This window comes from Acinetobacter sp. GQ146, assembly GCF_059758585.1.
In genome coordinates, this window is the sequence record NZ_JCAXDV010000001.1 from 574977 (window position 1) to 679282 (window position 104306).

Below are 104306 nucleotides of genomic sequence, written 5' to 3' on the forward strand. Positions count from 1 at the left end.
ATGTCATTTGATCAATTTCCAATACATTGGAGATTTGACGATGATTCTTATAATCAGCTTAATCAGATACATTTAGATCAAATAAAGCCTATGACTCCACAGGCTTCAAATTTCCTTTGGAATTATAGTTCTGAAATTACTAAAAACTTGATGAAAAAAAGAATTTTAATTGTTTTAGAGAAATTTATGCCGAAGATAAAACAATCAAAAAATGGTTATTTCGTACAGGGTTAGCTTTTCAAAAAGATATTTATGTCGTTTGGCAACCTGATATTGCTGTTAGTACTAACTGGAAAATTTTCGTAAAATTTTTCGATGATTTTTATTACTCTTCTGATGAGATGTCAATTTTTGATAATAGCCTAAATTGGGGACTATACATTCATCATGGAAGAGTAGTTTTTGGTTCTAATATCCATGATTAGTATCCCATTTAACATTATGGCAATGATACAAAATTTTTTAAATTGGGTTAAATGTACCAAAGCTGATTATCCATGTAATGAAAGAAAGCATCAGCTTTGGTATGACTAACGGTAGCTTAATAAATAACTACTTGGACATCTATTCTTTCTTCATCTGGACATTTTTTTCTGTTTTAGGGTTAAATGAGACTACACAAAGCCGTGGAACTTTGTTTAATAAGTAATCGTGGAACATGATAAGCTATTAAAAAATCCTAATACATCTGAGTTGGGGGGCATCAAGTCAATTAATACATTGAATTATATGAAATAAAAAATTAAATTACGTATATCGCGTATTATGTTAATTTTAGGGAATTTAAATAAATAGAATGAAGGTATTTATCATAACTAGTAAAGTTCATGCTTTACAAAAATCTATCATGCCTGTCTCAAACAAAGCATATGTAAATTGCTATACAGGTGGGAATGATTATGAGGAAGCTATAAAAAAAGTATTTGAAAAATTTCTGATAGATGGAATTCATCCAGATGAGATACTCAATCCAATTTGTGAAATGCCACTTGAAGATTGGACTATTCATATTAAAGAGAAATATGGTGACTTAGCTCAACGGATGCTGTCTCAAAAGGATTTTGAAACGAGAATTTTATCTAATGAAGTTGTATACGGTGGATTTGCTTGCTTTGACTAAAAAAGCGCTATTTAACATACTGGCGAATATATGAAATCAAAAGCTGATGATCCATGAAATGGAAGCATCAGCTTTATTGGCATGACTAACGGTAGCTAATCCGCTCTGGTTTTGGCGCTTCATGTCCTTCTAAATAGTGGTCGGTCATCTTCACATTTGCATGTCCCGCCAGTGCTTGTGCGTACTTCTTCCCATACTTCTGCGTGATGTTATAAATGCCTAGGGCACGTAAGTCATGCAGCGATGGTCGTTGGTTTGGTTCTAAATGATCATAAGCACCAGATAGGTCCCGATACTTTTTAAACTGCTTGGTAATGTGATCTTCCGTTACAGCAAAAGGATGCAATTTCGCATTACGGATTTGCTCGTTAATGCGGTCTGGTCGCGTTGCAATCAGGTAAGGGCAGCGTAGTCGCATAGAATGCTCTATACACAGCAATACGACTTCTCTTAACTCTGGATGCATATCCACTTCAATAAACACAGGCTTGTCGTAATTCAGCGATTTATGCTGTAGTGCGGTCATGGTGTTGTCTTTAATGTTAATGCTTGAGCGTTCCATTACCACCAGATCGGCACGCCGTTGAATGGAATGCAGTGCAAGATCTATTGCCAGTTTTAACCAGGGCGGACAAACCGACTTCACTAATTCAATTGATTCGTTGGAGTGACGAGTACGCAGCTTTTCAGGTCGTATTGGTTTTAAGGTTTTCTCGGCAATATTGTCTGGTGCCCAGCCGTTGGCTACTAAGTATTTCCAGATGTCGATAAGCTGTGAACGGTGCTTTTCAGCCTGAAAGTCTGTTTGCTGTTTCAGGTATTCAGAAATCATGAGCAGGGTAATATCGGTACAGTAAAGATGTCCCCACATGTCCTGATATTTAGGAATGTTCGCCGTGACATTGACCAAGGTATTTTTGGCAAGTTTCTTTTTGGGTAAATGCAGCTTTTCATATTCACCCAAGGCTTGGCCAAAGTTGGGAACACGTAAAATCCATCGTATAACTGGGCCCTGATCAATCGAGGAAATATTTCGATTTGGATTGACCTTGCTACTCAATTGTACGCAGAGCCAAAAGCTAAACAAGCGAGAAATCAAATCTACTCAGATATAGCTATCCAATGCTGCTTAATGATTAAATCACTACTTCGACTTTCTTTGCGTATGGTCACAGGTGTTGTGCAAAGCCTTATTAAACTTTGTGGACTAGATTGGACAGCACCTGATTATTCGACTTTTTATCTATTTTATTACTTGTATAAAGCGGGTCAGAATATCAATAATTTGCAATTTAAATTTTACTATTTTTTATTTTGTTTGTAATAGCTCTAGCTATACTTAATTTATTCATCAAGTCATCGAAAAGTAAGAATTTTTTAGAGTTCGAAAAAATTGAAGCTGATCAGACTCAAACTAATACTTTGAATAAAGCTGCTTAAAAGGATTGAAACATGATTTACGCTTTGACGTTTGGTTTAGGTATTTGGTTGATGGTTCCAGTACTGATGATCTGGTACTTAATAAAACCGAATACTTATTTCCTCACTTTTCATGGTGAAATACCTTCGCGTTTAGCTATTTTTACCCATCATTTCTTGGCATTTTTGCTGTTGTTTATGATTTTAGGTTTGGGGATTGAAACTGTCATTAAGTCGATTGATGGTACGTCTGCACATCTATTGTTTTATCTTGCGATTTTTTTAACAAATATCTTCTGCATTTACTTTGGTCGTAACAAGATAAATTTGGGCGATAAGAGAAGGGCTTAATATTACTTACCTGCTGGTCAAATATTTTACGATCAAGGTTGTGTGGTAAGTCGAACTTTATTGGCTTTTTGTGATGGAAAGTTAAGAGACACCTAGACACTATATTTTGAACAAATTATTTAAATATAATTTATAGCATTATGAATCAGTCCGGAAAAGTTAGATGTTGAAACCTTAAAAAATTCAGTAATTTATAATATGATCATTAGGTTTGACATATGCCAATATGTTTATTGCATGTACCTGAAGATCAAAGTGGGCGAGAAGCGAAAAAATATCAAAAAGCTCGTGCGAACTATGAAAACTTTGATCCTCATGAGGAGGATCATTTTTTAATTGATGAAATATAAGCAAGCAGTTAACTGTTCTGGAATTTACTCATCAAATGATGAATATCATTAAAAGTCTGACGGCATTAGTAAATAAATTGCATTTTTAAGAAGGCATGCTAAAAATCAAAAGGCAAAATTTGATAGGAAAAAATTAAGAAAAATTCACATAAATGAGCAATGAAAACTAATCTTTTACTCTAGATATATCAAGCACAATATGATTGCAATTTTCTCTAAGAATAATTAGACCAAATAGTAAAATTTAAAAAATAAATTGAAACAATGTCATGTGCAAACTGTGATCAACTCTACTTTACAGCCTAATAGCATAATGCTATTAATCATAATGATTTATTTATAATAAATTAATCACTTAAAGGAGACCTAAAGTGATGAATAGAATAGATTTAAAATTAATAAAAAACGGTACGGGAGAGGAGTTGGTTTTAAAATATTGTATCGTTGAGTCAATATTGATCACCAGTAAAGATATAAAGACACCAGTAGAAGAGGGAGATTTTCTTCACCATTCATTGCCCGATGGACTTGTAGAAAAATACGTAATAGATGAAGTAATTTCAAATAAGAATGCTAATCCGCATTACGAAATTTATGTCTCAAAACTGAATTAAATTACTTCATAAAACTGCTCAGAATGCTCAGATGATGAAAATTATCTGAGCATTCTTTTTTTTGCAAAGAGAGTCTAAAAAACATAACCGATCGGATTTAATTTTTCTCATATGAAATGTTCACCAGAAGTTTCTTAAGGAAGATTTTTTGTAAGGAGGGGATGCTACAAAAAACAAGGCATGATTTGAGTGTGTGGAAATTGAGGAATCAAACAATTATTTCTTTGAAAGAGGTGTGTCATTTGTTGAATAATATTAATTTGAAAGCGATAAAAAATTGGGCAGTTATTTAGATATTGGATCTGCCTATCAACAGAAATAAAGGGTTTACAAGAAATTTCAACGACTTGTAAGCCCTTTTTTATGGTTTGAGTTTTGTTGTTTGCCTAGATTTCTTAAAAACGAAATAATTAATAATCTTCCCCAGAAATACATCAGTTGCAATGTCAAAGCTTTATAGTCCGATATTTAGACTATCCAGCTATCTTGTTGCCCGATATGAATAAATTCCCACGATTGTTTCATTCCATTTTCATGAAATTTCAGTGTTAATGGCTTGTCTACAATTGATTCAGTAATATGGTTTTTATATGAAACAATGATTTTGGCCATAATTTCTTTTTTATCGTTCAAATAAAAGTTTATTTCAGGTGGTGGGTCTTCTATAAAATAACAATTTTCTGGTAAGAAAACCATTGCCTTAGCCGCGTTGATAGCGTCGAGCCGATCTTTTTTGGAAAAAAACACATCGAAATCCATGCTCTTGAGCCTCTTATAAATTTCCTTTCTCCTATTTTAAAGAAGAGTTTTAAAAATGATACATATTTAACACTTTTTAATAAAATTGATACTAATGCAATATTGTTGGTTGGTATGCAGAACTATGTCTCAAAAAGGGATTGCCGTTGAGGGCTTTGTTTTGATTTATATTATTGATTACAATAACTTAAAGTGATCTAAACGTGGCTTTATTGCACGTAGCTCACGCTAAATATCTGGCTTCAATACAATTTTTAGCAGGATTTGCTTAGCCCTAACATTAATCGTAAAACCAATTCATCTCTCTACAATAAGTGCGAATTAAGTTAGAAATGCTGTAGATTTAATGCCATTTCTCGATATAAGCCAGATTGAAGTACCAATATGGTATGGGCATCAATTCTATGCCGATCCCGCCATAGTGCCCCAGTGGTCTTTGCTAATCTCTTTAGATATAGTTACGGGGGATGAGTGGAGCCTAATGAAGCTTTGTTTATGTTTTAGATTGTACTTCACCTGACTCATACACCCTTGCAGTAGTGAAGACGAGAGATTGGTAAAGCAGTTTATAATTTGGCTGCCATAAAAATTTGCAGTATTGAAGACTTTTTGAGTAAGCCTTGAGAATGTCTCAACTTTGTCACACAAGCAAACTGATAATTTACACATTGGAACGTCGACTTAAGCTGGATCTAGCTTCACGATAATGCTAAGTGTCATATATCTAGCTAAAGTTAAAAATCTTTTTAATATCAATTAATAATTCTAAAAATGAATCAGTTTGTTATAATCCAGCATTTTTTCATTATGACATTTTTATGAAATTTAAAACTTTAATTGCTTCGACGTTACTTTTAGTTTCTTCATCATATTTAGCGGCTATGCCAGTGGACCCTTTGCTTGGTTCTTGGAAAGTGATCGATGATAAAACGGGCTCATATATTTCTGAGGTGGCAATTCGCAAAAACTCAGCTTCACAACAATACAGTGCTTCGATTACAAAATCGTATGCCCAGTCAGGCTCAGCAGCGACTGAAATTTGTACCAAATGCACAGGCGCGTTGAAAAACAAATATCTATTTGGACTGGAGATTTTAACCAACTTACGCGCAACTTCACAAAGCAAGTTTAATAATGGTACTTGGGTAAATCCGCAGAGTGGCATGGTATATATGATCCAAGCCGATTTAAATGGTGCAGGGGATCAAATGAAAGTCTTCGGTAAGTCGAAGACAGATAATTCAACCACCAGTATGACATGGAAAAAATTATAAGTTGAGCCGAGCGGTCATTGAGTATCTTTCTGTTTTATTGCCATATCGCTAGGCCGAAATCAGGATTTAAGTACAAATGGCAGGCGTCGTCCAGTTTTTGACATCATTACTCAGTAAACGCTTTATGATTAAATCAATCTGAGCATGATGTCATATTCTAATCTTAGTGGAATAATGATTGGTATTTTTTGCGATACAGCGAGACAATTTCTGGCAAGTCATATGAAATGCTGGCTGCAGCACAGCAGACTGGGTTTGCCGTATTTTTATACGCTATTTTATTTTGACTGCTTCAGTGAATCATGAACTCATGCTGATTGCTGTGATCAATGGATTGAATGTCATCACAATAATTCCCTTTTTGCACTGTTTTGTGCTTCAAATTGTGACCTAAACGTCATTTTGGTGTATATTTTTACCAATAATTAAAAATTGCACTTTCTTAGAATGAATAAGTTACTTTTACCATGTCTTATCATGATGATTGGAATACTGGGTTTTTGGGTGTACCTCGAATCTGAGGCTAAACAAAAACAAGAAATTAACCGTTTGGTAAATGAAGCACATAGTTCGCTCGAAAAAATCGAGGCGGAAGCACAATCTAAAAATTTTTTGATCAAAAAAGATCAATAGCTAGGTGAATTTATTTTTGTAATTAAAGGTTTAAATTTACTTTATGAGCGAATTTTACCACTAAGTCTGAATAGTTCATAAATTCTAGAAACAATGAGAAAATCAATATGTTATAATTCCGCCCGATTTTAATGAAATGTTTATGTTTTTTATTTAAGTTATTGTTTAAAAAGTATAAATGATAGGGCTGCATATTTTATGCAGCTTTTTTCGTTTGCTTTAGTGCGGCACGGAAGTTTTACTTACTGGTGTGTCCATATTTAGCTTAAAAAAAAGCATCAGATATTTGGCATACCCATTGCTTTAAATTCGAAATTGTAATGGCGGAAAGTATAATTTCTATCCTACTTTCGATTTAAGGCATCATGTTTTTTTACAGGGGCTAGGTCATGACGACTCCTAATCCATCTTCAGAAAGTATGCTTGAACGCTTATTTAAGTTAAGCGAAAACAAGACAACTTTTCGTACTGAAGTTCTAGCAGGTGTAACCACCTTCTTAACCATGTGTTACATCATTATTGTGAATCCAATGATTTTATCCGAAACAGGGATGGATCATGGAGCTGTCTTTGTTGCTACCTGTCTTGCAGCCGCGATTGGTTGTTTGGTGATGGGGATTATTGCGAATTATCCAATCGCATTAGCACCAGGCATGGGCTTGAATGCTTACTTTACCTATTCTGTGTGTATGGGAATGGGTGTGCCATGGCAAACTGCTTTAGCGGCAGTTTTTGTTTCAGGATTGGTGTTTATTGCGATTAGCATGTTTAAAATCCGTGAAGCGATTGTGAATGCTATTCCAATGTCACTTAAGCTGGCGATTGGTGGTGGTATTGGTTTATTCCTCGCCCTGATTGCATTAAAGAACTCAGGAATTATTGTTGATAATCCAGCCACTTTAGTCGGCTTGGGCGATCTTAAACAACCGACAGTGCTGTTAACTTTATTCGGTTTTTTAATCATTGTCGTATTGCATCAGTTTAAAGTCCGTGGCGCCATCATCATAAGTATTTTGGTGTTAACTGCCATCTCAACAGCGATGGGCTTGAGTGAGTTTAAAGGTGTTGTTGGCGAGATTCCTTCAATTGCGCCAACGTTCTTGCAAATGGATTTTGAAGGTCTATTTACTGCAAGTTTAGTCGGCGTTATTTTTGTGTTCTTCTTGGTCGATTTATTTGACTCTACAGGTACCTTGGTGGGTGTCGCGCATCGTGCTGGTCTATTGCAAGATGGTAAATTGCCACGCTTGAAAAAAGCACTATTTGCAGACTCTACAGCAATTGTTGCGGGTGCTGCTTTAGGTACATCTTCAACGACCCCTTATATTGAGTCTTCTGCAGGTGTGGCTGCGGGTGGGCGTACAGGTCTTACTGCTGTTGTAGTGGCGGTGTTATTCATCCTGTGCTTGTTCTTGGCACCATTAGCCCAATCTGTACCAGGCTTTGCGACTGCTCCAGCATTATTGTTTGTTGGTGTACTCATGATTCAAGGTATTGTGCATATTGAATGGGATGATATTACTGAAGCTGTCCCAGCATTCTTGACGATTGTATTTATGCCATTCTCGTATTCAATTGCAGATGGTATTGCAATGGGTTTTATTAGCTACGCATTAATTAAATTATGTACTGGCAAGGCATCAACTGTTCCATATATGGTGTGGATTGTTGCTGTGCTTTGGGCAGTAAAATTTGCATTTTTTGGCGGTTAATCCCAACACAAATTTTAAGGGTGTAAACTTGTTTACACCCTTTTTTCTTTTTGAGGATAAGGTATGAATCAACTAGAGCTCATCCGCGCTTTACCTAAAGCCGAATTACATGTTCATATTGAAGGGACATTTGAGCCAGAACTGATGTTTGCAATCGCACAACGTAATCAGATTCAAATTCCATATAAGTCTGTTGAAGAAGTGAAACAGGCCTATAATTTTCACAATTTACAGTCTTTTCTAGATATTTATTACGCCGGTGCAAATGTATTGGTACATGAGCAAGACTTTTATGATCTGGCTTGGGCCTATTTTGAAAAATGTCATGAAGATCGTGTTGTGCACACTGAGATGTTTTTTGATCCGCAAACGCATACAGATCGCGGTATTGCTTTTGCAACGGTTATTCAGGGTTTACAGCGTGCTTGTGATGATGCCAAAGAAAAATACGGTATTAGTTCACATCTGATTATGTGTTTCTTGCGTCATCTTAGCGAAGAGGCGGCATTTGAAACATTGGCACAAGCGATGCCATTTAAAGAGCAAATTATCGGTGTAGGGCTGGATTCGAGTGAAGTTGGACACCCACCTTCAAAATTCGAGCGCGTATTTGCGAAAGCGCGTGAAGCAGGCTTCTTGGTGGTAGCGCATGCCGGTGAGGAAGGCCCAGCAGAATACGTTTGGGAAGCTTTGGATTTGCTCAAAGTCAATCGTATTGATCATGGTGTGCGTTCTGAAGAAGATCCTGTTTTGATGCAGCGTTTAATTGCAGAAAAAATGCCATTAACAGTTTGTCCACTCAGTAATTTAAAGTTGTGTGTGGTGGATGATATGGCGCAGCACAATATTCGTCGTTTATTACAACAAGGCGTTCAGGTTACAGTCAATTCGGATGATCCATCTTATTTTGGTGGTTATATGAATGATAACTTTGTGGCAATCACGGAAGCCTTGTCTTTAAGTCATGATGAATTGAAAAAGTTGGCACAAAATTCATTTGAAGCGTCATTCATAAGTGATGCTGAAAAGAACAAGTGGATTGCTGAAATCCAAGCTTTATAATTATAGAGCAAATAAAAAACCGCACTTTATAGTGCGGTTTTTTTAATTATTCTTTTCAAAAGATATCAATCATCGGTGCTTAATCAAATCAATTTTAGCATTATTCTGGTTGTCGAGTCATACTCACCAATACACTATCTTTATCAATAAAATGATGCTTTAACGCAGCTACAATATGTCCTAGCACCAAGAAACCAGCCCCCCATGAAAGATAAATATGTAAGGGTTTCACAATTTCTAGCACATCATAATTCTCTTCAATCAGCGTGGGTAGATTGAATAGATAGAGTACAGGGGCAGGGTGTCCAGCACTCCAACTAAATAAACAGCCCGTGATTGGTAAAGCCAGAAGCATTAAATACAATGCCAAATGCCCTATATGCGCCAGCGTTTTCATCATTGGAGACATGCTATTCGGCAGCGAAGGTACAGGATGGGTGTAGCGCCAGAAAATACGGATCATGACCAAGAAGATAAGGGTGGTGGCGATATTTTTATGAAGGGTAATCACATCCCCTTTGAAACTACCATTACTTTCGTAGCTTAAAAAATTACCACTATAAAAGCCAATAATCCATGCTGCGATAAAAATAATGGCCATGAGCCAGTGCAAAATTTGGGCTGTGCGCGTGTAATAGGAGGGTCTATTTTTCATGAGGTATGAAGAAGGCGATAATAGGTGACGCTATCTTACGTAATTCGCAATTGCAACAAAATGCTGATTCTGCAACGATGCGTATATTTGTTGCAACGCTGATTGTGGGGAGATTTGTATTGCGGATTATTTGCGCAACCAGTCTTTATAGGAGAGATAAAGACTTTCTATTTAAGGTTGTTCGGGCAAAATACTCACACTTTATGTAATGACCAAGGATTACCTGTGAATATTAAATTTGCTGCACTCGCACCTGTACTATTGGCTTTGACTGCGTGTGTAAGCACAGATACTACAACCACAACTGCTACACCCCAGCAAGTTGGAATGGCAGCAATGAAAATTGCAATCAATTCAAAATGTATTGCAGAACTTAATAATACTCCAGCATGGAATACTGCTACTAAGCTCATGACTGCGGAACAAAAGCAAAGCATTCAAACTGATATTTGCGGTTGTGTCAGTGAAAAAGCGCCACAAAATGTGACTACGGTTGATTTGGCGACTGCTGCCATCGATCCGACTGCACGTGCAACCATCGTCACCAATGTGGTGACTAAAACGATCCAAAGTTGTGTAGCGGAAGCGGTCAATAAATAAGTGTGAAAAGCTAGGAATTTCCTAGCTTTTTAAATTAAAAAATTTTGTGCTTTGACCTAATATCATTTATATTAATTTGAATAATAAATAATCGACTCGTCAAATCGTATGAAGAAGGTTGAATAACTATGAAAAAATATCAAATGATGTTGTGTCTTGTGGGTGGACTCATATTATCTGGATGTGCTTCCTCACCAATGGGGTCTGAGTCGGATGGTATTTCGGTAATTCGAATGGCATCAAACTCTAAGTGTATGGATGAAATCGAGAGTAATCCAACTTGGATCGTGAGCAGTAAACTTCTTTCTGAAGATCAGAAGCAGAAGAAAAAACGTGAAGTGTGTAAATGTGTAGGGGATAATGCGCCTAAAATGCTGTCTAAAGAACAATTAGCATTGGCCGCGATCGACTCTAAAGCCAAAGATGCCTATGCGGCATTAGCCAACACAAAAACTTCAGCGATATGTGCTTCTGAAATGTTAAACTAAACATGAAAAGTAATGGTAAATTTTAAAAATGGCTGGTAATTCAGCCATTTTTTATGAGAGTAAGACATGCGAGTAGCTGGAGTAGATGAGGCAGGGCGTGGTCCTTTAGTGGGTTCAGTTGTTGCCGCGGCAGTGATTTTAGATCCGAATAACCCGATTGAAGGTTTGAATGATTCCAAGAAGCTGACCGAAAAAAAACGGGAAAAGTTATTTATTGAGATTCAGGAAAAGGCTTTGGCTTGGGCAATTGCAGAAGCAAGCCATACCGAAATCGATGAGTTGAATATTCTACAAGCTTCTTTATTGGCGATGCGTCGCGCGGTTGAAGCATTGAATATTCAGCCCGAACATGTTTTGGTGGATGGTAATAAAGTGCCACAAGGCTTAGCCATGAGTTGTGATGCGGTAGTGGGCGGTGATGCACTCCACGCGGAAATCTCGGCGGCCAGTATTTTGGCAAAAGTGACGCGGGATCGTGAAATGGTGACTTTAGACCAGAAATATCCGCAGTTTGGATTTGCCAAGCACAAGGGTTATCCAACTAAAGCGCATTTTGCTGCAATTGCTGAACATGGTGTCATTGCTGAACATCGTCGTAGTTACGCGCCAGTAAAAAAGGCTTTAGCTGAAAACAGCTAAAGCCCATAAATTTAAAGCGGCTTAGAAAAGCCGCTTTAGGAGATAACGTTTAATTTTAACGATTAAAGTTATTCTGCGAGTAATTATCTTCTTCAAATGAAGGTTGATAATCTTGATCGAGATGTTGCAGGTGTTCGTGCATCGCACGTTCATGTTGAATGCGTTGATAGATTTCTTCGCGATGAACTGATACTTCTTTTGGAGCATTTACGCCAATACGAACTTGGTTACCTTTAACGCCAAGCACAGTAACACTGACTTGATCCCCAATCATTAATGTTTCTCCGACACGTCGGGTCAGAATCAGCATGTTTATCTCCTTGCAAAATGCTAAACCTGCATTGATTAAAAAGTTTAAAAAACACAACCTTGGTAATAAAGAAAATTTTAACAGGATTGTATAAGCCTAAAATGTTGCTACTTATAAAATTCTGTTGAAATTTACCAAAACGCCTCAAGTCTAATATAACAGAGCCACCATAGAAAAAACTATAGTGGCTCTGTATTTTTATAGAATTTAGAAAAAATTGTCTTACAATGACGATTTTCTAATAATTCTTAAGCACGTGCGCTTGATTCACCGTGTTCACGGTCTAAACCAAATGCTGTATGTAAGCAGCGAACAGCGAGCTCTAAGTAGTTTTCTTCGATAAGAACAGAAATTTTGATTTCAGAAGTTGAGATCATCAAAATATTAATGCTTTCATCTGCTAATGCTGTGAACATTTTGCTCGCAACACCTGCATGTGAACGCATGCCCACACCTACAATCGATACTTTAACGATATCATCACGTGTAACAACTTCACAGCCTTCAATGCTGCTTGCTGTTTGTTCTAAAATTGCTTTCGCTTTTGCCAAATCTGTGCGATTTACGGTAAAAGTAAAATCAGTTGTGCCATCTTCTTCGACATTTTGGATAATCATATCCACTTCGATATTGGCATTGCTGATTGGCGACAAGATTTTAGATGCAATTCCTGGCTCATCAGGAACACCCAAGATAGTGAGTTTTGCTTCGTCACGGTTAAATGCAATACCTGCAATAATTGGTTGTTCCATATCGTCTTCTGCCTCAGTCGTAATTAGTGTGCCTACGTTTTGTTTGAAATCTTCATCAAATGCGCCATCGTCATCATTATCAAAGCTTGATAATACACGTAAAGGCACCTGGTATTTACCTGCAAACTCAACAGAACGAATTTGAAGGACTTTTGAGCCAAGTGATGCCATTTCTAGCATTTCTTCAAATGAAATACGATCAACCTTTTTCGCTTTTGGAGCAACGCGTGGATCAGTCGTATAAACGCCATCTACATCCGTATAGATTTGGCATTCATCTGCTTTTAATGCAGCAGCAAGTGCAACACCAGAAGTATCCGAACCACCACGACCTAAAGTCGTAGTGTTGCCATCAGCATCAAAACCTTGGAAACCAGCAACAACAATGACACGACCAGCATCGAGATGCTCAGTCATGACATCGGTATCAATTGATTCAATACGAGCTTTGGTAAAGGCGCTGTCCGTTTTAATACCGACTTGGCGACCTGTAAGTGACTTAGCTTCAACGCCAATCGAATTGAGCGCCATTGCTAACATTGAAATCGTTACCTGTTCACCCGTAGAAACCATTTGGTCAAGTTCACGTGGGTCAGGGGTGTCCGTAATGGCTTTCGCGAGAGCTAATAAGCGGTTAGTTTCACCACTCATTGCTGATACTACAACCACTACCTTGTGGCCGTGGTCATGCCAGCGCTTCACACGACGAGCTACATTTAAAATGCGCTCGGGGGTACCCATAGAAGTACCGCCATATTTTTGAACGATTAATGCCATAGTTGTTCCATATAAGCCATGACCCTGAAGTGCCAATCAGGGTCAGTTACACAAAAGGTGAAGTTTTATTTTGCTTCAAGCCAAGCAGTTAAATCTGCCATCACTTGTGCAAACTTCTCGTTTAGTGGCGCGCCACCTTGTGCCAAGTCAGGTTTACCACCACCTTTTCCGCCTAGCTCAGTTGCTAAGTGTTTGATGATGTCACCTGCCTTTATAGAAGCAGTAAATTCTTTTGCTACAGATGCGATCAAGCTCACCTTGTCACCCTCTACACCTGCCAGCACGATTACTGCATTTTCTAATTTTGATTTCACGCCGTCATGTAGGTTGCGAAGTGCTTTTGCATCCATGCCCTGAACAGTCGTGATTAATGTTGTGCGACCTGCAAGCGTTTGAACTTGGCTTAGAAGTTCGGCGGCTTGTAAGCTCGCAAGTTTTTGATTCAGTTGATCAATCTGCTTTTGTAATGCAGAAGCTGTTTCTACAATAGCTTCAACTTTTTCTACAGTTTGATCTTTCTGGGCTTTTAATACACCGTTGATATGCACAATGTCAGCTTCAGCTTTTTGTACAACTTCTAACGCTTTAGTACCAGTCACCGCTTCAATACGACGTACACCCGCAGCTACACCGCCTTCAGACGTGATCTTGAATAAACCGATATCACCAGTGCGTTGAACGTGAATACCACCACAAAGCTCAATTGAGAAGTTCTTTTCTTCAATAATTGAACCCATTGACAGTACGCGGACTTCATCGCCATATTTTTCACCGAATAACATCATCGCACCTTTTGCTTTCGCGGATTCGATGTCTAATAATTCAGTGGTGACAGCCGTATTGGCAAGGACTTCAGCATTGACTAAACGCTCAATTTCTTGCAACTGCTCAAATGACACAGGTTGGTCATTGGCAAAGTCAAAACGTAAAATGTCAGATGCAACTAAAGAGCCTTTTTGCTGGACGTGCGAACCTAAAATTTGACGTAATGCCGCATGTAGAAGGTGAGTTGCGGAGTGATTGCGTGCAGTGGCTGCGCGGATATCTGCTTTGACAGTCGCTTCTACAGTTTGTGTAGCTTTAAGGCTGCCGACAGTCACGATCCCTTGATGAACAAAGGCACCGCCTGACTTTTTGGTGTCTTGAACTTCAAAAATACCTGTGTCATTTTTGAAAATACCCGTGTCACCAATTTGACCACCGCTTTCAGCATAGAAAGGTGTTTGATTGAGTACGATTAATGCTTCATCACCTTCAACCACTTCATCAACTTGCTCACCATCTTTATAGATTGCGATAATTTGACCTTGACCTGCTGTTGCGTCATAGCCGTCAAATTGCGTTTCACCTTCAACTTTCACAACGCTATTGTAGTCAATCGCGAATTTACCAGCATCACGCGCACGTTGACGTTGTGCAGCCATTTCAACTTCAAAGCCTGCTTCATCAATGGTTAAATCACGCTCACGTGCGATGTCGGCAGTTAAGTCTGTTGGGAAGCCATAAGTGTCATAAAGTTTGAAGACCACTTCACCCGGAATCACAGAACCTTTTAGTTGAGCCAATTCACCCTCAAGCAATTTCAGACCTTGCTCTAAAGTTTTAGCAAACTGTTCTTCTTCTTTCAGTAATTGTGCTTCGATACGTGCTTTCTGTGCTTCAAGTTCAGGGTAGGCAGCACCCATCACTTCGATTAACGGTTGCAACATTTTGTGGAAGAATGAACCTGTTGCGCCCAATTTGTTACCGTGGCGTACCGCACGACGGATAATACGACGGAGTACATAACCACGACCTTCATTGGATGGGTTTACGCCATCCGCAATCAGGAAGCAGCATGAACGCGCATGGTCAGCCACCACTTTAAGTGAAGCAGGGTATTGTACTGGTGTGCCATTGGCTTTTGCTTCAGCTTCAAGCGCAGTAGTATCTAAACCAATAATTTCCGCAGCTGCTTTTAACAGGTGTTGGAATAAATCAATTTCGTAGTTCGAGTTAACGTGTTGCAAAACTGCTGAAATACGCTCCAAGCCCATGCCAGTATCGACAGAAGGTGCTGGAAGAGGGTGAAGTACACCATCCGCAGTACGGTTAAACTGCATGAAAACGTTGTTCCAGATTTCAATGAAACGGTCGCCATCTTCTTCAGGGGTGCCAGGTAAACCACCCCAAATGTGATCACCGTGGTCAAAGAAGATTTCAGAACATGGACCACAAGGACCAGTATCACCCATTGCCCAGAAGTTATCCGATGCGTATTGACCGCCTTTGTTGTCACCAATACGGATAATACGGCTGGCATCTAAACCAATTTCTTTGTTCCAGATGTCGAATGCTTCGTCATCGGTGTGGTAAACCGTGGCATAAAGTTTGTCTTTGGGTAATGCTAACCATTTGTCGCCAGTCAAAAATTCCCAAGCAAATTTGATGGCATCGCGTTTGAAATAGTCACCAAAGGAGAAGTTGCCTAACATTTCAAAGAACGTATGGTGACGAGCAGTGTAACCAACATTGTCTAAGTCATTGTGTTTACCGCCAGCACGGACACATTTTTGTGACGTTGTCGCACGAACATAATCGCGCTTTTCTAGACCTAAAAAGCAGTCTTTAAACTGGTTCATACCAGCATTTGTAAATAATAATGTTGGGTCGTTGGCTGGAACCAGAGAACTCGACGCGACACGTGTATGCCCTTGCGATTCAAAATAGCTTAAAAAAGCTTCGCGAATTTCAGCGGATGTCATAAAACGAGTACTCACAACCAAGTCACTCCATAAATCTCTAATTGGGCTAAACGTATCACTTATTGGTGCTCAATTGCACCATATAAAAATACAGGCTTAATTTTTTAAAACGCCAAATTATAACGGAAAAAGCCCCACGCACCAATCACTTTACTATGAATTAATGACAAAACTATGGAATTGTAAGTCATCCTTTAGTCTGTATATATTGAAGCGAATTCAACTGCTGACCATGATTGAAAATTGAAGTTGAAATTCAGGAGCTATAAGTCTGTCTGTTTTTTCCTCAATTTTTGCCATTTGATGTTGCTTTCAAGTTTTTGTTGAGGTTTGGCACGAAAATCTCTTGGTTTAAGTGCAAAATCCATTAACATAAGGCAGCTTAAATTTTGGTTCATGTAAGGGAAAAGTCATGCAAAAAGTGGCGATTAATGGATTTGGTCGAATTGGTCGTAATGTATTGCGTGCGTGGTTCGAAAATCCTAAAGATTTCCATTTTGAGATCGTGGCGATTAATGATATTGCAGATGTAGACACATTAATTCACTTGTTTAAGTACGACAGTACTCATGGTCGTTTTAAAGGCAAGGTGGATGTCGAATATGAAAATGAACAAATCTACATGCATATTCATGCAGGACTTGCCAGTTTAAAAGTACAAGTTGTTTGTGAAGCACAACCAGAATTACTGCCTTGGCAGCAATTAAATGTGGATGTGGTGCTGGAATGTACGGGGCTATTTCGTTCCCATGAGGCAGCAACACGCCATATTCGTGCAGGTGCAAAACGAGTCATTATTGGGGCAGCCCCGTTTGATATGGTCGATGCGGCAATTGTCTATGGCGTGAACCACCATGACGTCAAAGCTTCCGATCAGATTATTTCCAGTGTGTCATGTACTACGCAGGCTTTGGTTCCTTTGGTCAAGATTATTGATGATGCCTTTGGTATTCAAACCGCATTAATGACTGAGATTCATGCAGTCACGGCAGATCAATCGGTGTTAGATCATGCGCATCGAGATTTACGACGTGCACGTGCATCGGGGCAAAATATTATTCCAACCACGTCTTCGGCTCTTGGGGCTTTAAAACAAGTCATGCCTAAAATGGAAGATCGTATAGATGGTTATTCAATTCGTGTGCCGACCATCAATGTCGCAGCCATTGACCTGACCTTTTTGTCGCAATCGCCAATAACGGTACATAAACTTAATGAAGTACTGATGCGTGCTGCGGAAAGTGATTATGCCGAAATCATGCAAGTCACGGATGAGCCTTTGGTGTCTAGTGACTTTAATCATTCACCGTATTCACTGATTGTAGATTTAACGCAGACCATGGTGGTTGGGCATCAGGCAAAAGTGTTCGCGTGGTATGACAATGAATGGGGTTATGCCAACCGCTTGCTCGACCTATGCGAGTCATTTGTTTAATACAATTAAGCACCTTATCGTGATCTAGCATAAGGTGCTTTAACTGTTACTTATTCTTCAGACTCGACTTCATTCAGAAATCCTTCTTTAATTTCTGTTGGCAGGCCTTCATGCCACCATGTGTAAATTTCAGCTTTAATAAGTTGATCTTGATCAGGATCATTAAACGGCTCATCATCTTCACGCACCAGTTCATCCCCTTCAAACTTTAACCAGAACTCCCACGGGTCATCATCACCACAGCCCCATGCTTGAACTTGTAGCTCAGGAATGAGTCCTTTTAAGAAAAACAACATGGCTTCCATGATTTCATCGCCTGATGAACCATGGACAAAGTGCAGAATACTAAAACCAGCAACACGAGATACACTTTCTGGAGCGAGGTCGTATTCCATTTGGTCAACTTGATCAAGCAGATCCTGCGCAAGTTCAGCTCCGTACTCGCTATTAATGGCTGCTGCCAATTGCAAGAAGGTTACTGGATGGTCTTGATGCTGTAGAAACAGGCGATCAAGCTGATCCATCAACCCTGAATTGACATGGTGGTAGTAAAGATTGCTATGTAATTCCATAGGAAGGTCTCAATAATGTTTTTCTAAAGTGAATCTTGTTTTATGCGTGTTGACTATATCGGCTTAAACCGTCTGTTGTGAATCTAAAACATGTATCAAAATATCATTTACGTCATATGAAACGTGTTGCTCAAATATAGATACGCTGATGAGAAATAATTCTAAAAATATGAGCGGAATCATTTATTTTTATAAAAAATAAGGCGTTCTTATCGTACTATATTGTTAAAGCACATAATGAAAATGAGAAATGTATGATGATGTTAATCTGGGGATTTATATTGCTATTGGCGATGGCGGTAATTTTTTTGGTGTGGTTTCAGTTCAAGCAGCAGGGAGAAAATGCTGGGGATGTTGAATACCAACAGCATCTGGAAGAAAAAGTGGTGCACCTTGAGGAAAATCTGAAAAAAACGCTGGAAATTATGCAAGACCTCGCGAAGAAAATGCATGTGCAACAAGAAGCAATTGATAAAACTGTTAAAAGAACGCATCAGTTGGAATTGCAAAATGCAGAGTTGGTCAGTTTACTCAGCAAGTCGGTTGGGCAAACTGATCGTCCATTTTAACGCTCTTCTGCCAAATTTCAGACTAGAATTTGGCGCAATAAGGCGGCACTCAACATACTGATGATGACCGTCGGTAGCAGTGGAAGTCGCGAGGCCGCCAAAAGGGTGAGGGCTATCGCGATTAAATCGGCGGGTTGTTCTTTGACAAAATAAGGTGCAATTACTGAAATGAGTACGCAACCGGGTACAACTTCCAGAATTTTCTTGTGCTTGTTGGATAGTGTCTTGTTTTTTAACACCGCATAGCCTAATAAACGAGTTAAATAAGTGGTGATTGCAACTAACAAAATGGCAATTAAGGTGCTGCTATGTATCATTCATCATCTCCGATTAAGAAAAATGCCGAGATGATTCCACTCAAAGCTCCTAAAGGAACATGCCATCCCGCAGGCAAGTATAGATAAGCCATTGCTGCGACAATTAGACTGATCAGCCAAGGTCGGGCAGCTGCGAAACCAGTCCACATGCCACGCAATAACACCAAAATAATCGCGGGAAAAGCCATGTCAAAACCATAGGGGTGAATATCGCCCAATACAGGCCCTAAAACTGCGCCCAAGGTAGTCACTGAAACCCACATCACATATAACGCTAAACAGACTCCTGCGTAGTAAGGCATATTAAAAGCATGTTTAAGCCCAAGTTGATGAATGCGCTTCTGTGCATTCGATAATCCTAGTGCCCAACTTTCATCACAGAGAAAAAATAGTGCCGGGTAAACTTGCCGGTCGGGTAAGTGTCTTAAATAGGGTACTAAACTCGCGCCCATCAGCAAGTGGCGGCTATTGATTAAAAAGGTAATAAACATGAGGAGTAAAAATTGTGGAGGATTGGTCCACATTTCTAAAATGGCAAATTCAGAACCGCCCGCAAAATTTAGTCCGGTTAACAGGGACACCTCAACAATCGAGAAGCCTTTTTGTGAAGCTTGGGTTCCGAGCACCAAGGCTAACGGTACAAAACCGAGCAGCATCGGGAGTGTGGTTTTAATGCCACGAAAAAATTCAGCTTGATCGTGGCTTTTCATGATGAGCGGATGCACTGAGCTGTTTTTTAAAATGGACATATAGATACCTCACAACGTGGGTAGCCATTTTAAAAACATTGTGGTGATATTAGACGCTAAATTAAGCAATATTTGCTTTAAATTGAGCATAAAATTGCTCTAATATTTAAAAAATTAATGATAAATGCTAAGAGGGTATTGTGGATAAAATAGACAGACGAATATTACAAACCTTACAGCGTGATGGCAAACTGGCCAATAATGAGTTGGCGCAACGAGTTGGGCTTTCGGCCTCACCGTGTTTAAGACGTGTTAAACAATTAGAAGATCTTGGTATTATTGAAAAGTATGTCGCCTTGGTGAATCCGCAAAAAGTCAATTTGGGTTTAACTGTGTTCGCGCGAATCTGGCTCAAAGGACAAGATGCAAAAACGGTCAATCATTTTATTGACTCCGTGCGGGAAATTCCTGAAATTGTAGAATGCCAACTCATGGCAGGCGACTGTGATTTCTTTTTAAGAATTGTGGTGTCTGATCTGGATGCATATCGTAAATTTCAGATTCAGCATTTAAATAAAATCACGGGGATTCAGAATGTGAAAACTGAAATTCCTTTACAGAGCATTAAGCAGACAACTGAACTGCCGCTCTAATCCGATGCTCTATAGCAAACACAAATTTATTGATAACAATCTTTGACTTAAGTATAGCTTTGCAGTGCAAACAAATTGGCGAGAGATTGCGATTAAATATAAAAATCTCAGTGCATGGTGTGAACTATCGTGCTAAACTAGGAGAAATCGGGTGTGCTCCCGATTTTTTTATGCGGATTACTTCCGCGCTGACAAGAATTTAGGTTTACAACATGCCCATTTCAGAGACATGGTTATTACCTGATGGTGTAGCTGATGTATTACCAGAGCAAGCGCAAGTAATTGAAAACTTGCGCCGTGACGCCTTGGATTTCCTCGCATCTCGAGGTTATCAATTGGTGTACACGCCGTTTATTGAATACATAGAATCCCTTTCTTCTTTATCCGAATCGAATCACGATTTAGACCTTGCGACATTTAAAGTAATTGATCAGCTTTCTGGTCGTTTACTCGGGGTGCGTGCGGATATGACACCGCAGGTCGCTCGTATTGACGCTCATGTTCATCCTGTTGATGGCGTTGCGCGTTATTGCTATGCAGGTACTGTGTTACATACCAAGCCGCAAGGCTTTAATACCACGCGTGCGCCCTTACAATTGGGTGCCGAGTTGTTTGGTTCAGACAGTATTGATGCAGATGTCGAAATGATCGATGTGATGCTCGGCCTAATTCAGAAAGCTGGTCTAGTTGACGGTATTCATCTGGATTTAGGGCATGTCGGTTTATTCCGTAGCTTGGTCAAATGTGCAAGCTTAAATAAAAATACCGAACGTGAATTATCTGATCTTTATCAACGTAAAGCATTGCCTGAACTGGCAGAATTTACGCAAGATTTGAATTTTGGTGCTGACTTCTATGCTTTAGGTCGCTATGCAAACGACTTAGTTGCATTGCAAGCCAATTTAAGTGCTGAGATTTTAGCAGATGAAGCATTTAAGCACGCTCTGGATGAATTAAAAACTACGCAGTCTGCGATTCAGGCGCGTTGGCCAAATCTATTGATTGGTGTGGATGTGGTTGAACTTCGTTCTTATCACTACCACACGGGTCTGATGTACGCTGTTTATGCACCGAACCGTGCAGCCTCTTTGGCACAGGGTGGTCGCTACGATGGTATTGGTGAGCATTTTGGCCGTGCACGTCCTGCAACAGGTTTTAGTTGTGACTTGTATGCGTTAAGTGCAGGGCAGTTCAAAGCTGCTGATGTAGTGGTTGCGCCTAAAGGCACACAGGCTGATTTACAGCAAGCGATTGCGTCCGTTCGAGCACAAGGCTTAAGTGTAATTCAGTTATTGGGTAATGATGATTTAAACTCTATTCCAAATGCGACGCATCAACTTGTTGATGTTGCTGGTGAGTGGCAAGTTCAAGCAATTTAATCACTGCGAGTGGTGTTCATGTCACTACTCGGAGTTTTAATTTTAACAGCATGATGTAATGAGGCTATTATGGGCAAGAATGTTGTGGTACTTGGTACCCAATGGGGCGACGAAGGTAAAGGTAAGATCGTCGACCTGCTCACAGATCAAGCGGCTGCGGTAGTTCGTTATCAAGGCGGACATAACGCAGGTCATACTCTCGTGGTTGGTGGTAAGAAAACTGTATTACACCTCATTCCATCAGGTATTTTACGTGAAAACGTATTGTGCTTAATTGGTAACGGTGTTGTGCTTTCACCAGAAGCGTTAATCAAAGAGATGACGATTCTTGAAGAGCAAGGTGTGCCAGTTAAAGAGCGCTTACGTATTTCTCCAAACTGTCCATTAATTCTTCCAAACCATATTGCACTTGACCAAGCACGTGAGAAAAAGCGTGGCAATGCAAAAATTGGTACAACAGGCCGTGGTATTGGTCCTGCGTATGAAGATAAAGTTGCGCGTCGTGCAGTGCGTGTTGCGGACTTGGTTCGTGGCGGTGAAGCATTAAAAGCACAATTGGCAGAAGTGTTGGATTACCATAACTTCCAGCTAACTCAATACTACGGTGTTGAAGCAGTGAAATTGGAAGATGTACTTGCGCTTTGCGATCAATGGCGTGAAGTCGTTGCTCCGTTAGTGGTTGATGTAACAACTGAATTACACAACTACCGTAAGAACGGTGACAACATCATGTTTGAAGGTGCGCAAGGTTCTTTGCTTGACGTAGACCACGGTACTTATCCGTTTGTAACGTCTTCAAACACGACTGCGGGTGGCGTGAGCTCTGGTTCAGGTTTAGGTCCATTACACCTAGACTATGTTTTGGGTATTACCAAAGCCTACACAACACGTGTTGGTGCGGGTCCATTCCCAACTGAACTTCACTACGATGCAGCAACCGATACAGGTGATGCGATTGGTCGTCATTTAGGTACTGTAGGTCATGAGTTTGGCGCTTCTACAGGTCGTCAACGCCGTTGTGGTTGGTTCGATGCAGAAATTTTACGTCGTTCAGTTGATGTAAACTCACTTTCTGGTATTTGCTTAACTAAACTTGACGTTTTAGATGGTTTAGAAGAAGTGAAAATCTGTGTCGGTTACGAAAATACAGATTCAGGTTGTGTAGGCTCTTCTGATGCACTTGCATATGAAAACTTAAAGCCAATCTATGAAACGATGCCGGGTTGGACTGAATCAACTGTGGGTGCTACTACTGTTGAACAACTTCCACAAAATGCAATTAACTATATCAAGCGTATTGAGCAGTTAATTGAGTGCCCAATTGATATTATTTCAACGGGTCCAGACCGTGCAGAAACAATTGTATTACGTCATCCATTTGATGCTTAATGCATAATTGTTGAATGAAGGACCTCGCTTATAGCGGGGTCTTTTTTTATTTGAATGATTTAATTTCATTCTGTACTTATTTAATGTCAAGACTAAAGTAAAGTTGCATTTAATTTTAATCCTGATATTTTTCAAAAAGGTAAGGATAAGCAGATTTAAGTCTGCATTTAGGATTGAGGTAGGATGCAAAAAAACATTTCAAGTACCATTTTACATTCGTTAATCTTTGCCATGGGCGGAGCACCGACCATTGCAATTTTAATTATTCAAGCACAAACCCAAGACCCTGCCATCGTCTTTTCTGCCTTTGTTGGTTTAAGTGTAATTCTGGCCTGTATTTTGGTGCCTTTGATTTTGATTCAAAATGCTTATTTATGGTTGAAGCGCAATGATGAAAAATTAGAAGAAAAAATAAAACCCTTGGGCCAAGTGTATATGGTGCTTAATGTATTGTGTTTAATCTACTGGTTAAGTTACCAGTTTATGCATTAACACAATTACATAAATACTATGTTTATGAAGTTGTTATACGTATAAAGCTCCACATTCATTGCATATAATGCGCATATATTGATGTAATCCAAGAATGGTGGAGATTAAAAGAATGAAGAACAAACTGATGTTGAGTTTGTGTGTGGCAGGAGCTGTCACACTTTCAGGTTGTACGACAGTTGCTGATATGGCAGGTGCGGATACCGCTTCTTTAAATGTTGCTGCAACGCAAGGGTTTAATAAAACCGTGCAAGAGGCACGCGGTAACAATACATTAGATACTTCTTCCTCAACCTATAAGCGTATTTATTCGGTTTTTAATCGTTTAAAACCTTATGCAGATCAGATGAACCAAACAGGCACGAAATTTGATTGGCAATTGGCGGTATTGAAATCTGACCAAGTCAATGCTTATGTTGCCCCTGGTGGTAAAGTCGTGTTCTATACCGGCATTGTCAACAAGCTCAACCTGAGCGATGCTGAAATTGCCGCGGTGATGGGGCATGAGATGATTCACGCCTTAGAAGAACACGCCAAGAATAAAATTGGTGCGCAAGCTTTAACAGATTTAGCCCTGGGTATCGGTTTAAGTTATGCAGGGGATAGCGTAGGGCAGTTGGGTGCAGCAGCAGCGCAGTTGGGTACTCAAGTGGGTGTAGGCTTGCCATACTCGCGTAGCTTAGAGAGTCGTGCTGACCAAGGTGGTTTGATGTTGATGGCGAAAGCAGGTTATAACCCGCAAGCAGCCATTAGCTTGTGGGAAAAAATGAATAAGTTAGATGGTGCTGGTGGCTCATCGTTCTTATCGACCCACCCATCGAACAGCCAACGTATTGATGCCATGCGTAAAAATTTGCCTGCCGCACAAGCTGTATACAATAAGCGATAATTTTAAGCTTATTGCTAAATCACAAAAAAGGACGCTTGAAGCATCCTTTTTTGTTTTGGGCATCTTTTGAATTACTTAAGGCGCCGGATTAGGCTGTTGGCGATGAATGGCTTCAATGCCTTCTAGCACTTCAGGAGAGAGGGTTAAGTCAAAGGCATCAATATTTTCTTTAAGCTGCGCTAAGTTGGTTGCGCCAATAATGGTACTGGTGACAAAGAACTGCTGTTGAATAAATGCCAAAGCCATTTGCGTTAGACTCAAGCCATGTCGCTCAGCCAATAAGGCGTATTGTTCTGTTGCCCATTCACTCTGAGGATTGCTGTAACGGCTAAAACGTGAAAATAAGGTAATGCGCGCATTGGCTGGGCGAGCGCCATGACGGAATTTTCCAGTTAAGTAGCCAAAGGCAAGTGGCGAATAGGCAAGTAAACCAACGCCTTCATATTTGGCAATCTCAGACATGCCAATTTCATAACTGCGATTTAACAGGTTATAAGGGTTTTGAACGCTGACAATTTTATCTAGACCTAACTGTTCTGCCAGTTGTAAAAACTTCATGGTTCCCCATGGTGTTTCATTCGATAATCCGATATGACGAATACGTCCTTTTTCAACTTCCTCGGCAAGTGCAATTAAAGTTTCCGCAAGAGCTGTTACTGGTTTTTCATCTAAAGCTTCAGTATTGCCATAGCTCAATTTTCCAAAGAAGTTGGTATTACGCTGTGGCCAGTGGAGTTGATAAAGGTCAATATAGTCGGTTTGTAAGCGCTTTAAGGAGTCATCTAGGGCGGAAGAGATTTCAGTTGCGGTGAAACGGGTTTGCCCATCGCGAATATGGCTGCCACCTTGAGATGGTCCTGCAATTTTAGAGGCAATTAGTAACTTGTCCCGACCGCCGTGTTGAGCAATCCAATTGCCAATAATCGTTTCCGTGTGACCCTGAGTTTCCGGTTTAGGTGGCACAGGATACATTTCGGCAGTATCCCAAAAGTACAGACCTCGCTCTAAAGCATAGTTCAGTTGCTGAAAAGCCTCTTGCTGGGTGTTCTGTTCACCAAAGGTCATGGTGCCGAGGCAAATTTCGGGGACGAGAATACCGCTGTTACCTAATGGTTTGAATTGCATGACATCTTTCCTGAGTAATCGACAAACGCTTTGCTCAGGCTAGCGTAAATAAGCGACTTTGTTAATGCCGAGTTTTATATTGTTTTGTGAAATGAAAGGATTGATTTGGCATAAAAAAAGCAAATCTTTCGATTTGCTTTTTTTAGGTTTGAAGATTTATTCTTCATCATCTTCATAGTCGTCTTCTGTGTTAGACTGCTCTAAAGATACATCAAAAATAAGAATGGCTTTACCATCAGTTTGAATCATGCCTTGATCTTCAAGGGTTTTCAAAACACGACCAACCATTTCACGCGAACAACCCACAATACGGCCAATTTCTTGACGGGTAATACGGATTTGACGACCATTCGGTAGGATCATGGCTTCAGGTTGAGCGGAAAGATCAATCAAACAACGTGCAATACGACCAGAAACATCAATGAATGCAAGGTCAGTAACTTTACGTGTGGTATTTTTTAAGCGACGGACTAACTGAGCAAATACAGCATAGCTTAGGTCTGGGTACTGTTTGCTTAACTCGTGGAAGTTTTCGTAAGTGATTTCTGCAATTTCACATACGTCGCGTGTACGAACTTCGGCAGTACGTTGAGGATTTGCCTCAAATAGCCCCATTTCTCCGAAGAAGTCCCCTGGATTTAAATATGCAACTACGATTTCACGTTCATCATCTTCACGTAAAATAATAGATACTGACCCTTTTAAAATCAAATAAAGTGATTTTGATTCTGTTCCAGCGTCGACAATAGTTGTACGTTTTGGGTAACGGTTTATATATGCTCGTTTTAATAGTGCCTTGACTGATTCAGGTAATTGACCTGGCGATAGCGCATCAGTGCTCAGCTGTGAAAAGTTTGAAGTCATGCTTTTGGTTTCCGAAAATGGATAAGTAATAGATCGCACAAGACCTAAAATGAACTTGTCACACAGAAGAGGTGAAATTCCTTATCAACTCAAATTATGTTAGTGTACAGGTACACGGTAAATTTATAGCTTTTTTTAGGTAGTTGCAATGCAAACAAGTGTACATTGGCTAGAGAATGTTGCTTTTGAAGCGAAATCAGAAAGTGGTCATAGTGTAGTCATGGATGGCTCCCCTGAGTATGGGGGTGAAAACCGTGGACCACGTCCCATGGAACTCATATTAATGGGACTTGGTGGGTGTGCTTCCTTCGATATTGTGACCATTTTGAAAAAATCTCGTCAAGATGTGACAAATGTTGTATGTCAATTGCAAGCTGAGCGTGCCGATAGCATTCCAGCGGTGTTCACTAAAATCCATTTACACTTTGTGGTTACGGGCAAGGCGGTGAAGGAAAAACAGGTTGCCAAAGCTGTAGAATTGTCTGCTGAAAAGTATTGCTCGGCCAGTAAAATGCTGTCTGATGGTGGTGTAATCATCACACATGATTTTGAGATTATTGAAGCAGAATAATGGCAAATGCAGGCTGGTTTAAACCAGCCTGTTTTCGTTCTGGTCATCGTTTTATTGTTGGGAAGTCGTAGTTGGTCTTTTAAGACTTCATCTGCAAGACGATATTATGTGTAGGAATAGGCGGTTATTTGCTTTAAGACGGTTGGGTAAAAAAATTACATCAACACTCTTGAAAATAAAAATAACTATACCAATATTATAACTAAGCTACAGCATATTTTTGTATTTAAGTTTTTGAAAAATATGTGAAAATTAATTTGAAATCTAAAAATAAGTTCCCATATATCTTACAAGTTAAAAATTTGTTTTGAGGAATAACAAGAATGCGTTTCGAGAAATTTACAAACCGCCTGCAGCAAGCACTTTCTGATGCACAATCCTTGGCTATGGGTAAGGATCATACCTCTATTGAAGGCATTCATGTGCTGTCGATCTTGTTGGAAGAAGCTTCGAATTCCAGTATTTTTCAACAGGCGGGTGCCAATTTACGTGATTTGCAAAGCAAATTACAGCAAGCCATTAAAGATGCTCCAACCCTTGCCAATCCAACAGGGGACATCAATCTGAGTCCAGAAGCGGTGAAAGCGTTAAATCTGGCGGATAGTTATGCGCAAAAAGCAGGGGATGAGTTTCTTTCAACCGATTGGGTGTTATTGGCGCTCGCTGAAGTGGGAGCAACCAAGTCGTTATTAAATAGCGTAGGCGTAACAAGCGACAGCTTGCGTAAAGTGATTGATAAAATTCGAGGGGATGAGAAGGTCATGAGTAATAATCATGAAGATCAGCGTGATTCACTGAATAAATATACGATTGATTTAAATGAACGTGCTTTGAATGGAAAACTTGACCCTGTGATTGGGCGTGATGATGAAATCCGTCGCACTATTCAAGTTTTGTCACGTCGAACCAAAAATAACCCTGTGCTGATTGGTGAACCTGGGGTGGGTAAAACTGCCATTGTTGAAGGTTTGGCGCAGCGTATCGTCAATGGCGAAGTGCCTGAAAGCTTAAAAGGCAAACGCGTTCTCTCTTTAGACTTGGGTTCGTTGCTTGCCGGTGCTAAATATCGTGGTGAATTTGAAGAACGTTTAAAAGCGGTACTGAAAGATTTGGCCAAACACGAAGGTGAGATCATTCTATTTATTGATGAACTACATACGCTTGTAGGTGCGGGTAAGGCCGATGGTGCAATGGATGCAGGTAATATGTTAAAACCTGCATTAGCCCGGGGTGAGCTGCGTTGTGTTGGTGCGACCACACTGGATGAATATCGTCAATATATTGAAAAAGATGCAGCTTTAGAGCGTCGCTTCCAAAAAGTATTGGTCGATGAACCAAGTGTAGAAGACACTATTGCAATTTTACGTGGACTCAAAGAGAAATATGCAACGCACCATGGGGTGCAGATTCTCGATTCTGCAATTATTGCAGCAGCGAAAATGTCACACCGTTATATTACCGATCGTCAATTACCTGACAAAGCCATCGATTTGATTGATGAAGCAGCATCACGGATTAAAATGGAGCTAGACTCTAAACCTGAAGCCTTGGATAAGTTGGATCGTCGTTTGATTCAACTCAAAATGCAGCTGGAAGCCGTCAAGAAAGATGAAGATGCTGGGGCTAAAGGTGAAATTAAGCACCTTGAAGAACAGATTGCGACAGTTGAGAAAGAATATAACGATCTGGAAGAAATCTGGCGCGCTGATAAAGCCTTGGTTGAAGGTAATAAAGACATTCAAGTGAAGTTGGATCAAGCGCGTATTGCCCTAGAAAAAGCGCAACGTGAAGGTGATTTGGCGGAAGCTGGACGCTTGCAGTATGGGGTGATTCCTGAATTGCAAAAGCAGTTGGAGCGTATTGAGGTTGCAGAAGAAAATGAAGCACCGAAATTGTTACGTAACAAAGTCACCGATAATGAGATTGCTGAAGTTGTGAGTGCTGCGACAGGTATTCCGGTGTCGAAAATGTTACAAGGTGAGCGCGAAAAACTGTTGCAGATGGAAGAGTTCCTGCATAACCGCGTGGTCGGGCAAGATGAAGCGGTGGTTGCTGTGTCGAATGCAGTTCGTCGTTCCCGTGCCGGCTTGTCTGATCCAAACCGTCCGAGTGGTTCGTTCTTATTCTTAGGACCAACAGGGGTGGGTAAAACCGAGTTAACCAAAGCTCTGGCGAACTTCCTGTTTGATAGTGATGATGCCATGATTCGTATCGACATGAGTGAATTCATGGAGAAACATTCGGTCAGCCGTTTGGTCGGGGCACCTCCGGGCTATGTAGGTTATGAGGAAGGTGGTGTTTTAACCGAAGCTGTGCGTCGTAAGCCTTATAGCGTGGTGTTATTCGATGAAGTCGAAAAAGCACATCCAGATGTCTTCAATATCTTGTTGCAGGTCTTGGATGATGGTCGTTTAACAGATTCCCAAGGTCGAGTAGTTGACTTTAAGAATACTGTTATTGTTATGACTTCTAATCTAGGCTCACAAGATGTTCGCGAGTTGGGTGAAGGTGCCACAGAAGATGAAGTACGTGCCGTGGTGATGGGGGCTGTATCTCAACACTTCCGTCCTGAGTTTATTAACCGTATTGATGAGTTGGTGATTTTCCATTCATTGAAAAAAGCGCAGATTCGTGGCATTGCAGATATTCAATTGGATCGCTTACGCAATCGTTTGGCTGAGCGTGATTTGAGCTTAACGGTTGAAGATACTGCCTTTGACTTATTGATTGATGCTGGCTTTGACCCAATCTATGGTGCGCGCCCATTAAAACGTGCAATTCAACAACAAGTTGAAAATCCACTGGCGCAGAAAATTCTCGCAGCGGAATTTCAGCCAGGCGATACCATTTTGATTAAAGCGGATCATGGGCAGTTGGTCTTTGATAAAATGAAACTGATTTAATCCTTCAAAAAAAACCAGCTTCGGCTGGTTTTTTTGTGCCTGTAAAAATCTGGTTATCAATGTATTTTTTAGGGCGAAAACTGACATTTTCTAGCACTATTCTGTGATAAAAATCTCTGATAAGCACTTTATTTGCAAATTAATTATCTTTAATTCAGGCTTTTGATTATACTGCTTACACATAATAAACAGACAATATGAGATATATAGATGTCTAAAATAACGTGGGGTATTGGAGGGATTGTAGCCGTGGCTACACTGGCTGTTGGAGGAAATTTATATGCCGATAAAAGCTTACAGAACTACTACCAGCAAGAAGCCAAACAACCCAGTAAAAATTTAAGTTTAAATTACCAAAATTTTGAGATGGGCACCTTGCAAGGCAGTGCCGATTGGACTGCAGAATTGCTGCTTGATCCATGTAAACCTAAAGAAGTGATTAAGCTCACTGGACGCGATCATATTCAGCGCAGTTGGAATGGATATCATATTCAGTCCGATATAAAAGTTGTACAAGCGAATAGTGCGCTGAAATCCTTGTTGAACGAACCATTAAAGCTTAATACACAGGTCAACTGGCTTGGTACCATGAAATCAACATTGACCACCCCAGTGATTAGCCGTAAAGAAGTACAATTACAGACACGGTTAGATCCAGTGACTCTCGAATATCGGGCTAAACCTGTAGATGACCAGCTGAAAATACTGGATCTGAAATTAAAGATTCCAAATTTAACTGTGATGGATGCTGATTCGCACTTTCAAATGACGGGTCTCACGCTAGAAACCAATCAGGGCTTAAGTGGGCAATATTTGGAAGCGGGTAAAACCAAGGTCCATATGGACTTGTTGAAAATGTCAGATCGTGGTTTGAACACTCCGATGAGTGCCGAGCTAAAGAACTATCGGATTGAAGCTGAAAGTGATTTGACGGAACGAGTATTGAATACGAAATTTTCAATTCAAGCGGATGAAATGAAAGTTCCTTATTCACCCGCCATGCAAAATATTGAGTTTAATTTCAATTTATTGGATGTTAATCGAGCCAAGCTACAGACTTTCTTCGATATTCTAGAAAAGAGTGAAAATAGTTGTCTCGCAAAAGAGAAGTTATTGGACGATCTGGAGCCTGCATTACTTGCTGTGATGAATGAAGGATTTAAGTTTGAGTCTAAGGATAATCAACTCAAGGTCGGGACTGGGGAGGCGAAAGCCAGTTTGACGGGGCGTTTTATGCCAAGTCACCAAAAAACTTTAAAAGGCATGGTGAGTATGGTGCCGAGCTTGGTTGAATACAAAGCCGATATGCAGTTTGATAAAAACATGGTCGCATCCATTATGAATAGTTTGCCGGGTAAGGCACAGCAGCCGATGTCTGATCAAGAACTTGAAAATATGTTCAGCAGTATGCAGCAGTCAGGACAATTAAAGCGGGATGGAGATGTCATGAAAATGTCGCTGGAATATAAATATGGTGAAAAGAAATTCTTAACGGAATAAATTTTTTCTATTTTCGTCTATAAAAAAAAGACCGCATAAGCGGTCTTTTTTTTATTCAGAATTAGATCGGATGATGTTGAATCTTCCACGCACGGTGGATTTTTTGATTGCGTTTGAAGTCTGGACCAATAGTATCTTGAGTGATTTCTTGCACATCAAACATCGCCTCAATTTCTTCATCCAGCTCGAAACCACGGTAGTTGTTTGAGAAGTATAAAGTCCCTTCAGTAGTTAGACGGTTCATGGCGCGTTTAAGCAGTGATACATGATCACGCTGCACGTCAAAAGTGCCGTAAAACTTCTTCGAGTTTGAGAAAGTCGGTGGATCGATAAAAATCAGGTCATATTGTTCATGACCTTCTTTCAGCCATTCAAAACAGTCACTGGCAAAGAATTGATGCTGTTCATCGGCATGATCGACAGTTAAACCGTTCAAGACAAAGTTTTCTTTTGACCAGTTCAGGTAGGTATTCGACAAATCGACGCTAGTCGTACTCGCAGCACCACCTAAAGCCGCATGTAAGCTCGCCGTTGAGGTATAGCTATACAAGTTCAGGAAATGCTTACCACGCGCTTCTTTGGCAATTCGTAAACGAATTTGGCGGTGATCCAAGAACAAGCCGGTATCTAGATAATCCGTCATGTTAACTAAAATTTTGGCCTTTCCTTCCTGCACGATAAAGCGTTTTGAAGCCGTACTTTGTTTGGTGTACTGATTCTTGCCTTCCTGACGTGCACGGGTCTTAATAAAGATTGCATCACGCCCTAAGCCTGTAACCGCACGAATAGCAGCTAAAGCTAAATTAAAACGCTTTTTAGCTTTTTCTGGATCGATTGTTTTCGGTGGAGCATATTCTTGAACATGCAGACGGTCACCATACAAGTCTACGGCAACATTAAAGTCGGGCAAGTCAGCATCATACAAGCGCAAACAGAATACACCTTCTTTGACTGCCCACTTTTTCAGGGTTTGCATATTTTTCTGTAAACGATTGGCAAAATCTTCTGCGCCTTCAATTGGTTCAAATTGCAGCGGTTGCCAAGTTTCAAGGAAGGGTTTCATGACCGTTGCAGGTTTGATTTTACCTAAACGAATGTAAATCGGTAATTTACCATTCATCAAACGCATGGTTTGCGGATCGCTGAATGCCATGACATCCGCTTGCTCAACTGCCGCGGCAATGACTGCTGCAGTTTGATTTGGGAAGTTCTTTTGCAATAATGCCGATAAACCCAAATATAAGGCACGGTTTGAGGCTTTATCGCCTAAACGTTCGCCATACGGTGGGTTAGTCACAATAAAAGCTGTTTGGTTGCCGAGTTCAAAGTCAGGCCAGTCAGATAAAGTACGTTCTTCAATCTGAATCTGGTCGAGCAGGCTTTCAAAACCCGCGGCAATAATATTTTGCTTGGTCGCTTTAACCGCTTCCCAATCCGCATCAAATGCATAAAGTTTTGGTAATGGTTTTGCCATCCCTTGTTGATGACGCTCAGCAGCTTCAGCCTTAATCGACATCCATAAATCGTGATTATGGCCATTCCAACCATTAAAACCAAAACGACGAACCAGACCTGGGGCGCGGTCTGTTAACAGCATTAATGATTCAATAATGAAGGTACCCGATCCACACATTGGGTCGAGAATAATGTCAGGGTTTAATTGCTGTAATTTAGCTTTTTGCAAAATAGCCGCAGCGAGGTTTTCCTTAATAGGTGCATCAGTCATGAAACGACGATAGCCACGCTTATGTAAGGAATCACCAGATAAATCGAGACAGTAAGTATGCTCAGTTTTACCCGCCAAAACATATAGGGTAATTTCAGGCTGTTTGGTGTCAATACTTGGTCGACGTCCTACAGCTTCCATAAAGGAGTCAACTACACCATCTTTCACACGTAAAGTCGCAAACTGGCTGTTCACCATAATTTCGCGTTCAACATGCAAACGAATTGCAAAGGTGCTTTGTGGTGCAAAAATCAAAGACCAGTCAAAGCTGATGGCACCTTCATAGAGTTCTTCTGCAACATCCCGCGCATCATGACTGCGTTCTAATTCATGAGTATGAATAGGAAGTAGCACACGTGAAGCCAAACGTGACCACATGCAAATACGGTAGGCATGTTCTAATGTGCCTTTAAAAACTAAACGCCCTGGAAAGCGTTCAATTTGTTCGATGCCTAGACCTTGTAATTCTTCTTGGAGTAAGGTTTCTAGCCCATCTGCACATGTGACCCAATAGTTGCTTAAACGGGAAGAGCTATTCATAAATTAGATAGACCAAAATTTAAAAAAATACTTCGTAAAGTTTAACTGATTTTGGCTTTGAAAGCTTTTTAAATTGCATGTTTGGCTAAACAGATCATAAAAAAAATCATATTTTCAAGCACAGTTCTCATAAACTGGTATGTATTTTGCTAACTCTTTAGGCATAAAGGGCAAGAGGGTGATGCCGTGTTTCTTCTCATGCTTTTGCTGTGAAAGATTGATTCGTATTAAATTTAATAAAACTGGGGGATTGAATGAAAGAGATGTCTAATCATGGATTCGTTGCTCATCCTGAGGCTTTTTCAGCTGCGACATTAATTTATACACGGTTACGCCGCGTTTCTGGACGTGTCATTGATGCACTGTATCTTGCAGAAAATAAAGCGTATGCAAGACATGTCGTTGATTTGGCATGCGCAACAGGGGATGCGGAACTGGTGCGACAGGCTGAGCGTTTACGCAGTTTTATGGATTTGGATACAGAGATTGAATCTGAAGGGGTGGCTGAACGCATGATTGAGCCTGTACAGTCTCGGAAAGATGAAGTCACCGAAGAAGAAATCTATCGTGCACAAGTGCATCATCACTATATTGGTGCATTGCGTTAAATCTTGTTGCATGAAAGGGTGCTGAGCATCTTATTAAAGCCAATCATCATGCGGGCTCAATCTATGATGATTGGTCGCCGCAAGGTGCAGAGATCTATTTTGTTTAAATTATCTGATTGAAATATTGCATAGGAAATTCAGGTTTCATTTTTATTATCGTCATAGATTTACTGTGAATGATGAAAACTTCAACTGCCAAATAAAGGGAATCTCTGTATAATACGTTAACTTAACGTATAAGGAATCTCTCATGCACTTGGCTGCATTGCATACTCCGAGTCAGATTCAACTCAATAAAGATGGAAATTTAAAGCATTTCCTCACTATCGAAGGGCTATCGAAAGCCACTCTCACGAAAATATTGGACACAGCGCAGTCCTTTTTTAATGACCAAAATCAGCTCATAACCAACAATCTTCTTGAAGGTCGTACGGTAATGAACCTTTTCTTTGAAAATTCCACCCGTACTCGTACAACATTTGAAGCTGCGGCGAAGCGCTTATCTGCCAATGTGCTAAATATTGATATTGCACGCTCAAGTACCTCAAAAGGCGAAACGCTACGTGATACGTTGTGGAATCTCGAAGCCATGGCAGCAGACATTTTTGTTGTGCGTCATTCATCTTCAGGTGCAGCACATTTTATTGCCAATACCGTTTGCCCACATGTTGCGATTATCAATGCCGGGGATGGTCGTCACGCGCATCCAACGCAAGCGATGCTGGACATGCTGACTATTCGCCGTGAAACCAAGAAGCCATTTGAAGAGCTTAGTGTCGCCATCATTGGTGATATCAAGCATTCGCGTGTAGCACGTTCTGATGTGGCAGCATTACAAACTTTGGGCTGTAACGATATTCGTGTGATTGCGCCAAATACTTTATTGCCACATGGTTTTGAAGAATATGGTGCTGGGGTGCGTTTATTTAACAAAATGGACGAAGGGGTGACAGACTGTGATGTCATTATCACGCTACGTATCCAGAATGAACGTATTGATTCGCCAGCACTGTCGTCACAAGCAGAATTTTACAAAATGTTTGGTCTGAACAAAGAACGTTTAGCTTTAGCCAAGCCTGACTGTATTGTCATGCATCCAGGGCCGATGAACCGTGGGGTTGAAATTGATTCCAGTATTGCTGATGGTCCGCAATCGGTGATTCTAAATCAAGTCACCAATGGTATTGCTGTGCGTATGGCAGTCTTAGCCCTGTCGATGCAGGGGCAGTTACAAGAACAAGGTTTATTAGAAGCAATTGCAGGATAAGGGAACGTCATGAGTATTGTAAAAATTGAAAATGTCCGTGTCTTAGACCCTATTCAGCAAACCGATGCTGTACAAACCGTTTATCTTCAGCAAGGTAAATTGGTCGCGGCATCCGATCAGGTTGAAAGCACAATTGATGGTCAGGGTAAATGGTTAATGCCAACCATGGTGGACTTGTGTGCGCGCTTACGTGAGCCAGGTCAACAACAGCATGGGACTTTAAAGTCTGAAGGTCGTGCAGCACGTGAAAATGGTATTTTGCATGTATTTACGCCACCAGACTCAAAGCCGATTGTGCAAGACAATGGTGCTTTAATTCATGGTTTAGTGGAAAAAGCCATGCTGGATGGTGGTATTTATCTCCAAGTGATTGGTGCTCAAACGCAGGGTCTCAATGGACAACAACCTGCCAATATGGCGGCCTTGAAAAAAGGTGGTTGTACCGCGGTTTCAAATGCCAATGCGTCTTTTGCCAATGATGATGTGGTCATTCGTACATTGGAATATGCCGCAGGTTTAGGGTTAACGGTGGTGTTCTACGCAGAAGAACCGCAAATCGCGAAGGATGGCTGTGTACATGAAGGCTTCATCGCGTCACGCCAAGGCTTGCCGATGATTCCAGCTTTGGCTGAAACGGTTGCGATTGCTAAATACCTGTTGATGATTGAAGCGACAGGAGTTAAAGCGCATTTTAGCTTGTTGTCTTGTGGGGCTTCGGTTGAGTTAATTCGTATTGCGAAAGAAAAAGGCTTACCGGTGACTGCGGATGTTGCGATGCATCAATTGCATTTAACCGACAGCTTAATTGATGGTTTTAATGCCTTGGCGCATGTACGTCCGCCATTACGTTCAGAAAAAGATCAAGAGCGTTTACGTCAAGGGGTAAAAGAAGGTGTGATCGATGCGATTTGTACGCACCATGAACCATTAAGCAGCTCGGCCAAAATGGCACCTTTTGCTGAAACAGAGCCTGGTTTTACTGCATTTGATACTTATGTGTCTTTGGGTGTGGACTTGGTGAAACAAGGCTTATTTAGCCCATTACAATGGGTTGAAAAAGTGACCTTAGCCCCTGCAAAAGTCGCCAATATGGAAGAACGTTGGTTAAACGAAGCAGGTTGGGTGTTGGTTGATCCGGAACTTGAATGGACGCTGACCAAAGACAGTATTCTGTCACAAGGTAAAAACACACCATTAATTAACCAGACTTTAACAGGTAAAGTTGTACAAACGTTTATTGGCTAAAGTCCTGATAGATGTTGTGGAAGCCAGCAAATGCTGGCTTTTTTTATTTGGAATGTTTGAATGTAGCTTGAGAAAATACAATAATTTACACTGTATAAAAAACGAACATATACACTATTTTAGTGAAACATCAGAAGAATAAGAGGGCAGGAAATGCTTACCAATATTATTGAATTATTACAGCAACAAGTCACCCCCATTGTATTACAGTCGGAGACTGAACATTTACTGGAAAAAAAGCACGCGCTCGATAATTTTTATCCCATTTTATTAAGCTTGTTAAAGGATAAACCTGAATATATCACGGAGCTACAGAATCATTTGAACCCGCGTTTAAATGATATTTTTACAACCCATGTATCGCTCAAAGAAAAATTCATAGAGGCGATTGGTGCGACTGCTCCGCCGTCAGAAATAGAAGAAACACTGAATCATGCCATTGCACCGACCTTGGGGGTGTTAGAAGCACAAGCGGGTTCTAGTAATGTTCATACAATCGAACATTTCTTGCAAAATCATAGTACTGATATAGAGGTCGCGCTGCCCTTATGGGCAAAACCTTTACTTGCGGCATTGGGAGTCAATACGCTAGTTGGGCACACCGTACATCAGGCCCCAACGGCACTTGCTTCACATCATAAAACAGCACAGAGAAAATGGTGGGTACCTATTTTATTGATCATTGCGCTTGGGGTGATTGCTGTTTTACTGTTGAAAATGTGTAGTCCAAAAGATCCGCCTAGCCCGATGCCAGAAGGTAGTGCAGTTGCGAGTATGCCTGCGACGTTTCAGCTGACAACAGGCAGTGATGGTCAACTGGTTACCTGTCAAATCTTGATTGCAGATAAAGCTTATATTGATATTTTACAGGGCGAAGTGAAGCAGATTTTTGTCCATCCAGTTGGTTGTGGTGCAGATGATAATAGTCAGCTGCATAGTGCCTTTATTGATCAGGATGCCATACCAAGCGTACTCAAAATCTTAAAGGATCAACCGAATGTCTCACTCACATGGATGGGTGATCAATTGGTCATACAAGCAGAAAGTAATGCGCGGGCTTCAGAACTGGCTGAAAAAATTAAGCCTTTGGTGAAAAACATGCAAATTTTGACCCAGCAGCCTTTAGACATCAATCAAGCGGTGGATAGCAGTATTAGTGATGCTGAGAAAGCATTATCTAGCCTGAATCCTGAACATATCCGAGCACTGGATGTTGCAACAGCATTAAATCTACAAATTATCAATTTCGAACCGTATTCGAGTGATATTCCAGAATTAAATAAGTCGATTCTGGATCAGGCAGCTGCATTGCTTAAACGCGCTCCACAAGTGGAATTGGTCATTGAAGGGCACACAGATAATGTCGGTTCAGCACAAGAAAATAAAGCACTTTCTGTGAAGCGGGCACAAGCAGTGATGGATTATTTGGTACAAAAAGGCGTTGATCCAGCTAAATTGCAAGCGGTCGGATTCGGTGCAGAGCAACCAATTGCGGAAAATGGCACGCCTGAAGGGCAATTTAAAAACCGCAGAATTGAATTTAAAGTTATGAATAAGGACACTGGTAAAGTGCGACAGGTTAATGAAGCGGGGATCACGGAGGGTTATTGATCAATATTTTGTATCCATAAGCGCGTTGGGGCTTTATGGATCTCACTGAATTCTAATCAGAAGGTTAATGTGGATATTCGACATTAACCTTTTTTATTAGATTAAATTTTTGTCAATCTTAAACAGAACAACATAATTTGACTGAATGCATAGGTCTAGAACGGGGTTTGCGGTAGGATAGAAGAAGATCTTGAAAAGACAGTAAAAAGTGCTAACGAAGTAAAAGAGAGTTGCGATGAGAAGATCCATACATATAGAAAAGCATAATTTAGAAAAATCGGGTTGGCTGCGTGCAGCAGTACTGGGGGCAAATGATGGCATTATCTCCGTCACCAGTTTGGTCATAGGGGTGGTTGCAAGCGGTGCGGGCCAACAAACGATTTTTATTACCTGTTTGGCTGGATTAATTTCAGGCGCGATTTCAATGGCTGCGGGCGAATATATTTCGGTGAAATCGCAGGCAGATATTGAAGAAGCTGACTTAGCCCTCGAACGCCGTGAATTGGAAAAGAATCCTGAGCAAGAGTTAAAGGAACTAACATTAATTTATATCCATCGAGGCTTAGATGAAAAGCTGGCGCATGAAGTGGCTGTGCAGTTAACAGCGCATGATTCTTTGGCTGCCCATGCAAGAGATGAGATTGGGATTAGTGAAATGACAGTGGCTAAACCTCTTCAGGCTGCGTTTTCTTCGGCATTGTCTTTTTCTGTTGGTGCGGTGATTCCATTACTGGCTGTACTGTTTGCGCCACAACAGTATATGGCCAACGCCATTGTCGTTACTGCGATTTTTTCACTGCTTGGTTTAGGGGCATTGGCGAGTTATACCGCGGGTTCTCCAATTTTGAAGGGGTCGTTAAGAGTCTTGTTCTGGGGATGTTTTGCCATGCTGATTACGAGCGCCATTGGTTCGTTGTTTAACGTCAATGTTGCATAGGGAAAATAGTCTAGGCTTTTGCTCAACTTTCCGATGAAATGCAGTGTACATCACAGATAATTATTTGCCATTTGTTCAAAATATGATAATTATTATGTCATGTATCTGTTACTTGAGATGCATAAATGTTTCAGGACCGAAACAGTTAAGCGGCAAAAAAATTAAACAAGGAGTTTAAAATGCTTCAATTGCTCAAGAAATTACTGTGTTTCCACATTTATGAATATGAACAAATGGCGGAAATTGGTGAGCATCTAGAATGTCGAAAGTGTGGTGTAAATAAAACCTCATAAAGGTTGTATTTTACCGAGCTTAATCCGAAGTGATACTGTCATTTCGGATTTTGTGCTTTCAGGGGGACAGAATTTTATAGCAAACACTTATCCAATTCAGCTAAGCTGGTTACAATATTAAAATCGTATAGTTCCTGATTTGATATGGCTAAAGATTTCCAAAAAAATACTTATATTGTTGATGATCAACTCGCAGATACATTGAAGTGGTTGTGTCATCATCAGGATTGTTTTGACCGATTTGAGTACGATGCTGTTGCCAAGCAATTAACGGTTTATCATGCCAACGGTGCGGATATTATTAGGAAAGGGGATTATCTAAATGCGCAATACGGCATTTTAATTACTGCGCATAATTTTTCGGGTTGAGGCTTATCACTCATTGAGTACATGCTAAGCATACGGAATGCACTACAAATAAAAAAGCCAATTCATAGAACTGGCTTTTTTATTGCGCTTAAGAACTTGAGAAGCTCTATTAGCCAGCCATTGCATCTACTGAAATTTCAGCAACGGTTGGTTTCGCTCTTTCTGCCACTAAACCTAATTTATTGAACAATTGCTTGTCACGACCTTCGCCAGCATTAGGGGTGGTCAGTAATTTTTCACCAGAGAATAGTGAGTTAGCACCTGCCATAAATGCCAGTGCTTGGTCTGAATCAGATAAAGACTCACGTCCAGCAGAAAGGCGAATATAGCTTTTAGGCATGATGATACGTGCAACTGCAATGGTACGAATCCATTCCGTTACATCAAGTTTTTCTACATCTGCTAAAGGTGTCCCTTCAATAGGAACTAGCATGTTGATTGGCACAGATTCTGGATGAATCGGTAAAGTAGCAAGTTCGAGTAATAGGCCGATACGATCTGCCGTGTCTTCACCCAAACCAACAATACCACCGCTACACACTTTCATACCCGCACCGCGGACATATTCAAGTGTATTTAAACGATCATCAAAAGTACGGGTACTGATGATGTTTGAATAGTATTCGCGCGATGTATCCAAATTATGGTTGTAGTAATCTAGACCCGCATCTTTTAAGCGTTCTGCTTGAGACTGGTTCAACATGCCAAGGGTCATACAGGTTTCTAAGCCTAAGGCTTTTACTTCACGAACCATTTCAAGTACATATGGCATATCGCGTTCATGTGGGTTGCGCCATGCAGCACCCATACAAAAGCGAGAAGAACCAGAAGCTAAGGCTTCTTTGGCTTCGCTAATCACTTTATCTACGGCAATGCGTTTTTCTGCTTCTAATTTTGAGTCGTAACGGGCAGATTGAGAGCAATATTTGCAATCTTCAGGGCATTTGCCTGTTTTAATTGATAATAAAGTGCTGACTTGAATGGTATTGGCATCGAAATGCTCACGATGAACTTTTTGCGCTTGGAAGACCAAGTCTAAAAAAGGTTGTTCATATAAAGCTTGAATTTCTTCACGCGTCCAATCATTACGTACAGTCATTCTAGAAGTCCATCATCTGTATTCTTTATTGGCTTTTATCATACAGATTTCGTGCCAAAACCAAAGGCAAAAAAAACCAAAACTTATAGTATCTGACGATTAATTTGAGTAGATACAATGACTGTTTAGATTAAAGCTTTAGTTACAAAATCATCTGGTTTTAAGTGGAATTCCAAGCAAAGTTTCTAAAAAAAGAAATTAATTTTGTGACAAACGCGTAACTATCCTTTTTATAAAACAATAACTTTGCAAAGAACTGTAAATCTAAACAGAAAGATGTATTCACTTCAGATCAGTTTAAAGTTGTTTGTGATTTAAGCAGTTGCTCTTGAATGGCCCAGTCAATATGGACTTGCACAATCTCATCATGTAAGTGACGAGTTTCATGCAAAGTTTGCAGTATTAAGCTAGAAAATGGCGCATTTCCTAAACCAATTGCAATATTTCGCATGAAGCTTTGATAGCCTGTTCGCCGTATTGGGCTGCCTTCGGTATTGGCTAAAAACGTAGGCTCATCCCAATGCCATAAATCCAGTAAAGTGACTCGATCAAGGTTATGTCGCGGATTAAAATCTTCGATACTGGCTTTTTGGGCAAAGCCGTTCCATGGACAGATTAGTTGGCAGTCATCACAGCCGAAAATACGGTTGCCGATGCCACGTCTTAATTCCTCAGGAATGATGCCTTTGTATTCAATGGTTAAATAGGCAATACATTTTCGTGCATCTAGCATATAGGGTTCGACAATGGCTTGGGTCGGACAAATATCAATACAGGCAGTGCAAGAGCCGCAATGCTTGGTGGTTGGGCCGTCAAAGGGTAAATCTAAAGAAGTGAACAGTTCACCCAAGACAAAAAAGGAGCCTGATTTTTTATGAATCAGTAAAGTGTGTTTTCCTGTCCAGCCCATACCTGCATTTTCAGCTAACGACTTTTCAAAAATGGGGGCAGAGTCCGCAAAAGGGCGGGATTCAAATTCACCCACGCGTTCTCGTATCCGACTTGCAAGGGTTTTAAGCCGACCACGCATGATTTTATGATAATCGCGACCACGGGCATATCGCGCAATAATCGCTGCATTGGGTTCGTATGGGACATAGCGTGGTTTTGGGGTTTCCACTAAATAATTCATACGGACGCAAATAATGCTGCGCGTGCCTGGGACTAATAAAGTCGGATCGGCACGCTTATCAAGATTTTCCTCTAAATAGCTCATATCAGCATGGTATCCACGTTTTAAATATTCTTTAAAACGTTCTAATTCTGCTTGAGCATCTGGTTTGGCAATGACACAATCAGCAAAACCCAAGTCTAAAGCCTGTGCTTTAATCCATGCTTTCAGTTCTTGAAGATCAAGCTGTTGCAGTGAGATTTTTGAGGAAGAAGAGGTTGAAGCCATAAACCAATAATAGGGGAAATCATGCAACGTTCAGTTTACCATAGCAGTGAAATTCAAGCATGGGAGCAACGTTGGTTTGCTCAGCAAAATTCATCATTGGGCTTGATGCAACAAGCCGCTTGGACAATCGTGCAACAGTTGCTGGTACAGTTTGAACAAAACCAAATAAAAAAAGTCGCGGTTTGGTGTGGACAAGGCAATAATGCGGGGGATGGTTATTTTATTGCAGGCTACTTAAAACAGGCGGGTTTGCAGGTCACTGTTTTAGCAACAGAACGTGGTTCTTCTCCTGATTTACATCAAGCATATCTATTTGCGCAGTCTCAGCATGTCACGTTTATTGCGCTTGAAACAGGGATTAAGCAGCCTGAATTACAACAACAATTAGAGCCGTTTGAATGTCATATCGATGCCCTATTTGGCATAGGTTTGAATCGCGAGTTGAGTCAGCAGTGGCAAACCATCATTCAGTTATTTAATGCGCAAACCGGATTGAAAATTGCAGTTGATATTCCGAGCGGCTTACAGGCGAATACGGGGCAGGCATTACCATGTGCAATTCAGGCTGATCTTACCTATACCTTGTTAGGTTATAAAGCAGGATTATTCACAGGACAGGGCAAAGAATTTGTGGGGCAGCTGCATTTACTGAGCCTTATTCCAGCTGACGAAAAATTAAAACCAATCGCTCAATTATCTCCAAAGCATATTTTGCTACCGCAGCGACAAGCTTTTGGCCATAAAGGCAGTTATGGGCATGTCTTGGTGGTCGGTGGTCATGCCGATATGGGCGGTGCTGTGATCATGGCGGCTGAAGCGGCTTTTCATGCGGGTGCTGGAAAAGTAAGTGTGGTTTGTCATGCCAAGCATCATCACGCGATATTGGCACGTGCACCGAATATTATGGTGCGCGATATCAATGGTTTTGATCCATCAGCGATTCAGCAGCTCCTTTCACATGTTGATGCGGTATGTTTTGGGATGGGGCTTGGGCGAGATGAATGGGCAGCAGAAATATTCACACAGTGGTTTGGTTTACTGAAGCAAAGCTCGCATCTAGAAGTGGTATTGGATGCAGATGGACTGTGGTTTTTAGCGAAAAACAAGCAAAAATTGAATGAGCATATGTATGCCACCCCCCATTCGGGTGAAGCTGCAACCTTATTGGGGTGTAGCGTGACGGACATTGAGCAGGATCGTATTGCTGCTATTCATCGCCTACAAGAGACCTTTTCGGGGCAATGGGTATTGAAGGGTTCAGGCAGTTTAATCTTGGAACAAGACTTGTATATTTGTACTCAAGGCAATGCAGGCATGGGGACAGGAGGTATGGGGGATGTGCTTGCGGGAATGGTTGCCAGTTTAAAAGCGCAATTTCATCATCAAATCCACTTACATGAAATCGTCACTTTGCATGCCCAAGCGGGTGATCTTTTGGCGGCACAGGGGATGCGGGGATTACAAGCGCACAGTATGGGCGGGGTCATCTATCAGGTCGTGAATGGTGGGCAGAATGCAACAGCGTTATAAACTTACGATTTCAGGTCAAGTTCAAGGGGTTGGATACCGTCGTTGGTTTCAACTACAAGCGATTCAGCTGCAGGTCTGTGGATGGGTGCGAAATTTACCTACAGGACAGGTGGAAGCATTGGTTATCACAACGCCAGCGCAGTTACAGCGTTTGATTGAATTGGCGTATATCGGACCGAATCTGGCTCAGGTGATCGAAGTGAGTACGGTTTCAGATGAAGGAGTGATAGGATTTCAGGATTTTCAAATCATAAAATAGCCTAAGTGTTCGACATTCCAGACTCGTATCCTGAATAAAATGTACAATTAACGTCTGCGACTGCTAGAACGGCTGCGTCCACGTGCCATACCACCGAGAGCATTCAAAACCGCCAACTTGGTCATGCTGCCAGAAGCATGAGCATGACAAATCGCAGCAGCAAGGGCATCGGCAGCATCTGCCTGTGGTGTGACGCTTAAATTTAACAGTTTCACGACCATCATCTGGACTTGTTCTTTATCCGCAGCCCCATAACCCACGACCGATTGTTTAATCTGGCGTGCCGTATATTCTGCTACTTGTAAATCTAAATTGACCAAAGCTGCAATTGCTGCCCCCCGAGCTTGACCAAGTTTTAAGGCAGAATCAGGGTTTTGAGCCATAAAGACTTGTTCTACCGCAGCTTCAGTGGGACCATGAAATTTCACAATCCGCTCAACCCCTGCGAAAATTCGTTTTAAACGTTCGGGCATGTCCTTACTTTCGGTGCGAATAGTGCCAGCATCAACAAAACGTAATTTTTGACCGTCTTTTTCTATAATTCCATAGCCAGTGAGGCGTGAACCTGGGTCAATCCCAATAATTAATGACATAGTTAAACTTTGTAAAAGGAAAATAGGTGAGCTAAGCACCAGATTAAATAATTATATGATTTTATATTTTTTTATGGGAACTTAATTTTAGTTTTTGCTGATTCTTGCAGCACTTGGCCCAATAAAAACCACAGGTGAAGTTTATGCTGAGGTATTTCTGCAATTTTATTTGCTTTAAACACTTTAAAAAGTGAAAAAAGCCCATATACATTACTTCAGACATCAAAAAAAAGGCATATTGGCTGACCTTTAAGATGATGACGTTTAATTTTATTTTAGAGATTTGATTAGTTTTCATGAAATTATTTCTGATTGTTCTAGCTGGCTTAATACTAGAAGTATTCGTCTGGATTGGCGTAGGTGATCTCGTCGGCAGCATGTGGTATGTCTTTTTCTGGTTTGTAGCTGCCTTCTTTATGGGACTGAATATTGTTCGTAAATATTCAGCGGGCATAATGCCGCAAATGCAACAAATGCAAACAGGACAAATCAGTGCGGATCCAGCTTTCACTGGAAATTTACCGAAAATTTTCGCAGGTTTCTTGTTGTTAATTCCAGGCTTAATCAGTGACGTATTTGCAGTATTGTTATTAATACCAGCCGTACAAAAGGCGCTACAAGCCGCGTTAATGAAAACCATGATGAAACGCCAGCAAGCCATGATGAATAAAATGATGGGCGGCATGATGGGGGATATGAATGGCATGGGCGGTGCTCAAGGTCAGAACCCATTTGCAGATTTAATGCGTCAGATGCAGGATATGCAAAACCAGCAGTCAGGTGGTCAGTACCATGATTCAAGTGTGATTGATGGTGAAGCCCGTGAAGTAACGCCTGCAGCCAAAAAAATTGAAATGAAAGATGTAAATAAATAATCAAATCAATTGAAGCTGTAATAAAAACCGAAGTGAATTAAAAGCTTCGGTTTTTTTATGTGTGAAATATACAGTAAAAATTTGAACAAGTATTATAATTAACTACTTTAAAAATTGAGTCGCTTAATAACAAGATGTCTTTATTATTAACCATTTGTGCTTTGCATTTTGTCGCACAATTAACGCCTGGCCCCGATGTTTTATTGATTGCCAAAAGTGCGGCATCGACCAGCAGATTAAATACACTCAAAATCATTTTGGGCATTTCAATCGGGATTGTCGTGTGGGTTGTACTCACCTTACTGGGTTTCACGGTCTTGGTTCAGCAATTTCCATGGATTCAGCAAGTGTTGATGTTGATTGGTGGTTTTTTTCTCGCCCGCATGGGGTGGGGAATGTTGAAAGAAGGACTCAATTCGACACAAAGTCCACAATTGGAAGGGACATTGTCGATGCCGAATGGCAATCAGAAATATTTCTTATTGGGCTTACTTACCAATCTGTCGAACCCGAAAACTTTAATCTACTTTAGCAGTGTTTTTGCCTTAGCTTTAGGTTCATCGGCACAGACGCATCTAAAAACACAATTGGCGGTCATTATTCCAATACAGACCTTTTTAGTGTTTAGCCTGTTCATGTTTATTATGTCTACCCCGAAAATTAAAGCGTTCTATCAACGTTCAGGGCACTATATAGATATCTTTTCGGGAGTTTTGTTCCTGATTTTTGCAGTATGGCTCTGGTATGACGCTATTCAGATGTTTTAGTTTCAGTCTCTGAATTGGTCGAAGCTGCTGAGCTGCTTGCGGCAGTTTCAGCATTTTTAACAGTATGGGTGTAACTGTTCGGTTTTAGTGTTGCTTCAGTATTTTCTGAACCAAGGTATTTACGGCTCCGGTTGGCACGTTCCCGGAGACCACCTTTTTTAATTAATTGAACCATCTATGCGCCTTTTGATAACCACGAATCCTAAGCTTCATATTACATGAACTCACCGATGACGTGCATGCAGAAAAATGAGTCCCATCCACTTGCTCAGGCTTTATGCTGATTTTTTAGCAAATAAAAATCAAAAAAGTCCACGAGGGTAGGTTTGATCTTTTTGAACTTGGTGGTCGACTTTTCGCTATGATGTTGCTTGTACATTTACAAATAGTCACATAACATGAAAGAAGATTACATTTCCTAGGCTGGGGGAATGTGAAAATAAAAACAACGACTGCAGTCAAATAGGAGCATACCTATGCTGTACCAATATCATTGTGCTTGTTGTGACATGGTGGTTGATTCTGACGTTAAAGAATGTCCGAACTGTGGCTCGCACAATATCCGCAGCCCATTTGGTTTCTGGATTTTCTGTATTGCGACTTGTCTCGCCATCGTGATTGTCTTTAAAGTCGTACAAGTCTATTTACATGACCAATCTGGTACGCCTGTACAACCGACTATACTTGAATCATTGCATCTAACCGATAAGAAGCCCTGAAGAATTCAGGACTGCTTATTTATAGTGAAATATGATTGATCTTAGAAAGCTCGGTATTGACGTGGAATATTTTACTGCGAATGTGAGTGATGCCGAAAGTTTGCAATCGTGCGGTATGCATATCTAAATACGCGGTGGCATTTTCGACTGTATCAAAAACATAAATGCCACCAGCTTCTTGAGTGTCAGCATTTTCAGTCCAAATTTTCCAGATTAGGCCTTTTTCTTGATTAATACTCTCTGCCAGTGGGGTAAAGGCTTGCTTCATTTCTTCTGCGAAAGGGCCTTGAGTGGGGAAGTCAACTTGTAAAAGTACAGGCATATCCAATCCTTTTAGTATTGAAGCATTTAAATAATCATAACATCAAAAAAATAGAATATTTTTATCGAGCATATGCTAAAGCGCTTAAAAAAAAGGAGACCAGCTGAGATCTCCTTTTTTTAATTAGATGACTTTATCCGGCGTCATTAAGACTTGATTAATATAAAGTTTAATCAAGCGATCACGCGAGCCAATCGATTTCTGATAATGCGTTGAATTTAAGAGTAAGCAGGCGCCATAAGTTACAGTCCAGACATAAGACTGATAGTCACGAATAGACATCGCACTGTTGCTTTTTTTGAGATAGGTTTCAGTAATATCTTTAATGCTTAAAATACGTGCTTCACGAATTTTATAAAGTTCATCAAATAAATTATTTAATTTACGTTCATTATTGGTTAAACGTTCCTCAATCACATGCAGCAGAATCGTGCGGTTGGAATTGAGCATGTTATATAACATGTATTCAGATACGTAGGTATTAATGTCTTTATTGTATTGATGAGAAATATCTAATAAACGCTTTTCGTTTAGAATAATCAGTTCTAAGTACAGTTGATTCTTACTGTCGAAATGCTTATAAATCGTGCCTTTTGCAATATCTAGTTCTGATGCAAGCTCTTCGAGTGTAATATCTTGATTATTATCAAGTAATAGCTTCTCGGCCATTGCTAGGATTTTTTCTTTACGTAAAAGAAAATTTTGTTGGCGTTCTGAATTCATGCATATGTTCCGTATAAGATCACTATAAAAGAACTTGTGACAAGACTATAGCAACTTTTGATTTTTCAGAATTAAACTATTGTAGAAGAAATGTCTATAAAAACAACAAACAACTCAGTTTAATATAAGATTAAACAAAAAAAGCGATAGGCTAGGGAGAGATACCTAAATTTTGATACCTATCTTCAACTGGGTCAAAATAATGATTTTAAAAGGCTTTGTAAAGTTAAACTACAATTCAAATTGCAAGCAATTATGATCATTCGAGATAAATATCTCCAGCTCCAAGCAAAACAAACTACAGCATATTGATTGAAAGTTCACGGATAATCGTTTGAAAGCAATTGGCTAGAAAAATACCTTCATCTACAAAGAGCTTTTCTTTTCTGTGGAGTCATTTGCATAGCTTGTTTTCTATAGGTGCATGCTTGAACTACGCTGATATGGGGCTGCGTTTTAAAGTTCAATAAAAAATCAAGTATTAAAACGAAAACCTTCAGGACAGCAGAAATGTTAGTTATGCCGCATATTGGAGCATAGCAATCTTTTACAATCAAAGACGAGATGATTCGCATGTGGGTTCATTTCTCTGCTGCGAGGACGTTTAAACATAGCGGGGATGAGACGGAACATTGCAATTTCGGCTATGCATTGAAATGCAATACTGATGCACCTTCATGTCAAAAGTAGCAGGACACAAAACTAAAACTTGAAATTAGGATAATCAACAAGGAGTGAGTGAATGATTGTAATTGCAACCGAGATTCCTGCAATTGAGCAAATAGTTTGGGATGCTTTCGCAAAATATGCACCGCCAGATAGTTATTGCGGCATGGATGATATCAGAGCACAAGAAGCTACAACGGCTGCGTGCTGGTTTCCCAGTGTAGATAAATTAATGCATTTACCTAAGCTTGGGTTGATCCATTCTATGGCTGCAGGGGTTGAACATTTAAATATTCATGCTTTAAATGGAAAATATAAAGTCTGTCGCATTGTTGATGAAAGCCATAAATCAGCGATGCTGAATTATTTGCTTTGGGGGATTTTGTATTTCCAGCGTCATTTTGATCATTATCTTAAAAATAATCAAAAGGCAGTTTGGCAACAATTCCCGCAAAGAGCATCGTCTGAATTTTGTGTCGGAATTATGGGCTTGGGCGAAATTGGCCATCATGTCGCGGAGCAACTCAGAGATAGGGGCTACCCAGTGGTGGGTTGGTCGAATTCAGCCAAGACTATCGCAGGGGTAAAAACTTTTGCAGGTCAGGAGCAGTTTGTCGACTTTATTCAGCATCCACAAGTGCTGATTAACTTGCTGCCATTGACTGCTGAAACGCAGAATATTCTGTCTGCCAAAACCTTTGATTTGTTGCCGCAGGGAGCTGCAATCATCAATACAGGACGTGGTGGACATTTAAATGCGGCAGATTTGTTTGCAGCATTGGATTCTGGGCATTTGCGCGGTGCAATTCTTGATGTCTTTGAACATGAACCTCTCAGCCCAGATAACCCGTTATGGCATCATCCCAATATCGTGGTGACGCCACATATTGCTTCACATGCCGATTTGAATGTGGTGGTTCAGCAAATTGTGCAGAATGATCAATCGATAATGGCAGGTAAAAGTCTACTCAATGAAGTGGATCTAGTCCGTGGTTATTAAGTTATTGCTATAAAAGAGCAGGGCATGCGGTTTGATGTCCTACTGGCGTATTTTTACAAGATCAGATCGAGATAATAGAATGTCTAAATTTTCGATTTAGCATGAAATACTTGTTTGAATTTAGCCGTAATAGTGGGGTTACACGCCAAAATAGCTGTCAAAATAATACAGATTCCTACAATGCTGAGTAGGTCGGGTATTTCATGCCAAAAAACAAATCCCCAAACTCCAGCAAATATAATCGCAATATAATTCATTGGGCCAATTTGACCCGCAGGTGCCAAACTGTAGGCATAAGACATAAAAATTTGGCTGATATTCGCCAAAAGACCTGCGGTAATCAGGAGTGCTAGTTCTTTCAGACTAAAAACACGCCAATGCCAATACATAGGGATAGATGAAATCAGTGTGCCAAAAATGCAGAAATAAAACACAATACGTTCAGGTGGCTCGGTATTGGTTAAAGCACGAACGGTCACAAAGGCCATAGCGGATAAAAAGCAGGCACCTAAGCCAATAAAAGATAGGGCATTGAACATGCCTTCATCTGGTTTTGCGACCAGCAATACTCCAATTAAACCCACAGCCGCTGCAATGATCATGCTACGACTGATTCTTTCTTTCAGAAAGAAATAGGCAATTAATGGAATAAAAATGGGTGATGAATAGCTAAAGACCATGGCATTCGAGAGTTTAAGATGGGCAATGGCATAGAAAAAACCATACATTGCTGCTAAACCCACCACACTGCGCCATGTGTGCATCCATAATTTATCGGTTTTAATAAAATTTAACCCATGCTTTAACAGCATGGGGATAAAAATGAACAGACCGACCGCATTTCTAAAGAAAACAATGGTCGGGTTATCAACAGTTTCAGATGCAAAACGAATACAGACTCCCATAATCGAAAATAGCAAAGCAGAAGTCATTAGGCAGAGAAGTGCTTTGGCTACAGGACTGGTAGAGCTAAGTGTATTCGACAACATAAGTGGATCCAGTGGTGGTGTGGTGGAGATGAAAACTAAAAAAGCGTTCATCCCGCAATTTTAGGTCACTGGAGCTGGATTGAACACCGCCAATGAGTTATGAATGCCCCAATGGTCTGACCAAGTTTTCTTTTCGCCACTGGCAACCTGAAGAATGAGTTCAAATAGTTCCCAGCCGACTTGTTCGATACTGCGTTTGCCAATAGCAATGTCACCTGCACTGATGTCAATCAGGTCATACCAACGGTTTGCGATGGTGTTGCGGCTTGCCATTTTAATGACAGGCACAGCGGCTAAGCCATACGGTGTACCACGCCCAGTGGTAAAGACTTGTACGGTAATACCTGAGGCCATTTGCTATGTACCGCAGATAAAATCGCTAGAAGGCGTCGCAGCAAAAATCAGCCCTTTCTTGGTCGGCTCTTTCCCTGGGGCTAATACCTCGACAATTGCTGAGCTACCCGATTTTGCAATGGAGCCCATGGCTTTTTCAACAATATTGTTCAAACCGCCTTTTTTGTTGCCAGGAGTGGTGTTGGCACTGCGGTCAACTTTGCCCGCTGCCAAGTAGTCATCATACCATTGCATTTCACGAATCAAATCTTTGGCGACTTGTTCATCGGCTGCACGAGGCGTGAGCAAATGGATGCCATCACGGACTTCGGTTACTTCTGAGAACATCACGGTGCCGCCACAACGAATAATTAAGTCCGATGCAAAACCGACAGCAGGGTTAGAGGTTTCACCTGAAAATGCATCACTGCCACGACATTGCATACCCACGACGAGATTTGAAGCACACACTTCTTCACGTTGACGCAGATTGAGTTTTTCCAAATGATGCTCTGCCACTGCCAAAATATGGTCAATCATGCTTTGGAAGCCATTTTATTTCTAGTCGATGTTCAGTCCCTGATTTTTTCTAGTGCTTTATCATTAAATTGTTGGAGGTCTTTTATCTGAATAACTAGACTTTTACAGTGTATGGAGTCCGAGGTGCTTTATCTGATTTACTTATTTGTAAAATAAATAACAATAATAAATATAAAAACGATAATCAGTATCATTTATGTTTAAAATATTTTAGTATTTTATTTCAATGGATTGGTCAGCACAATTTCAAACAGAAGCTTTATAGGGAAGTGATATTCCTGAATCCATTTTGAAAATGAGATGTCCATGAAGATATTTATATCTCGAGCACATGGGCAAAGTGCATCCGAAACATCAGTCCTTTCAGATCTTAATTCTAAATTTTCGTGAATATCCTGATATGTATAAATTTACTGTGTCTTCCCCCAAACCCTTATATCTTGCAATGCAAATCATCTTTTTAGCATCCAGTGCTACAGGCTTTGCCTATGCGGAAACCGAACAAGAGTCGGAAACTCAAAAGCAAGTATCACAACTAAGCACAATTACTTTAAAGGCTGAGAGTAAAAGTGCAGTGACTGAAAACTCGAGGAGTTATACAGCGAACAGCAGCAGTACAGCAACTAAACTCGATTTGTCATTGCGTGAAACCCCGCAAGCGGTGAAAGTGTATACCCGTGAATATTTGGATGACCGTAATATTGAGTCCTTTCAAGATTTAATGGCGAACGTCACGGGGGTCACCGCGACACGTACCGATGAGCGTCAAAGTTATTATGCACGTGGTTTTCAAATTGATTATTACCTGATTGATGGTTTGCCGACGACCATGTCTTTGGCTGAAGGCGATTTTGACTTAGGTATTTTTGATCGGGTTGAAGTGGTGAAAGGGGCGAATGGATTAATGACTGGTGCGGGCAATCCTGCCATGGGTTTGAACTTTATTCGTAAACATGCCAACGCCACAGAATTAACAGGAAACATTGAGGCTTCGGCAGGCTCTTGGAATAATTTTTCTAGTTCAGCCGATCTTTCTGGTGCATTAAATGCGGATGGTTCTTTGCGTGGGCGAGTTTTGGTGAAGCATTCGCAAGAAGATTCATTTATGGATTTTTATTCCAAAGAGCGAAATGTGGTTTATGGTGCTTTGGATTACGATTTAAGTGATGCCACCAGTTTGTCTTTGGCAGCCACATACCAACAATTAGAACGCGAGGGGATTCGCTGGGGAGGATTACCTGCATTTTATAACGATGGGACGTTGACTAATTTTGATCGCTCATTATCGGTCAGTTCGGACTGGACCTATTGGAATGTAAATACCTCAGCGGTTTTCGCCTCAATAAAACAGAAACTGTATAACGATATGAATTTAAATGTTGCTTATACCTACCGCCGAGATGATAAAGACACGGCTTTGCTCTATGTGGCAGGCAAAGTAGATAAAGCCAGCAATCAGAGTTTAGGCGCTGTTTCAGTCTATTCCTCTGATGTGCGTAATGATGAAAATAATGTTGATGTTTTTATTAATGCACCATTTAGTCTTGCAGGGCGACCGCAGGAAATTGTGGTCGGTGGTTCATGGAATACGGTTGAGATTGTCAAAAATAAATATGGCACGATTCAGGGCGCCGATGGGGATTTAATGATTAATACCCCAAACCAACTGGATTTTAACAATATGAATACCCAGTTATTAACGCCAATCACCAATCCAAAAAGTTTGGCGCTGAATAAAACTACACAACAAGGGGTTTATATTTCAGGGAAGTTCCAAGTTTTAGATCCCGTGAAAATTGTTGCGGGCGCACGACTTTCAGATTGGCAATTTGAAGCTTCAGATGGCAATGGGAATCGGGAATTTGAGCACGAATTCACTCCGTATTTTGGCGTGATTTATGATTTTGCGCAGGATCATTCCGTCTATGCCAGTTATACCAATATGTTTAAACCCCAAAATCGTAGAGATGTGACGGGGCAATATCTTGATCCGATTGTGGGCAAGAATTATGAAACGGGAATTAAGAGTGAATTTTTCTCTGGTCGTTTAAATACAGCACTTTCAGCATTCCGAATAGAGCAAACTAACTTTGCCGAAGCAGTTTCGGGGGGATATGTGGTTGAAAATGGGGTGCAAACGACTGAACAAGCTTATCGCGGGGTGGATGGCGTGGTCAGTAAAGGCGTAGAGTTTGAACTGGATGGGGAAATTAATGATTACTGGGGCGTAAATTTTGGTATTGCCAATTTTGAGGCGAAAGATGCCGATGGCAATAAAGTCACCACGACCAGTGCGCGTACCACCTCCAATCTGTTTGTGAAATATAAATTGGATCAGTGGAGTGCTGGCGCAGGTTTAAATTACCGCAGTAAAACTTATACAGGTACGGGTACGAGCCGTATCGAACAGGATGAGGTTTGGTTGGCGAGTCTTATGCTTGGTTATCAGCTCGACCCGAAGATCAAGCTCCAACTGAATGTGGATAATCTATTTGATGAAGTCTATTACGAGGGCATTGGCGCCAACAGCATGAATTATGGGACGCCGCGTAACGCAGTTCTGAGTATGCACTATCAGTTCTAAACCTATGTCAGTACAACAGAAGATCCATTGAGGGTCTTCTTTTAGAATATGGAGGGTTTAGATAACAGCAGCTTGCTTGATAACCTCACAGAGTAGGGATTTTTCTACAGGCCAGAGCAGGCTAGCAAAATTAAAGGACTTTCATATTGAATCTGTCTACGCAGGGTTTAGCTGGAAGAAACTCAATTCTCGAGCTATTACTATTTGGGTTCTGACTACAACGAAATAAAAGCTAGGACATTACGTTTTATAGTCAGAATATTTTATACACAAACTCATCTGTCCTGTATTCCCTTGTAGCCCTATCTAGCACCTCGCTTAAAAAAACTCAGATAAGTTGTAGAACTACTTGTCCAATTCGAGAAAATTGTGAATACTCATGCCCGAAATTTTAGACTGTTAAATTATCTTTTGGGGTTAGGCGAACACAGTGAATACGTATCCATTTTCAATATCGCGGTTGCAAAAAGCATTACTGGCAGTAGGTTCATTTTCATGTTTAGGGCTGAGCTCAGTTTTGGCACATGCAGAAGCTGAAGAGGGTACAGCACAACTCGAAACCATCACCGTGACTGCTCAAGCAGCACAATCGGGCTATTATCAACCCAAAGTTAATTTAACAGGTTTTACCCAACAGAACTTGGCCGAAATTCCCGCTTCAATCAGTATCATTACGGCAGAGCGTATTGCGGATCAACATGCAAAAACCCTATCAGATGTCGTGAAAAATGATGCGGCTGTAGGCGATGGCTATGCACCCATTGGTTATTATTCTAATTTTGTCATGCGTGGCTTTAGTTTAAATGCTGGTTCTAGCTATTTATTGAATGGTCACTTATTGCGGGGTGAACAAAATGTCGCGCTGGAAAATAAAGAACAGGTCGAAATTTTAAAGGGAATCAGTGCGATTCAAAGTGGGATGTCTACCCCGGCAGGTGTGGTCAACTATGTGACTAAACGTCCCCAAGACATTCGCGCTATAACCGTGGAAGGTGATAGCCATGGTGGCCACCGTGTTGTAACTGACTTGGGTGGTTTCTTTGGGCACGAGCAGCAGTTTGGCTATCGTATGAATTTAGCTAAAGAAGAAATGCATCCCTATGTGGATCATGCCGATGGTCAGCGCCTGTTTGGGGCTTTAGCTTTAGACTGGAAAATCTCAGATCGTTCAAAACTTGAATTTGATATTGAATCACAGCGTCAGCGTCAACGCTCTGTGCCCGGTTATCAATTATTAGATGGTCAAACTGTACCGACTGGGGTGGAATGGGATCGTTTGCTCGGCTATCAAAGTTGGGGCAAACCTGTGACCAATGAAAGTCTCAATAGCAGTTTAAATTTGATTCATCAGTTTAATGACAATTGGACAGGCAAGCTCTCAGCATCACAAAGTCGTGTGGTGGTAGATGATTATTCAGCTTTTCCATATGGTTGTTCTTGGAGTAGTGTTTGTGAATATACAGGTCTAGGTAATACCTTTGACCAAAATGGCAACTATGATATTTATGAGTTCCGTAGCCCAAATGACAGTTATCTCACCAATCAGTTTAAAGCAGGGCTGAACGGAACATTTGCTACAGGTTCTTGGCAGCATCATTTGAGTTTGGACTTGTCTCAGACCTATAAACGCCGTGCTCAATATGATGCTATCTTTGATCTTGCAAGTACAATACCTCAATCTACTGGTAATATTTATATTGACCCTGATAACTATATTCCTTCTGAAAAAAATTTAGCGAATCATTATAAATCACTAGATAGCCAGCAAACGGCTTTAAATATATTGGATCAGATCGATTTTAATACGGCATGGTCGGTTTTACTGGGTGGGAAACTGCTGCATTTAGATGAAAACGCCTACAATGCGGATGGTCACACTATTCGACAAACCAATCTAGATCGCTTTTTACCTCAGTTGGCAGTCATGTATCAGCCTTGGGAACAGACCCATGTCTATGCTTCTTATGCCAAAGGACTGAGTGATGGTGGGCAAGCGCCGTGGTTGGCTTTTGGTAATTTAGATAAAGGTATTGAGGGTAATGCAGGTGTAACTTTAGCCCCTGTCCATTCTACTCAGTATGAGATTGGTATTAAACAGCAATGGCAAGCCTTATTATTTACTGCAGCCGTATTTGATTTAAAACAGGATAATCAATATGTTAACTCGGATAATTACTTTCTGACCGAAGGTGAAAAACACAATATTGGTTTAGAGTTAGGTTTGCAGGGACGTTTGACGCCAAATTTAGATATGACCTCGAGTTTGGCATTAACCCGTTCACGTTTAACGGACATTGCTACAGCTGAATATCAAAACCATCAAACGCAAAATGTCCCGAAAGTTCGTTTTGCCAGTCATTTGTCCTATCAAGTTCCACAAGTACAAGGATTACGTTTGTTGACAGGCATGCAATACAGCAGCAGCAAATATGCCAACAAAGCCGGTACGGTAAAAGTGTCTGGCTATAGTGTCTTTGATGCTGGTGCAGCTTATAACTTCCGAGCTTATGGTTATGAGAATACGCTACGGTTTAATGTGGATAACCTGTTGAATAAAAAATACTGGCGTGATGCAGGTAGCTTCTCCGGGGATGATTACTTGTTCCTTGGTGCCCCACGAACGGCACAGTTTGCTTGGACTGTAAATTTCTAAGTCAGGCAATCAAAAGTTAAAACTGCCTGTATCGAACACAGGCAGTTTTTTTTATGCTCAAAAAAACTAGTTTGCTGATAATGCTATGTAATGCTCTCTATTTTTTAGATGAATCCAATAAGCCATACTGTCTTTGCCAATAGGGCTGTGAGCTATACACGAGCTTACGAAGTGCTAAAATTCTAATCCGTATGCAATGCCGAAAATGTTTTGGCTCATACTTAAATCTGCTTCACCACCACCAAAATTGACCGGAATTGAGCCTTGTCCTTTTACGCTTTCTTCTAATGCATGCGTATAGGCCAGACTAATTTTTTGCTGCTGATCAATTTTCCATGTTGCCCCTAAACTTACATGTTGCTGGACTACACCAGGGGCGAGAATATTCAGGAAGGTTTGATCATTGGCTACGGGTTGATCATTATAACTATAGCCTGCGCGCAAGGTGAGTTTGTCTGTAGCTTGATAGGTGGTCGAAATTTTATAGACATTGATATCGTGCCAACCAAAGCCGGGGCCTTGATCGGTACCAAATCTGTTGCCAGCAAATAACGGTTCGAGCCCATTGCCGACCGAATCTACATCCGAATAGTTAATGCGTAAATAGTCCGTTGCAAGCGATAATGCTGGGGTAAGCTGATAATTTAAACCAATGCCATAGCTTTCAGGCACATCGAAATCACCCTGTTCTGCAAATAGACCTGCATATTTCTTAAAGCGGCTGGCATCAATTTTCGAGGAATAACTTGCACCAATTGTCAGATCTTGATTGGGTTTGATTGACCAGCCAATACGAGCCCCAACACCATAGGATTCATCATTACCACGGTTGCTAATGGCATTGGCATTTTCTGAAACCCCACCGAACACATCGCCATTAAAGCCTTGTGCGCTGAAACGTTGATATAAAATATTAGCGGCTAATGCAATAGATTGATGATCTGTATATTTCCATGCCAAGGCAGGCGAGATAAAGGCTTGCGTTAAAGAAATTCCCGCACTGCCGCTGTTATTGAAAACAGCATAGGGATTATTTTTATAATGGGTATTCATGCCACCATTGCCATAGACAGCGATACCTGCAGTGAATTGGGAATTAATTGGATGGGCATAGCCGAATTCTGGAATGACGAAGTATTTACGGCTATTGGCATCATAATGCCCATTTGCCCCTGCCAGATTGCCCGAAATTTCCGACTCACGTTCTGGTGCGAAAATCGTGAGCCCTGTATCTAAACGCTGACCTAACCAGCTTAAACCTGCTGGATTACTGGCAATGGTTAAACTGTCCTGAAAATTGGCAATTGCAGTTCCTGCATTTCCCTGAGAATTGACGCTATATGCATGCATGAAATATCCCGTTGTCGCAAATGCAGAGGTCGAAAACAGTGGCGCAAGTACTGCAACTGAAATAAAAGAAGCAAGATATTTCATGAGAATATAGATTGATAAAAAATAATATGTATTGAAGTATATTGAAAAGCCTAATTTATGTATTCGAATATAAATTCATATCTTTATTTACATTTTGAATATAGAAGCAAGACTCTTAGATAACCAAATTATCCACTAAACTTAAATAGAAGGATGATGGTTGAATGCAAGCTTTAAAAGCCACATGGTGCTAAATCTGACTGGCTAGCGGTTGGGTGGCTATACAGGGGAGTCAGTAGCCATAAAAAAAGAGCTTAATTTAAGCTCTTTTTTTTCAAATTTAACTTGGCTATTGACAGCTAAAATTCTCAGCGGCTTCACTATCCCCTTGACCCTTATAGCGGGCAATCAATGGATACGGGCAAAGTGGACGGGTTCGGTTAGCTGACCAATCTGCAGGCAGCTCAGTATTGATGACACCGCTGGCATTTCCGACACCGCGAGCAGATGCCACAATACGGTCAGGCGCTTGACCATATTCGACCCAATTGACTAATGCTGTGAGCGCATCAAATTGATCGGTTGCAATCCCACCACGAGAATGGTTCATGCCCGGGACTCTGAAAAAACGGACAAAACTCGGAGCAGTCGCATAGGCATTATTTTGATATTGCTGTAGTAATTGATCATACCAATGCTGTGTATCATCGACCGAGAATACTCCATCGGCAGTTCCTTGGACTACAATCATTTTGCCACCATGTTGTTGGAGTTTATCCAGATTTAATTCATCTGGAGGAAGCATAAAAGACATGGCGCTTTCTTGATAGGTTGCATTGCTGGCCGATAATTTCGGATAGTCTGTATCAAAGTTAAAATTGAAAGCAAACTGACGCGAATTAAGCATGACCTCGGGATTTGGGGGAACTTGAAAAATGATTCCAACGGCTACAGGGTCACGTGCGGTGCCGACCGAAGATTCAAACTTCCAACTGGCCCAGTTGCTGCCCAATAGCCCCGGGTCAAAAGGTTGCGTGGCATATAAGGCTTCACCCTTTGAGTTCACGGGACCGCGATAAATATTCGCCAGTACATCAATTTGATCTGTAGACAGACAGTTTCCATCTCGTGTGCTAGCGCAAACGGGAACATCGCGATGGATATCAAAGGCTGTGCGACAAGCTTCTACATCTTGAACTAAGCCATCCGCTATACCATCCAAAGCATCACATTGATTTAAAATGGATTGAGCCAGAACCTTGCGTTCAGATAGGGTGAGGGCCGTACTTAAATCGTTTTCATCGCTGGCAACACGACGTAATTGTTGTGCGGTATAGAGTTGCGCGGCTGCTGCACGAGGGAGATGAAAACCAGGCGTGCTGGCGAGAATGCCGTCATACTGATCGCCCAAACGTGTCGCCGCCATCATGGCATGTCGTCCACCATTGGATGTTCCGCCGGCATAAGAACGATCAGGCTGTTTCCCATACGCAGCTTGAATTAAATTTTTCGCCATAGGCGTGAGCTTGGTAATGGCACCATAACCGTAGTCTATCCGTGCTTGAGGATCCAGTCCAAAGAGTGGATTTTGTGTGGCATTGTGTCCTGCATCGGAAGAAATCACTGCAAAACCATCATGTAAAGCGTTGCTTAAGGGACCGCCACTTCCGACTTGACCTGTTGCTGTTGCAATATTGCCATCGGTTCCCCCATTGCCTTGATAGAGAAAGCGACCGTTCCAATCGAGCGGTAAACGCATTTCAAAACCAATTTGATAGGTTTGTCCATCAATCGGGCTAGTGCGTGGATACATATAGCCTGTCACTAAGCAATGTGCTGCAATGTCTTGCCCCGCGACTTGGAGGCTGCCCGCTGCTTGTAGTGTCGCACTGCTTATACTGGTGTTGGTAAATTGGAATCCTGTTAAATCGCTACAAGTCCCTTTTAATGTTGTTCCAACCGCAGGTGTGAGTTGTGGAATCTGTGGCTTAACTTGGCTGGTTGCATTGGCGTTATTTTCACTATTGTCGCCACAGGCCGCCAGACTGATACATAAAGCAAGCATGCTCAAAGGCTTAGACCAATCTCTCGGCGCAAATCGTTTTTTCATTGTTCAAAATCCATTTTTATTGTTTAAACTTTAATCTGAGAGCACCATAAAATTGGCAGTACTTCTCGCAATCCGTTTATGGTTTTGCCAAGCTTCACTTTCGATATATAAAATGGTCTTGCCTTGCTTGATAAAGCGGCACTTGGTGTTGACGATGCCGACGTGGCAGGGGCGTAGAAAATCCGTGCTTAGGTTGATGCTCGTTGCGGGTTTTTGCCCATTGGCAATAAAGGCAAATAAGCCCATCACATCATCTAGCATGGCACAGAGCATGCCACCTTCGACGGTGCCGCGTGGATTGGTAAAACTGTCTAAAGCCATATAGCTAATTTCGAGTTCCAGTTGTTCTGCATGCCATTGAATGTTGTGTCCGCCAAGAAGATGGTGGATGGGGGGCAATGTTGCTAAAGTGCTTAGGGTCATAATGAAAGATCCATTTTTCGGAAGATGACTAAAAGATAGATAGAGCTTCGATGCTTATTGCAGCGTATAAGCATCATAAATAACGGCTTTGCCTAAACGCATGGCACTCCCGACAGCAACGGTTTGATTCAGCCATGCATATTTGGGGGAGCTGGTTTCAAACTGCATGGTAATTTTGAAATAGTATTTGTTCGGGTCGACATCTTCGCCCTGAGCCAGTTGCTTTAAAACTTCGCTTGAACCATGCCTGTAGCCCTTGGTTTGTAAATAAATCAAAGCGCCATCTTCCGTTTCGAGGAGATAACGGGTATCAATAATCGCCAGTCCTTGACTGTCTACAATCTGCCAATCAGCACCGTTATTGAGAATGCGTCCCTTAAGTTGTTTGCCCTGAAAGCTACCCCCTGTAATGGGAATAATTCGGCGTTTTCCCCCATCACTGGTGGTGCCGAGTTCCCAAACTGGCGCATTTAAATCTACGTTAAATTGCGCCAAAGGTTCTAGATGCGGGGTAGGTGGATGGTATTGAGTTTCCGCATGCGTCAGACTGAGTAAGTTCAAGCCAAAGCAAAGGCTGAGTATTTTTTTCATGATATTGATCTCAATAAAAAGATGTTCGGCAGCAGCAAAACCTCAGTCAGCATTATTTAAATTTCCAGGTGTAGTCGATATTGATACGGGTTTCGTTGGAAGGTTTGATGTTGGCGCTAGACAGCATGTTGTTGTCATACATGGCATAACGCGCGCGTAATCCAAGATTTTTGAACATGCCTTTTTGCACGGTATAGCCAAGATCAAAATCGGTTTCGTGTTCTTTTAAATTGTCACCCCCCAAATTGGGTGCATAGATATTATCCCCAGTGGTATAGCGGGTCATAAAGCGTAAACCGGGCACATAGTTTTTAAAATCATATTCGTAACGGAAGCTATAGACATGCTCTTTGGCATTCAAAAATTCCGCTGGCCAAGTGTCGATTAAGAGCCCCGTTTCACCCCCTGTTAAATAAGGAAAAGCGGTGTCACCCATATGATGGAAAGTGGCAAGAATAAACTTGTGATTTTGATGCTTGAGCTCGAAATAACCATGAATCAGATCGTTATCTACCAAACCAGCTTTGGCTTGCCCGTCTTCACGACTGCGGTAGTAACGTAATTGTGAGCTAAAATTGTTGCTGTCATTGAATTTGTGATTATAGCTAAGACCAAACATGGACTGGTTATACAGGTCTTGTACATCCATATAAAAGCTGGTCAGTTTGGTGCTTGGAATGAGTTGATAGTTGCCCCCGAGATAATACAGTTGATCGGTATCAGCGCTTTTAAAGCGACCATTGACCGCTGAAATTCGCATATTTTCCCAGTTGGTTGAATCGCGTTGATTGACCTGATCAATATAAGCCGATTGAAAATCTAGATTGGAAATATCTTTCGACTCTAGAGAAATCCCGCGATAGGTTTGCGGTAAAAGCCGTGCCGGTGATGCGACCAAAACGGGATTCATCGGTCTAAGCGTACCGACTTTTAACTCGGTTTTACTGATTTTAGATTTGCCTGTGATTCCGATTTGTCCATAACTGGAAGCAGGTTCATTGGTGACAGGATCACGCGGTAAGTTACCCGTACCTGCATAATCTGCACTGGCATCCAATTTAAAACCTGCGGTGGCCAAAAGGTCGAGTCCAAAGCCTACGGTGCCTTCGGTATAACCTGAATTGGCTCTGAAAATGAAACCTTGGGTCCAATCTTTCGCTGCGGGATATTTGGAGATTTCCTGATAGTCACGATCAAAATAGAAATTTCGTGTGGTTAAGTCGACCGTGCTGTTATCAATAAAGCCGCCTGCGAAAGCCGAGCCAGAGAGCATGAGGGTAGAGTACATCCATAGTTTAGATTTCATTGCATTTCTTCCTGAAATATCATTGTTGTTTTAAAACAGGCAGATAAATGATCTGCCTTTGATGTTTGTAATTTCGAGTTATTTTCCAAGCAGTTCGCGCGCCACGATTTCCTTCATAATTTCGTTGGTGCCGCCATAAATTTTTTGTACTCGAGCATCGACAAAAAAGCGCGAGATCGGGTATTCCTGCATATAACCGTAACCACCAAACAGTTGCAGCAATTGGTCTACGACTTCGCATTGCGTGTCGGTAATAAAGCATTTCAATGCAGCGACATGACTGACTGTTAATTTGTCCTGATGGTATTGCTCGGCACATTCATGCACAAAAGCCTGTGCAGCTTTGGCTTTAATTTGGGTATTGGCGAGCACAAACCGAGTATTTTGCATTTGGCTGAGTGGTTGCCCAAAGGCCTTGCGTTCTAATACATAATCTTTGGTGAGTTCTATGGCGCCAAACATCGAACCGAGTGCCATCATGGAAATGCTCAAGCGTTCGCGTGGCAATTCTTGCATTAAATAAGAAAAGCCTTTGCCTTCTTCTCCCAGACGTTGGGATTCGGGAACTTGGACTTGATCAAAAAAAAGCTCTGCAGTGTCTTGGGCATGTAGGCCGATTTTTTTCAATGATCTGCCTTTTTCGACCCCTTTTAAATTGGCATCTACCAGTAATAATGAAATCCCTTTGGCGCGTGCTTCTGGGTCTGTTTTGGCCACCAAAACAATTAAGTCGGCATGCAGACCATTGGAAATAAAGGTTTTTGATCCATCTACGACATAATGCTCATCCTTTAAAATTGCTTGAGTACGAATGGCTTGTAAGTCTGAGCCTGCATTGGCTTCAGTCATGGCAATGGCCGTTACGACCTCACCCGTCACCATTTTCGGGAGCCAATATTTTTTTTGTTCTTCCGTGCCAATATTTTGCAGATAGGGCGAGACCAGTTCATTCTGTCCGCCAATCGCGACGGCCAAGGAGGTAAAACCAGCTTGAGCTGTTTCTTGCACGAGCATTAGGGAATAGTGGACTGGCGCACCGTAGCCGCCATATTCTTCAGGGACATCCACGCATAAAAAGCCATTTTCACCGAGTTGCTTCCACAAACTTCGCGGAATCAAGCCCTCGTGTTCCCATTGTTCATAATGCGGGGCGACATATTCTTTGAGGAAGCGTCGATAGTTATCTCTAAACAGTTCAAATTCGGTATCGTGTTGCATACTTCACCTTTTTTTTGGCAAAAGTCAGGGTAAAGCTCAAGGTTAACTGAGCTTTTTTACTGTGATTTCAATGAATTAGTTATTAAGCGTTGGAATCCGAATGATTAGGGCATTATCAGATTGTTTCTGATACAACTCTTCAATTCGATTGGCGCGTCGTTTGAGAATATTGCTTTGATTAAGATTGCCTTTATCCGTGACTTCGCCTGCATCCAGTTGTGGTGCTTCAGTTTGTAGGTAAAGCATGGAAACGCGATTGGAACTTCCTGTCGCATCCTTGTTGTAGTGCATCAAGAATTGACGGAACCATTGCTGAATTTTCGGATGTTTCAAAATTTCTTCGGCACTATGCTCTGATAAAGAAAGTCCCGCATAATCGGCACAGGCATCTAGTTTAGGGAAAATCAGGAATCCAACAGCATTCAGGTTTGAGCCTGTAATGCAGACATCCTGAATCAGTAAATTGCCTTGAATCAGGACCTTATTACGTAAGGTGCCAACATTGACAAAAGTACCTGTATTTAATTTAAAGTCTTCAGCAATCCGGCCATCGTACATCAGCCCTTGAGTCGGATCCTGTTCATCGACCAAACGCACAGCATCGCCCGTATGGAAAAAGCCTTCTTCATCAAACACAGGACTCTGCTGATCGGCACTTAAACGCCAGTAACCTTTCATGACGTGTTTGCCACGCACACAAAATTCCAGTTTGTCACCATATGGTACCAATTTAATTTCACATCCTGGAGCCGGGTAGCCAATAAAGCCTGCCATGACGCGTGGGCCAGTGGTAAAGGCGCAAGAGGGTGCAGTTTCGGTCATGCCGAGCCCGCTCATAATGCGAATTTTTTCACCACAATGTTGCTGCGCAATACGGTCTAGCCGGTTCCAACCAGCTTCAGATAAGGCTGCTCCTGCGAAAAACAGAATTTTCACTTTTGCAAAGAAACGTTCCCTTAGTTCGGCATCTTTCTCTAGAGCGTCGGTGAGTTCTTCCCAGCCTTTAGGTACATTTAAATACACCGTTGGTGAAATTTCTTTTAAATTCCGAATAGTTTCATCAAACTTGCCTGCCACAGGTTTGCCATCGTCAATATAAATGGTACCGCCGTTATATAAGGCAATCCCAACATTATGACTGCCCCCAAAAGTATGATGCCAAGACAACCAATCCAGTAAAACAGGTGGTGTTTCTTCAAACTCGGGAAAGGTTTGGAGCAGCATCTGCTGATTCACCGTTAACATTAAGTGGGTTGTCGGCACAGCCTTTGGCATTTTGGTGGAGCCAGAGGTAAATAAAAATTTGGCAATTTGATGTTCATCTAAAGTTGAATAATGTTCTTTGACATTGGTGACCGGCGTATCTAAAAGTTCTTGGAACGCCGTGCAACTGTGATCCCCAATAATGCCTTTATTGGTCACAACTTCAATGTGGGCAGGGGCACATGCTGCAATGGCCTTGGCAAAAGCTCGCCCATCACTGGCATAGACCATACCCGGAGTCAGTACATCAAACACATGTTTTAATTTGCCAAAATCTTGAGAAACTAAGGAATAAGCAGGGGAAATGGCAGAAAAGGGAACACCCGCCAGCATTGCCGCCATGGAAAGGGTTAAATGTTCTAGATCATTTCCCGATAAAATGATTAAAGGGTGTTGTTCACTCAGATTGCGATTATGAAGCGCCTGAGCAATATGCCAAGCGCGCTGTAAAGTTTCGGCATAATTGAGTTTGATCCATTCACCTTGTGCATTGCGTTTCGCTGCAAAAATGTGTTCAGGTTTGGTTTGTGCAAAATGAATCAGACGATCAGTCAATTTTTGCGGGTAATTCTTCAGTTGTTCTTTGGGTTGAAGATACAAGATCTGATCTTGATACACATAATCAATATCATGACGCCCAAGCTTGACGAATCTTTCGCGATCTTGTGATTGAGTGGCATTCATTTGCATTGTTTTCACTCCATGGAAAGCGCATCACTGCGCTTAATTGTATTTTGCTTCATGCAATTTATATTTAGTCTGTATGCCAGATCCACGCTTAAATTGGATAGTGGCGAGCTTGGGTTTGAATGGTGATCCAACGTAATTCGGTAAATTCAGCAATGGAGGCTTTGCTGCCAAAACGTCCATAACCACTAGATTTAGTCCCGCCAAAAGGCATTTGAGCTTCGTCATGTACCGTGGCGCCGTTAATGTGACAGATCCCTGAATCAATCTGTTTCGCCACATCCAGTGCCTGCGCAATATTCTGACTAAATACGGCAGCGGATAATCCAAACTCACTGTCATTGGCGAGGGCAATGCCTTCTTCAAGGCTGCCAAAACGCTGCACCGTGCAAACAGGACCAAAAGATTCTTCGCGATACAATGCCATATCAGCTTGGATATTCAACACCAAAGTCGGTTGCATCGTGGTTGCTTCAATTTGAATCCCCAGAGGCAAGTCAGCCCCTTTGCTTTGCGCATCTTGTAGTAAATGTTGAATACGCTGCGCAGCACGAGTACTTTCTAAAACACCCAGCGCATATTGTTGCGTGCTTGGATTGCCCGCACGAATCGTACGTGTTTTTTCAACCAGTTTGTGAATGAATTGATCTGCAATATCTTCCTGTACCAGCACACGCTCGGTAGACATACAGATTTGTCCTTGATTAAAGAAGGCACCAAAGGCAACTGCATTGACCGCTTCATTCACGTCGGCCTCATTCAATACCACCACAGGGGCTTTTCCACCCAGTTCTAGCAGCACAGGCTTTAAATATTTCGCTGCTGTTTCCGCAATAATTTTTCCAACTTTGGTTGAACCTGTAAAATTTATACGTTTCACAGCAGGGTGAGAAATTAAACGCTCGACAATTTGCGGTGCGTCTTCGGCGGCATGGGTAATCACATTGACGACACCATCTCCTAAGCCTGCTTCATGCAGCACTTGACCAATTAAGCGCTGGGTAGCAGGGCAAGCTTCGGAAGCCTTGAGCACCACGGTATTCCCACATGCGAGTGGCATGGCCAAAGCACGGGTAGCCAAAATAATCGGGGCATTCCACGGAGCAATGCCGACCACGACACCGCAAGGCACACGTATGCCCATTGCCATATTGCCGGGTACATCAGAGGGAATCAGGCTGCCATCCATTTGCGTGGTCATGGCTGCGGCTTCACGTAACATATTGGCCGCGAGATGGACATTGAACCCATACCATGTCGCTGTTGAACCTGTTTCACGCATGCCAATTTGAATGAATTGCTCAGTGTTTTGATCCATGAGGTCGGCGGCTTTTAACAAGCGCAAGCGACGTTCAGTCGGAGAAAGTTTCGACCACGCTTGAAACGCTTGAGCCGCGGATTCAATGGCACGATCGACATCGGCTACGGTTGCGGCAGCTGCAATGCTGGCAACTTGACCATCAATCGGACTGATTCGCTCAAAAGTCGCGTGATTGGAAGCATCGACTGACTGACCATGAATCAGCAACTGAACTTGATTCAATGGCGTGGCGCGATTTCGCACAGACTCAACTAGAGTCAAGTGCGGCTCAGCACGAGCATTATCATCGATGCTTTCTACAGATTCATCATGTCTAAGTGACTGTACATTGTGCATGGGTTGTATCCTTACATAACCATCTAAAATTTAATCATTAACCAGTACGTTTGTAGCTTTGTAAACCTGGTTTAATCGATTTTTCATCTAAAAACTGTTTTAAGCCTTCTTGACGACCACCTTCGGTATCGCGATGGATACATTGATCGAGTTTGGCATATAAGTAGTCTTCATTTTGATCCCAAGTTAATTCACGGCAACGCTTAAAGCCATTTTTCGCGGTACGTAACACCACTGGATTTTTCTCAAGCAGAATGTTGGCCAATTCGGTCACTTCCGCTTTTAAATCTGCTAAAGGGACACTCTTATTAATCAAGCCCATATTTTCAGCTTCTTTACCGCTAAAGGTTTTGCCAGTCATGATGTAATACAGGGAGGTACGATGTCCAACTGTATCCGCCATTGCTTTGCTGACTAAATTGCCAGGAGGAATCCCCCAGTTAATTTCAGATAAACCAAAGGTTGCTTCATCTGCCGCTATGGCGAGATCACACGCCACTAAAGGAGAGAAACCGCCACCAAAACACCAGCCATTGACCATGGCAATGGTTGGTTTTGAATACATACGTAACAACTGCCACTGCCAACGGCAAGAATCACGACGAATACGTTCTTGGAAGATTTCAGGTTGGGTATCGACCTCTCGGAAATATTCCTTTAAATCCATCCCTGCGGTCCAAGAATCACCTGCACCCGTCAAGACAAGTACACGAGCATTTTGATCAAGCTCTAAAGTTTCGAGGACTTCAATCATTTCCCGATTTAATGTCGGGCTCATGGCATTTTTCTTTTCTGGACGGTTGAATGTTACCCATGCAATGCCATTTTCAACTTGTACATCTACGGTTTCCCAACGCTTATCATATGTCATGTGCTTTCTCCTTGAATGACAGTCTGTTTGTTCTTTACACAATCTAATATCAGTTAAACTTACATTCAAGTGTTTTTTGGAAAATTTCTAATTTATTTTTTAAGTGAATGAAATGTATAGTTAAAATTATATGTTTATTAAAAAAATAAAAAATACTATTGATTTTTTAATCAGTCTAACTGATATTTTAGGGGTGTTCACAGAACAGCACAAAACAACAAGATGTAATGGAAATATCAGGCAGAATAAGGATTCAGTTATGGAAAAAGTGCGACATCCTTCGACAAGGACAAAAATCACTTTATTGCTATGTTTTGCGATCGCAATTTTTGAAGGTTTTGATCTTCAATCCATGGGCGTTGCAGCGCCTCGTATGCGTGCAGAATTTATGTTGGATAATGCTCAGATGGCATGGGCTTTTAGTGCGGCCATTATCGGCACCCTACCTGGAGCGATTATCGGCGGCAGACTCGCAGATATTGTTGGGCGTAAAAAAGTATTAATTTTCAGTATATTGTTATTCGGCATTATGTCTTTGCTGACTGCTTTTGCGGGAGATTATCATTTAATGTTGTTGATTCGTTTTCTAACGGGACTAGGCATGGGCGGGGCATTACCAATGATGATTACGCTGGCTTCTGAGTCGGTTTCATCTGACCGTAAAGGCACAGCTGTGAGTATTATGTACAGTGGTATCCCATTTGGTGGGTTGCTAACTTCAGTTGTTGCTATGCTTCTGGTTGGGGATAGTGAATGGCGACATATTTTTTATGTCGGGGGTATTGCACCAATTTTACTCATTCCATTGCTCTTGAAGTCTTTGCCAGAATCGAGTGATTACTTGGATCGGAAAACTCAAAACCAGCAGACTACGCCATTTATGCAGGTGCTGTTTTCTAAAGATCGCCGCATGTCGACCATTCAGATTTGGATCAGTTTCTTCTGTACTTTAGTGGTTTTATATTTCTTGCTGAATTGGTTACCACTATTAATGGGAGCTCAAGGACTTTCGAAATTAGAAGCGAATTATATTCAAATGGGATATAACGTGGGCGGTATGTTTGGCTCCATACTGATGGGCATGATGCTGGATAAAATGCGCATGAGTTTCGTGATTAAATTTATCTATATGGGTATTTTGCTGTCACTTTGCTGTCTGTCTTTTTCACCGACAGTGGCGTTATTGGCTTTGTCAGCAGTAGGCTGTGGCTTATTTATTGTCGGTGGACAGTCAGCCTTGTATGGTTTAGCCGCCATGTATTATCCAACTGAAATGCGCGGCACAGGTGTTGGAGCAGCAGTAGCAATTGGTCGTATTGGTTCGTTTGCAGGTCCACTATTGGCAGGGTTCTTACTGTCGATTGGTAAAAGCGCGACCATTGTGATTGGTTCGAGTATTCCTGTAATTTTGATTGCAGCAATTTCAGCACTGATGCTTGTCAGAAAACCTAAACAGCCTGTACAGTTAATACAAAGCACGACCGCTCGTTAAATAGTTTAAATTGAAAGAAGTGTGAGCGTTTCTTCTCATGCTTCTTTCATTGGTTTTTGATGATTAAGAATTATGGTAAGCACAAGTTCAATTGATAAAAAAATAGCAGATGGTCCACGATTAAGTTATACCATCGCCCGTCTAGACCGAGTTGTTAGCAAGTATTTAACCGAGCATTTGAAAGCTTTGGATATTACGCTGCCACAATTTACCGCATTATCCGTATTGGCATCTAAAAGTAATTTGTCGAATGCCAAGTTGGCCGAGCGTTCATTTATGAAACCACAATCTGCCAATATTATTTTGCAGGATTTGCAAAGTAATCAATGGATTGAAAAAAAACCAGATCCGACTCACGGCCGCCGAATTTTGGTGACAGTCACGGATTTAGGCTTAATGAAACTGGCTGAGTGCAATAAAGTGGTAGAAGCACTCGAACAGAAAATGTTGCAAGGCATAGATATAAATCTGGCTTATTTGATTCGAAACAATTTAGACATTATGGTGAACAATTTAAAATCTGGAGAATAATCCCATGGTTTAGATCATGCCCAATGTCACGCTATTGCTGCTTAAGTATGTTCTTCTACAAAAAACTATTGTCACAACCTGAATGAATTGGGTAGCATCAATTTAAAATATTTCATTCAGTGTGGCTAGGATGTCTTCAGGACAGCAAGTTTTAATTAAATTAAGAAAAATGATTTTTTCGGGGGAACTCGAAGGGGGCAGTCGTATTGCGGAAATTCCGACAGCAGAGTTGTTGGGGGTTTCACGTCAGCCTATACGGATGGCCTTTCGCTTATTAGAACAAGAAGGCTTATTACTAAAAAACCCTACCCGGGGTTACACCGTTCGAGAAATCTCTAATAAATTGGTGAATGATGCCTTAGAAGTGCGTGGCGTACTCGAAGGTTTGGCCGCGAAGACTTTAGCCGAGCAAGGCTTATCGGAACAACAACAGCAGACTTTAAAAAACTGTATTGAACAAATAGAACAACTGTTTGCAGAGCATACCGAATTTGGCGATGAAGAGTTGACACGTTACCATGAGTTTAACGTTATTTTTCATGATACGATTATTCAAGGTGCGCAAAATATTGCGTTAATTCAGGCACTTTCAAAAAATAATCAGTTGCCAATGGCTTCCGTTCAAGCCATTACCTATGATGAATCTCGTGCACTCTCAGAATATCGTCGCTTGCATTATGCGCATTTGCAGCATTGCTCAATTTATGAAGCCTTGCTGCAAGGACAATCTGGGCGTGCAGAAAGCTTAATGCGAGAACATAGCAGCGTGGCTTTACTGGGAGAAACTGTTAAACAAATCATGAGTGAAACAGCATTATCGACTCCCACAGCTTCAGTTTAGCGAGGGAGTCTGGCGAGAGAGCTTATAGTTCGATCACCAAATGTTTGGATTTGGCCCGAGAGCAGCAAGGGGTGAATTGATTATTTAAAGCCCGCTCTTGTTCGGTCATAAAGACATCCCGATGATCAGGCGTACCTGAAATGACACGAGTGATACAGGTCCCGCAAATGCCTTGTTCGCAAGACACGGGCACATCAAAACCATGTTCTAGCAGCGCTTGTGTCACGGTCTGTTCTGGATGGATTTCAATCCGACGTCCTGTACCTGCAATTTCAACAGTAAACGCTTCATCATTTTCCTGCTTGCTTTGCTGTGCTACAAAATGCTCTTGATGCCGTTGTTCTGCGTGCCATCCTGCGGTTTCGGCTGACTGCATGACAAACTGCATAAAGCCTGTCGGCCCACAAACATAAAGGTGTTTCTCTGGCTGTGGGTCTTGCAGCACAGTTTGCATATCACATTGGGTTTCATCCTGATCCTGAATATGAAAGTGAATCTGTTCAGCAAAATGTGAGGTCAAATTGCCATAAAAGGCGATCATTTCATGGGTGCGGACAAAATAATGCAGTTCAAAAGGAATATGCTGTTCCTTTAAGCGATACGCCATTGAGAGAATTGGGGTAATGCCAATTCCACCAGCAAATAGCAGGGCTTTTTGGGTCGTAGGGTGGAGTTTGAATAAATTACGCGGTTGTCCAATGCTTAACACATCACCTGCTTGATAGTCTTTATGCATGCAGCGCGAACCGCCGCGTGAGTTTTCATCCTGCAGTACACCAATGACATAGCGATGTTGTTCGCTGCAACAATTCGATAGTGAATACTGTCGAGTTAAGCCATTTTTGAGAAAAACATCAATATGCGCACCTGCTTCGAAGCGAGGTAACGCGGCACCCGATGCTGAAATTAACTCAAAGGCACGGATGGAAGGGGTGAGTTGGTGAATTTTACTAATGATAACGTCCATGTTAATTCCCTTTAAATGATGCGAATATTTGGAAATTTAGCGACGTCGGATGTGACCGATGACGCTTTTTCTTCTTTCAATAAACGGTCAATAATCTTGCGGGATTGAACGCCTCCCGCATCAATATTTAACATGAGTAATTTGCGCTGTGGATTGTTGAGAATATTTTGTTGTTGCTGTTCTAGCATTTCCAAATCTTCGGTGAAGATTTTGCCTTGTCCTTCACGAATTTGATCGGTGAGTTCGGTATTTTCAGGCTGGAAGTTGCGTGCCATGCCCCAGAAATACCAATGTGATGTTTCTGTTTCAGGGGTAATAAAATCAACCACGATAGCAGCGACTTTCTTATCTTTAGGGGCGTTATAACTGCCATGTCCGGCATGTGCAACCCCAACTTCAATATGCACATTACTTGGTGCAAAAAAATGACAGCGCTGCCAACGATCTACAGGCACTTGGTCTGCCAAATGATTCCCGCGGAGTGCCATTTGCCAAAATGGTGGGGCAGTAACGTTTTCCATATAGCGTTCGGTAATGACATGATCGCCATCCACTTTGGTGATTGGCAGTGATTCATCAATTTCTTTCTGTCCGATACTACTAGCATGCACATAGGTTTCATGGGTTAAGTCCATGAGATTGTCAATCATGAGTCGATAATCACAATGAATGTGGAACAAACCACCGCCATAACTCCACTCGGGATGATCTGCCCACTCTAAAACTGGGAGTTTAGATTCATCTGCAAGGCTTTTTTCACCAGGCCAGACCCATACGAACCCAAATTTTTCGATGACGGCATATGCTTTATTGCATGGAAATCCACTGACACGTTGAGCTGGCATGGAGATGGTTTTCCCTTCACAGCCCATGACCAGTCCATGATAGCCGCAGACTAAATTGCCATCTTCGACATAGCCTAAAGATAGCGGAGCGCCACGATGCGGACAAAAGTCTTCTACAGCTGCAACTCGATTTTCCTTCGCACGATAAAACACAATTTTTTCACCGCAGATGGTACGACCTAGAGGCTTATCTTGGATTTCTTCTGGTCGGCATGCCACATACCATGCATTTTTAATGAACATTATGATGACTCCTTGTCAATTATTGGATCCAATTTATGTTTGTTTTGTGGTTTTGTCAAATGAATTGAGGGTGTTTATAAATAAATTTAGTGGTATTTGTTCTTTTTAATGGGTTTGTGAAGTCGTGGTGTTTTTTTCTGGATCCATTTGTTTGGGATTGAGAGATTTTGGAATTGCTTTCTTAGTGGATCCATATTGTGTTTTGTTATCATTGTTTAGGTAGGATCTAGCTGATTTATTTTTTATAAATATATGAATATTAATATTATTAATTTGTATTTTAAATCTACCTATAAAAATTAGAACAAATTTGTTGATTTTTTGGATCCATTTATACAGTATAGAAAAAGAGCAGGATGCTTCATCAAAATGATCTGTGTACAGGATCACTTTAATTCTTAATTATCCCTTCTAGGCAATTATGGATATGGATATGCATAATCACCCAATGATGTGTTTTCACATGGTCGTGTGTATTTCCATACCTAATTGGGAGATACACAATGGAAAGAAATGTTTTAGACGAGATTAACAATAATAAAATGAGCCGTTACCAATGGTTCGTGATTCTGATTTGTATATTTTTGAATGTAATTGATGGCTTTGATGTCATGGTGATGGCATTCACTGCGCCTTCTGTATCGGCTGAATGGAGTTTATCTGGTGCACAAATAGGGATATTGCTTAGTGCAGGTTTATTTGGCATGGCAGCAGGTTCAATTTTTTTAGCCCCGTTAGCCGATAAAATTGGTCGTCGTTTCTTAATTCTAATTTGTTTGATTATTGCAGGCTTGAGTATGTCTGCATGTGCGATTGTGCAAAATCATACGATGCTGGCTGCACTGCGATTTATTACTGGTATTGGGGTCGGTGGAATCTTGGCAAGTAGTAATGTGTTGGCAAGTGAATATGCAAACGTACGTTGGAGAAGTCTAGCCGTCAGTTTGATGTCAACAGGTTATGGTATTGGAGCGACTCTGGGAGGCGTGCTGACTTTTGTTTTAATTGAGCATTTAGGGTGGCGTTCTGTTTTCTTGGCAGGTGGTGTTACAACTTTAGTGATGTTTAGCTTTGCTTTATGGTTATTACCAGAATCACTCGATTATTTGTTGGCCAAAAAGCCTGCGCGTGCGTTGGACAATACCAACGTAATTCTAAAGCGTATGCAGTTACAGCATTTAGACGTACTGCCACAATATGCACAAGTTGAACCGCAAAAAGGGGGGGATGTTGCCAAACTATTTCGTGGTCATCAGGGTTTTCAAACCTTGTGTTTATGGTTTGCATTTTTCTTGGTCATGTTTGGTTTTTACTTTGTGATGAGCTGGACACCAAAAATCTTAATTGCAATGGGTATGTCGCAAGATCAAGGGGTAAGCACAGGAATTTTAATCAGTATTGGGGGAATTTTTGGTGCCGCAATTATTGGGCTTTTGGCATCTCGGATTAAAATTTTCTACGCACTCAGCTTATTTTTAGGCTTAACGGCACTCTGTATTTTCTTATTTGTCGCAGTTTCATCACAAGTGAGTATTGCGCTGTTGGTTGGTTTATTGCTGGGCACACTTATTAATGGTTGTGTTGCAGGACTCTATTCAATTTCACCGACGATTTATGAGGCAGATATTAGAAGTCGTGGTGTTGGTTATGCGATTGGATTTGGGCGTATTGGAGCCATTTTATCTCCAACGATAGCGGGTCTATTTTTGGATCAAGGGATGACACCACAACATCTTTATGTTTACTACAGCATTGTATTTGTCTTGGCAATTTTCCTGATTTTAATCTTGGGTAAGGCCGTTTATCGACATCAAAAAAGTGAAAATTACTCTTTAAATACATCGATCTAAGTATCTGTTTAAAAAATAAAAGTTGAGACAAAAATGAAAAAGACATCTTTATGGATGGGGATCTGCTTGTGCCCAATTTTTGCAAATATGGCACATGCGCAATTCGTTGCAGATAGTCAGGCTGAAATCACCTTACGAAACTTCTATTTTGATCGGGATTATAAAAATGATCCTTATCGCTATACGGCTGCTCGAGACTGGGCTCAGGGACTCATATTTAAAGGACAGTCTGGCTATACCGATGGTGCAGTAGGATTTGGTGTGGATGTCCTTGCGATGACTGGATTTAACTTGTTAGGAAGTAAGGCAGATGATTACGCACGTACAGGTTTATTACCCGTCAATTCAGATAATTCTAGAGATGATTATTATGGAAAAATTGGCCTAACTGGTAAGGTTAAAGTAAGTAAAAATGAACTTTTTATGGGTGATCTCGTTCCACAACTGCCCACCATTTTTTCTTCTCCAGCACGTTTATTTCCACAAACTTATCGTGGTGTAAGAGTGGTGTCGAATGAAATTCCTAAACTGCAATTGGAAGGATTTTATGTCGATAAAGTCCGCCAACGCGATTCGATTCGCTATACCGATGTTGGTATTGATAATATAAATCAGCGCTTTGATCGGGCTGCAACAACCGATCATTTCTATACACTTGGGGGAGCTTATCAGCTCAGTCATGCCTATCGAATCCGTATGTACCATGCTGAACTACAGGACATTTACCAACAGCAATTTCTGGGTCTGAATGGTAAGCAGCCTATTTCAGATCAGTACAACTTTTTAACGGATGTTCGCTTTTTTAATAGTGATGATGCTGGAAATAAAAAAATCGGTGCTGTGGATAACCGACACTTTAGTGGGCTTTGGGGGCTCAATTTACAGGGGCATACATTATCCGTTGGTTATATGCAGTCCTTTGGCAATACCGGTTTGCCATTTTTATCCGGTGCTGAAAGTCCAGTTGTTTTAGATTTTATGAGTTCGGATTATTCAAACAAAGATGAAAAAGTGATTTCCTTACGTTATGACTATGATTTTAAGAATGTCCGTTTAGGCGATACTTCTTTAAATGGTCTACGTTTTATGACGCGCTATGCTAAAGGTGATGATATTGATTTATTAACATATGGTGACCGACGTTTTGAAGAAGAATCTTTAGAGTTTGAGCTAGGCTATCGTGTACCTGAAGGGAGTTTAAAAGGTTTAGGACTTAGAACACGTTTTTCTCATTATCGAAATGATATGCCGACCAATATGACCTTCCATTCAGCAAATGAAACGCGTATTAATGTGGATTATAGTTTTAAATTTTAATAGGATTTTTCATAATTAACCTGAATCCTGTTTAAGCCGATGTTTCAATAGTTTGAAGCATCGGCTTTTAAAATGGTAATGAGCTTTGTTGCAAAAAGCTGTTCGGAAGTTCTTATTCAGCAATATAACTCTCAGATAAGTATGCCGAAGGGTTGAAATCAAACCTATTTTGATGCATGGGGTTATTTTTTTATTTTGAAAAATACAGGATGCATTTAAAAAAATTGATGCTCAACAAGCTCAAATAGAAGTAAGGCAGTCCTTTGCCTTGTACTAAATACACTATATTTTAATAAATAAATTTTGAAATTTTATCTGCAGTTTCTATAACTTGTTGAGCGATGTTTGTTTTAAATGTTTGCTCATCATAGGTCGTAATTGGACAACTCACTGACAAAACAGCAACCATTTCTTTTGTTGATTGACGATAAATCGGTGCAGCACACGCAGCCATATCTTGATTATAGTGGCCCCAACTCACCATAGAATCTTGAGTTTTGACGTAGTTTAGTCGTTGAAGTAAGTCTTTTAAGTTTTGTGGTGTTAACTCTGAAAAAGTATCCCATTCATTAAATTTTCGATAACGATTTCGAACTTCTGTCTCTGCCAAGTTGGATAATAATAATTGTCCGATAACGGTAGCATGCGCAGGCCATCGAGTGCCCAAGGTAATAGTGCTGGTAAATGGCCCACTGGCTTGAACATTATTTACAAAAACAATATGTGTGCCTTCCAAAATAGATAAATGAACTGCGATTTTGGTTTGATCGCGTAATTCTTTCATTAGTGGTGTAGATAAATCCAGCAGGGAAAGCTTGGATAAACTATTAAAACCGAGCTCCATTACTTTTGAATCTAGCGCATAAGTTTTTTGTGATGCTTTTCTCAAATAGCCGCATGACTCGAGTGTATAAATGAGTCGAAATGCACTAGAACGGTTCACATCTATAATTTCAGCAATTTCTGAAATGGTCATTTCTTGAGCTTCGTGATTAAACGCTTGCAAAATTGCTAACCCCCGTACAAGGCCTGGTACTAAGTACCTTTCATCATTTTTTGCACTGTCAGACTCGTGTATATCTTCTTCGTTAATTTCACTCATTTGATTGAATTTCCTGCATAAAAAATAGGGGTTTAAGTTAGTGCATATTGCTTTATTTTGGGTCTATTCTAAAGTTAAAAATGGCATAAAACAACGTTTATATACAAAACAATATTTACATTAAAAAACATAACAAAATATCTAAATTTTATTAAGTTCATGAATTATATAGTTTTAAATTTATTGACATAAAAACATCAAGAGGATTATTCTTGCTATATGTTTTGAAAATAAATCAATGTTTTGTATATAAAACAAAATAGAGGACTCGGAGAATGAATTGGATTTCAGTTTGCGGCATAGAAGATGTCTCTGAAGATGAACCTAAAGCAGTGGATGTGAATGACAAGAAAATCGGTGTATTTGTGATTAATGATCACTATTTTGCGATTGAAAACATTTGCCCGCATGCCTATGCCTTGCTCACGGAAGGATTTATTGAAGATCAGACGGTTGAATGTCCTTTACATGAAGCAATTTTTGACATTACGACTGGTGAACTAATTAGTGGTCCAGGCTGCCGTCATTTAAGTACTTACCCTGTCCGTGTCGATGGGCAGGAAATTCAGATACAACTTTAAATCTAAGGAAGGGAAGAGAAGAGTGATGAAAACGTTTAACGAAAAGCTCGCCAGCTGGATTCATGCGATGCCAGCAACGGATGCGGGAATTAATAATATTCAGATTCCTGGTCATTCAGAGTTGTTGGTTTGGCAAACACGCTACAAAGAGCCAACGGTTTATGAGCAAGACTTTGTGAGCCAATTAATGAACGCATTCACAAATGGCGCAACGGCATTAGAGGAAGTAGTTGATGCCTTGAACCAGCAAGGTTTCCGTTCTGAAGCTGGTGAAAAATGGACTGCTGATTCTTTTACAGAAGAAATGCAACGTTTGGGCTATTGATCTAAGGACAGAAATCATGAACGCAGTTGTATCTATTACACAATCTACTGACGAATATTTGGCACTTGGTCTTCGTGATCAATGGCATCCCGTTTTAGCCAGTTGGGAAGTCGCAGCTAATCCAGTAGGAATTACTCGTTTGGGCGAAAATATTGTGGTTTGGCGTGATGCCGACGGTCAAATCCATGCACTTGAAGACCGTTGTCCGCACCGTGGTGCACGTCTTTCATTGGGATGGAATCTGGGAGATCGCATTGCATGTTGGTATCACGGTGTAGAAGTTCGAGGTGATGGTGTAGTTGCAGATGTACCCGCAGTACATGAATGTCCAATGACTGGGACAAAATGTTTAAAGAATTATCCTGTGATTGAGCAGCATGGGGCAATTTTCCTATGGTTTGGCATTGATCCGAATGAAGCACCCAAAGCATTGGAGTTTCCTGAACAGTTGGTGAATGAAGAATGGAGTGCATTTTTGTGTCAGGCGGATTGGAAAGTGAATCATCAATACGCTATCGACAATGTCATGGACCCTATGCACGGCACCTATTTACATTGTACTTCGCATTCTATGGCTGAAGGTGAGCGTACTGCTGAAATGAAGCATCGCACTACTGAGCACGGTTTTATCTTTGAGAAAGAAGGCCAAACAGGTGTGAACTTCGACTGGGTGGAATATGCCAATACTGGTGCAAGCTGGTTGCGTTTATCCATCCCTTATCGTAAGCAGTTTGGTCCGGGTGGTGAATTTTGGATTATCGGTTTTGCGACACCAATTGATGCTAATAACACTCGCGTGTTTTTCTGGCGTTGCCGCAAGGTCAGTGGCTGGCAGCGTAATGTATGGCGTTTCTTATATCGTAATCATTTAGAAAAATTGCATTGGGATGTACTTGAGCAAGATCGCATTATTTTGGAAAACCTCGCGCCGAATGCAAAAGAAAAAGAATTCTTATATCAGCACGATGTGGGCTTGGCACGTTTGCGTCGACTAATGAAGAAAGAAGCTGAAAAGCAATTAAAGAAAATTGCGGTTTTAGATACATCTTCACTGCCAGATACACCATAAGGATTGTCATATGACCAGTCATGCATTACTGCACGGAAAGAAAATCCTTGTAACGGGCGCAGCACGAGGTTTGGGCTTGGCTTTTGCTGAAGCAATTGCCCAAGCGGGTGCGCAAGTTGTCATGGCCGATATTTTATTGGATTTAGTCACAGCTGAGGCCACGAAACTCAAGCAGCAAGGTTTTTCAGTTCATGCGGTTTCACTGGATTTAGCCAATGCAGATTCAATTATATCTGCAGTGCAATTTGCACAGGACCAACTGGGCGGTATAGATGGTCTGGTGAACTGTGCCGCATTGGCAACAGGTGTTGGTGGCAAAGACTTAACTGAATATGACCCCGATTTATGGGATCGGGTCATGACCGTCAATGTGAAGGGTACATGGTTGATGGTGAAAGCCTGTACCCCTTATTTAAAAGCATCGGCTGCTGGAAAGATCGTGAATGTTGCTTCAGATACAGCACTTTGGGGTGCGCCCAAGTTAATGGCTTATGTCGCCAGTAAGGGTGCCATCATTGCCATGACACGTTCTATGGCACGTGAATTGGGTGAATTTAATATCTGTGTGAATACGCTTTCACCGGGTTTGACCTTGGTAGAGGCTACAGAGTATGTGCCTGCAGCACGTCATCAGTTGTATGTGACAGGTCGAGCTATTCAAAGGCAGCAACACCCCCAAGATTTAAATGGCACAGCTTTATATTTGCTATCTGATCTTGCGTCATTTGTGACAGGTCAAAACATTCCCGTCAATGGTGGTTTTGTCTTTAACTAAGGAATAATGAAGATGATCACAGGAATAGAAATTCTAAAATTTGGTGTAGAAGATAAAGCGGATGCGATTAAATTTTTATCGGACTTTGGCTTGTCTCAAACACACTCAGATATAGAAAATACGGAACTTTTCCATACCCAAAATGGTAGCAAAATCTATGTGTTTGATATGGGGGATGACCGTTTGCCCCCAGCGATTGAGGCTGGTTCAACTCTACGTGAAGTGACGTGGGGAGTGGAAAGTGATGCTGATTTACAGCAGCTTGCACAAAATCTCAAAGATGTGGATGGATTTGTTCAGGCGGATAATCACATTCAATGTCGTGATCCGAATGGAATGACTATCGTTTTTCAGCGTTCAATTACGCAGGAACTTCCTGACAAGAAAACTGAAGGAATTAATCAATACGGCAATGTTCAACGGATTAATGCTGCAAGCCCTGTGTATGACAAAGGTGAGCCTGTTGCGATTGGTCACGTGGTGTTCTTTACGCCAGATTTAGAAACGACTGAAGCTTTTTATAAAGAGAAGCTTGGTTTTCATTTGTCAGATGCATATCGCAAGCGTGGGGCATTTTTGCGTTGTCGTGGTGAAGGTTTCCATCACGATTTGTTCTTGCTGTCTATTCCAAATAAGCCCGCGGGACTGAACCATGTCGCTTTTGTAGTGCGTGATATTCACGAAGTGATCGGTGGCGGATTAAACATGAACCGCTCGCACTGGTCGACATTTATTGGTCCAGGCCGTCATCCAATTTCTTCTGCCTATTTCTGGTATGTCAATTCACCACTCGGTGGCGCATTTGAATACTACACCAATGATGATTATTTGACTGAAGATTGGACGCCACGTGTTGAAGAGCATTCGCTTGAACTCTTTACCGAATGGGCAATTGAAGGTGGATTGGATCATGAAACCCGACGTCAACATAAAGCCTAATGGTTTAGGGCAATAGCAAGGTGAATGACATGGAACGAATAGTTGTGGTTGGAGCAGGTCAAGCTGCAGGTTGGGCCGTAAATACCTTACGTCAAAGTGGCTTTTCTGGGGAAATTCATGTGGTTTCTGATGAAAATCAGATCTTTTATGAACGTCCGCCTTTGTCAAAACAAGTTCTGTCTAAAGAAGCCAGTTATGAGAGCCTGAATTTATTTACCGCAGAACAAATTGCTGAATTTAATTTGGAACTCCATAAACCTGATTCGGCAAAACGAATTGACCGTAACAGTAAACAGGTTTTTCTAGAAAGCGGGAAAATCTTGCCTTATGACAAATTGCTGATTGCGACAGGTAGTCGTGCCCGCGTTCCAGTAGCGACTTGGATCAATATTCCAAATGTGATGACGCTGCGCGGAGTACAAGATTGCCAACGATTATCGGACAAAATTGAACAATCGCATAGGATCGCCATTATTGGCGGTGGCTGGATTGGTCTGGAAATCGCTTCGACAGCACGTAAACAAGGCAAAACGGTGCATGTGTATGAATATGCAGAGCGTCTTTGTGGTCGAAGTGTTAGCCCAGAAGTTTCTGATTTTTTAAAGCAGATACATAGCGAGGCAGGTACTGAAATTCATTTAAATAGTCAGCAATTGCATTTAATTGAAGCGTCCAATCAAACCGTAGAGGTATTGAATTATCCAGAGCCCAGCCAAGTATTTGATTGTGTGGTGGTCGGTGCTGGTGCAGAAATTGCGAAAGAATTGGGAACTGATGCGGGTCTAGAAGTTCGAGATGGGATTGTTGTGAATGCTTATGGACAGACATCCGATCAAGATATTTATGCAGCCGGTGATGTGGCGACACATCCAGTATTGGGATACTGCATTCAATCGTGGGCAAATGCACAAAATCAAGCCATTGCAGCTGCAAAATCCATGTTAGGGATGGACACAGAATATGCCGACATTCCCTGGTTATGGTCGGATCAGTATCACTGCAATATTCAAATTTTGGGCACATATCAACCTAAGCTGCAGCCCAGTTTGGTTATACGAGAAACCAGTCCAACCCAGAAGAGCTATTTGTACCTAGATGCAGAAAACAGACTCATTAATATGATCGCCGTGAATGATTCCAAGTTAGTCAAGCTGGCTAAGCGTTGGATTCAAAATCAAACGGTTTTAGATCCAGAACAACTTAAAAACCCTGAGTTTAATGTCATGAAATTAAAACCGTAGCGTTTTTTTCACTACGTTGAGCCAGATCAAAGGAATGTTAAATATGCTGAACGATGTAGAAGAAAAGAAGGGGTTGAAGCATTGGATACCTGCTTTTGTATTAATGGCGTGTGTGGTACTCGCGTTCTTTGACAAGATTAGTATCGCTGTATTGTTTTCAGACCCGCACTTTCAAGATGCAATGGGGATTGCACAAGATAAAGCAAAATTAGGCTGGTTAATGACAAGCTTTCTTTTGGCTTACGGATTTTCCTCGGTTTTTTTAAGTTTTTTGGGCGATATTTTTAACCCAAAGAAAATGCTGTTTTGGAGTGTAACGTCATGGGGAATCCTCATGTTGTTTATGGGATTCACTACACATTACGGCACCATGTTGTTTTTACGTGTGTTATTGGGTATTGCCGAAGGTCCACTCTTTGCCTTGGCCTATAGCATCGTCAAGCAGACGTATTCGGATCATCAGCAAGCACGTGCTTCAACCATGTTTTTGCTTGGAACGCCGATAGGTGCATTTTTAGGCTTCCCAATTACGGCAGCAGTACTGGCTAAACATGACTGGCACAGCACATTTTTTGTCATGGCGGGCTTGACGCTGATTGTCATGATTCTGGTTTCGGTTGGGCTACGCAATTTGACTCTGCGTAAAACGATTGAGCTGGAAGATGCCAGCACACGAGTGAACTTTCAAGGTCATGTACAAAACACCAAAAGTTTATTGAAAAACGGATCGTTCTGGTTAGTTTGCTTCTTCAATATTGCCCTGATGACTTATTTGTGGGGGCTGAACAGCTGGGTACCGTCTTACCTGATTCAGGATAAAGGCTTCAATTTAAAAGAGTTCGGCTTTTATTCAAGTTTACCTTTCATTGCCATGTTGGTCGGTGAGGTATTGGGAGCGTTATTTTCCGACAAATTAGGTAAGCGCGCGATTCAGGTCTTTGCTGGTTTATTGATTGCAGGGATCTCTCTCTATTTCATGGTGATTATGACCAATCCATTCATGATTATCGTATCAATGTCGGTCAGTGCATTTTCTTGGGGATTTGGTGTAGCCGCAGTCTTTGCTCTTTTAGCCAAAGTAACGACAGCAGATGTTGGCGCTACAGCTGGTGGCATTTTCAATGGCTTAGCGAACTTCGCCAGTGCGATTGCTCCAGTGCTGATCGGCATGATTGTAATGAAAACAGGCAGCTTTAATCTCGGTATCACATTCTTAGCAGTGGTGGCAATTGTAGGTTCATTTTTCCTTACCCCATTGCTTAAACGTTATTAAAAAGATTTTCAGTAGGAGTGAAAAACATGAGTTCTCAGCAATTTGAAACATGGAAACAGCCGGAAGGCACAAACTTAGAACAATGGCTGAATACCCGTATTGCACGTTTTGAGACGCGTAAATATGACTTTGATGCGTTGAAATTCCAAGCCGATTACGACCCGAAGTATCGCCGTGCGCAAATGCGCTACATGGGGACGGGTGCAACAGGTGTGGTGGCGGATGGTAATACCGTTCCAGCTGAAAATTTCACATTCTCTACCATGGTTTTACCCGCACAGTGTGAAGGTCCATTGCACATTCACCATGATGTGGAAGAAGTATTTTTTATGCTGCGTGGTGAAATTGATCTGTTTATCGAACACAACGGTGAAAAGTTTCAAACGCGTTTAAAAGAGCGTGATCTGATTTCAATCCCGCCCGGTATTTATCGTGGTTTGTTTAATCCGGGACAAGAAGATGCCTTGATGTGCGTGATGCTCGGTGCTGGAAAACCAACAATTCCGAACTATCCACCTGAGCATCCTTTGTCTCAGATTGAACGCAACTAATGTAAGACAGGGAAATACAGATGACACTTATTGAAACATTGAAACACTTCCCGATTCAGCTGGTTGATATTAATGGCGATCAACAGGCCTATCGGGAAGCTGGAACAGGCGATCAGTATTTGGTGCTGTTACATGGTATTAGTTCTGGTTCTGGCTCGTGGGTCAATCAATTGAATGAGTTAAGTCAGTATTTTCATGTCATTGCATGGGATGCACCAGGCTATGGTTTGTCTGATGCATTAACAACGCAGACCCCCAATGCGGAGGATTATGCTCAGCGTTTAGCTGCGTTGTTTGATGCACTTCAAATTCAGCAGGCGATTGTTGTGGGGCATTCCCTTGGGGCATTACAGGCGAGTGCGTTTGCTCGCCTGTATCCTCAACGTGTTCAGCAATTGGTTATTGCCAATGTGGCCCAAGGCTATCAGCGCTATCGTGCAGAGCAACAGGCAGAAGTGTATGCCAAGCGCCCCAAAATGTTGGCTGAGCTGGGCAATCACGGATTAGCACAAAGCCGCGGACCCAATTTAACGTATTTAAAATTACCACAAACCCTAGCGCTGATTGAGCATGTGATGCAGAACTTAAATTTGGGCGGATTTACCCAAGCATCCTACTTATTGGCTTATGACGAAATTCGAAATTATTTGAAAGATTTAGGCGGGAAATGCGTGATCGTTGCTGGACAGCAAGACAGCATTACCCCATCGCAAGCAATTGCTGAATTGGCTCAGGAAATGGATTGCCAAAACTATATTGAGATCGCTGAAGCGGGACACCTCAGTTATGTCGATCAACCCAAAGCATTTAATGCAATTATTTTGTCTGCAACGCAGCATTGAAACGAGATATCAATTATGAGCTTCCAAATAGAAGGGAAAGTAGCAGTTGTAACAGGTGGCTCTTCAGGCATTGGTTTAGCTGCTGTCGAAATCTTAGTGGCAGAAGGTGCCAAAGTCGCATGGTGTGGTCGGGATGAACAACGCCTTGCTGAATCAAAACTTTATATTTTAGAAAAATATCCGAATGCGCAGGTTTTTACACATGCTTGTAATGTGCTGGCGCAGTCAGAAGTCAACTGCTTTGCACAAGCAGTGAAACAACAGTTTGGTCATGTCGACATGTTGATTAATAACGCAGGTCAAGGTCGCGTTTCAAATTTTGACAATACGCAAGATGAAGATTGGATGAAAGAAATTGAGTTGAAATACTTCAGCGTACTGAACCCTATTCGAGCATTCTTAGATGATTTGAAACTGTCTGCATTTGGTTCAATTACCAATGTGAATTCATTGTTAGCCCTGCAACCCGAGCCGCACATGATTGCGACTTCGGCAGCACGCGCAGCGTTGCTGAATTTGACCCATTCACTATCACATGAATTTATTCAGTATGGCATTCGTGTCAATTCCATTTTGTTGGGCATGGTGGAATCGGCGCAGTGGAAACGCCGCTATGCAGACCGCTCTGACCAAAATCAAACTTGGGAAGAATGGATCGGCAATATTGCACAAAAGCGTGGAATTCCAATGCAACGCTTAGGTAAACCAGAAGAACCTGCTCGCGCTTTGGTTTTTCTTGCATCGCCATTGGCTTCATATACCACAGGAACAGCACTCGATGTTTCAGGTGGTTTTAACAAACATATTTGAGGACAGACATGAAGCAACTCATGATGATTGGATTCGGCGCGATGGCGTCAGAAGTCTATACCCATTTGCCACATGACCTTGAATTGAAATGGGTTGTGGTACCAGCAGATAGCATTGCTGATGTACAAGCAAAATTATCCGATAGTGTGCAAGTAATTTCAGATATAACTCAATGTGATGGTACGCCTGATTATGTCATTGAAGTTGCAGGTCAGGCTGCGGTTAAAGAACATGCGAAAAAAGTCTTAGCGCAGGGTTGGACCATTGGGCTGATTTCAGTCGGGACATTAGCAGACAGTGAATTTCTTGCCGAACTTAAAGCAACGGCTCAACAACATGGCGCGCACTTACATTTATTGGCGGGCGCCATTGCAGGAATTGATGGCATTGCGGCAGCCAAAGAGGGCGGGCTTGATAAAGTGGTCTATAAGGGTTGCAAAAGCCCGAATAGCTGGCGGGGCAGTTATGCCGAGCAGTTGGTCGATCTTGATCGAGTCACAGAAGCTACGGTGTTTTATCGCGGAACAGCACGTGAAGCAGCGTTAAAATTTCCAGCCAATGCCAATGTGGCTGCGACCATAGCACTTGCAGGCATGGGCCTGGACGACACCACAGTAGAGCTCACGGTTGATCCGACGATCACTAAAAACAAACATACCATTGTAGCGGAAGGGCGCTTTGGTGAAATGACCATTGAGCTGATGGGCGTACCACTTGCGTCAAACCCAAAGACCTCAACATTGGCTGCGCTCAGCGTGATTCGCGCATGTCGTAATAGCGTTGGAACGATTCAGATTTAAGAGGGATAAAGTCATGGTAAAGGAACTGTATATTGCAGGTGAGTGGCGTTTGGGTCGAGGCAATGTTATCCAAAGTACATTTCCAGCAGACAATTCGGTGAATGCCGAAATTTCGACAGCCAGTCCGGAAGATATTGAAGAAGCCATTCAAAAAGCTGATCAGGCTTGGCGTGAACCCACGTGGCGGAACAGCTTGCCACATGAGCGTGCCAAAATTTTATATAAAGTCGCTGACCTTATTGAGGCGCGTGTTGATGTACTTTCGAAGTTACAAACCCGTGATAACGCGAAGCCTTTAGCAGAAACACGTGGCTTAGTGATGAGTGCTGCAGCAACTGCACGCTATGTAGCGGCTGCTTGTGAAACCATGAATGATGAACTGACTTCACAACGTGCACAAGACTTCATGAGCATGAGCGTGCATGAACCGGTGGGCGTCGTGGCGGCAATTACCCCATGGAATTCCCCAATTGCCAGTGAAGTGCAAAAACTTGCACCAGCATTGGCAGGTGGTAATGCCGTGATTTTAAAACCTGCCGAAGCAACCTCTTTAATCGCACTTGAATTGGCGAAAATCTTTGAAGAAGCAGGCTTACCGAAAGGTTTGCTCAGCGTGTTGGTCGGTAAAGGATCTGTGGTGGGGGATGCCATCGTCAAGCATCCATTGGTGCGTAAAATTTCCTTCACGGGCGGTACAACTACAGGACGTCACTTGGCGCATATCGCGGCAGATAAATTGATCACCACCTCACTCGAACTGGGCGGGAAATCTCCCACGATTGTATTGCCTGATGCTGATGTCGAATTGGCGGTAAAAGGTGTCGTATACGGAATTTTTAGTTCCGCAGGTCAGGCATGTATTGCAGGTTCTCGTCTGTTTATTCATAGCAGTCTTTATGAGCAGTTTTTGGCACGTCTAGTTGAAGTCACCGAGAAACTTCGTGTCGGACATCCTGAACAAGCCGATGTGCATATCGGTTCATTAATTAACCGAGCGCATCTAGAGTCAGTTGATCGTTATGTCCAACTGGCAAAACAAGAAGGTGGCGAGATTCTAACGGGTGGTCAAGCAATCACTGAAGGCGAGTTCGAGAAAGGTAGTTACTATTTGCCGACTATTATTACCGGCTTAAATAACAATGCTCAAGTGTGCCAAGAAGAAATTTTTGGACCAGTTTTGGTGGTCATGAAATATGACAATGAAGCCGATTTATTGAAACAGGCCAATGACAGTTGTTTTGGTTTGGCAGCCGGTATCTGGACGGAAAGTTATCGTAAGGCTTGGCGTATTGCTCGCGCTTTAGAAGTGGGCACAGTGTGGATTAACACCTATAAGAAATTTTCCATTTCAGCACCCTTTGGTGGCTTTAAAGACAGCGGTATTGGTCGTGAGAAAGGGCGTCAGGGCATTTTGTCCTATATGCAACAAAAAAGTATTTATATCGGACTGAATGAGACGCCAAACCCTTGGTCAGACTAAGCATCAGTCAGCACAAAGTTAAACAGATAGTAAAACAGAATTTTTAGAGGAATATATTCATGACGGAACGTGTCAATGTAGGTGAAGCAATTGCCCGCGTATTAGAACAGCACAATGTAAACAGTATTTATGGCGTCATTTCAATTCATAACTTACCGATTGCCGATGCAGTGGGGCGCCGTGAGAAAATTCGCTTTGTTGCAGCGCGTGGTGAAGCGGGTGCAGTGACCATGGCAGATGCCCATGCACGCTTTAAAGGCTTGGGTGTTGCCTTAACCAGTACAGGTGCTGGCGCAGGTAATGCGGTGGGCTCATTAATTGAAGCTATGAACGCAGGTAGCCCAGTTTTGCATTTAACGGGTCAGGTGGAGCGTGAATATCTGGATCGTGATGCCAGCTTTATTCATGAAACCAAAGATCAGCTTACGTTCTTGCGTGCTTCAAGTAAGGCCGCCTTTCGTATTACCAGTCCAGACAATGCCGTTGGTGTCATTCGTGAAGCAATTCGTGTTGCCACGACTGTGCCGATGGGGCCCGTCAGTGTTGAACTTCCGATTGATGTTCAAGCAGCAGAAATTGATTTACCACTGGATTTAGGACCAGTCAAAGCGCTCCAATTACCACAAGCCAGTGATGCTGAAATCGAACTGATTAGCCAGAAACTTCAACAAGCCAAACGTCCAATGTTCTGGGTGGGTGGTGGTGCTTTACATGCGGTAGAGGAAGTTAAAGCGATTGCTGATTTAGGCATTCCAGTGGTGTCTTCAACGCATGGTCGCGGTATCTTGGCAGATGCACATCCACGCAGTTTAGGCGCATTTCATAACTCGGCAGCAGTTGAGCAATTACTGAAAGAGTCTGATTTAGTGGTGGTGGTAGGTTCACGTTTACGTAGTAATGAAACTAAAACTTATTCGGTTGAATTTCCTGAAAATATTATTCAGATTGATGCCAATCCAGTGGCTCAGCAACGGAACTACAAGATTCGGCATTTTATTTGTGCAGATACCAAAGACACTTTGGCACGCGTGTTAACTCAGCTCAATGGCACATCAAAGGTTGATGCAAACTATGACCAAGCGATTGTGGCTGCTAAAGATACCGCTGTTGCAGCCTTACGTAAACAAATGGACCAATACGCCTTAATTTGTGATCATTTACGTGCAGCACTGCCTGAAGATGGCATTTTTGTTCGCGACATCACCATGTCGGGTAGTACATGGGGGAGTCGCTTATTCCCATTACAAGCACCGAACCGAAATATCCACTCACTTGCAGGCGCAATTGGTTTGGGGCTTGCTCATGCAATCGGGTCAAGTATTGCCAATCCAGACAAGAAAGTTGTGGGCTTGGTCGGTGATGGTGGCTTGATGCTCGGGATTGGTGAAATCGCAACCATGGTGCAGGAAAATACTGACATGGTGTTAATGATTATGAATGATGGCGGATATGGCGTAATGCGCGGTATTCAAAATAACTATTTCAATGGTCGACAGTATTACAACGAATTGCATACCCCAGATTACAAGCTTTTAGGCGAATCAATGGGCGTAAAAAGCTGGAAAGTCGGTAGTGCAGAAGAATTTAAGACAGCGATTCAAGCAGCTGTTGCACTGAATGGTCCCGCCATTATTGAACTGGATATGCATTCGATTGGGCCACTGAACTTTGCTGGTCCTCCTCAAAAGAAACTGTACTAATAGACTCTCTGCGGAGTGCTGAGTTGGACTAACTCAAAAAATAATCTTTTCTTTCTATGCTACGTGCCTCGGTACGTAGGGTAGAACACATGCTAAAAAAAGGTGAATCAGACGTGCAAAGCAAAAGGATGACTTGCTTTGGCCAATACAAGCCAATTTTTTTTTAGCAAAAAATAAAACAAACATTGTTTTGTATGTAAAACAAATAATGCAAAGCTTGTAATGGCAAGCCAATGAGGAAGTATAAATGAAAAACCAGATGATGGCTGTTGTGGGTGTAATGATGTCATGCTTGGCGACAACAACATGGGCTTCAGAGTCAGCGCTAGAATGGAACAGTGATGATGGAGCTGCTGCATTGAAAGTGGGGGGGGTTGTTCGTTTTAACCATCGTTATGAAAGCTGGCCCGAAAGTAAAAACCGTGGATTTGGTAAAACTGATTTTGATATTTTACGTTTAGATATTACAGGGAAATATGAGGATGTATATTTAAATAGCAGTTTCTTATTGCAAGATCATGAATATACCTCGATAGAAAAAGCATATATTGGTTATAAATTTAACCAAAATAATAGCCTCGAAGCTGGTTTTGTATATAAACCATTCGCAATTTATCCTTATCCGCAAAATGGGTGGACTTATCATCTTCCATTTTTCTTGGGCTATGGTAATAACATTGCACCAGGTCTGAATTGGAATTATAACGATAAAGATTGGGATATTAAGTTGGGCTATTACCCAACCATGCTGGAAACCAATATGCGTTATTCACCGGAAAGTGGGAGCTATGATGAATTAAATAATACATTCCCGAATCAGAAAGCCTATCAAAATGAAAAGCGCAATCAGTTCAATACACGTGTAGTAAAAAAGTTTGATACAGGCGTGGGGCAGCAAGAACTCGGGCTATCAGGCGCCATTTCCCAATTGCATAATAAAACTACGGATAAAAATGGGCAATATTATGCGCTTGGTGTACATGCAAATACCAATTTCAATCGTTGGAATGTTCAGGGCTCAGTCATAGATTATAAATATGATGCTGAGAATCCTGAGGGTATCAGCAATGACGTGACTTTAATGGGAACCAATGGTTTAACTCCATCTTATTTCATTGCTTCTGAAGGCATTATTTCGAGCTTGAATATTGCTTATACTTTACCAGTGAAGGATATGGGTAAATTAAAGGCAATTAAGTTCTATAATGACTTTAGTTATTTAGATAAAGAACGTAGTGACTGGTCAGCCTCACAAATGAATACGACAGGCATGATGTTTATTGCTTCACCATTTTTGGTGTGGGCCGATTATACTTGGGGTAAAAATTCTAATATCATTGGAGGTTCAACCAACAGTACGGGGTATACCTCAACCACCTCACAAAATAGTGATAAGTGGTTATACCGTGTAAATATAAATTTTGGATTTAAGTTTTAAGCTAATATTTTCGTATTGCCGTAAAGTTAAAATTTTAGCTTTACGGATTTTTTAATTTTAATGGTTAATGTACTTATTTATTTTGTATTCAGTAGATGATTTTATTTGTAAATGATTTTTAATTAATAATATTCTTATATATTTATAAAATTTATGATCCATCATTTAAAAATCAAAATTTTATAGGGTGTATTAAGTTTTTTGAAATAGTCTTAGAAGTTTATCAAAATCATGTTTTAAATTAGAATAATCAATCATTTCATAAATTTTTGAAAGACGGCAACCCCAAAAAATAGGGTATTAATTTTTAGTTGAGGTTCTTGAAGGAGCATAATTTTGGCTCAACTGCAAAGTGAGGTTGATGTAGTCATTATTGGTGGTGGTCAAGCGGCACTATCGACTGCATATTTTTTAAAACGGAAAAAGATTCCATTTATTATTTTAGATGATCAGGTTCAAGCTGGTGGAGCATGGTTACATGCTTGGGAGTCCCTACGTCTATTTTCTCCAAATACTTGGAGTTCTTTGTCGGGGTGGATGATGCCGACAACCACTCAGCCTTATCCGAGCAGAGATGAAGTCATTGCATACTTAAATGCTTATGAGCAACGTTATCAGTTTCCCATAGTACGTCCGATCTCTGTAGATCATCTTGAACAGCATGCTCAATCTTTAGATGTTTATGCGGGAGAAAAGTTTTGGCGAGCAAAGGCGGTGGTCAGTGCAACTGGCACTTGGGGGCAGCCTTATATTCCTGTGTATGAAGGCATAGAAAACTTTGAAGGGCTTCAAATACATTCGGCCGATTATGTAAATGCTGAACCCTTTAAAAATAAGAACGTGATGGTTGTTGGTGGTGGCAACTCAGGTGCGCAGATTTTGGCTGAAGTGTCAAAAGTAGCTGAATGCACTTGGGTCACTCAGAACCCCCCACAATTTCTTTCGGATGATGTGGATGGTCGAGTCCTGTTTTTTCGGGCAACGGAACGTTTAAAAGCGCAATTAGAAGGACGCCATGTCGACCAGCCTGTGGGCGGTTTGGGAGATATTGTGATGGTGGAGAGTGTTAAAGATGCCAGAGCGCGTGGCGTCTTACATAGTCGAGAGCCCTTTTCAGCTTTTAATCAACATGGTGTGATTTGGTCAGACGGCACACATCAAGCCATCGATGCTGTCATTTGGTGTACCGGCTTTAAGCCCGCACTAAAGCATGTAAATAGCCTTAATATTGTCGAGCCTGATCAGACTGTTGCTGTGCAAAATGGTCGATCTTTAAAAGTGCCGAATTTATGGTTCGTGGGTTATGGCGAGTGGACTGGAATGGCATCCGCCACCTTAATTGGGGTGTCACGCACTGCACGTGCAACGGTCGATGATATTGCGGCGTACTTGAACGCTCCATGCTGAAGTAGAACAGCTTAGAATTCATAATGTGAATGAATGCCATTATGAATTCTTGATTCATCTCATCATGAGCAAAAAAAAGGTCTAAGCAACCACTAGACTGGTTTTGCCCAGTCAAGCTTATATAAATCTTGAAAATCGCTCGCGATAGATACTTTCTTCAGGTAATAACTCTAACAAACGCAGCACAGCATCATTTCGCTCAGGTACATAACTAATAATCTTTAATAATTGGTCGATGTCTTGCATTTGATAAATCAAATGGCTTAATCGGGCATCAAAACTTTCGCGCCATGCACACAAAAAAGGGCTCTCTGTTTTAGCTAAAAAACAACCTTTGTATAACGAAAACGTACTGGCGAGAAATCCTGCATTCAATGATTGTTCAGCTTGTAAAAAATCGCATTGTACTTCACAGGTTAATTTGTATATGCGAGCTTCGATGCAGTCAGGTAACAAATTCCGAAGTTGTGACAATTCTGCTTTCAGTGTTTTAGTACTGACGTCACGCTCTCCATATAAGGCGTAATGAAGTTCCTCTAAGCTAATCCCATTCGAACGTAAAGCCAAAATACACAGAATCTCAATTTGTCGATGTGTTAATAACAGTTGGGTTTGATTGAATAATACTCTAGGTGTGCCTAAGGCATTAATGCACAGTATATTTTTTTGTTCAATTAAAAGAGATTGACGTACGAGGTCGGCACAGCGTTCAACGGCTAAAACGCCCAAAGGCGTATGTTTTTTATATTTGGTCGAGAGATTAATCACGCCATGAAATTGATTTGAAATCGGGTCTATGATTGGCGCTGCGTAACAGACCCAATCTCGAACACTATTCATTTGATTCTCATGAGAGTGAACACAACGGGAACGTTGACTATTCAGTGCCAAGCCAATCGCATTGGTGCCGACGGCTTGAGTAGACCATTGTCCTCCCTCAACAAAATGAACCTGTTCCGCAGACGATAACATTGTTCGACTACTCCACGTCCATAGCAGAGTCCCATGATGGTCGGTTAGTCCTATTGCCATGTCAGAATCGTGAGCAATTCTTAAGAGTTCTTCATAGGTATGATGAATAGTACGTCTGAATAAAGAAAAACGCTCTTCCTTGGGTAGCGTCACTAAGGGTGCCGCATTCACATCGACTTGATTGACTAAATGCGTTGTTTGTAAGCGTGTATTCAATTCTTCTAAATTATTCATTCCATATTCCTTCATGGCTGAGCTGAAATATCCATTTGTGCCCAATAGTAATAATTTCATCCTGTCATTTTATGACTGTAAATTGCATGATAAATTTTGATGATTGACGGAATTTCTCCTAAGCCTGTGAGCGGATTTATTTTCAACGGCATCCCAAAAATCTAATAGGAAAACCTTCGTTTTTCTATCTAATTTTAGTAAAAATTTCATTGATTTTATGGATGCACCATACAATTAAAATGGGGTTAATGCACTTTTGTAATGAAAGGGGTTAGGCGTGGCTTCTCCATGATATTGTTTTTCAGCAAAGTAACTCGATCTTACCATTGGTGCACTCCAGATATTTTTAAATTGTAATAACTGACCATGGATTTGGTAATGTTCAAATTCTTCCAAGGCAACAAAACGATGAATTGGGGCATGTGCTTTGGAAGGTTGCAAATATTGTCCAATGGTTATGTAGTCAACATGGTGATCTTTAAGATCATTCAGTAACACAATCACTTCTGCTTTAATTTCGCCTAATCCAACCATCAGACCAGATTTGGTCGGAATATCAGGACAGTACTGTTTAAATTGCTTGAGTAAATCTAAGGAGTGCTGGTAGTTTGAACCCGGTCGCATGGCTTTATAGAGGCGTGGCACAGTTTCAATGTTGTGATTAAAAACATCGGGTGGGTTCTGGCTCAGAATGTCGAGTGCAAGATCTATGCGACCGCGAAAGTCTGGCACTAAGATCTCAATTAAAGTGTCTGGGCTGCTTTGACGGATTGCTCGAATGCAATCGGCAAAATGTTGTGCACCGCCATCTTTTAAGTCATCACGGTCAACAGAAGTAATCACGACATATTTTAAGTTCAGGTTCTTTACCGTTTCTGCCAAATGTTGTGGTTCACTGGCATCTAATACATTTGGGCGACCATGAGCGACATCGCAAAACGGGCAGCGTCGGGTACAAATATCGCCCATGATCATGAAGGTTGCAGTCCCACTACCAAAACATTGCGGCAAATTCGGACAGGCAGCTTCTTCACACACCGTATGTAGTTTTTGTTGTCGTAATAAATCTTTGATGATCTGCACTTCTTCAGGCTGACTGATTTTGCTCCGTATCCATTCTGGTTTTTTGGGTGGTGTTTCGGTTGGGAGCACTTTAATAGGAATACGCGCCAATTTTTCAGTGCCACGCATTTTTTTCCCAGTTAGTACAGTGTTATTTAAATCCATTTTATATATTCCATTGTTTAAATTAATATAAAACATTCATTTAATTGCAGGGTTGAGCTGTAATTAAAATATTCAAACTATAATAAAATAGTCCAAAAATCTTATGATATAAAACAAAGGTTGGTTAAAGGTTTGTTTTTATATGTTTTTGAAATTAATAAAAAATTAAAGATATTTTTAAGTGTTTAATATGTTGTTTTTTAATATTATTTCATAATTTTTATATAATATTTTTTTTAGTCTAATAGGAAAAGTAATCAAAATATTCTTATATAAATATACGGTTTTAAAATTCAGGTTTGAATGTTTTTCTACTCTGAATTTTATTTTAAGCGTTATGAATAAGGATCAAGTATATGCAATTAACGGAAGAGCAATTGCTAGCAGCATACAAAAGAATGCGCGATATTCGTGAATTTGAGGACCGACTTCACGATGAAAATAATACAGGTGATATCCCAGGTTTCATTCATTTATATAGCGGTGAAGAAGCGGTTGCCGTGGGAATTTGTGAAAATTTAACCGACAAGGACTTTATTACTTCGACCCATCGTGGTCATGGACACTGTATTGCCAAAGGCTGTGATATTCACGCCATGATGTTAGAAATTTTTGGCAAAGATGATGGTTTATGTCGTGGTAAAGGTGGCTCCATGCATATTGCTGATCTGGATAAAGGCATGCTCGGTGCCAACGGTATTGTGGGGGGCGGTCCTCCCTTAGCAATTGGTGCGGCATTAAGCGCCAAAACCCTTAAAAATGGCGGTATTGGTTTGTCCTTTACCGGAGATGGTGGTTCAAATCAGGGCTTAACCTTTGAAGCCATGAATATGGCAGTCGTGCTCAAGCTTCCTGTCATTTTTGTTTTTGAAAATAACGGCTTTGGTGAAGGCACTGCACATGATTATGCCGTAGGCAGTAAGGACATTGCAGGTCGGGCGGCAGGTTTTGGCTTACCTGCTGAAAAGGTGGATGGTACAGACTTCTTTGCTGTGTATGAAGTTGCGCAAAAAGCCATTGAGCGTGCCCGCTGTGGTGAAGGTCCGAGTGTGATTGAAACGGTAACCAACCGTTTTTATGGACATTTTGAGGGAGATCCCGGACTGATTCGCTCCAAAGAAGAACTAGATTATGTCAAAGAGCATAAAGACCCATTGAAAATCTTTCGTGAAAAAGTCAAAGGGCAAATTGACGAAGCCAAATTAGATGCCATTGATGCCCAATCTAAAGCGAATGTGGACGATGCTGTTGCGAAAGCGCGAGCAGCCAAATATCCAGAAGTCTCTCAGCTACTTACAGATGTTTACGTCTCTTACTAAAGGAATAGTAGAACAATGCCAAATAAAAGTTATCGAAACGCGATTAAAGAAGCGATTGAACTGGAAATGCGCCGTGATCCAAGCGTGATCGTTGTGGGTGAAGATGTCCGTGGTGGACATGGCGGTAAAAATACCGATGACAATAAACTCGAAGGGTTTGGCGGGGTATTGGGGGTCACTAAAGGGCTATGGACTGAGTTCGGTTCGGAGCGCGTCATTGATACCCCGATTACCGAGTCTGCCATTATTGGGATGGCCGCAGGGGCTGCTGCAACAGGTTTAAGACCTGTGGCGGATTTAATGTTTATGGATTTTTATGGCGTGTGCTATGACATGCTGTATAACCAAGCGGCCAAATTCCGTTACATGTTCGGTGGCAAGGCAAAAGCTCCAATGGTGGTGCGCGGTATGATTGGCGCTGGTTTTTCAGCAGCCGCGCAGCATTCGCAGTCCCCATATAACGTATTTGCTTCTGTGCCCGGCTTAAAAGTCGTAGTTCCATCTAGCGCCTATGATGTGAAAGGCTTGTTGATTCAAGCTATTCGGGATGACGACCCTGTCGTATTCTGTGAGCACAAGTTGCTATATGACATAAAGGGTGAAGTACCAGATGAGGCTTATACCATTCCTTTTGGTGTCGCCAATTACACTCGTGAAGGCACCGACATTACCATTATTGCCTTAAGCCTCATGGTGCATCGTGCCAATGAAGTTGCTGATAAGCTGGCCAAAGAAGGTATTTCGGTTGAAGTGGTTGACCCACGGACCATTTCCCCGTTGGATGAAGACGGCATTTTAGAGTCGGTAGCTTCAACAGGTCGGGTGGTGATTGTGGATGAATCGGCAGCCCGTTGCGGTTTTGCACATGATGTGGCTGCGCTTATTGCCCAGAAAGGTTTTCATTATCTGAAAGCACCGATTGAACTGGTGACCCCACCGCATTCACCTGTGCCATTTTCACCCGTATTGGAAAAAGAATGGTTACCAAGTGTAGAACGTATCGAACAGGCTGTACGTAAAACGTTGGAGGCTTAGGATGAGCGAAATTAAAACTCTAGAAATCCCGAAATGGGGTCTGTCGATGGAAGAGGGCACCATTGCCCAATGGCTGATTCAGGAAGGGCAGCAATTTAGTAAAGGGCAGGAAATTTGTGAAATTGAAACCACAAAAATCGTCAATGTTCTGGAAGCGCCTTTCGATGGCGTGCTGCGCAAAATTATTGCTAAAGATGGTGACACCCTTGTTGTCGGTGGTGTGATTGCCATTTGTGCAGACGCTCAAGTTTCCGATGCTGAAATTGAGGCTTATGCGCAATCCTTAGGTGGAACACCTGCTGTAACTGAACATAAAGCGGTCGCAACGGTTCCTGAAAAAGTAGCTTCAGCTCAAGTTGAAAGCAAAGTACAAGCTGCGCCTAAACAGAACAGTGCTGGTAATGGATCAAAAGCTGTGGCTCAGGGTGGATATTCAATTCCTGCTGCGTTACAAGGCTACCAACAAAGCGATGATATTTTTGCAACGCCACATGCCTTGAAATTGGCTGCAAAACATAATGTGAACTTGGCCCAGATTACGGGTTCTGGACGTAAAGGCCGTATTAGTGTTCAGGATATTCAGGCTGCAGTTCAAGCCGCAGGCGGTGCTTGGCCAGATGTGCGTCATCAGGCCAGTAGCAAAGTGGCTAAATCTAAAGCGGACGATAGCCACGTGCTCGCCACTCCAGTCGCGCGCCGTTTGGCAAAACAATGGGGCATTAATCTGCATGATTGCCGTGCATCGGGTTCACGTGGACGAGTCTGTAAGGAGGATGTTGAAGCCGTTTATCAGCGTGAAAACCCTGTACAAGTTCAACATGCAGACCATGTGCATGCAACAGAGTCTACAAAAGTCACGACTATAGCCATGAATGCCATGCGTAAAGCGATTGCTTCAAGGCTGCAAGCCGCCAAACGTAATGCACCGCACTTTCGCTTAACCATAGACTTAAATGTTGAAGCGGTTCAGGCCTTACGTCAGCAAATTAACAGTAGCGTACCGCAAGTCAAGTTGTCCATTAACGATATGTTGATTAAAGCTGCGGCGGCCGCATTGATGAAGGTTCCACAGGTCAATGTTCAGTTTGATGAAGAAAATCAGCAAATTTTGCAGTTTGAACAGGCTGATATTGCTGTAGCTGTCGCGATTGAGAATGGTCTGATTACACCGATTATTAAAGCCGCTAATCACAAATCCTTAGCCCAGATTTCCAATGACATGCGAGATCTGGCGACTCGTGCCAAAACGGGTAAATTAGCCCCTGATGAGTTTCAAGGCGGCAGTTTCAGTATTTCCAATTTGGGGATGCTCGGCATTCAACAGTTTGACGCGATTATTAACCCACCTCAGGGAGCCATTCTGGCTTTGGGAGCTGCGGAGAAACGCGCTGTCGTCGAACATGATGCGATTGTTGTGCGTCAAATGGTGACAGCAACATTATCTTGCGATCATCGTGTGATTGATGGGGCATTGGGTGCGCATTTCCTATCGGCATTTAAGCAGTTTGTCGAAAATCCTGCCTTGATTTTAGTGTAGGAGAGTCGCCATGTCTGATACACAATTTGATCTGATTGTCATCGGTGCTGGTCCAGGGGGATATGTCGCTGCGATTCGCGCAGCGCAACTGGGCTTAAAAACCGCAATTGTTGAAAAACAGCATTTGGGTGGAATCTGTCTGAATTGGGGCTGTATTCCTACCAAGGCATTACTGAGTGGAGCTGCAATGGCACAGCAGCTTAAACACACAGAGCAGTTTGGATTTACTGTAGGTTCCGTTGATTTTGATATGCAGCAACTGGTTCGTCATAGCAGACAGGTGTCCGAGCAATTGGTGCAAGGCATCGGTCATTTGCTGAAAAAAAATCAGGTCACTGTTTTTCATGCAGCCGCTCAATTTATTGCCAAAGAACAATTAGAGCTTACCGATGCACAGGGGCAGAAACAGCAGATTTCCGCACCGCATATTATTGTGGCAACGGGCGCACGTGCAGCCACTTTACCGCATATTGCTGTCGATGGTGATCAGGTCTGGAGTTATAAAGAGGCTTTAGTGCCGCAGCAATTACCCAAGTCTTTGCTTGTGATCGGCTCAGGGGCTATAGGCAGCGAATTTGCCAGTCTCTACCAAGACTTAGGTTGCCAAGTGACGCTGGTAGATATCGCCAAGCAGATTTTACCTAGCGAAGATGTTGAAGTTGCCCAATATGTGCAAAAGCAATTTGAACAGCAGGGGATGAAAGTTTTAACGGCTGCCGCTGTAAAAAGCATCGAAAGCAAAAACGGGCAAGCGGATTGTTATATTGAAACATCAACCGGTGTGCAAATGATCACCGTTGAAAAGGTGCTTTCCGCGATTGGCGTAAAAGCGAATACCCAAAATCTGGGTCTAGAAGCATTGGGTATTGAGTTTGAGCATGGCTATATCAAAGTCGACGCTTGGTGCAAAACCAATGTGGTAGGCGTTTATGCAATTGGAGATGTCGCAGGCGCACCCTGTTTAGCCCATAAAGCCAGTCATGAAGCCATTCTTTGTGTCGAGAAAATCGCTGGGTTGACTGAGGTACATGCTTTAGATCGTACCCAGATTCCAGGCTGTATTTTCACCCATCCCCAAGTGGCGAGTATTGGCTTGACGGAGCAGCAAGCCAAAGCTGCGGGCTTCTGTATTAATGTCGGCAAATTTCCATTACAAGCCAATGGGAAAGCCTTGGCTTTGGGCGATAGCACAGGATTCGTCAAAACCATTTTTAATCAGGAAACGGGCGAGTTGTTGGGGGCCCATATGGTGGGACATGAAGTCACAGAGCACATTCAAGGTTTTGCGATTGCCAAATACCTAGAAGCGACAGATGACAGCCTAGCTCAGGTGATTTTCCCCCATCCAACCTTATCTGAGGCGATGCATGAGTCGGTGTTATCCGCGATGCAGCGCGCCATCCATATTTAAGGAGTCGCAACATGCCTAGAGGTTTAAACAATAAAGTCGCGTTAATCACAGGTGCCGCACAAGGCATTGGACGTGGTATTGCCTTACGTTTGGCGCAAGAAGGTGTTCATATTGCTTTGGTCGATATTCATCAGGAAAAGTTAAATGTTGTTCAACAAGAAGTTGAAGCTTTTGGCGTAAAGGCCACCACATTTATTGCGGATATTTCAGATCCAATACAAGTAAGTCATGCAATCGATCATGCCGAATCAACACTTAATGGTTTTGATATCATGATCAATAATGCAGGTATTGCACAAGTTAAAGCTTTGGCAGAAGTAACGCTGAGTGAATTTAACCAAATTATGAACATCAATGTCGGTGGTGTACTTTGGGGGATTCAAGCCGCAGCAAATAAATTTAAACACCGCCAACAGGCTGGAAAAATTATTAATGCATGCTCAATCGCAGGTCATGAAGGCTTTGCTTTACTCGGTGTTTATTCGGCAACTAAATTTGCAGTTCGTGCATTGACACAAGCTGCGGCTAAAGAATATGCCAGTGCTGAAATTACTGTAAATAGTTACTGTCCGGGTGTTGTAGGTACAGACATGTGGGTCGAAATAGATCAGCGGTTCTCTGAAATTACAGGCGTACCAATTGGTCAAACGTATAAAAAATATGTAGATGGTATTGCTTTAGGACGTGCTGAAACACCAGATGACGTGGCTGCATTAGTTGCATTTTTAGCCAGCGAGGATGCAAACTACATTACAGGTCAGTCTATTTTGACAGATGGTGGAATGGTTTACCGTTAATATCAATATAAGGAATACACAATGAAAGCAGCTCGTTTTTATGATCGAGGGGATATTCGAATTGAGGATATTCCTGAACCAAATGTATTACCTGGCACAGTCGGAATTCAAGTGGCATGGTGTGGTATTTGCGGTACAGATTTACATGAGTTTATGGAAGGTCCTATCTTTATTCCGCCGTGTGGTCATCCACATCCAATTTCTGGAGAGTCTGCACCTATTACCATGGGGCATGAATTTTCAGGCGTAGTTTATGCGGTTGGTGAGGGGGTTGAGGATATTCAGATCGGGCAACATGTTGTCGTTGAGCCCTATATCATTGCCGATGATGTGCCTACAGGTCCGAATGATAACTATCATTTGTCTAAAAATATGAACTTTATTGGGCTTGGTGGACGCGGTGGCGGGCTCTCTGAAAAAATTGCGGTACAACGACGCTGGGTACATCCTATTTCGAAGAATATCCCCTTAGATCAGGCAGCATTAATTGAACCCTTATCTGTGGGGCATCATGCCTACGTCAGAAGTGGTGCAAAATCGGGCGACATCGCTTTGGTTGGTGGAGCGGGACCTATTGGCCTGCTTTTATCGGCTATTTTAAAGGCCAAAGGTCTCACGGTCATCATTACTGAACTCAGTGCAAAACGTAAGGAAAAAGCGATAGAAGCTGGGGTTGCCGACTATGTGCTAGATCCATCACAAGTTGATGTGGTTAAGGAGGTCATGAAAATTACCGAAGACCGTGGTGTGGATGTTGCGTTTGAATGCAGTAGTGTCAATAAAGTGATGGATACACTGGTCGCAGCGATGAAACCCACAGGCGTGGTGGTCATTGTGTCGATCTGGAGTCATCCTGCAACGATTAATGTGCATAGTGTAGTCATGAAAGAGTTAGATATTCGGGGCACAATTGCTTATGTAAATGACCATCAGGAAACCATTCGTTTAGTGGAGCAAGGTCTGATTCATCTGGAACCATTTATTACCCAGCGTATTGCGCTGGATGATCTGGTTTCGCAAGGCTTTGAAACACTGATTCATAATAATGAGTCTGCGGTAAAAATTATTGTTCATCCTTAAACGGATACGCAGATCGACGCTCACCATAGATTTGGATTTACTCGGTTGGGCTGATTCTGTTGCTGGCATAAGGATAAAAGTTGAGTTTTAGATTGAGCCAATTGAATAAATTCTAGTGATGAACCTGATCTAAAAGTCATGTCGTGAACAGGTTCTCACAGGCTTCGATAAACAGATTTAATCGTATAAGAGTTATTTTTTAAATTTTTCTTATCAAAAACGCTTAAGGCTACCAAACAGAAGGTAATCGATAACATTCACAAAGCAAACACTCTAGTTAGAGTGTTTGGCTTTTTAAAAAATTAACAATATTTCGATTAAACACACTCGGCTGCTCCACATTAGAAATATGCGAAGCATCAATTTCGACCAATTGACTCTGCGGAATCTGGGCCTGCATAAACTCTGCATCAGCCACCGTGGTTACAGGATCTTGCCGCCCTGCAACAATCAATACAGGTACTGTAATTGTCTTTAATTGTTCCCGCACATCCGCTTTAGCCAAAGCCGCACAACAGTTTGCATAACCTTCGGCACTGCCAGCTGCCAAGTCGTTTTGAAGATTGGACACCACTGCAGCATGACTTTGGATAAAGGGAGCTGTAAACCATCGCGAGGCTGCACTGTCCGCGATCGCTTGTAAACCTTGATTTTTGACCAATGTTGCACGATCCAGCCAAGCCTGTTCCTGACCAATTTTGGCGGCAGTATTACAGACAATCACATGGCTAAACCGCTCAGGATAATGAATCGCCAGCCACTGACCGGTTAAGCCGCCCATCGAAATGCCACAGAAAGCCGCTTGCTGAATATTGAGATGATCTAGCAGCTGAATCACATCTTCCCCCAACTGTTGCAGGCTATAAGGCCCTTGCGGAGTTGAGGATCCACCATGACCACGGGTGTCATAACAAATGACAAAGAACTGCTCTTTCAGGGCATTAAACTGCTGCTGCCACATGCCATAGTTGGTGCCTAAGGAATTAGAAAACAGCAGTGCAGGATGACTGGCATCACCAAAGGTTTGATAATGTAGTTGTACTTCGGGCGTGGTTAAAATCGGCATATTGTGATTCCTTCATTCATTTTTTTGAGCTAAGTTCTCTAAATTCGCGATCCAAATTAGTCTGCAACCCGCTGAATAATCAGCGCAATGCCTTGACCCACGCCAATACACATCGAACACAGGGCATAAGTACCACCGGTTTGTTCCAATTGGTTTAAAGCTGTAGTGACTAAACGTGCACCTGAAGCCCCCAGTGGATGACCAATCGCAATCGCACCCCCATTTGGATTCACTTGCGTGGTATCGTCGGCTAAACCCAAATCACGGGTCACCGCCAATGCCTGTGCGGCAAACGCTTCATTCAACTCAATCACATCCATCTGCTCTAAAGTCAGATTGGCTTGTTTCAGTAACTTCTTGATCGCAGGTGCCGGCGCAAAGCCCATAATGCGCGGTTCTACACCTACAGCCGTAGAGGCAATAATCTTGGCGCGTGGTTTAAGCTGGTATTGTTCA

At 41.6% G+C, this 104306-nt stretch carries 94 protein-coding genes and 3 pseudogenes; 61 read left to right on the top strand and 36 right to left on the bottom strand.

Annotated features, from left to right (window positions below; genetic code table 11):
- Window positions 1-796: 796 nt before the first annotated feature.
- A complete protein-coding gene (locus AC6CHI_RS02770) occupies window positions 797-1120 on the top strand; it encodes a hypothetical protein (protein ID WP_498119330.1) in 324 nt (107 codons plus the stop codon).
- Between the two features lie 85 nt (window positions 1121-1205).
- Here the strand turns inward: AC6CHI_RS02770 and AC6CHI_RS02775 are convergent, their stop codons facing one another.
- Entirely contained in the window at window positions 1206-2207 is a 1002-nt protein-coding gene (locus tag AC6CHI_RS02775; protein ID WP_498119331.1) for a site-specific integrase, read from the bottom strand.
- Between AC6CHI_RS02775 and AC6CHI_RS02780 the strand changes: the two are divergent.
- From AC6CHI_RS02780 to AC6CHI_RS02795, 4 genes and pseudogenes are all read left to right on the top strand, one after another.
- Window positions 2133-2357 (top strand): annotated as a pseudogene (locus tag AC6CHI_RS02780) (transposase); the annotation flags it as partial. The gene AC6CHI_RS02775 and the pseudogene AC6CHI_RS02780 sit on opposite strands and share 75 nt — an antisense overlap.
- Window positions 2358-2572: 215 nt before the next feature.
- Window positions 2573-2890, top strand: a complete 318-nt coding sequence (locus AC6CHI_RS02785) for a hypothetical protein (RefSeq protein ID WP_458890640.1) — start codon at window positions 2573-2575, stop codon at window positions 2888-2890.
- Window positions 2891-3108: 218 nt separating this feature from the next.
- On the top strand, window positions 3109-3240 hold the full coding sequence (locus AC6CHI_RS02790) for a hypothetical protein (RefSeq protein WP_498119332.1): 132 nt from the start codon (window positions 3109-3111) through the stop codon (window positions 3238-3240).
- Between the two features lie 374 nt (window positions 3241-3614).
- Window positions 3615-3854 carry a hypothetical protein gene (locus AC6CHI_RS02795; protein ID WP_498119333.1) on the top strand — a complete coding sequence of 80 codons (240 nt, stop codon included), beginning with the start codon at window positions 3615-3617 and terminating at the stop codon, window positions 3852-3854.
- A gap of 468 nt (window positions 3855-4322) precedes the next feature.
- Here the strand turns inward: AC6CHI_RS02795 and AC6CHI_RS02800 are convergent, their stop codons facing one another.
- On the bottom strand, window positions 4323-4613 hold the full coding sequence (locus AC6CHI_RS02800) for a hypothetical protein (RefSeq protein ID WP_458890638.1): 291 nt from the start codon (window positions 4611-4613) through the stop codon (window positions 4323-4325).
- An 818-nt stretch (window positions 4614-5431) separates the two neighbouring features.
- Between AC6CHI_RS02800 and AC6CHI_RS02805 the strand changes: the two genes are divergently transcribed.
- The 3 genes from AC6CHI_RS02805 to AC6CHI_RS02815 all read left to right on the top strand — a co-directional run bounded on the left by AC6CHI_RS02805 (window position 5432) and on the right by AC6CHI_RS02815 (window position 9294).
- Entirely contained in the window at window positions 5432-5887 is a 456-nt protein-coding gene (locus AC6CHI_RS02805; protein ID WP_498119334.1) for a DUF2147 domain-containing protein, read from the top strand.
- Window positions 5888-6909: 1022 nt separating this feature from the next.
- On the top strand, window positions 6910-8232 hold the full coding sequence (locus AC6CHI_RS02810) for an NCS2 family permease (RefSeq protein WP_498119335.1): 1323 nt from the start codon (window positions 6910-6912) through the stop codon (window positions 8230-8232).
- A gap of 63 nt (window positions 8233-8295) precedes the next feature.
- Window positions 8296-9294 (top strand): adenosine deaminase, encoded by a 999-nt coding sequence (locus AC6CHI_RS02815; RefSeq protein WP_498119336.1) that lies wholly within the window; start codon window positions 8296-8298, stop codon window positions 9292-9294.
- Window positions 9295-9394: 100 nt separating this feature from the next.
- Here AC6CHI_RS02815 and AC6CHI_RS02820 read toward each other — a convergent pair whose 3' ends face one another.
- Window positions 9395-9949, bottom strand: a complete 555-nt coding sequence (locus AC6CHI_RS02820) for a cytochrome b (protein ID WP_498119337.1) — start codon at window positions 9947-9949, stop codon at window positions 9395-9397.
- A 225-nt stretch (window positions 9950-10174) separates the two neighbouring features.
- On the opposite strand from AC6CHI_RS02820, the gene AC6CHI_RS02825 reads away from it, so the two are divergent.
- From AC6CHI_RS02825 to rnhB, 3 genes are all read left to right on the top strand, one after another.
- Window positions 10175-10549, top strand: a complete 375-nt coding sequence (locus tag AC6CHI_RS02825; protein ID WP_458890633.1) for a hypothetical protein — start codon at window positions 10175-10177, stop codon at window positions 10547-10549.
- A gap of 128 nt (window positions 10550-10677) precedes the next feature.
- Window positions 10678-11037 (top strand): hypothetical protein, encoded by a 360-nt coding sequence (locus tag AC6CHI_RS02830; RefSeq protein WP_498119338.1) that lies wholly within the window; start codon window positions 10678-10680, stop codon window positions 11035-11037.
- Between the two features lie 66 nt (window positions 11038-11103).
- Window positions 11104-11676 (top strand): ribonuclease HII, encoded by a 573-nt coding sequence (rnhB, locus tag AC6CHI_RS02835; RefSeq protein WP_498119339.1) that lies wholly within the window; start codon window positions 11104-11106, stop codon window positions 11674-11676.
- Between the two features lie 55 nt (window positions 11677-11731).
- Here rnhB and csrA read toward each other — a convergent pair whose 3' ends face one another.
- The 3 genes from csrA to alaS form a co-directional block, all read right to left on the bottom strand.
- Window positions 11732-11986 carry a carbon storage regulator CsrA gene (gene csrA / locus AC6CHI_RS02840; protein ID WP_016166582.1) on the bottom strand — a complete coding sequence of 85 codons (255 nt, stop codon included), beginning with the start codon at window positions 11984-11986 and terminating at the stop codon, window positions 11732-11734.
- A 248-nt stretch (window positions 11987-12234) separates the two neighbouring features.
- Window positions 12235-13515, bottom strand: a complete 1281-nt coding sequence (locus tag AC6CHI_RS02845; protein ID WP_016166581.1) for an aspartate kinase — start codon at window positions 13513-13515, stop codon at window positions 12235-12237.
- A 65-nt stretch (window positions 13516-13580) separates the two neighbouring features.
- Window positions 13581-16274, bottom strand: coding sequence for an alanine--tRNA ligase (alaS, locus tag AC6CHI_RS02850; protein WP_498119340.1), 2694 nt, complete (start codon window positions 16272-16274; stop codon window positions 13581-13583).
- Between the two features lie 397 nt (window positions 16275-16671).
- Here alaS and AC6CHI_RS02855 point away from each other — a divergent pair, with 397 nt between their 5' ends.
- Window positions 16672-17694, top strand: coding sequence for a type I glyceraldehyde-3-phosphate dehydrogenase (locus tag AC6CHI_RS02855; RefSeq protein WP_458890629.1), 1023 nt, complete (start codon window positions 16672-16674; stop codon window positions 17692-17694).
- Window positions 17695-17744: 50 nt separating this feature from the next.
- Here the strand turns inward: AC6CHI_RS02855 and AC6CHI_RS02860 are convergent, their stop codons facing one another.
- Window positions 17745-18266: a hypothetical protein gene (locus AC6CHI_RS02860; protein WP_498119341.1), complete on the bottom strand. Its 522-nt coding sequence runs from the start codon at window positions 18264-18266 to the stop codon at window positions 17745-17747.
- A 257-nt stretch (window positions 18267-18523) separates the two neighbouring features.
- Here AC6CHI_RS02860 and AC6CHI_RS02865 point away from each other — a divergent pair, with 257 nt between their 5' ends.
- Entirely contained in the window at window positions 18524-18835 is a 312-nt protein-coding gene (locus AC6CHI_RS02865; protein WP_458891102.1) for a hypothetical protein, read from the top strand.
- 17 nt (window positions 18836-18852) lie between these two features.
- Here the strand turns inward: AC6CHI_RS02865 and AC6CHI_RS02870 are convergent, their stop codons facing one another.
- Entirely contained in the window at window positions 18853-19152 is a 300-nt protein-coding gene (locus AC6CHI_RS02870; RefSeq protein ID WP_458890627.1) for an AzlD family protein, read from the bottom strand.
- Window positions 19149-19901 carry an AzlC family ABC transporter permease gene (locus AC6CHI_RS02875; protein ID WP_498119342.1) on the bottom strand — a complete coding sequence of 251 codons (753 nt, stop codon included), beginning with the start codon at window positions 19899-19901 and terminating at the stop codon, window positions 19149-19151. Before AC6CHI_RS02875 ends, AC6CHI_RS02870 begins: the two co-directional genes overlap by 4 nt.
- 140 nt (window positions 19902-20041) lie before the next feature.
- Here AC6CHI_RS02875 and AC6CHI_RS02880 point away from each other — a divergent pair, with 140 nt between their 5' ends.
- From AC6CHI_RS02880 to AC6CHI_RS02900, 5 genes are all read left to right on the top strand, one after another.
- Window positions 20042-20494: an Lrp/AsnC family transcriptional regulator gene (locus tag AC6CHI_RS02880; RefSeq protein WP_458890625.1), complete on the top strand. Its 453-nt coding sequence runs from the start codon at window positions 20042-20044 to the stop codon at window positions 20492-20494.
- Window positions 20495-20706: 212 nt separating this feature from the next.
- Complete coding sequence (locus tag AC6CHI_RS02885) at window positions 20707-21873, top strand: ATP phosphoribosyltransferase regulatory subunit (protein ID WP_498119343.1); 1167 nt, start codon at window positions 20707-20709, stop codon at window positions 21871-21873.
- A gap of 69 nt (window positions 21874-21942) precedes the next feature.
- Window positions 21943-23262: an adenylosuccinate synthase gene (locus AC6CHI_RS02890; protein ID WP_498119344.1), complete on the top strand. Its 1320-nt coding sequence runs from the start codon at window positions 21943-21945 to the stop codon at window positions 23260-23262.
- A gap of 183 nt (window positions 23263-23445) precedes the next feature.
- Window positions 23446-23754, top strand: a complete 309-nt coding sequence (locus AC6CHI_RS02895; protein WP_458890622.1) for a phosphoethanolamine transferase domain-containing protein — start codon at window positions 23446-23448, stop codon at window positions 23752-23754.
- A 112-nt stretch (window positions 23755-23866) separates the two neighbouring features.
- On the top strand, window positions 23867-24643 hold the full coding sequence (locus AC6CHI_RS02900; RefSeq protein ID WP_458890621.1) for a M48 family metallopeptidase: 777 nt from the start codon (window positions 23867-23869) through the stop codon (window positions 24641-24643).
- A 75-nt stretch (window positions 24644-24718) separates the two neighbouring features.
- On the opposite strand, the gene AC6CHI_RS02905 is transcribed toward AC6CHI_RS02900, so the two are convergent.
- Both AC6CHI_RS02905 and crp read right to left on the bottom strand, forming a co-directional pair.
- Window positions 24719-25768, bottom strand: a complete 1050-nt coding sequence (locus AC6CHI_RS02905; protein ID WP_498119345.1) for an NADP(H)-dependent aldo-keto reductase — start codon at window positions 25766-25768, stop codon at window positions 24719-24721.
- A gap of 156 nt (window positions 25769-25924) precedes the next feature.
- Complete coding sequence (crp, locus tag AC6CHI_RS02910) at window positions 25925-26632, bottom strand: cAMP-activated global transcriptional regulator CRP (protein ID WP_458890619.1); 708 nt, start codon at window positions 26630-26632, stop codon at window positions 25925-25927.
- A gap of 148 nt (window positions 26633-26780) precedes the next feature.
- Here crp and AC6CHI_RS02915 point away from each other — a divergent pair, with 148 nt between their 5' ends.
- From AC6CHI_RS02915 to AC6CHI_RS02925, 3 genes are all read left to right on the top strand, one after another.
- The gene (locus AC6CHI_RS02915) at window positions 26781-27203 is read left to right on the top strand and encodes an OsmC family protein (protein WP_458890618.1); all 423 of its coding nucleotides are present in this window, start codon (window positions 26781-26783) and stop codon (window positions 27201-27203) included.
- 323 nt (window positions 27204-27526) lie between these two features.
- Window positions 27527-30106 carry an ATP-dependent chaperone ClpB gene (clpB, locus tag AC6CHI_RS02920; RefSeq protein ID WP_498119346.1) on the top strand — a complete coding sequence of 860 codons (2580 nt, stop codon included), beginning with the start codon at window positions 27527-27529 and terminating at the stop codon, window positions 30104-30106.
- Window positions 30107-30316: 210 nt separating this feature from the next.
- Window positions 30317-31606 (top strand): DUF945 family protein, encoded by a 1290-nt coding sequence (locus AC6CHI_RS02925; RefSeq protein ID WP_498119347.1) that lies wholly within the window; start codon window positions 30317-30319, stop codon window positions 31604-31606.
- A 61-nt stretch (window positions 31607-31667) separates the two neighbouring features.
- On the opposite strand, the gene rlmKL is transcribed toward AC6CHI_RS02925, so the two are convergent.
- The gene (rlmKL, locus tag AC6CHI_RS02930; protein ID WP_498119348.1) at window positions 31668-33872 is read right to left on the bottom strand and encodes a bifunctional 23S rRNA (guanine(2069)-N(7))-methyltransferase RlmK/23S rRNA (guanine(2445)-N(2))-methyltransferase RlmL; all 2205 of its coding nucleotides are present in this window, start codon (window positions 33870-33872) and stop codon (window positions 31668-31670) included.
- Between the two features lie 254 nt (window positions 33873-34126).
- Between rlmKL and AC6CHI_RS02935 the strand changes: the two genes are divergently transcribed.
- The 6 genes from AC6CHI_RS02935 to AC6CHI_RS02960 all read left to right on the top strand — a co-directional run bounded on the left by AC6CHI_RS02935 (window position 34127) and on the right by AC6CHI_RS02960 (window position 40202).
- On the top strand, window positions 34127-34480 hold the full coding sequence (locus AC6CHI_RS02935) for a hypothetical protein (protein ID WP_498119349.1): 354 nt from the start codon (window positions 34127-34129) through the stop codon (window positions 34478-34480).
- A gap of 250 nt (window positions 34481-34730) precedes the next feature.
- Entirely contained in the window at window positions 34731-35747 is a 1017-nt protein-coding gene (locus tag AC6CHI_RS02940) for an aspartate carbamoyltransferase catalytic subunit (protein ID WP_498119350.1), read from the top strand.
- A gap of 9 nt (window positions 35748-35756) precedes the next feature.
- Window positions 35757-36992, top strand: a complete 1236-nt coding sequence (locus AC6CHI_RS02945; RefSeq protein WP_498119351.1) for a dihydroorotase — start codon at window positions 35757-35759, stop codon at window positions 36990-36992.
- Between the two features lie 153 nt (window positions 36993-37145).
- Complete coding sequence (locus tag AC6CHI_RS02950; RefSeq protein ID WP_498119352.1) at window positions 37146-38603, top strand: OmpA family protein; 1458 nt, start codon at window positions 37146-37148, stop codon at window positions 38601-38603.
- A 235-nt stretch (window positions 38604-38838) separates the two neighbouring features.
- Window positions 38839-39540 (top strand): VIT1/CCC1 transporter family protein, encoded by a 702-nt coding sequence (locus tag AC6CHI_RS02955; protein WP_458890610.1) that lies wholly within the window; start codon window positions 38839-38841, stop codon window positions 39538-39540.
- A 437-nt stretch (window positions 39541-39977) separates the two neighbouring features.
- Window positions 39978-40202 (top strand): hypothetical protein, encoded by a 225-nt coding sequence (locus AC6CHI_RS02960; protein ID WP_498119353.1) that lies wholly within the window; start codon window positions 39978-39980, stop codon window positions 40200-40202.
- 109 nt (window positions 40203-40311) lie between these two features.
- Here the strand turns inward: AC6CHI_RS02960 and bioB are convergent, their stop codons facing one another.
- Together bioB and queG are read right to left on the bottom strand one after the other, a co-directional pair.
- Complete coding sequence (bioB, locus tag AC6CHI_RS02965) at window positions 40312-41301, bottom strand: biotin synthase BioB (RefSeq protein WP_458890608.1); 990 nt, start codon at window positions 41299-41301, stop codon at window positions 40312-40314.
- 292 nt (window positions 41302-41593) lie between these two features.
- Complete coding sequence (queG, locus tag AC6CHI_RS02970; RefSeq protein ID WP_498119354.1) at window positions 41594-42700, bottom strand: tRNA epoxyqueuosine(34) reductase QueG; 1107 nt, start codon at window positions 42698-42700, stop codon at window positions 41594-41596.
- Window positions 42701-42721: 21 nt separating this feature from the next.
- On the opposite strand from queG, the gene AC6CHI_RS02975 reads away from it, so the two are divergent.
- Both AC6CHI_RS02975 and AC6CHI_RS02980 read left to right on the top strand, forming a co-directional pair.
- On the top strand, window positions 42722-44230 hold the full coding sequence (locus tag AC6CHI_RS02975; RefSeq protein ID WP_498119355.1) for an NAD(P)H-hydrate dehydratase: 1509 nt from the start codon (window positions 42722-42724) through the stop codon (window positions 44228-44230).
- Entirely contained in the window at window positions 44214-44489 is a 276-nt protein-coding gene (locus AC6CHI_RS02980; RefSeq protein ID WP_498119356.1) for an acylphosphatase, read from the top strand. Before AC6CHI_RS02975 ends, AC6CHI_RS02980 begins: the two co-directional genes overlap by 17 nt.
- A gap of 47 nt (window positions 44490-44536) precedes the next feature.
- On the opposite strand, the gene ruvC is transcribed toward AC6CHI_RS02980, so the two are convergent.
- Window positions 44537-45082 carry a crossover junction endodeoxyribonuclease RuvC gene (gene ruvC, locus AC6CHI_RS02985; protein WP_458890602.1) on the bottom strand — a complete coding sequence of 182 codons (546 nt, stop codon included), beginning with the start codon at window positions 45080-45082 and terminating at the stop codon, window positions 44537-44539.
- A gap of 296 nt (window positions 45083-45378) precedes the next feature.
- Between ruvC and AC6CHI_RS02990 the strand changes: the two genes are divergently transcribed.
- Entirely contained in the window at window positions 45379-45957 is a 579-nt protein-coding gene (locus AC6CHI_RS02990) for an FxsA family protein (RefSeq protein WP_458890600.1), read from the top strand.
- A 134-nt stretch (window positions 45958-46091) separates the two neighbouring features.
- The gene (locus AC6CHI_RS02995; RefSeq protein ID WP_458890599.1) at window positions 46092-46724 is read left to right on the top strand and encodes a LysE family transporter; all 633 of its coding nucleotides are present in this window, start codon (window positions 46092-46094) and stop codon (window positions 46722-46724) included.
- On the opposite strand, the gene AC6CHI_RS03000 is transcribed toward AC6CHI_RS02995, so the two are convergent.
- Window positions 46708-46899, bottom strand: a complete 192-nt coding sequence (locus AC6CHI_RS03000) for a hypothetical protein (RefSeq protein WP_498119357.1) — start codon at window positions 46897-46899, stop codon at window positions 46708-46710. The two genes, AC6CHI_RS02995 and AC6CHI_RS03000, sit on opposite strands and share 17 nt — an antisense overlap.
- 301 nt (window positions 46900-47200) lie before the next feature.
- Between AC6CHI_RS03000 and AC6CHI_RS03005 the strand changes: the two genes are divergently transcribed.
- Window positions 47201-47443, top strand: coding sequence for an FmdB family zinc ribbon protein (locus tag AC6CHI_RS03005; RefSeq protein ID WP_458890597.1), 243 nt, complete (start codon window positions 47201-47203; stop codon window positions 47441-47443).
- Window positions 47444-47462: 19 nt separating this feature from the next.
- Here the strand turns inward: AC6CHI_RS03005 and AC6CHI_RS03010 are convergent, their stop codons facing one another.
- Entirely contained in the window at window positions 47463-47765 is a 303-nt protein-coding gene (locus tag AC6CHI_RS03010; protein ID WP_498119358.1) for a monooxygenase, read from the bottom strand.
- A 123-nt stretch (window positions 47766-47888) separates the two neighbouring features.
- Entirely contained in the window at window positions 47889-48488 is a 600-nt protein-coding gene (locus tag AC6CHI_RS03015) for a TetR/AcrR family transcriptional regulator (protein ID WP_498119359.1), read from the bottom strand.
- 742 nt (window positions 48489-49230) lie between these two features.
- Here AC6CHI_RS03015 and AC6CHI_RS03020 point away from each other — a divergent pair.
- Window positions 49231-50154, top strand: coding sequence for a 2-hydroxyacid dehydrogenase (locus AC6CHI_RS03020; RefSeq protein WP_498119360.1), 924 nt, complete (start codon window positions 49231-49233; stop codon window positions 50152-50154).
- Between the two features lie 83 nt (window positions 50155-50237).
- Here the strand turns inward: AC6CHI_RS03020 and AC6CHI_RS03025 are convergent, their stop codons facing one another.
- Window positions 50238-51143, bottom strand: a complete 906-nt coding sequence (locus AC6CHI_RS03025; protein ID WP_498119361.1) for a DMT family transporter — start codon at window positions 51141-51143, stop codon at window positions 50238-50240.
- A gap of 60 nt (window positions 51144-51203) precedes the next feature.
- Window positions 51204-52031: pseudogene (locus tag AC6CHI_RS03030) on the bottom strand (galactarate dehydratase); the annotation flags it as partial.
- A 385-nt stretch (window positions 52032-52416) separates the two neighbouring features.
- On the opposite strand from AC6CHI_RS03030, the gene AC6CHI_RS03035 reads away from it, so the two are divergent.
- Entirely contained in the window at window positions 52417-54600 is a 2184-nt protein-coding gene (locus AC6CHI_RS03035; RefSeq protein WP_498119362.1) for a TonB-dependent siderophore receptor, read from the top strand.
- Between the two features lie 430 nt (window positions 54601-55030).
- On the top strand, window positions 55031-57253 hold the full coding sequence (locus AC6CHI_RS03040) for a TonB-dependent siderophore receptor (protein WP_498119363.1): 2223 nt from the start codon (window positions 55031-55033) through the stop codon (window positions 57251-57253).
- Window positions 57254-57427: 174 nt separating this feature from the next.
- On the opposite strand, the gene AC6CHI_RS03045 is transcribed toward AC6CHI_RS03040, so the two are convergent.
- The 9 genes from AC6CHI_RS03045 to AC6CHI_RS03085 form a co-directional block, all read right to left on the bottom strand.
- Window positions 57428-58687 (bottom strand): OmpP1/FadL family transporter, encoded by a 1260-nt coding sequence (locus tag AC6CHI_RS03045; RefSeq protein ID WP_498119364.1) that lies wholly within the window; start codon window positions 58685-58687, stop codon window positions 57428-57430.
- 289 nt (window positions 58688-58976) lie between these two features.
- The gene (locus tag AC6CHI_RS03050; RefSeq protein WP_498119365.1) at window positions 58977-60737 is read right to left on the bottom strand and encodes a tannase/feruloyl esterase family alpha/beta hydrolase; all 1761 of its coding nucleotides are present in this window, start codon (window positions 60735-60737) and stop codon (window positions 58977-58979) included.
- A 30-nt stretch (window positions 60738-60767) separates the two neighbouring features.
- Window positions 60768-61160: a PaaI family thioesterase gene (locus AC6CHI_RS03055; RefSeq protein WP_498119366.1), complete on the bottom strand. Its 393-nt coding sequence runs from the start codon at window positions 61158-61160 to the stop codon at window positions 60768-60770.
- 54 nt (window positions 61161-61214) lie between these two features.
- Window positions 61215-61751, bottom strand: coding sequence for a DUF3237 domain-containing protein (locus AC6CHI_RS03060; protein ID WP_498119367.1), 537 nt, complete (start codon window positions 61749-61751; stop codon window positions 61215-61217).
- Window positions 61752-61803: 52 nt separating this feature from the next.
- Window positions 61804-63057, bottom strand: coding sequence for an OprD family porin (locus AC6CHI_RS03065; protein ID WP_498119368.1), 1254 nt, complete (start codon window positions 63055-63057; stop codon window positions 61804-61806).
- A gap of 78 nt (window positions 63058-63135) precedes the next feature.
- Window positions 63136-64275 (bottom strand): acyl-CoA dehydrogenase family protein, encoded by a 1140-nt coding sequence (locus tag AC6CHI_RS03070; protein WP_498119369.1) that lies wholly within the window; start codon window positions 64273-64275, stop codon window positions 63136-63138.
- A gap of 75 nt (window positions 64276-64350) precedes the next feature.
- Window positions 64351-66237 (bottom strand): feruloyl-CoA synthase, encoded by a 1887-nt coding sequence (locus tag AC6CHI_RS03075; protein ID WP_498119370.1) that lies wholly within the window; start codon window positions 66235-66237, stop codon window positions 64351-64353.
- Window positions 66238-66316: 79 nt separating this feature from the next.
- The gene (locus AC6CHI_RS03080; protein WP_498119414.1) at window positions 66317-67768 is read right to left on the bottom strand and encodes an aldehyde dehydrogenase; all 1452 of its coding nucleotides are present in this window, start codon (window positions 67766-67768) and stop codon (window positions 66317-66319) included.
- 151 nt (window positions 67769-67919) lie between these two features.
- Window positions 67920-68753, bottom strand: coding sequence for a p-hydroxycinnamoyl CoA hydratase/lyase (locus tag AC6CHI_RS03085; protein ID WP_458890576.1), 834 nt, complete (start codon window positions 68751-68753; stop codon window positions 67920-67922).
- 259 nt (window positions 68754-69012) lie between these two features.
- On the opposite strand from AC6CHI_RS03085, the gene mhpT reads away from it, so the two are divergent.
- From mhpT to AC6CHI_RS03100, 3 genes are all read left to right on the top strand, one after another.
- Window positions 69013-70245, top strand: a complete 1233-nt coding sequence (gene mhpT / locus AC6CHI_RS03090; RefSeq protein ID WP_498119371.1) for a 3-(3-hydroxy-phenyl)propionate transporter MhpT — start codon at window positions 69013-69015, stop codon at window positions 70243-70245.
- Between the two features lie 72 nt (window positions 70246-70317).
- On the top strand, window positions 70318-70776 hold the full coding sequence (locus tag AC6CHI_RS03095; RefSeq protein ID WP_458890574.1) for a MarR family winged helix-turn-helix transcriptional regulator: 459 nt from the start codon (window positions 70318-70320) through the stop codon (window positions 70774-70776).
- Window positions 70777-70906: 130 nt separating this feature from the next.
- Complete coding sequence (locus AC6CHI_RS03100) at window positions 70907-71617, top strand: GntR family transcriptional regulator (protein ID WP_458890573.1); 711 nt, start codon at window positions 70907-70909, stop codon at window positions 71615-71617.
- Between the two features lie 22 nt (window positions 71618-71639).
- Here the strand turns inward: AC6CHI_RS03100 and AC6CHI_RS03105 are convergent, their stop codons facing one another.
- Together AC6CHI_RS03105 and AC6CHI_RS03110 are read right to left on the bottom strand one after the other, a co-directional pair.
- On the bottom strand, window positions 71640-72584 hold the full coding sequence (locus AC6CHI_RS03105; protein WP_498119372.1) for a PDR/VanB family oxidoreductase: 945 nt from the start codon (window positions 72582-72584) through the stop codon (window positions 71640-71642).
- Between the two features lie 11 nt (window positions 72585-72595).
- Window positions 72596-73672: an aromatic ring-hydroxylating dioxygenase subunit alpha gene (locus tag AC6CHI_RS03110; RefSeq protein WP_498119373.1), complete on the bottom strand. Its 1077-nt coding sequence runs from the start codon at window positions 73670-73672 to the stop codon at window positions 72596-72598.
- A gap of 503 nt (window positions 73673-74175) precedes the next feature.
- On the opposite strand from AC6CHI_RS03110, the gene AC6CHI_RS03115 reads away from it, so the two are divergent.
- Together AC6CHI_RS03115 and AC6CHI_RS03120 are read left to right on the top strand one after the other, a co-directional pair.
- Window positions 74176-75522: an MFS transporter gene (locus AC6CHI_RS03115; protein ID WP_498119374.1), complete on the top strand. Its 1347-nt coding sequence runs from the start codon at window positions 74176-74178 to the stop codon at window positions 75520-75522.
- Between the two features lie 33 nt (window positions 75523-75555).
- On the top strand, window positions 75556-76839 hold the full coding sequence (locus AC6CHI_RS03120; RefSeq protein WP_498119375.1) for an OprD family outer membrane porin: 1284 nt from the start codon (window positions 75556-75558) through the stop codon (window positions 76837-76839).
- A gap of 289 nt (window positions 76840-77128) precedes the next feature.
- Here AC6CHI_RS03120 and AC6CHI_RS03125 read toward each other — a convergent pair whose 3' ends face one another.
- Window positions 77129-77941 (bottom strand): IclR family transcriptional regulator, encoded by an 813-nt coding sequence (locus AC6CHI_RS03125; RefSeq protein ID WP_458890568.1) that lies wholly within the window; start codon window positions 77939-77941, stop codon window positions 77129-77131.
- A gap of 275 nt (window positions 77942-78216) precedes the next feature.
- Here AC6CHI_RS03125 and AC6CHI_RS03130 point away from each other — a divergent pair, with 275 nt between their 5' ends.
- The 15 genes from AC6CHI_RS03130 to AC6CHI_RS03200 all read left to right on the top strand — a co-directional run bounded on the left by AC6CHI_RS03130 (window position 78217) and on the right by AC6CHI_RS03200 (window position 93172).
- Window positions 78217-78522 (top strand): non-heme iron oxygenase ferredoxin subunit, encoded by a 306-nt coding sequence (locus AC6CHI_RS03130; protein ID WP_458890567.1) that lies wholly within the window; start codon window positions 78217-78219, stop codon window positions 78520-78522.
- 25 nt (window positions 78523-78547) lie between these two features.
- Complete coding sequence (locus tag AC6CHI_RS03135; protein ID WP_498119376.1) at window positions 78548-78847, top strand: recombinase-like helix-turn-helix domain-containing protein; 300 nt, start codon at window positions 78548-78550, stop codon at window positions 78845-78847.
- Window positions 78848-78863: 16 nt separating this feature from the next.
- A complete protein-coding gene (locus AC6CHI_RS03140) occupies window positions 78864-79916 on the top strand; it encodes a Rieske 2Fe-2S domain-containing protein (protein ID WP_498119377.1) in 1053 nt (350 codons plus the stop codon).
- A 10-nt stretch (window positions 79917-79926) separates the two neighbouring features.
- Window positions 79927-80691, top strand: coding sequence for an SDR family oxidoreductase (locus AC6CHI_RS03145; RefSeq protein ID WP_498119378.1), 765 nt, complete (start codon window positions 79927-79929; stop codon window positions 80689-80691).
- 12 nt (window positions 80692-80703) lie between these two features.
- Entirely contained in the window at window positions 80704-81630 is a 927-nt protein-coding gene (locus tag AC6CHI_RS03150) for a VOC family protein (RefSeq protein WP_498119379.1), read from the top strand.
- 29 nt (window positions 81631-81659) lie between these two features.
- A complete protein-coding gene (locus tag AC6CHI_RS03155) occupies window positions 81660-82871 on the top strand; it encodes an NAD(P)/FAD-dependent oxidoreductase (RefSeq protein WP_498119380.1) in 1212 nt (403 codons plus the stop codon).
- Window positions 82872-82914: 43 nt separating this feature from the next.
- Window positions 82915-84144 (top strand): MFS transporter, encoded by a 1230-nt coding sequence (locus AC6CHI_RS03160; protein WP_498119381.1) that lies wholly within the window; start codon window positions 82915-82917, stop codon window positions 84142-84144.
- A gap of 26 nt (window positions 84145-84170) precedes the next feature.
- Window positions 84171-84695, top strand: coding sequence for a cupin domain-containing protein (locus AC6CHI_RS03165; protein ID WP_498119382.1), 525 nt, complete (start codon window positions 84171-84173; stop codon window positions 84693-84695).
- A 20-nt stretch (window positions 84696-84715) separates the two neighbouring features.
- Window positions 84716-85537 (top strand): alpha/beta fold hydrolase, encoded by an 822-nt coding sequence (locus AC6CHI_RS03170; RefSeq protein WP_458890559.1) that lies wholly within the window; start codon window positions 84716-84718, stop codon window positions 85535-85537.
- A 15-nt stretch (window positions 85538-85552) separates the two neighbouring features.
- Complete coding sequence (locus tag AC6CHI_RS03175) at window positions 85553-86347, top strand: SDR family oxidoreductase (RefSeq protein WP_498119383.1); 795 nt, start codon at window positions 85553-85555, stop codon at window positions 86345-86347.
- Between the two features lie 8 nt (window positions 86348-86355).
- Window positions 86356-87147, top strand: coding sequence for an aspartate dehydrogenase (locus tag AC6CHI_RS03180; protein WP_458890557.1), 792 nt, complete (start codon window positions 86356-86358; stop codon window positions 87145-87147).
- Window positions 87148-87160: 13 nt separating this feature from the next.
- Window positions 87161-88627, top strand: a complete 1467-nt coding sequence (locus AC6CHI_RS03185; protein ID WP_498119384.1) for an aldehyde dehydrogenase — start codon at window positions 87161-87163, stop codon at window positions 88625-88627.
- Between the two features lie 59 nt (window positions 88628-88686).
- Window positions 88687-90327 (top strand): thiamine pyrophosphate-binding protein, encoded by a 1641-nt coding sequence (locus AC6CHI_RS03190; protein ID WP_498119385.1) that lies wholly within the window; start codon window positions 88687-88689, stop codon window positions 90325-90327.
- A gap of 259 nt (window positions 90328-90586) precedes the next feature.
- Entirely contained in the window at window positions 90587-91765 is a 1179-nt protein-coding gene (locus AC6CHI_RS03195) for a hypothetical protein (RefSeq protein ID WP_498119415.1), read from the top strand.
- Between the two features lie 336 nt (window positions 91766-92101).
- Complete coding sequence (locus AC6CHI_RS03200; RefSeq protein ID WP_498119386.1) at window positions 92102-93172, top strand: ArsO family NAD(P)H-dependent flavin-containing monooxygenase; 1071 nt, start codon at window positions 92102-92104, stop codon at window positions 93170-93172.
- Window positions 93173-93289: 117 nt separating this feature from the next.
- Here AC6CHI_RS03200 and AC6CHI_RS03205 read toward each other — a convergent pair whose 3' ends face one another.
- Window positions 93290-94378, bottom strand: coding sequence for a winged helix-turn-helix domain-containing protein (locus tag AC6CHI_RS03205; RefSeq protein WP_498119387.1), 1089 nt, complete (start codon window positions 94376-94378; stop codon window positions 93290-93292).
- 234 nt (window positions 94379-94612) lie between these two features.
- On the bottom strand, window positions 94613-95605 hold the full coding sequence (gene lipA / locus AC6CHI_RS03210) for a lipoyl synthase (protein WP_498119388.1): 993 nt from the start codon (window positions 95603-95605) through the stop codon (window positions 94613-94615).
- 356 nt (window positions 95606-95961) lie between these two features.
- Between lipA and AC6CHI_RS03215 the strand changes: the two genes are divergently transcribed.
- Genes AC6CHI_RS03215 through AC6CHI_RS03240 form a run of 6 tightly spaced genes read left to right on the top strand, consistent with a single transcriptional unit; the run spans window position 95962 to window position 102784 of the window.
- Window positions 95962-96924 carry a thiamine pyrophosphate-dependent dehydrogenase E1 component subunit alpha gene (locus AC6CHI_RS03215; protein WP_498119389.1) on the top strand — a complete coding sequence of 321 codons (963 nt, stop codon included), beginning with the start codon at window positions 95962-95964 and terminating at the stop codon, window positions 96922-96924.
- A gap of 15 nt (window positions 96925-96939) precedes the next feature.
- Complete coding sequence (locus AC6CHI_RS03220) at window positions 96940-97959, top strand: alpha-ketoacid dehydrogenase subunit beta (RefSeq protein WP_458890550.1); 1020 nt, start codon at window positions 96940-96942, stop codon at window positions 97957-97959.
- Between the two features lies 1 nt (window position 97960).
- Entirely contained in the window at window positions 97961-99496 is a 1536-nt protein-coding gene (locus AC6CHI_RS03225) for a dihydrolipoamide acetyltransferase family protein (protein WP_498119390.1), read from the top strand.
- 10 nt (window positions 99497-99506) lie between these two features.
- Complete coding sequence (lpdA, locus tag AC6CHI_RS03230) at window positions 99507-100907, top strand: dihydrolipoyl dehydrogenase (protein ID WP_498119391.1); 1401 nt, start codon at window positions 99507-99509, stop codon at window positions 100905-100907.
- A gap of 11 nt (window positions 100908-100918) precedes the next feature.
- Window positions 100919-101704 (top strand): acetoin reductase, encoded by a 786-nt coding sequence (locus tag AC6CHI_RS03235; protein ID WP_498119392.1) that lies wholly within the window; start codon window positions 100919-100921, stop codon window positions 101702-101704.
- A gap of 21 nt (window positions 101705-101725) precedes the next feature.
- Entirely contained in the window at window positions 101726-102784 is a 1059-nt protein-coding gene (locus AC6CHI_RS03240) for a 2,3-butanediol dehydrogenase (protein ID WP_498119393.1), read from the top strand.
- A gap of 277 nt (window positions 102785-103061) precedes the next feature.
- On the opposite strand, the gene pcaD is transcribed toward AC6CHI_RS03240, so the two are convergent.
- Window positions 103062-103850: a 3-oxoadipate enol-lactonase gene (gene pcaD / locus AC6CHI_RS03245; RefSeq protein ID WP_498119394.1), complete on the bottom strand. Its 789-nt coding sequence runs from the start codon at window positions 103848-103850 to the stop codon at window positions 103062-103064.
- 56 nt (window positions 103851-103906) lie between these two features.
- Window positions 103907-104306: pseudogene (locus tag AC6CHI_RS03250) on the bottom strand (acetyl-CoA C-acyltransferase); the annotation flags it as partial.

Coding starts and splice junctions, on each gene's coding strand:
- AC6CHI_RS03165 (WP_498119382.1), top strand. CDS start 84,171: ATGAGTTCTCAGCAATTTGAAACATGGAAACAGCCGGAAGGCACAAAC.
- AC6CHI_RS02785 (WP_458890640.1), top strand. CDS start 2,573: ATGATTTACGCTTTGACGTTTGGTTTAGGTATTTGGTTGATGGTTCCA.
- clpB (WP_498119346.1), top strand. CDS start 27,527: ATGCGTTTCGAGAAATTTACAAACCGCCTGCAGCAAGCACTTTCTGAT.
- AC6CHI_RS03085 (WP_458890576.1), bottom strand. CDS start 68,753: ATGACATATGATAAGCGTTGGGAAACCGTAGATGTACAAGTTGAAAAT.
- AC6CHI_RS03195 (WP_498119415.1), top strand. CDS start 90,587: ATGATGGCTGTTGTGGGTGTAATGATGTCATGCTTGGCGACAACAACA.
- AC6CHI_RS03235 (WP_498119392.1), top strand. CDS start 100,919: ATGCCTAGAGGTTTAAACAATAAAGTCGCGTTAATCACAGGTGCCGCA.
- AC6CHI_RS02905 (WP_498119345.1), bottom strand. CDS start 25,768: ATGCAATTCAAACCATTAGGTAACAGCGGTATTCTCGTCCCCGAAATT.
- AC6CHI_RS02875 (WP_498119342.1), bottom strand. CDS start 19,901: ATGTCCATTTTAAAAAACAGCTCAGTGCATCCGCTCATCATGAAAAGC.
- AC6CHI_RS03225 (WP_498119390.1), top strand. CDS start 97,961: ATGAGCGAAATTAAAACTCTAGAAATCCCGAAATGGGGTCTGTCGATG.
- lpdA (WP_498119391.1), top strand. CDS start 99,507: ATGTCTGATACACAATTTGATCTGATTGTCATCGGTGCTGGTCCAGGG.
- AC6CHI_RS03015 (WP_498119359.1), bottom strand. CDS start 48,488: ATGAATTCAGAACGCCAACAAAATTTTCTTTTACGTAAAGAAAAAATC.
- AC6CHI_RS03115 (WP_498119374.1), top strand. CDS start 74,176: ATGGAAAGAAATGTTTTAGACGAGATTAACAATAATAAAATGAGCCGT.
- AC6CHI_RS02955 (WP_458890610.1), top strand. CDS start 38,839: ATGAGAAGATCCATACATATAGAAAAGCATAATTTAGAAAAATCGGGT.
- AC6CHI_RS02940 (WP_498119350.1), top strand. CDS start 34,731: ATGCACTTGGCTGCATTGCATACTCCGAGTCAGATTCAACTCAATAAA.
- AC6CHI_RS02770 (WP_498119330.1), top strand. CDS start 797: ATGAAGGTATTTATCATAACTAGTAAAGTTCATGCTTTACAAAAATCT.
- AC6CHI_RS02945 (WP_498119351.1), top strand. CDS start 35,757: ATGAGTATTGTAAAAATTGAAAATGTCCGTGTCTTAGACCCTATTCAG.
- AC6CHI_RS03150 (WP_498119379.1), top strand. CDS start 80,704: ATGATCACAGGAATAGAAATTCTAAAATTTGGTGTAGAAGATAAAGCG.
- AC6CHI_RS03205 (WP_498119387.1), bottom strand. CDS start 94,378: ATGAATAATTTAGAAGAATTGAATACACGCTTACAAACAACGCATTTA.
- AC6CHI_RS03170 (WP_458890559.1), top strand. CDS start 84,716: ATGACACTTATTGAAACATTGAAACACTTCCCGATTCAGCTGGTTGAT.
- AC6CHI_RS02860 (WP_498119341.1), bottom strand. CDS start 18,266: ATGGAATTACATAGCAATCTTTACTACCACCATGTCAATTCAGGGTTG.
- AC6CHI_RS02810 (WP_498119335.1), top strand. CDS start 6,910: ATGACGACTCCTAATCCATCTTCAGAAAGTATGCTTGAACGCTTATTT.
- bioB (WP_458890608.1), bottom strand. CDS start 41,301: ATGACTGTACGTAATGATTGGACGCGTGAAGAAATTCAAGCTTTATAT.
- AC6CHI_RS03185 (WP_498119384.1), top strand. CDS start 87,161: ATGGTAAAGGAACTGTATATTGCAGGTGAGTGGCGTTTGGGTCGAGGC.
- AC6CHI_RS03240 (WP_498119393.1), top strand. CDS start 101,726: ATGAAAGCAGCTCGTTTTTATGATCGAGGGGATATTCGAATTGAGGAT.
- AC6CHI_RS02925 (WP_498119347.1), top strand. CDS start 30,317: ATGTCTAAAATAACGTGGGGTATTGGAGGGATTGTAGCCGTGGCTACA.
- queG (WP_498119354.1), bottom strand. CDS start 42,700: ATGGCTTCAACCTCTTCTTCCTCAAAAATCTCACTGCAACAGCTTGAT.
- AC6CHI_RS02865 (WP_458891102.1), top strand. CDS start 18,524: ATGATGTTAATCTGGGGATTTATATTGCTATTGGCGATGGCGGTAATT.
- AC6CHI_RS02845 (WP_016166581.1), bottom strand. CDS start 13,515: ATGGCATTAATCGTTCAAAAATATGGCGGTACTTCTATGGGTACCCCC.
- AC6CHI_RS02960 (WP_498119353.1), top strand. CDS start 39,978: ATGGCTAAAGATTTCCAAAAAAATACTTATATTGTTGATGATCAACTC.
- AC6CHI_RS02915 (WP_458890618.1), top strand. CDS start 26,781: ATGCAAACAAGTGTACATTGGCTAGAGAATGTTGCTTTTGAAGCGAAA.
- AC6CHI_RS03010 (WP_498119358.1), bottom strand. CDS start 47,765: ATGCCTGTACTTTTACAAGTTGACTTCCCCACTCAAGGCCCTTTCGCA.
- AC6CHI_RS03060 (WP_498119367.1), bottom strand. CDS start 61,751: ATGAAAAAAATACTCAGCCTTTGCTTTGGCTTGAACTTACTCAGTCTG.
- AC6CHI_RS02800 (WP_458890638.1), bottom strand. CDS start 4,613: ATGGATTTCGATGTGTTTTTTTCCAAAAAAGATCGGCTCGACGCTATC.
- AC6CHI_RS03190 (WP_498119385.1), top strand. CDS start 88,687: ATGACGGAACGTGTCAATGTAGGTGAAGCAATTGCCCGCGTATTAGAA.
- AC6CHI_RS02830 (WP_498119338.1), top strand. CDS start 10,678: ATGAAAAAATATCAAATGATGTTGTGTCTTGTGGGTGGACTCATATTA.
- AC6CHI_RS03045 (WP_498119364.1), bottom strand. CDS start 58,687: ATGAAATATCTTGCTTCTTTTATTTCAGTTGCAGTACTTGCGCCACTG.
- AC6CHI_RS02815 (WP_498119336.1), top strand. CDS start 8,296: ATGAATCAACTAGAGCTCATCCGCGCTTTACCTAAAGCCGAATTACAT.
- AC6CHI_RS02790 (WP_498119332.1), top strand. CDS start 3,109: ATGCCAATATGTTTATTGCATGTACCTGAAGATCAAAGTGGGCGAGAA.
- AC6CHI_RS03220 (WP_458890550.1), top strand. CDS start 96,940: ATGCCAAATAAAAGTTATCGAAACGCGATTAAAGAAGCGATTGAACTG.
- AC6CHI_RS03120 (WP_498119375.1), top strand. CDS start 75,556: ATGAAAAAGACATCTTTATGGATGGGGATCTGCTTGTGCCCAATTTTT.
- rlmKL (WP_498119348.1), bottom strand. CDS start 33,872: ATGAATAGCTCTTCCCGTTTAAGCAACTATTGGGTCACATGTGCAGAT.
- AC6CHI_RS03125 (WP_458890568.1), bottom strand. CDS start 77,941: ATGAGTGAAATTAACGAAGAAGATATACACGAGTCTGACAGTGCAAAA.
- AC6CHI_RS03000 (WP_498119357.1), bottom strand. CDS start 46,899: ATGGTTCAATTAATTAAAAAAGGTGGTCTCCGGGAACGTGCCAACCGG.
- AC6CHI_RS03035 (WP_498119362.1), top strand. CDS start 52,417: ATGTATAAATTTACTGTGTCTTCCCCCAAACCCTTATATCTTGCAATG.
- AC6CHI_RS03135 (WP_498119376.1), top strand. CDS start 78,548: ATGAAAACGTTTAACGAAAAGCTCGCCAGCTGGATTCATGCGATGCCA.
- AC6CHI_RS03025 (WP_498119361.1), bottom strand. CDS start 51,143: ATGTTGTCGAATACACTTAGCTCTACCAGTCCTGTAGCCAAAGCACTT.
- AC6CHI_RS02995 (WP_458890599.1), top strand. CDS start 46,092: ATGTCTTTATTATTAACCATTTGTGCTTTGCATTTTGTCGCACAATTA.
- AC6CHI_RS02820 (WP_498119337.1), bottom strand. CDS start 9,949: ATGAAAAATAGACCCTCCTATTACACGCGCACAGCCCAAATTTTGCAC.
- AC6CHI_RS03140 (WP_498119377.1), top strand. CDS start 78,864: ATGAACGCAGTTGTATCTATTACACAATCTACTGACGAATATTTGGCA.
- AC6CHI_RS03005 (WP_458890597.1), top strand. CDS start 47,201: ATGCTGTACCAATATCATTGTGCTTGTTGTGACATGGTGGTTGATTCT.
- AC6CHI_RS02950 (WP_498119352.1), top strand. CDS start 37,146: ATGCTTACCAATATTATTGAATTATTACAGCAACAAGTCACCCCCATT.
- AC6CHI_RS03050 (WP_498119365.1), bottom strand. CDS start 60,737: ATGAAAAAACGATTTGCGCCGAGAGATTGGTCTAAGCCTTTGAGCATG.
- csrA (WP_016166582.1), bottom strand. CDS start 11,986: ATGCTGATTCTGACCCGACGTGTCGGAGAAACATTAATGATTGGGGAT.
- rnhB (WP_498119339.1), top strand. CDS start 11,104: ATGCGAGTAGCTGGAGTAGATGAGGCAGGGCGTGGTCCTTTAGTGGGT.
- AC6CHI_RS03160 (WP_498119381.1), top strand. CDS start 82,915: ATGCTGAACGATGTAGAAGAAAAGAAGGGGTTGAAGCATTGGATACCT.
- lipA (WP_498119388.1), bottom strand. CDS start 95,605: ATGGATTTAAATAACACTGTACTAACTGGGAAAAAAATGCGTGGCACT.
- AC6CHI_RS02900 (WP_458890621.1), top strand. CDS start 23,867: ATGAAGAACAAACTGATGTTGAGTTTGTGTGTGGCAGGAGCTGTCACA.
- AC6CHI_RS02795 (WP_498119333.1), top strand. CDS start 3,615: ATGAATAGAATAGATTTAAAATTAATAAAAAACGGTACGGGAGAGGAG.
- AC6CHI_RS03175 (WP_498119383.1), top strand. CDS start 85,553: ATGAGCTTCCAAATAGAAGGGAAAGTAGCAGTTGTAACAGGTGGCTCT.
- AC6CHI_RS03130 (WP_458890567.1), top strand. CDS start 78,217: ATGAATTGGATTTCAGTTTGCGGCATAGAAGATGTCTCTGAAGATGAA.
- AC6CHI_RS03145 (WP_498119378.1), top strand. CDS start 79,927: ATGACCAGTCATGCATTACTGCACGGAAAGAAAATCCTTGTAACGGGC.
- AC6CHI_RS03105 (WP_498119372.1), bottom strand. CDS start 72,584: ATGGACGTTATCATTAGTAAAATTCACCAACTCACCCCTTCCATCCGT.
- AC6CHI_RS03180 (WP_458890557.1), top strand. CDS start 86,356: ATGAAGCAACTCATGATGATTGGATTCGGCGCGATGGCGTCAGAAGTC.
- AC6CHI_RS03100 (WP_458890573.1), top strand. CDS start 70,907: ATGTCTTCAGGACAGCAAGTTTTAATTAAATTAAGAAAAATGATTTTT.
- crp (WP_458890619.1), bottom strand. CDS start 26,632: ATGACTTCAAACTTTTCACAGCTGAGCACTGATGCGCTATCGCCAGGT.
- AC6CHI_RS02890 (WP_498119344.1), top strand. CDS start 21,943: ATGGGCAAGAATGTTGTGGTACTTGGTACCCAATGGGGCGACGAAGGT.
- AC6CHI_RS03020 (WP_498119360.1), top strand. CDS start 49,231: ATGATTGTAATTGCAACCGAGATTCCTGCAATTGAGCAAATAGTTTGG.
- AC6CHI_RS03070 (WP_498119369.1), bottom strand. CDS start 64,275: ATGCAACACGATACCGAATTTGAACTGTTTAGAGATAACTATCGACGC.
- AC6CHI_RS03215 (WP_498119389.1), top strand. CDS start 95,962: ATGCAATTAACGGAAGAGCAATTGCTAGCAGCATACAAAAGAATGCGC.
- AC6CHI_RS02990 (WP_458890600.1), top strand. CDS start 45,379: ATGAAATTATTTCTGATTGTTCTAGCTGGCTTAATACTAGAAGTATTC.
- mhpT (WP_498119371.1), top strand. CDS start 69,013: ATGGAAAAAGTGCGACATCCTTCGACAAGGACAAAAATCACTTTATTG.
- AC6CHI_RS02855 (WP_458890629.1), top strand. CDS start 16,672: ATGCAAAAAGTGGCGATTAATGGATTTGGTCGAATTGGTCGTAATGTA.
- AC6CHI_RS03055 (WP_498119366.1), bottom strand. CDS start 61,160: ATGACCCTAAGCACTTTAGCAACATTGCCCCCCATCCACCATCTTCTT.
- AC6CHI_RS02885 (WP_498119343.1), top strand. CDS start 20,707: ATGCCCATTTCAGAGACATGGTTATTACCTGATGGTGTAGCTGATGTA.
- AC6CHI_RS02870 (WP_458890627.1), bottom strand. CDS start 19,152: ATGATACATAGCAGCACCTTAATTGCCATTTTGTTAGTTGCAATCACC.
- ruvC (WP_458890602.1), bottom strand. CDS start 45,082: ATGTCATTAATTATTGGGATTGACCCAGGTTCACGCCTCACTGGCTAT.
- AC6CHI_RS02980 (WP_498119356.1), top strand. CDS start 44,214: ATGCAACAGCGTTATAAACTTACGATTTCAGGTCAAGTTCAAGGGGTT.
- AC6CHI_RS02805 (WP_498119334.1), top strand. CDS start 5,432: ATGAAATTTAAAACTTTAATTGCTTCGACGTTACTTTTAGTTTCTTCA.
- AC6CHI_RS03065 (WP_498119368.1), bottom strand. CDS start 63,057: ATGAAATCTAAACTATGGATGTACTCTACCCTCATGCTCTCTGGCTCG.
- AC6CHI_RS02895 (WP_458890622.1), top strand. CDS start 23,446: ATGCAAAAAAACATTTCAAGTACCATTTTACATTCGTTAATCTTTGCC.
- AC6CHI_RS03110 (WP_498119373.1), bottom strand. CDS start 73,672: ATGTTCATTAAAAATGCATGGTATGTGGCATGCCGACCAGAAGAAATC.
- AC6CHI_RS03095 (WP_458890574.1), top strand. CDS start 70,318: ATGGTAAGCACAAGTTCAATTGATAAAAAAATAGCAGATGGTCCACGA.
- AC6CHI_RS02935 (WP_498119349.1), top strand. CDS start 34,127: ATGAAAGAGATGTCTAATCATGGATTCGTTGCTCATCCTGAGGCTTTT.
- AC6CHI_RS03155 (WP_498119380.1), top strand. CDS start 81,660: ATGGAACGAATAGTTGTGGTTGGAGCAGGTCAAGCTGCAGGTTGGGCC.
- AC6CHI_RS02975 (WP_498119355.1), top strand. CDS start 42,722: ATGCAACGTTCAGTTTACCATAGCAGTGAAATTCAAGCATGGGAGCAA.
- pcaD (WP_498119394.1), bottom strand. CDS start 103,850: ATGCCGATTTTAACCACGCCCGAAGTACAACTACATTATCAAACCTTT.